This window comes from Microbacterium sp. Ld4, from assembly GCF_045066555.1.
In the GTDB taxonomy this organism is placed as follows: Bacteria; Actinomycetota; Actinomycetes; order Actinomycetales; family Microbacteriaceae; genus Microbacterium.
This window is the reverse complement of the sequence record NZ_JBISHE010000008.1, coordinates 112,354-207,983: the sequence shown is the minus strand read 5'-3', so window position 1 is coordinate 207,983 and position 95,630 is coordinate 112,354. Positions and strand designations below refer to the sequence as shown.

General features: G+C 69.8%; 93 protein-coding genes and 1 pseudogene (1 of these 94 running past the window's edge). 22 read left to right on the top strand and 72 right to left on the bottom strand.

What is annotated here, in order from left to right:
* Nucleotides 1-520: 520 nt before the first annotated feature.
* Both tyrS and ACJJV7_RS03970 read right to left on the bottom strand, forming a co-directional pair.
* Entirely contained in the window at nt 521-1,834 is a 1,314-nt protein-coding gene (gene tyrS, locus ACJJV7_RS03975; protein ID WP_405372621.1) for a tyrosine--tRNA ligase, read from the bottom strand.
* Nucleotides 1,835-1,864: 30 nt separating this feature from the next.
* Nucleotides 1,865-2,215, bottom strand: coding sequence for a VOC family protein (locus tag ACJJV7_RS03970; protein WP_405372620.1), 351 nt, complete (start codon nt 2,213-2,215; stop codon nt 1,865-1,867).
* 103 nt (nt 2,216-2,318) lie between these two features.
* On the opposite strand from ACJJV7_RS03970, the gene ACJJV7_RS03965 reads away from it, so the two are divergent.
* Nucleotides 2,319-2,906: a hypothetical protein gene (locus ACJJV7_RS03965; protein WP_405372619.1), complete on the top strand. Its 588-nt coding sequence runs from the start codon at nt 2,319-2,321 to the stop codon at nt 2,904-2,906.
* 4 nt (nt 2,907-2,910) lie between these two features.
* Here the strand turns inward: ACJJV7_RS03965 and ACJJV7_RS03960 are convergent, their stop codons facing one another.
* The 10 genes from ACJJV7_RS03960 to ACJJV7_RS03915 all read right to left on the bottom strand — a co-directional run bounded on the left by ACJJV7_RS03960 (nt 2,911) and on the right by ACJJV7_RS03915 (nt 13,983).
* A complete protein-coding gene (locus tag ACJJV7_RS03960) occupies nt 2,911-3,540 on the bottom strand; it encodes a SatD family protein (protein WP_405372618.1) in 630 nt (209 codons plus the stop codon).
* Between the two features lie 78 nt (nt 3,541-3,618).
* On the bottom strand, nt 3,619-5,049 hold the full coding sequence (gene argH, locus ACJJV7_RS03955; protein WP_405372617.1) for an argininosuccinate lyase: 1,431 nt from the start codon (nt 5,047-5,049) through the stop codon (nt 3,619-3,621).
* On the bottom strand, nt 5,046-6,173 hold the full coding sequence (locus ACJJV7_RS03950; RefSeq protein WP_405372616.1) for a heparan-alpha-glucosaminide N-acetyltransferase domain-containing protein: 1,128 nt from the start codon (nt 6,171-6,173) through the stop codon (nt 5,046-5,048). The genes argH and ACJJV7_RS03950 overlap by 4 nt, the downstream gene beginning before the upstream one ends.
* Nucleotides 6,152-7,075, bottom strand: a complete 924-nt coding sequence (gene argF / locus ACJJV7_RS03945; RefSeq protein WP_405372615.1) for an ornithine carbamoyltransferase — start codon at nt 7,073-7,075, stop codon at nt 6,152-6,154. Before argF ends, ACJJV7_RS03950 begins: the two co-directional genes overlap by 22 nt.
* Nucleotides 7,072-8,319, bottom strand: a complete 1,248-nt coding sequence (locus tag ACJJV7_RS03940) for an acetylornithine transaminase (protein WP_405372614.1) — start codon at nt 8,317-8,319, stop codon at nt 7,072-7,074. The genes argF and ACJJV7_RS03940 overlap by 4 nt, the downstream gene beginning before the upstream one ends.
* On the bottom strand, nt 8,316-9,215 hold the full coding sequence (gene argB, locus ACJJV7_RS03935; protein ID WP_405372613.1) for an acetylglutamate kinase: 900 nt from the start codon (nt 9,213-9,215) through the stop codon (nt 8,316-8,318). Before argB ends, ACJJV7_RS03940 begins: the two co-directional genes overlap by 4 nt.
* Entirely contained in the window at nt 9,212-10,369 is a 1,158-nt protein-coding gene (gene argJ / locus ACJJV7_RS03930) for a bifunctional glutamate N-acetyltransferase/amino-acid acetyltransferase ArgJ (protein WP_405372612.1), read from the bottom strand. The genes argB and argJ overlap by 4 nt, the downstream gene beginning before the upstream one ends.
* Complete coding sequence (gene argC, locus ACJJV7_RS03925) at nt 10,366-11,421, bottom strand: N-acetyl-gamma-glutamyl-phosphate reductase (RefSeq protein ID WP_405372611.1); 1,056 nt, start codon at nt 11,419-11,421, stop codon at nt 10,366-10,368. The genes argJ and argC overlap by 4 nt, the downstream gene beginning before the upstream one ends.
* A 238-nt stretch (nt 11,422-11,659) precedes the next feature.
* Nucleotides 11,660-13,231, bottom strand: a complete 1,572-nt coding sequence (locus ACJJV7_RS03920) for a hypothetical protein (protein WP_405372610.1) — start codon at nt 13,229-13,231, stop codon at nt 11,660-11,662.
* Nucleotides 13,213-13,983 (bottom strand): ABC transporter ATP-binding protein, encoded by a 771-nt coding sequence (locus tag ACJJV7_RS03915; RefSeq protein ID WP_405372609.1) that lies wholly within the window; start codon nt 13,981-13,983, stop codon nt 13,213-13,215. The genes ACJJV7_RS03920 and ACJJV7_RS03915 overlap by 19 nt, the downstream gene beginning before the upstream one ends.
* 73 nt (nt 13,984-14,056) lie before the next feature.
* On the opposite strand from ACJJV7_RS03915, the gene ACJJV7_RS03910 reads away from it, so the two are divergent.
* Entirely contained in the window at nt 14,057-15,181 is a 1,125-nt protein-coding gene (locus ACJJV7_RS03910) for an AAA family ATPase (protein WP_405372608.1), read from the top strand.
* 43 nt (nt 15,182-15,224) lie between these two features.
* Nucleotides 15,225-16,613, top strand: coding sequence for a carboxylesterase family protein (locus ACJJV7_RS03905; protein WP_405372607.1), 1,389 nt, complete (start codon nt 15,225-15,227; stop codon nt 16,611-16,613).
* A gap of 75 nt (nt 16,614-16,688) precedes the next feature.
* On the opposite strand, the gene pheT is transcribed toward ACJJV7_RS03905, so the two are convergent.
* The 10 genes from pheT to infC form a co-directional block, all read right to left on the bottom strand.
* Complete coding sequence (gene pheT, locus ACJJV7_RS03900; RefSeq protein WP_405372606.1) at nt 16,689-19,199, bottom strand: phenylalanine--tRNA ligase subunit beta; 2,511 nt, start codon at nt 19,197-19,199, stop codon at nt 16,689-16,691.
* A complete protein-coding gene (gene pheS / locus ACJJV7_RS03895) occupies nt 19,199-20,239 on the bottom strand; it encodes a phenylalanine--tRNA ligase subunit alpha (RefSeq protein WP_405372605.1) in 1,041 nt (346 codons plus the stop codon). The genes pheT and pheS overlap by 1 nt, the downstream gene beginning before the upstream one ends.
* A gap of 48 nt (nt 20,240-20,287) precedes the next feature.
* Nucleotides 20,288-21,214 (bottom strand): amino acid ABC transporter permease, encoded by a 927-nt coding sequence (locus tag ACJJV7_RS03890; RefSeq protein WP_405372604.1) that lies wholly within the window; start codon nt 21,212-21,214, stop codon nt 20,288-20,290.
* Nucleotides 21,211-21,867 (bottom strand): amino acid ABC transporter permease, encoded by a 657-nt coding sequence (locus ACJJV7_RS03885; protein WP_405372603.1) that lies wholly within the window; start codon nt 21,865-21,867, stop codon nt 21,211-21,213. The genes ACJJV7_RS03890 and ACJJV7_RS03885 overlap by 4 nt, the downstream gene beginning before the upstream one ends.
* A gap of 72 nt (nt 21,868-21,939) precedes the next feature.
* Nucleotides 21,940-22,836, bottom strand: a complete 897-nt coding sequence (locus tag ACJJV7_RS03880) for a glutamate ABC transporter substrate-binding protein (protein ID WP_405372602.1) — start codon at nt 22,834-22,836, stop codon at nt 21,940-21,942.
* A gap of 57 nt (nt 22,837-22,893) precedes the next feature.
* Nucleotides 22,894-23,613, bottom strand: a complete 720-nt coding sequence (locus ACJJV7_RS03875; RefSeq protein ID WP_405372628.1) for an amino acid ABC transporter ATP-binding protein — start codon at nt 23,611-23,613, stop codon at nt 22,894-22,896.
* A gap of 172 nt (nt 23,614-23,785) precedes the next feature.
* A complete protein-coding gene (locus tag ACJJV7_RS03870) occupies nt 23,786-24,586 on the bottom strand; it encodes a TrmH family RNA methyltransferase (protein ID WP_405372601.1) in 801 nt (266 codons plus the stop codon).
* A 94-nt stretch (nt 24,587-24,680) separates the two neighbouring features.
* Complete coding sequence (rplT, locus tag ACJJV7_RS03865; protein ID WP_405372600.1) at nt 24,681-25,061, bottom strand: 50S ribosomal protein L20; 381 nt, start codon at nt 25,059-25,061, stop codon at nt 24,681-24,683.
* A 29-nt stretch (nt 25,062-25,090) separates the two neighbouring features.
* Complete coding sequence (gene rpmI, locus ACJJV7_RS03860; protein WP_036313763.1) at nt 25,091-25,285, bottom strand: 50S ribosomal protein L35; 195 nt, start codon at nt 25,283-25,285, stop codon at nt 25,091-25,093.
* Nucleotides 25,286-25,331: 46 nt separating this feature from the next.
* Complete coding sequence (infC, locus tag ACJJV7_RS03855) at nt 25,332-25,988, bottom strand: translation initiation factor IF-3 (RefSeq protein ID WP_405372599.1); 657 nt, start codon at nt 25,986-25,988, stop codon at nt 25,332-25,334.
* A gap of 218 nt (nt 25,989-26,206) precedes the next feature.
* On the opposite strand from infC, the gene ACJJV7_RS03850 reads away from it, so the two are divergent.
* Entirely contained in the window at nt 26,207-26,605 is a 399-nt protein-coding gene (locus ACJJV7_RS03850; RefSeq protein WP_405372598.1) for a DUF1844 domain-containing protein, read from the top strand.
* Between the two features lie 24 nt (nt 26,606-26,629).
* Here ACJJV7_RS03850 and ACJJV7_RS03845 read toward each other — a convergent pair whose 3' ends face one another.
* From ACJJV7_RS03845 to ACJJV7_RS03820, 6 genes are read right to left on the bottom strand one after another with little or no spacing between them, the layout of a single operon-like run.
* A complete protein-coding gene (locus tag ACJJV7_RS03845; RefSeq protein ID WP_405372597.1) occupies nt 26,630-27,421 on the bottom strand; it encodes an SseB family protein in 792 nt (263 codons plus the stop codon).
* Nucleotides 27,405-28,151, bottom strand: a complete 747-nt coding sequence (gene priA / locus ACJJV7_RS03840) for a bifunctional 1-(5-phosphoribosyl)-5-((5-phosphoribosylamino)methylideneamino)imidazole-4-carboxamide isomerase/phosphoribosylanthranilate isomerase PriA (RefSeq protein ID WP_405372596.1) — start codon at nt 28,149-28,151, stop codon at nt 27,405-27,407. Before priA ends, ACJJV7_RS03845 begins: the two co-directional genes overlap by 17 nt.
* Before the next feature lie 53 nt (nt 28,152-28,204).
* Entirely contained in the window at nt 28,205-28,897 is a 693-nt protein-coding gene (gene hisH, locus ACJJV7_RS03835; protein ID WP_405372595.1) for an imidazole glycerol phosphate synthase subunit HisH, read from the bottom strand.
* Complete coding sequence (gene hisB, locus ACJJV7_RS03830; RefSeq protein WP_405372594.1) at nt 28,894-29,505, bottom strand: imidazoleglycerol-phosphate dehydratase HisB; 612 nt, start codon at nt 29,503-29,505, stop codon at nt 28,894-28,896. Before hisB ends, hisH begins: the two co-directional genes overlap by 4 nt.
* A gap of 47 nt (nt 29,506-29,552) precedes the next feature.
* Nucleotides 29,553-30,626 carry a histidinol-phosphate transaminase gene (locus tag ACJJV7_RS03825; RefSeq protein WP_405372593.1) on the bottom strand — a complete coding sequence of 358 codons (1,074 nt, stop codon included), beginning with the start codon at nt 30,624-30,626 and terminating at the stop codon, nt 29,553-29,555.
* A gap of 27 nt (nt 30,627-30,653) precedes the next feature.
* Entirely contained in the window at nt 30,654-31,028 is a 375-nt protein-coding gene (locus tag ACJJV7_RS03820) for a LysM peptidoglycan-binding domain-containing protein (RefSeq protein WP_405372592.1), read from the bottom strand.
* A 277-nt stretch (nt 31,029-31,305) separates the two neighbouring features.
* Here ACJJV7_RS03820 and lexA point away from each other — a divergent pair, with 277 nt between their 5' ends.
* Nucleotides 31,306-31,971, top strand: coding sequence for a transcriptional repressor LexA (gene lexA / locus ACJJV7_RS03815; protein WP_405372591.1), 666 nt, complete (start codon nt 31,306-31,308; stop codon nt 31,969-31,971).
* Between the two features lie 71 nt (nt 31,972-32,042).
* Here lexA and metE read toward each other — a convergent pair whose 3' ends face one another.
* Together metE and ACJJV7_RS03805 are read right to left on the bottom strand one after the other, a co-directional pair.
* Nucleotides 32,043-34,367: a 5-methyltetrahydropteroyltriglutamate--homocysteine S-methyltransferase gene (metE, locus tag ACJJV7_RS03810; RefSeq protein ID WP_405372590.1), complete on the bottom strand. Its 2,325-nt coding sequence runs from the start codon at nt 34,365-34,367 to the stop codon at nt 32,043-32,045.
* Nucleotides 34,364-35,314 carry a methylenetetrahydrofolate reductase gene (locus ACJJV7_RS03805; RefSeq protein ID WP_405372589.1) on the bottom strand — a complete coding sequence of 317 codons (951 nt, stop codon included), beginning with the start codon at nt 35,312-35,314 and terminating at the stop codon, nt 34,364-34,366. The genes metE and ACJJV7_RS03805 overlap by 4 nt, the downstream gene beginning before the upstream one ends.
* A gap of 202 nt (nt 35,315-35,516) precedes the next feature.
* On the opposite strand from ACJJV7_RS03805, the gene ACJJV7_RS03800 reads away from it, so the two are divergent.
* Entirely contained in the window at nt 35,517-37,430 is a 1,914-nt protein-coding gene (locus ACJJV7_RS03800; RefSeq protein WP_405372588.1) for a prolyl oligopeptidase family serine peptidase, read from the top strand.
* A gap of 17 nt (nt 37,431-37,447) precedes the next feature.
* Here the strand turns inward: ACJJV7_RS03800 and hflX are convergent, their stop codons facing one another.
* On the bottom strand, nt 37,448-38,962 hold the full coding sequence (gene hflX, locus ACJJV7_RS03795) for a GTPase HflX (protein WP_405372587.1): 1,515 nt from the start codon (nt 38,960-38,962) through the stop codon (nt 37,448-37,450).
* Between the two features lie 77 nt (nt 38,963-39,039).
* Between hflX and ACJJV7_RS03790 the strand changes: the two genes are divergently transcribed.
* Nucleotides 39,040-39,738: a class I SAM-dependent methyltransferase gene (locus tag ACJJV7_RS03790; RefSeq protein WP_405372586.1), complete on the top strand. Its 699-nt coding sequence runs from the start codon at nt 39,040-39,042 to the stop codon at nt 39,736-39,738.
* On the opposite strand, the gene dapF is transcribed toward ACJJV7_RS03790, so the two are convergent.
* The 15 genes from dapF to thyX all read right to left on the bottom strand — a co-directional run bounded on the left by dapF (nt 39,703) and on the right by thyX (nt 55,237).
* Nucleotides 39,703-40,569, bottom strand: a complete 867-nt coding sequence (gene dapF, locus ACJJV7_RS03785; protein ID WP_405372585.1) for a diaminopimelate epimerase — start codon at nt 40,567-40,569, stop codon at nt 39,703-39,705. The two genes, ACJJV7_RS03790 and dapF, sit on opposite strands and share 36 nt — an antisense overlap.
* Before the next feature lie 37 nt (nt 40,570-40,606).
* Nucleotides 40,607-41,521, bottom strand: coding sequence for a tRNA (adenosine(37)-N6)-dimethylallyltransferase MiaA (miaA, locus tag ACJJV7_RS03780; RefSeq protein WP_405372584.1), 915 nt, complete (start codon nt 41,519-41,521; stop codon nt 40,607-40,609).
* A gap of 3 nt (nt 41,522-41,524) precedes the next feature.
* Nucleotides 41,525-43,069 carry a tRNA (N6-isopentenyl adenosine(37)-C2)-methylthiotransferase MiaB gene (gene miaB / locus ACJJV7_RS03775; protein ID WP_405372583.1) on the bottom strand — a complete coding sequence of 515 codons (1,545 nt, stop codon included), beginning with the start codon at nt 43,067-43,069 and terminating at the stop codon, nt 41,525-41,527.
* A 41-nt stretch (nt 43,070-43,110) separates the two neighbouring features.
* The gene (locus tag ACJJV7_RS03770) at nt 43,111-43,980 is read right to left on the bottom strand and encodes an ABC transporter permease (protein ID WP_405372582.1); all 870 of its coding nucleotides are present in this window, start codon (nt 43,978-43,980) and stop codon (nt 43,111-43,113) included.
* 5 nt (nt 43,981-43,985) lie between these two features.
* A complete protein-coding gene (locus ACJJV7_RS03765) occupies nt 43,986-44,906 on the bottom strand; it encodes an ABC transporter ATP-binding protein (protein ID WP_405372581.1) in 921 nt (306 codons plus the stop codon).
* Between the two features lie 64 nt (nt 44,907-44,970).
* Complete coding sequence (locus tag ACJJV7_RS03760; protein ID WP_405372580.1) at nt 44,971-45,744, bottom strand: regulatory protein RecX; 774 nt, start codon at nt 45,742-45,744, stop codon at nt 44,971-44,973.
* 2 nt (nt 45,745-45,746) lie between these two features.
* The gene (recA, locus tag ACJJV7_RS03755) at nt 45,747-46,802 is read right to left on the bottom strand and encodes a recombinase RecA (RefSeq protein ID WP_405372579.1); all 1,056 of its coding nucleotides are present in this window, start codon (nt 46,800-46,802) and stop codon (nt 45,747-45,749) included.
* A 237-nt stretch (nt 46,803-47,039) separates the two neighbouring features.
* Entirely contained in the window at nt 47,040-47,261 is a 222-nt protein-coding gene (locus ACJJV7_RS03750; RefSeq protein WP_405372578.1) for a DUF3046 domain-containing protein, read from the bottom strand.
* A gap of 7 nt (nt 47,262-47,268) precedes the next feature.
* Nucleotides 47,269-47,589: a helix-turn-helix domain-containing protein gene (locus ACJJV7_RS03745; protein ID WP_405372577.1), complete on the bottom strand. Its 321-nt coding sequence runs from the start codon at nt 47,587-47,589 to the stop codon at nt 47,269-47,271.
* 146 nt (nt 47,590-47,735) lie between these two features.
* Nucleotides 47,736-48,224, bottom strand: coding sequence for a CinA family protein (locus tag ACJJV7_RS03740; RefSeq protein WP_405372576.1), 489 nt, complete (start codon nt 48,222-48,224; stop codon nt 47,736-47,738).
* A 47-nt stretch (nt 48,225-48,271) separates the two neighbouring features.
* On the bottom strand, nt 48,272-48,853 hold the full coding sequence (gene pgsA, locus ACJJV7_RS03735; RefSeq protein WP_405372575.1) for a CDP-diacylglycerol--glycerol-3-phosphate 3-phosphatidyltransferase: 582 nt from the start codon (nt 48,851-48,853) through the stop codon (nt 48,272-48,274).
* 30 nt (nt 48,854-48,883) lie between these two features.
* A complete protein-coding gene (locus tag ACJJV7_RS03730; RefSeq protein WP_405372574.1) occupies nt 48,884-51,628 on the bottom strand; it encodes a DNA translocase FtsK in 2,745 nt (914 codons plus the stop codon).
* Nucleotides 51,629-51,750: 122 nt separating this feature from the next.
* Nucleotides 51,751-53,427: a ribonuclease J gene (locus tag ACJJV7_RS03725; protein WP_405372573.1), complete on the bottom strand. Its 1,677-nt coding sequence runs from the start codon at nt 53,425-53,427 to the stop codon at nt 51,751-51,753.
* Nucleotides 53,424-54,401 (bottom strand): 4-hydroxy-tetrahydrodipicolinate synthase, encoded by a 978-nt coding sequence (gene dapA, locus ACJJV7_RS03720; protein ID WP_405372572.1) that lies wholly within the window; start codon nt 54,399-54,401, stop codon nt 53,424-53,426. Before dapA ends, ACJJV7_RS03725 begins: the two co-directional genes overlap by 4 nt.
* Nucleotides 54,402-54,493: 92 nt before the next feature.
* Nucleotides 54,494-55,237 (bottom strand): FAD-dependent thymidylate synthase, encoded by a 744-nt coding sequence (gene thyX, locus ACJJV7_RS03715; RefSeq protein ID WP_405372571.1) that lies wholly within the window; start codon nt 55,235-55,237, stop codon nt 54,494-54,496.
* 21 nt (nt 55,238-55,258) lie between these two features.
* Between thyX and ACJJV7_RS03710 the strand changes: the two genes are divergently transcribed.
* The 4 genes from ACJJV7_RS03710 (at nt 55,259) to ACJJV7_RS03695 (ending at nt 57,727) form a co-directional block, all read left to right on the top strand.
* The gene (locus ACJJV7_RS03710) at nt 55,259-55,768 is read left to right on the top strand and encodes a thioredoxin family protein (RefSeq protein ID WP_405372570.1); all 510 of its coding nucleotides are present in this window, start codon (nt 55,259-55,261) and stop codon (nt 55,766-55,768) included.
* Nucleotides 55,761-56,327: a DUF4395 domain-containing protein gene (locus ACJJV7_RS03705; protein ID WP_405372569.1), complete on the top strand. Its 567-nt coding sequence runs from the start codon at nt 55,761-55,763 to the stop codon at nt 56,325-56,327. Before ACJJV7_RS03710 ends, ACJJV7_RS03705 begins: the two co-directional genes overlap by 8 nt.
* A gap of 91 nt (nt 56,328-56,418) precedes the next feature.
* Nucleotides 56,419-56,844: an OsmC family peroxiredoxin gene (locus ACJJV7_RS03700; protein WP_405372568.1), complete on the top strand. Its 426-nt coding sequence runs from the start codon at nt 56,419-56,421 to the stop codon at nt 56,842-56,844.
* Nucleotides 56,837-57,727 (top strand): TIGR01777 family oxidoreductase, encoded by an 891-nt coding sequence (locus ACJJV7_RS03695; RefSeq protein ID WP_405372567.1) that lies wholly within the window; start codon nt 56,837-56,839, stop codon nt 57,725-57,727. The genes ACJJV7_RS03700 and ACJJV7_RS03695 overlap by 8 nt, the downstream gene beginning before the upstream one ends.
* A 14-nt stretch (nt 57,728-57,741) precedes the next feature.
* On the opposite strand, the gene ACJJV7_RS03690 is transcribed toward ACJJV7_RS03695, so the two are convergent.
* From ACJJV7_RS03690 to ACJJV7_RS03660, 7 genes are all read right to left on the bottom strand, one after another.
* Nucleotides 57,742-58,191 carry a hypothetical protein gene (locus tag ACJJV7_RS03690; RefSeq protein ID WP_405372566.1) on the bottom strand — a complete coding sequence of 150 codons (450 nt, stop codon included), beginning with the start codon at nt 58,189-58,191 and terminating at the stop codon, nt 57,742-57,744.
* Complete coding sequence (locus ACJJV7_RS03685) at nt 58,188-59,000, bottom strand: 4-hydroxy-tetrahydrodipicolinate reductase (RefSeq protein WP_405372565.1); 813 nt, start codon at nt 58,998-59,000, stop codon at nt 58,188-58,190. Before ACJJV7_RS03685 ends, ACJJV7_RS03690 begins: the two co-directional genes overlap by 4 nt.
* 9 nt (nt 59,001-59,009) lie before the next feature.
* Nucleotides 59,010-59,831: a sulfite exporter TauE/SafE family protein gene (locus ACJJV7_RS03680; RefSeq protein WP_405372564.1), complete on the bottom strand. Its 822-nt coding sequence runs from the start codon at nt 59,829-59,831 to the stop codon at nt 59,010-59,012.
* 45 nt (nt 59,832-59,876) lie between these two features.
* Nucleotides 59,877-60,737, bottom strand: a complete 861-nt coding sequence (locus ACJJV7_RS03675; protein WP_405372563.1) for an aminoglycoside phosphotransferase family protein — start codon at nt 60,735-60,737, stop codon at nt 59,877-59,879.
* A gap of 33 nt (nt 60,738-60,770) precedes the next feature.
* A complete protein-coding gene (locus ACJJV7_RS03670) occupies nt 60,771-61,370 on the bottom strand; it encodes a histidine phosphatase family protein (RefSeq protein WP_405372627.1) in 600 nt (199 codons plus the stop codon).
* 69 nt (nt 61,371-61,439) lie between these two features.
* Nucleotides 61,440-62,459 (bottom strand): aldo/keto reductase, encoded by a 1,020-nt coding sequence (locus tag ACJJV7_RS03665; RefSeq protein WP_405372562.1) that lies wholly within the window; start codon nt 62,457-62,459, stop codon nt 61,440-61,442.
* 280 nt (nt 62,460-62,739) lie between these two features.
* Nucleotides 62,740-65,019: a polyribonucleotide nucleotidyltransferase gene (locus ACJJV7_RS03660; protein WP_405372561.1), complete on the bottom strand. Its 2,280-nt coding sequence runs from the start codon at nt 65,017-65,019 to the stop codon at nt 62,740-62,742.
* A gap of 280 nt (nt 65,020-65,299) precedes the next feature.
* Between ACJJV7_RS03660 and ACJJV7_RS03655 the strand changes: the two genes are divergently transcribed.
* Nucleotides 65,300-65,482 carry a DUF5302 domain-containing protein gene (locus ACJJV7_RS03655; protein WP_405372560.1) on the top strand — a complete coding sequence of 61 codons (183 nt, stop codon included), beginning with the start codon at nt 65,300-65,302 and terminating at the stop codon, nt 65,480-65,482.
* A gap of 66 nt (nt 65,483-65,548) precedes the next feature.
* Here ACJJV7_RS03655 and ACJJV7_RS03650 read toward each other — a convergent pair whose 3' ends face one another.
* Entirely contained in the window at nt 65,549-66,976 is a 1,428-nt protein-coding gene (locus ACJJV7_RS03650) for a cation:dicarboxylate symporter family transporter (RefSeq protein WP_405372559.1), read from the bottom strand.
* A 138-nt stretch (nt 66,977-67,114) separates the two neighbouring features.
* On the opposite strand from ACJJV7_RS03650, the gene ACJJV7_RS03645 reads away from it, so the two are divergent.
* Entirely contained in the window at nt 67,115-68,383 is a 1,269-nt protein-coding gene (locus tag ACJJV7_RS03645; protein WP_405372558.1) for an ATP-binding protein, read from the top strand.
* Nucleotides 68,380-69,063 carry a response regulator gene (locus ACJJV7_RS03640; RefSeq protein WP_405372557.1) on the top strand — a complete coding sequence of 228 codons (684 nt, stop codon included), beginning with the start codon at nt 68,380-68,382 and terminating at the stop codon, nt 69,061-69,063. Before ACJJV7_RS03645 ends, ACJJV7_RS03640 begins: the two co-directional genes overlap by 4 nt.
* Before the next feature lie 28 nt (nt 69,064-69,091).
* Here ACJJV7_RS03640 and ACJJV7_RS03635 read toward each other — a convergent pair whose 3' ends face one another.
* Nucleotides 69,092-71,062 (bottom strand): GDSL-type esterase/lipase family protein, encoded by a 1,971-nt coding sequence (locus ACJJV7_RS03635; RefSeq protein WP_405372556.1) that lies wholly within the window; start codon nt 71,060-71,062, stop codon nt 69,092-69,094.
* Nucleotides 71,063-71,211: 149 nt separating this feature from the next.
* Between ACJJV7_RS03635 and ACJJV7_RS03630 the strand changes: the two genes are divergently transcribed.
* Nucleotides 71,212-71,808 (top strand): DedA family protein, encoded by a 597-nt coding sequence (locus ACJJV7_RS03630; protein ID WP_405372555.1) that lies wholly within the window; start codon nt 71,212-71,214, stop codon nt 71,806-71,808.
* Nucleotides 71,809-71,820: 12 nt separating this feature from the next.
* On the opposite strand, the gene ACJJV7_RS03625 is transcribed toward ACJJV7_RS03630, so the two are convergent.
* Entirely contained in the window at nt 71,821-72,465 is a 645-nt protein-coding gene (locus tag ACJJV7_RS03625) for an FMN reductase (protein WP_405372554.1), read from the bottom strand.
* On the bottom strand, nt 72,462-73,658 hold the full coding sequence (locus ACJJV7_RS03620) for an LLM class flavin-dependent oxidoreductase (RefSeq protein WP_405372626.1): 1,197 nt from the start codon (nt 73,656-73,658) through the stop codon (nt 72,462-72,464). The genes ACJJV7_RS03625 and ACJJV7_RS03620 overlap by 4 nt, the downstream gene beginning before the upstream one ends.
* A 165-nt stretch (nt 73,659-73,823) precedes the next feature.
* Between ACJJV7_RS03620 and ACJJV7_RS03615 the strand changes: the two genes are divergently transcribed.
* On the top strand, nt 73,824-74,951 hold the full coding sequence (locus ACJJV7_RS03615; protein WP_405372553.1) for an acyltransferase family protein: 1,128 nt from the start codon (nt 73,824-73,826) through the stop codon (nt 74,949-74,951).
* Between the two features lie 10 nt (nt 74,952-74,961).
* Here ACJJV7_RS03615 and ald read toward each other — a convergent pair whose 3' ends face one another.
* On the bottom strand, nt 74,962-76,074 hold the full coding sequence (gene ald / locus ACJJV7_RS03610; protein ID WP_405372552.1) for an alanine dehydrogenase: 1,113 nt from the start codon (nt 76,072-76,074) through the stop codon (nt 74,962-74,964).
* A gap of 89 nt (nt 76,075-76,163) precedes the next feature.
* On the opposite strand from ald, the gene ACJJV7_RS03605 reads away from it, so the two are divergent.
* A complete protein-coding gene (locus ACJJV7_RS03605) occupies nt 76,164-76,706 on the top strand; it encodes an Lrp/AsnC family transcriptional regulator (RefSeq protein WP_405372551.1) in 543 nt (180 codons plus the stop codon).
* A gap of 69 nt (nt 76,707-76,775) precedes the next feature.
* Nucleotides 76,776-77,786, top strand: coding sequence for an isopenicillin N synthase family dioxygenase (locus ACJJV7_RS03600; RefSeq protein ID WP_405372550.1), 1,011 nt, complete (start codon nt 76,776-76,778; stop codon nt 77,784-77,786).
* A 30-nt stretch (nt 77,787-77,816) separates the two neighbouring features.
* Here ACJJV7_RS03600 and efeB read toward each other — a convergent pair whose 3' ends face one another.
* The 8 genes from efeB to ACJJV7_RS03560 all read right to left on the bottom strand — a co-directional run bounded on the left by efeB (nt 77,817) and on the right by ACJJV7_RS03560 (nt 85,766).
* Nucleotides 77,817-79,130 carry an iron uptake transporter deferrochelatase/peroxidase subunit gene (gene efeB, locus ACJJV7_RS03595; RefSeq protein WP_405372549.1) on the bottom strand — a complete coding sequence of 438 codons (1,314 nt, stop codon included), beginning with the start codon at nt 79,128-79,130 and terminating at the stop codon, nt 77,817-77,819.
* A complete protein-coding gene (gene efeO / locus ACJJV7_RS03590) occupies nt 79,127-80,356 on the bottom strand; it encodes an iron uptake system protein EfeO (RefSeq protein WP_405372548.1) in 1,230 nt (409 codons plus the stop codon). The genes efeB and efeO overlap by 4 nt, the downstream gene beginning before the upstream one ends.
* Nucleotides 80,353-81,279, bottom strand: coding sequence for an iron uptake transporter permease EfeU (gene efeU, locus ACJJV7_RS03585; protein WP_405372547.1), 927 nt, complete (start codon nt 81,277-81,279; stop codon nt 80,353-80,355). The genes efeO and efeU overlap by 4 nt, the downstream gene beginning before the upstream one ends.
* Nucleotides 81,280-81,451: 172 nt before the next feature.
* Complete coding sequence (gene rpsO, locus ACJJV7_RS03580) at nt 81,452-81,721, bottom strand: 30S ribosomal protein S15 (protein WP_018187174.1); 270 nt, start codon at nt 81,719-81,721, stop codon at nt 81,452-81,454.
* Between the two features lie 109 nt (nt 81,722-81,830).
* Nucleotides 81,831-83,321: a D-alanyl-D-alanine carboxypeptidase family protein gene (locus tag ACJJV7_RS03575; RefSeq protein WP_405372546.1), complete on the bottom strand. Its 1,491-nt coding sequence runs from the start codon at nt 83,319-83,321 to the stop codon at nt 81,831-81,833.
* Between the two features lie 66 nt (nt 83,322-83,387).
* Nucleotides 83,388-83,756: an FKBP-type peptidyl-prolyl cis-trans isomerase gene (locus ACJJV7_RS03570; RefSeq protein ID WP_405372545.1), complete on the bottom strand. Its 369-nt coding sequence runs from the start codon at nt 83,754-83,756 to the stop codon at nt 83,388-83,390.
* Nucleotides 83,757-83,797: 41 nt separating this feature from the next.
* Nucleotides 83,798-84,361: a YceI family protein gene (locus tag ACJJV7_RS03565; RefSeq protein WP_405372544.1), complete on the bottom strand. Its 564-nt coding sequence runs from the start codon at nt 84,359-84,361 to the stop codon at nt 83,798-83,800.
* A 241-nt stretch (nt 84,362-84,602) separates the two neighbouring features.
* Entirely contained in the window at nt 84,603-85,766 is a 1,164-nt protein-coding gene (locus tag ACJJV7_RS03560; RefSeq protein ID WP_405372543.1) for a PrsW family intramembrane metalloprotease, read from the bottom strand.
* A gap of 101 nt (nt 85,767-85,867) precedes the next feature.
* Between ACJJV7_RS03560 and ACJJV7_RS03555 the strand changes: the two genes are divergently transcribed.
* Nucleotides 85,868-86,731, top strand: a complete 864-nt coding sequence (locus ACJJV7_RS03555) for a fumarylacetoacetate hydrolase family protein (protein WP_405372542.1) — start codon at nt 85,868-85,870, stop codon at nt 86,729-86,731.
* A 66-nt stretch (nt 86,732-86,797) separates the two neighbouring features.
* Here the strand turns inward: ACJJV7_RS03555 and ACJJV7_RS03550 are convergent, their stop codons facing one another.
* From ACJJV7_RS03550 to ACJJV7_RS03525, 6 genes and pseudogenes are all read right to left on the bottom strand, one after another.
* Nucleotides 86,798-87,226, bottom strand: a complete 429-nt coding sequence (locus ACJJV7_RS03550) for a DUF4190 domain-containing protein (RefSeq protein ID WP_405372541.1) — start codon at nt 87,224-87,226, stop codon at nt 86,798-86,800.
* A 74-nt stretch (nt 87,227-87,300) separates the two neighbouring features.
* A complete protein-coding gene (locus ACJJV7_RS03545; RefSeq protein WP_405372540.1) occupies nt 87,301-88,758 on the bottom strand; it encodes an aspartate ammonia-lyase in 1,458 nt (485 codons plus the stop codon).
* 96 nt (nt 88,759-88,854) lie between these two features.
* Nucleotides 88,855-89,550, bottom strand: a pseudogene (locus tag ACJJV7_RS03540) (aldo/keto reductase); the annotation flags it as partial.
* Nucleotides 89,551-89,585: 35 nt separating this feature from the next.
* Nucleotides 89,586-90,485: a phosphodiesterase gene (locus tag ACJJV7_RS03535; RefSeq protein ID WP_405372539.1), complete on the bottom strand. Its 900-nt coding sequence runs from the start codon at nt 90,483-90,485 to the stop codon at nt 89,586-89,588.
* 40 nt (nt 90,486-90,525) lie between these two features.
* Nucleotides 90,526-90,861 carry a peptidase gene (locus ACJJV7_RS03530; protein ID WP_405372538.1) on the bottom strand — a complete coding sequence of 112 codons (336 nt, stop codon included), beginning with the start codon at nt 90,859-90,861 and terminating at the stop codon, nt 90,526-90,528.
* Nucleotides 90,858-92,102 (bottom strand): anion permease, encoded by a 1,245-nt coding sequence (locus tag ACJJV7_RS03525; RefSeq protein WP_405372537.1) that lies wholly within the window; start codon nt 92,100-92,102, stop codon nt 90,858-90,860. Before ACJJV7_RS03525 ends, ACJJV7_RS03530 begins: the two co-directional genes overlap by 4 nt.
* A gap of 171 nt (nt 92,103-92,273) precedes the next feature.
* On the opposite strand from ACJJV7_RS03525, the gene ACJJV7_RS03520 reads away from it, so the two are divergent.
* The 3 genes from ACJJV7_RS03520 to ACJJV7_RS03510 form a co-directional block, all read left to right on the top strand.
* Nucleotides 92,274-94,391 (top strand): S9 family peptidase, encoded by a 2,118-nt coding sequence (locus tag ACJJV7_RS03520; RefSeq protein WP_405372536.1) that lies wholly within the window; start codon nt 92,274-92,276, stop codon nt 94,389-94,391.
* 61 nt (nt 94,392-94,452) lie between these two features.
* The gene (locus ACJJV7_RS03515; RefSeq protein WP_405372535.1) at nt 94,453-95,376 is read left to right on the top strand and encodes a hypothetical protein; all 924 of its coding nucleotides are present in this window, start codon (nt 94,453-94,455) and stop codon (nt 95,374-95,376) included.
* A gap of 188 nt (nt 95,377-95,564) precedes the next feature.
* A protein-coding gene (locus tag ACJJV7_RS03510) for a TerC family protein (RefSeq protein ID WP_405372533.1) crosses the window boundary here: on the top strand, nt 95,565-95,630 show its 5' end (the start). 963 nt of this gene lie beyond the right edge of the window; the window shows 66 of its 1,029 coding nt (coding positions 1-66); its start codon is at nt 95,565-95,567; its stop codon lies off the right edge, out of view.

The following is a 95,630-nucleotide window of genomic DNA, read 5'->3' as shown; positions in this document are numbered from 1 at the left end:
AGGAATCTCATCCCCAGCAAAAAGCCGAGGCGAGGTTATTTGGCATTTGACAAGTGCACGCTGTTGAGTTCTCAAGGATCGGATACTCCCACCACCACCCTCTCGGGCTTCGCTGCGGGGCAACTTCCTGTTGGCCACCCGTTCCGTCTGTCGAACCGGTGCTCCCAGCCGAGAAAGCTGGACACAGTCGATGACCGCGGTCTACGGGATAGACCCTCATCCTAGACCAGAGGTCATGTTCTCTCAAGGAGAGGTTTGGGATGAGATTGTGTTCTCCACTTGAGGGGGCGAGACCTTCCGGCCTTTCGCTCTTCCCTGTGGGGCGAACAAGTAATAAGTTACGTGCGGTTCGGCGGTCGGGCAAATCACGCACGCAGCCCGGGCGTGTCGCGCGGGGGCTGTCGGGTCGGAGTCCCTGGTGACGCGCGGATTCCGCCGCTAAGGACGACGGTTTCTCATCCAGAGACGAGAAAACGCCGCCCCGCCCCGAACGGGCGAAGCGGCGTCACGGATCTCACGATCAGCCGACGAAGACTCCGGCAAGGGTCTTCTTGCCGCGCCGAAGGACGGACACTCCCCCCGGCAGACCGCCGGAGATCACAGCGGTGTCGTCGACGACCTTGACGCCGTCGACGGACACGCCGCCCTGGGAGATCGCCCGGCGCGCTTCACTCAGGCTCGCCACCAGGCCGGTGTCGATGAGCGCCTGCACGACGGTGACCGGTTCGGACACCACGGCGTGAGGCAGTTCGGACAGAGCAGAGCGGAGCGTCGCGGCATCCAATGACGAAAGATCGCCCTGCCCGAAGAGGGCTTCGGTCGCGGCGATCACCGCCGCCGTCGCTTCGACGCCGTGCACCGCGGTCGACACCTCGAGCGCGAGACGCTTCTGGGCGGCACGACGGAACGGCTCTGCCTCGACGAGGTCGGCGTACTCCTGGATCTCCTCGCGGGTCAGGAACGTGAAGACCTTCAGCCGCTCGACGACATCGGCATCCGCTGTCGACAGCCAGAACTGGTAGAAAGCGAACGGACTGGTCAGCGCCTCGTCGATCCAGATGGCGTTGCCCTCGCTCTTACCGAACTTGGTGCCGTCGCTGTTGGTGATCAGCGGAGTCCCGATGGCGTGGACGCTCACCCCCTCGACCCTGTGGATGAGGTCGGTTCCGCTCGTGAGGTTGCCCCACTGGTCGGACCCGCCCGTCTGGAGGACGCAGCCGTACTGACGGTAGAGCTCGAGGAAGTCCAGGCCCTGCAGGATCTGGTAGCTGAACTCGGTGTAGCTGATCCCCGCGTCGGAGTTCAGGCGCGCGGCGACGGCATCCTTCTTCAACATCGTGCCCACGCGGTAGTGCTTGCCGATCTCACGGAGAAAGTCGATGGCCGACAGGGGCGCCGTCCAGTCGAGGTTGTTCACCATGCGCGCGGCGTTGTCGCCGTCGAAGCTCAGGTACCGCTCGATCTGACCGCGAAGCCGATCGACCCAGTCCGCGACCGTCTCGCGGGAGTTGAGCGTGCGCTCCGCGGTCGGTCTGGGGTCGCCGATGAGGCCCGTCGAACCGCCGACCAGTCCCAGCGGCTTGTGTCCGGCGAGCTGGAGCCGGCGGAGCGTCAGCAGCTGGACGAGGTGCCCGAGGTGGAGGGACGCGGCGGTCGGGTCGAAGCCGCAGTAGTACGTCACCGGGTCGCCGGAGAGAAGCTCTCGGAGAGCCTCCTGATCGGTCGACACGTGCACCAGACCGCGCCAGACGATCTCGTCCCAGACATTGTCGAAGCTCGGATCGTTGGCGGGCGCCAGGGCTTTCGCCGCAGTGCTCAGAAGGGGTTCGGACACGCCTTTCAGGCTATCAGCGCGCCCCGACCTTCACGCGGCGGCGCCGTCGTCGTACAGGCCGATGATGTTGCCCTCCGAGTCGCGGATGTACACCCAGCGCGATGTCTTCCCCATCGGCGTGATCTCGCCGAGCTGCTCCCCGCCGCGAGCCACCGCGAGCGCAACCGTGTCCTCGATCAGATCGACGGTGAAGACGACGGTGGGATGCGGGGCGACGTCCCTGATGTGGAGGTCGCCGCCGACTCCTTTCCCATCGGGCTGCTCGAGCATGCCCATCTCATCGCCCCATGGGGTGTACCGGTAGCCGAGCACCTCCGCATAGAAGGCCTGCGCTCGCGTGATGTCGTCGACGGGGATCTCGAAATGCTCCATTTTCGCCATGCGCTCACCGTGGCCTTTCTCCTGCTCGAGGGCAAGGCCCTGTCGGATGAACACCTCTGAGACGGCCTCCACCGGCGTCGGACGCCCATGGGAGACTGACCGCATGGAACCGATGCTGCCGGGCGCGATCGCCGCCGCCGTCCTCACCATCGTGCTGTTCTCCAGCCTGTGCGCGTCGCTCATCCTGACCCTGATCTCCCACCGCAAGCCGTCGCCGTTGCCCATGGGGGTCGCCACCGGGCTCCTGGTCGTGGCCACGGTGCTCGCGGCGCTCTCCCCCGTCGAGATCCCCGCGATCTGGGGCGTCGGTGTCGCCCTCGTCGGCGTCGCGCTGGCAGTGATCGGCGGCAACCCCGCCACCCGGGTCGTCCTCGACCTCGCCACCGGTTCGCGGGTTCGGGAGACGTCCGACGGCGGGATCCTCATCGGCGCGCCCCGCGATCACACGGGCGAACGCGAGGCCCTCCTCCGCGGCGGGTCGACGATCGGCTACCTGGAGCGCATCGCGGTCGCCGTCGCGATCGTCGCGGGATATCCGGAAGCCCTTGCCGTCGTCGTCGCCATCAAGGGCATCGGACGGTTCTCCGAGCTCGCGGCCGCGGAGGCCCGGGAACGATTCATCATCGGGACCCTCGCAAGCCTCGGCTGGGCCAGCGTCGCCGGCGGGCTGGTCCGGCTCGCGATCTGGTGAGAGATCACCGCCCGCCCGAAAGCTCCCGAAGCCCCTCCACGACCGCGGCCGCACCTGCCGAGGTGAGTGCCTGCGACACGGCCGACTGGGTGATGCCCTCGGAGGCGGCGAGCTCGCGCTGCGTGCGGCCGAGGCACCGTCCGTAGACGAGACGTCGCGTCCGCTCCGACATGGCCGAGACCAGTTCGTCGCGGGCCCAGCTGTATGCGTTCGCGAAAGCCGCATCCCGCTCGTCCTCGCCCGACGCGACGATCCATGTACGGGCCCCGGGCATCGCGCGCACCTGCTTCGCGTGGAGGGTGTCGATAGCCTTGCGGGCCGCCCACCACCCCGGCCCCTCGGCGATCCCTCCAGTGGCAGAGCGGATCGACTCGATCTCCCCCAGCCCGACCCCGAAACGGATGTCGAGTCCGTCCGGCAGAGCGAGGCGCAGCAGGAGGATCACCCGAAGCGCCGACGGAAGGTCGCGGTAGACGCCCTGAAGCTCGTCGCCCACCGTCGGAGTCAGAGGACGCACGACGCCGGAGCTTTCCGCGTGGACTCTCGCGACGGCATCATCGAGGATGCGCTGCGCCTCGGCGCGGTCCCACAACTCCCGCGAGCCGATGATGTCAGCCGTGACGACGGTACTCATATCCCGAGCTTATAAGCTTTTGGCTGATTTATCTTCGAAATCAGTATTTTGCTTATAAGTGCAGCGGGGTTGATGTCGTCAGATCCCGAGGTCGCGCGCGAGCTCCTGCGTGCGAGCGACGAGCGACGCGCGCTGCTCGGTGACGCGGACCGGCGCCGTTCCCCCGACCCCCGTGCGGCTCGCCACCGAACCCTCGATGGTCAGCACCTCGCGCACCGCCGGGTCCAGGAGAGGCGACACCTCGGCGAGGAGCGCGTCGTCGGCATCCTCCAGTCCGATCGATCGCTGCTCGCATGCCTGCACCAGCGCGCCGGAGATCTCGTGCGCATCGCGGAAGGGCACGCCGCGCTTGACGAGCCATTCCGCGACATCCGTCGCGAGGGAGAAGCCCTCGGGCGCGAGCGATGCCATGCGCGCGGTGTCGAATCGCAGCGTGGCGATCATGCCCGCGAAAGCCGGGAGGAGCACCTCGAGCGTCGTGACCGAGTCGAAGACCGGCTCCTTGTCCTCCTGCAGATCGCGGTTGTACGCGAGCGGGAGCGCCTTGAGCGTGGCGAGGAGTCCCGACAGGTTGCCGATGAGACGACCAGCCTTGCCTCGCGCGAGCTCGGCGATGTCGGGGTTCTTCTTCTGAGGCATGATGCTCGACCCGGTCGAGAAACCGTCATCGAGCCGCACGAAGGAGAACTCCCGCGTGTTCCAGATGATGATGTCCTCCGCGAAGCGGGACACATCCACGCCGATCATGGCGGTCACGAAGGCGAACTCGGCCACCACGTCTCGCGCCGACGTTCCGTCGATGGAGTTCTCCGCAGGACGAGCCAGACCGAGCTCGTCGGCGACGAGCTGCGGGTCGAGGCCGAGGGTCGCGCCCGCGAGGGCGCCTCCGCCGTAGGGCGACACCGACGCGCGCGCCGTCCAATCCCGCAAGCGTTCGAGGTCGCGCACCAGCGGCCAGGCGTGCGCCTGCAGGTGGTGCGCGAGGAGGACGGGCTGGGCGTGCTGGAGGTGGGTGCGACCGGGCATGATGGCGCCGCTGTGCGCGTCGGCCTGCGCGACGATGGCATCGATGATCCGCACGAGGTCTCGGGCGATCACGCGGGCATGGTCGAGCAGGAACATCCGGACGAGCGTGGCGATCTGGTCGTTCCGGCTGCGACCGGCGCGCAGCTTTCCACCGAGTTCGGGGCCCACTTCGCGGATCAGCGCCGCCTCGAGTGCCCCGTGGACGTCCTCATCGACCTCCTGCGCGACCAGCGTGCCGTCATGGACGCCGGCTTCGAGCACCGCCAGTCCGGCATGCATCCGCGCTTCCTCGTCGGAGGTCAGATACCCCGCAGCGGCGAGCGCTCGCGTGTGCGCGTGCGACCCGGCGATGTCGTACGGCGCGAGCGCCCAGTCGAAGTGCGTCGACCGGCTGAGGGCGACGAGCTCCGGGGAAGGCCCGGAGGCGAACCGTCCGCCCCACAGGGCACCGGAATTGGTCGCTTCGCTTTTACTGTCGGTCACTGCTCCACCCTAACCGCGGCGTCCTGCCGCTCATCCGGCACGGCGCGACGCGCCGCCCAGCCCAACAGCCGCTCGAGCGGGCCCTGCCCGAGGAGCGACCCCCACGCGAAGCAGAAGACCACCACGCCGAGGACGAACCATCCGAACGGCTGCAGCTCGCGGAAGGACCAGAGGTCGGTGGTGTCGCCGAAGGCCACACCGGCGGCGATCGCCCAGACGACGATCTGTCCCGCGTATGCCGTGAGAGGCATCGCGCCCACAGCGCGCAGAGGCGTGAGCACCCAGGTTGCTCGCGTGCGGCACAGGAGGAGGCAGGCCCCGAGAACGGCGACAGCCGTCCCGGCGGAGCCGATCACCTCGATGAGGCCCCCGCTGTGCGCTTCGGCACTCCACACCGGCTCGAGGTCGCTACCCGGAAGAACGGCGCCCGTCGCCCGGATGACGATCGCGGCCATGCCCGCCGCCACCGCCGCCGCGACTCCCCCGCCGAGAAGGACTCCCTGAGTCCACACCGAGCGAAGATCGCTGCGACCGATGGCGAGGCCGAGGAGGACGAACCCGATCCAGAGGGGGAAGGGGTACGCCCACCCGGAGATGAGGAACACGACATATCCGAGATCGGTGTCCCAGAAGGTCGCGGCCTCGAGCGCCGGGAGGAACCAGGGCATGACGAGGAGGACGGCGACGGCCGATACCCAGAGGGCGCGGACGGGCAGCCGGAGAAGGGGCAGTGCGACGAGGAAGAGGATCGCGTAGGCGGGGAGGATGACGTAGACCGGTACGCCCGTCAGGATGAGTCCGACGCCGATGACCCAGAGCAGCGCGGCCCGGACGGCGATGCGTCGTCGCGCGATGCGGAGCGGGATGCCGGTCCGGGGACGCGTCCCGCCGGTCACCAGGGCGAGCGACACACCCGCGAGGACGGCGAAGAGGATCGACGACCTCCCGTTCACGAGGTCGACCCAGGTCTCCGGACGCGCGAGCTCGAGCGACTCTTCGATCGTGAGGAGATGAGCGGCGAGCATGCCGATCACGGCGAGCGCACGGGCGAGGTCGATCCCGTGCAGGCGGGCGGAGCCGTTCCAGCTCTGCCACGCCGCCGTCACTGCTGCTGGAGCAGCCACACCAGGAGCGCCTTCTGCGCGTGCAGCCTGTTCTCCGCCTCATCCCAGACCACGCTCTGCGGCCCGTCGATCACGTCGGCATCCACTTCGTAGCCGCGGTCGGCTGGAAGGCAGTGGATGAAGATCGCGTCGTCGTCCGCCCGAGCCATGAGGTCCTGGGTGACCTTGTACCCGCCGAGGTCACGCAGCCGCGCGGTCTTCTCCTCCTCCTTGCCCATCGACACCCACGTGTCGGTGACGATCACGTCGGCACCCGCGGCGGCGGCATCCGGATCGGTGAAGAGAGCGAGCGATCCGCCCGTCGCAGCGGCGATCCTCTGGGCATCGCTGACGACGTCGGCACGCGGAGCGTATCCGGCGGGTGCGGCGATCCGGACGTGCATGCCGGCCGTCACCCCGGCCAGGGCGTAGGAGTGCGACATGTTGCTGAGCCCGTCGCCGAAGAAGGTCAGGGTCAGCCCCGTGAGATCGCCCTTGTGCTCACGGATGGTGAGGAGGTCGGCGAGCAGCTGGCACGGGTGGAAGTCGTCGCTCAGCGCGTTGACGACCGGCACCCGTGTGCCGCGCGCCATCTCCTCGAGCCCGGACTGCGCGTAGGTGCGCCACACGATCGCGGCCACCTGCCGCTCGAGGACCCGCGCGGTGTCGGAGGGGGTCTCCTTGCCACCGAGCTGGCTGTTCGCGGTCGAGATGATCAGCGGGGAGCCGCCGAGATCGGCGATGCCGACGGCGAACGACACCCGGGTGCGGGTGGAGGACTTGTCGAAGATGACGGCGACCGTCTGCGGTCCCGCGAGGGGCTTCTCGCGCCAGCGGTCCTTCTTCAGCTCGAGCGCGAGATCGAGGATCTCGCTCTGCTCGGCGGGGGTCAGGTCGTCGTCGCGCAGCAGGTGGCGGGTCATGCGGAAGCCTCCGGGGTGTCATCGTGGTTCGGGTCGTCGAGCATCAGGGCGTTCTCGACGGTCGCCAGGGCCTTGGCGAACAGGGTCTGGAACTCGTCGATCTCGACGTCGCCGATCGTGAGGGCGGGCGCGAGGCGGACGGTCGAGTCGTTGGCCGCGTTGACGATCAGCCCGTGCTGCTGAGCCGCTGCGACGACGGCGCCGGCAACCGGATGCCGCAGGGCGACGCCGATCAGGAGCCCCTGCCCGCGGCATCCGCTCACGAGGGGCGAGGCGATCTCGTCGACGGCGGCACGCACCTGCGCGCCACGCTCGGCGGCGGCATCGACGAGGCCCGCCCGCTCGATCTCGTCGAGCACGGCCGAAGCGACGGCGGTCGCGAGCGGGTTGCCGCCGAAGGTCGAGCCGTGGGTGCCGGGGTAGAAGAGCTCGCTCGCCGCGCCGAAGGTGACGAGGGCGCCGATCGGGATGCCGTTGCCGATGCCCTTCGCGACGGTGATGGCGTCGGGGGTGATCCCGGTGTGCTGGAAGGCGAACCAGGCCCCGGTGCGGCCGGCGCCGGTCTGGATCTCGTCGACGATGAGCAGCGCGCCGTGACGGGCGGTGATCTCCCGCGCCGCGGCGAGGTACCCCTCGGGCAGTTCGAGGACGCCCGCCTCGCCCTTGATCGGTTCGACGAACAGCGCGGCCACACGATCGTCGATCGCAGCCTCGAGCGCCTCGACGGTCGTGTCGAGGAACTCGACGCCGGGCACCATCGGCTCGAACGGCTCCTGCATGGCGGGCTTGCCCGTGAGGGCGAGAGTCCCCATCGTGCGGCCGTGGAAGGCCTGCTTCAGCGCGAGGATCCGGGGGCGGGCCGATCCGCCGTGGAGTCTCGCGAGCTTGAAAGCGGCCTCGTTCGCCTCGGCGCCGGAGTTGCCGAAGTAGACGCGCCCCGAGGGTCCCGTGCCGGCGAGCCGCTTGAGCCGTGCCGCGAGCCCCAGTTGCGGCGGTGTCGCGAAATAGTTGGAGACGTGGCCGAGGGTCGCGGCTTGTTCTGCCACCGCCTGGACGAACACCGGGTGCGCGTGGCCGAGGGAGACGACGGCGATCCCGCCGAGGAAGTCGAGGTAGCGATTGCCCTCGTCGTCCCAGAGAGAGGAACCCTCACCGCGCACGAGGAGCGCGTACCGGTCGCCCGCGTTGAGGACGAGGTCGCGGGCGGCGTCGTCCTTCCAGCTCACTGTCGTCGGCCCGCTCACGATGCCACCACCTCTGTTCCGATTCCCTGTTGCGTGAAGAGCTCGACGAGCACCGAGTGCGGCTGACGGCCGTCGATGATCGCCGCAGTGCCGACGCCGCCGTCGACGGCATCGAGGCAGGCCTGCATCTTGGGGATCATCCCCGACTCGAGCTGCGGAAGCATTGCTCTCAGCTCGGATGCCGTCAAGTGCGACACCAGGGAGTCGCGGTTGGGCCAGTCGGCATAGAGACCGGCGACATCGGTGAGGATGACGAGCTTGGTCGCCCCGAGGGCGACGGCGAGCGCCGCCGCGGCCGCATCGGCGTTGACGTTGAGCGATTGACCGGGCTCGTCCGCGTCGGGCGCGATCGACGAGATGACGGGCACCCGATCGGCGGCGAGATGGTCGAGGACGCCCTGCGGATCGACCCCGATGACGTCACCGACGTATCCGAGCGAGTGCTCCTCGCCGTCGACGACCACCCCGCGGCGGCGGCCGCGGAAGAGGCCGGCGTCCTCACCGGAGAGGCCGGTGGCGAAAGAGCCGTGGGCGTTGATGCGCGAGACGAGCTGCGGGTTGATCTGCCCGGTGAGCACCATGCGCACGACACTGATGGCCTCGGTCGAGGTCACCCGGTAGCCGCCCTTGAACTCGCTCGAGATGTCGAGCCGGTCGAGCATGGCGGAGATCTGAGGTCCGCCACCGTGCACGACGACGGGCTTGACGCCCACGTGGTGGAGGTAGGCGATGTCCTCAGCGAACGCCGCCTGCAGTTCTTCGCTCACCATGGCGTTGCCGCCGTACTTGATGACGATGATCTGATCGCGGAAGCGCTTCAGCCACGGCAGCGATTCGACGAGGACGGCGGCCTTGCCGGCGGCTTCTTCCGGCGTGGTCTGCTGGATGTCGGTCATGACGAATAGGCGCTGTTCTCGTGGACGTAATCGTGGGTGAGGTCGTTGGTGAGGATCGTGGCGGTGGCCGTGCCGACGCGCAGATCGATCAGGATCTCGGTGCGGCGCGGCGTCAGGTCGACTTCTTCGCGGGGACGGTCGGGGCCGCCTGCCGTGCAGACGCGGACACCGTTGAAAGAGACGTCGACGTCGTACGGATCGAACTCGGCGTCGGTCGTGCCGATGGCGGCGAGCACGCGACCCCAGTTCGGGTCGTTGCCGAAGATCGCCGCCTTGAAGAGGTTGTTGCGGGCGACGGAGCGACCGACGACGACCGCGTCGTCCTCGTGGGCTGCGCCGACCACCTCGATCACGATGTCGTGGCTCGCGCCCTCGGCATCGCCCTGCAGCTGCTCCGCCAGGTCTCGACAGACCTCGGTCAGCGCGGCAGTGACGTCTTCCCGCGACGGACGGATGCCGGTGGCCCCGCTCGCGAGCAGCGTGACCTGGTCGTTGGTCGACATGCAGCCGTCGCTGTCGAGGCGGTCGAAGCTCACCCGGGTCGCCTCGCGGAGCGCTGCGTCGGCCGTGGGGGCGTCGATGTCGGCATCCGTCGTCACCACGACGAGCATCGTGGCCAGGCCGGGCGCGAGCATGCCGGCACCCTTCGCCATGCCGCCGACCGTCCAGCCGTCGCGGGTGACGACAGCGCGCTTGGGCCGCGAATCGGTCGTCATGATCGCGAGGGACGCGTCCTCTCCCCCCTCGGATGACAGCACCCCGATCGCCTTCTCGACCCCGTCGAGCACCTTGCCGCGGAATACCTCGTCACCCGTGCCGATCAGGCCGGTGGAGCAGATCAGCACGTCGCCCGCGCTGACGCCCAGGAGGTCGGCCGCCCGCTCGGCGGTCTGGTGCGTCGTCTGGAACCCGAACGATCCCGTGAAGCAGTTGGCCCCGCCGGAGTTGAGCACGACGGCCTCGACGACGCCATCGCCGATGACCTGCTGCGACCAGATGATCGGGTTGGCCTTCGCCCGGTTGCTCGTGAAGACGGCGGCGCCGACCTTGCGGGGACCGCGGTTGACGACGACGGCGACGTCGTTCGCCCCGGTCGACTTCAGACCGACCGCGACCCCGGCGGCCTCGAAACCCTGTGCAGCTGTGACGCTCACGGCGCGACTCCGTTCACACTCAGTCCTGTCGCCTCGGGAAGGCCCAGGGCGATGTTCATCGATTGGATGGCGGCACCGGCGGTGCCCTTGGTGAGGTTGTCGAGGGCCGCGACCACGACCACGCGGTTCGCCTCGCGGTCGATGGCCAGCCCCATCAGCGCCGTGTTCGCCCCGACGACGTCGGCCGTCCGCGGGAACTGACCCTCCGGCAGCAGGTGGACGAAGGTCTCGCCGGCATAAGCCGACTCCCAGGCCTCACGGATGGCGGAGTCGGTCGCGCCCGGGGCGATCGGCGCCGTCGATGTCGCGAGGATGCCGCGCGCCATGGGGACGAGCACCGGCGTGAAGGAGATGCGGACGGCATCCGCGGCGAGCCCTGGATCTGCCGCCAGGAGGGCCTGTCGGATCTCGGGGATGTGGCGGTGAGAGCCGCCCACGCCGTAGGCGCTGGCGCTGCCCATGATCTCGCTCGCGAGGAGGTTCGTCTTGAGGCTCTTGCCCGCACCCGAGGGCCCGACCGCCAGCACGGTGACGATGTCACTCGCGTCGATCACTCCGGCCGAGACGCCGGGCGCGAGGCTGAGCGAGACGGTGCTGGCGTTGCATCCCGGGGCAGCGATGCGCGCTGCTCCGACGAGCGCCGTGCGCTGCGTACCCCCGGCGACCGGAAGCTCGGGGACGCCGTATACCCACGGCTCGTGGAAGTCGCCGCCGTAGAACGTCGCCCACGCGTCGGCGGAGGTGAGCCGGTGGTCGGCGCCGGCGTCGATCACCAGCGGGGTGTCGCGCAGGGCCTCGGTGTACTGACCCGACTGCCCGTGCGGAAGCGCGAGGAAGACGACATCGTGGCCCGCGAGGACCTCGGGAGTCGTGTCCTGCAACGTGAGGCTCGCGAGGGAACGGAGGTGCGGCTGATGGTCGATCAACGGCTGCCCGGCATTCGAGTGCGCCGTCACGGTGCGGATCTCGACATCGGGATGGGAAGCGAGCAGGCGGAGGATCTCGCCACCTGCGTAGCCGGAAGCGCCGGAGACGGCGACCGAGATGGTCATGGGTTCAACCTTATTGTCTGGGAGAAAGGGGCCGGAGACGGCGACACCTGCGGCTCGACCCGCAGGAGAACGGGGAGCGCGAGGGGTCGCCTAGCTTCGGCGGGAGCCCAGACGTCGGCGCGCACCGCGAACCGCCGAAGCGGAGTCGATGAGGGCCGAGGACATGATGCGAGGGTATCGGCCCCGCCGACGGGACGCCAAATCGCGACGGGCCGTCAGCGCCCACTCACGGCACCGCTCACCGTGGGAAGGAGGCGATGCGGAGGAGGAGATCGGGTCCGCGCCGGTCGAGCAGTCTCCCGCCGACGATGACCCCGATGACGGCGACCGCTCCCCCGACGATCACCCCGGTCGCCAGCGACGACCACGCCCAGACCGCGCCGCCTGTGGTCATCCAGATGCCGGCCAGAACGAGGGCGGGCAGGGAGAGGGCCATCACGGCGCCCCAGGCGACGAAGACCAGGGCTCCCGTGAGGGCGTTCTGACCGGGAACACTCTTGAACGGACTGTCACCCGCCGCGGCGACCGGCGTCACGATCAGCGCCGACGAGACCGCGCACACGCCGTACCCGGCGAGGAGGAGTGCGAGCGACGCGCCGAGGACGGCCGGCAACCGGGTCGCCTCTCCCGGGACGACGGCGCTCACGACAGCGAGCACGATCACGAGCGGGATGCCGATGGATGCGGCGCCCAGGGTGCGGCCGAGACGATCGGAGCGGCCCGGCGCTCCCGCAGCGACGACCGTGCCGAACGCCGTGCCGTCATAGGAGATGTCGGCGTACCCGGCGATGGACAGCACGAGCGCGGCGACGACGGGGGCGATCGCGAATCCGAATCCCTCCACTCCCCCGAGAACGAGGAAGAGGACGGGGAAGATCGGGATGACGATGAGCTGTCGCAGATAGCGGGGATCGCGCAGCCACCCGGTGAGCGACCGGGCCCAGGTCGCCCCGACGGGGCCGGTCGGCATCCGTCCGAAAAGGCCCAGCGCGCCGGGGGCAACCGACCGGGAGGCGGAGCGGCGTGGCGACGTCGCGGCGACCTCGAGCACCCGGCCCCACGAGAACCACAGGAGCGCTGCCGTGACGAGCGCGATGGCGGCGGACGCGACTGCGCCGATCACGTCGCCTGCGGCGACGGCGGGCGCGATGTACCAGGGAGCGCCGAGAGGCGTCCAGCGGAGCACGTCCACCGCGACGTCGAGGCGAGCGACTCCGCCGGCGAGCACGCTCAGCACGCCGGTGATGAGGGGGCCCGCGAAGATGACGAGCACGAGGACCACGGTGCCGACGACCTCCCGACCCCGGCGGTTGCCCCCGAGCCCGCCCGCCAGCTCGCCCGTCAGACGGGAGGCGAGCACGCAGACGACGGCGCCGAGGAGTCCCGCAGGAAGCGCCACTGCGGCGGCGGCGGGCTCACGGAGCCAGAGCAGAAGGGACGAGAGCGCGACGAGGATCGTGATGATGCCCGGGATGCCGGTGAGGCCCACGGCGGCGAGCGCAGTCATCACCTGGAGGCGCGTCAGCGGGAAGGGGGCGAGCCGGGTGGCGTCGACCGTGCTCTCCATGCCGGCGACGAGGATGGGGCCGAGCACCCACCCGAGGATGAGGGCCGATCCGCCGAGGACCGCCACCGTCGTCGCGACGGTCTGGTCGCCGAAGAGCCCAACGGCGATGAGGCCTGCGATCACGGACGCCAGTGCGCCGAGGCCCCAGAGGCTCCCGATGATGAAGCCGACCAGCTGCCACGGACGCCGCGAGAGCGCGTTCCCCAGGGCGCGGTACCGCAGCTTCAGGACTGTCGCAACCACTGCGGTCCTTCCGACTGGTGACGTCCGCCGACGAGTGAGACGAAACGGTTCTGAAGGCTCTCGCCCGCGCGGACCTCATCCACGGTGCCCGCGGCCAGGACCCTCCCGGACGCGATCACGGCGACGTGGTCGCACATCCGCTGCACGAGGTCCATCGAGTGGCTCGACACGATGACCGTTCCGCCCGACGCGGTGTAGCTGCGGAGGACGTCTTCGATGTTCGCGGCCGACACCGGGTCGACGGACTCGAAGGGCTCGTCGAGCACGAGCAGACGCGGGGCGTGCACGAGCGCGCACGCGAGCGCGACCTTCTTCGTCATCCCCGCGGAGTAGTCCGCCACCATGGTCCCCGCGGCGCCGCGGAGGTCCATGAGGTCGAGCAGGTCGGACACCCGCGGGGCGATGTCCGCCCGCGGCAGCCCGAACATCATCGCGGTGTACGTGATCAGCTGCTCGCCGGTGAGCCGGTCGAACAGCCGCACGCCGTCGGCCAGGTTGCCGATCATGCGCTTGGCCTCGACCGGCTGCCGCCACACGTCGACGCCGTGGATCCACGCGCCGCCCCCGTCGGGGCGCAGGAGGCCCGTCGCCATCGAGAGCGTCGTCGTCTTGCCCGCGCCGTTCGGGCCCACGAGCCCGTAGAACGAGCCGGACGGGACGATCAGATCGATGCCGGCGACGGCGAGGTTCGCGCCGAACTGCTTGACCAGTCCGGACAGGTGCAGAGCGGGGGCGGTCTCGTTTCCGGTCACGTCCGCGAGCCTAACGAACGCCCGCGTCCGATGCGCAGGTGCGCATGTCGGGCGGTGCTGACAGGGTGGAGGGATGCTGCGCACCCTCGCCGTCTCCGGATATCGATCGCTCCGCGACGTGGTGGTTCCGCTCAGCGACCTCACGGTCGTGACCGGCCCGAACGGCTCGGGGAAGTCCAACCTCTACCGGGCCCTGCGGTTGCTGGCCTCCGCCGCGCGGGGCGACCTCGTCGGCGCCGTGGCCCGTGAGGGAGGCCTTCCCTCGCTCCTGTGGGCGGGGCCGGAGGACGGCGGCGGTGAAGGGACCGTCCGCCGAAACCCGATCGCGGTGCAGTTGGGCTTCGCGTCGGACGAACTGGGGTACCTCGTCGACCTCGGGATCCCTCAGATCTCGCAGGAGAGCGTGTTCGCCCGCGACCCCGAGATCAAGCGGGAACAGGTCTTCGCCGGCTCGTTCGCCAAACCCGCGACCCTGCTGATCGACCGGCTCCGCACCCAGACCCGTGTCCGCGACGGCGCGTGGGTCTCCCTCGACCAGAAGCTCGCGCCCTTCGAGAGCATCATCACCGATCTCGCCGAGGGCGACACGGCGCCCGAGCTGCTGGGACTCCGCCGCATCATGAACGGCTGGCGGTTCTACGACCACTTCCGAGTGGATGCCGACGCCCCCGCACGGCGACCGCAGGTCGGGACCCGGTCGCCCCTCCTCGCCCACGACGGCTCCAACCTCGCTGCCGTATGGGCGACGGTCGTCGACGCCGGTTTCGGCCACCAGCTCGATCGGGCGGTGGACGAGGCCTTCCCCGGCACGCGGGTGAGGGTCGAGGCATCCGATGGCGTCCTGCGTCTGACCGTCGCCCAACCGGGGCTCCTGCGACCACTCGATGCCGCGGAGCTCTCCGACGGCACGCTCCGTTACCTGCTCCTCTGCGCCGCGCTGCTCCCGGCGCGGCCCGCGCCGCTCACGGTGCTGAACGAACCCGAGTCGAGCCTCCACACGAGCCTGCTCGGCCCTTTGGCGAACCTCGTCCGCGCGGCATCCGAGCAGAGTCAAGTGATCCTGGTGTCGCACGCGGCCGAACTCGTCGACGCGATCCCGGATGCCGCCCGGGTCTCACTCGAGCGCCACACCGACGGCACGGTGATAAAGGGCCAGGGGCTGCTGGACGTCCCGCCGTGGAACTGGGGCAAGCGCTGAGAGCTCGGTGAGGCTCCGGGGAATCGACGGATACCGTTGCCGGATGCCCTCGTTCTCCGTTCCCGGTCCGATCCCGACACGATCCGGCCCCGTCACCGGCCGCCGGGACGGCGACGTGATCCGTTACTCGGGGATCCCCTACGCGAGCGCCGACCGCGGCGCGCCGCCCGTGCCTGCCGCGCCCGCGACGGGACCCGATGGGGAACTCCTGGTGCTCCGGGCGGTGGGTCGGGCGCCCGCGTCCCCGCAGCCGTCGTCACGGATCCTCGAGACGCTCCTGCAGGGTGCCCTGGACGGCCTCGCGCAGTCGGAGGACTGCCAGCGCCTGTCGATCACCGCGCCTGCCGACGTGCGTGCCGGCGAGGTCCTTCCCGTCGTCGCATGGTTCCACGGCGGCGGGTACACGACGGGCGCCGGTGACCTTGAGATCTACGACCCCCGCGCGCTCGTCGTCGAGCAACGCGTGATCGTGGTGGCCGTCACCGCTCGATTGGGGATCCTCGGCTTCGGCGGGGGCGGGGGCGGTCCGCGCCGCCCGCACGAGGGCCCGCCCGCCAATCTCGGCCTCCTCGACCAGATCGAGGCGCTGCGCTGGATCCGTGACTCGATTGCGGCGTTCGGAGGCGACCCCGCGACCGTCACCGCGATGGGACAGTCGGCGGGCGCAGACGCGATCCTCCACCTCCTCATCAGCGACGGAGCGCGCGGCCTCATCCGCCGGGCGATCGTGCAGAGCCCACCAGTCGGGATCACGGGGGGACGCGAGCGGATGTTCCGTGCGATGGCGCGTGTCACCCGCCGGCTCCCGGTGGACGCGTCCATCGACGCGGTCCTCCGGCAGCAGGCGGGCGCCGAACGTGCGTCGTGGGCATCGGGGATCCGCGCGGGCCTGCCGTGGGGTCCGCGCTACGGCCACGCGCCGTTGCCCGACGAGGATGACCGCGACGCCGCGTGGCGCGAGATCGCGCCGGAGGTCGACCTGCTGATCGGCACCACCCGCGAGGAGATCGCGATGTACCTGCCCGCTCTCCCCCTGATCGGGGCGCTGCTCCGGGTGCGTGGTCTCGGTGGAGCGCTGCGATCACTCCTGATGCGGGCCCTTGTGCACCCGATGACGCGGGTCGTCTACACGCGGCCGGTGACGGCGTTCGCAGAGCGCCACCGCGCGGCGGGGGGCCGCGCCGTGCGGTACGTGCTGGAGACCGCCCCGGCTCAGAGCCCCATCGGCGTGGGGCACACGGTCGACGTCCCACTGATCCTCGGCACGAAAGAGGCGTGGACGCGTACGCGCCTCGTGCCGCCGGCCTCATGGCCCGAGGTCGCCGCGCGCGGCCTCGCGGTGCGGCGCGTCTGGGGCGACTTCGCGCGCACCGGGACGGTCGCAGCCGACGCGGACGCCCACGCGTGCGGCATGCGCTTCGACCGCGGTTGATCGCGGCGGCGCGGGCCTCTTCCCGCACCCGCACGCCACAGCGAGCCGGAAGGTGCCCCGCAGCGGGCGCCGGCCTCAGTCGCGGATCGCCGCCCCGAAGCGCTCTGCGGCGACGGCCACGCCGGCGAGTTTCGCGTCGGTCGCCTCCCCCGCCGTGAGCGTCCTGTCGGCTGCCCGGAAGCGGAGCGCGAACGTCAGGCTCTTGGTGCCGTCCGCGACACCTGCGCCGCGATAGTCGTCGACGAGCCTGACGGACTCGAGCAGGGCTCCCGCCCCGGCCTCGAGAGCAGCGCGCACCTCGCCCGCGGCGACGTCGCTCGCCACGACGAGCGACACGTCCTGCGTCGCCGCCGGGTACGTCGCGAGCGACGCGGCGACGTCGGGCGCCGTGACCAGGCCGAGGATGCCGTCGAGATCGAGCTCCGCGACGTAGACGCGGCCGTGAAGATCGGCCACCTCCGCCACGGCCGGGAGCAGCTCGCCGACGTAGCCGACCGCGGTCCCGCGCACGGACAGGATGCCGGTGCGACCCGGATGCAGCGCGGCACGGCGGCCCTGCGTCACGTCGATGGTGACCCCGGCCGCTGCCGCGATGGTCTGGACCGCCCCGAGGGCGTCGGCGAGTTCGAAGGCCACTGCCGGGTGGCCGGGCTGCTTCGGAGCCGCGTTGCCGTGGAGGAGCACCGCGACGTGCCGCGGCTGCGGCGGAATGGCGGCGTGGAGTCCGTCGAGCGTCGCCGGGTCGGGCAGCTGCCCGAGGGGCGGCACCGTGTCGGTCCCGTAAGAGACTCCGGGCTCCGGGGTGAACACCGAGCCGGACTCGAAGAGCGCGAGATCGGTGAAGCCGCGCGACACGTTCCGGTGGGCGATCTGCAGCATCCCGGGAACGAGCGAGCGGCGCAGGAACGGCGCCTGCCCGTCGAGAGGGTTCGCGAGCTTGATCGACGGCAGGTGCTCCCCCTCGGACGAGCCGTGCAGGTCGTTCTGCTCCTCCGTCGTGAAGGGGAACGCGATCGTCTCGACGAAACCGGCCGAGGCGAGCGCGCCGGCGACCCGTCGACGTCCGCGCTGCGCGGCGGTGAGCCCGCGGCCGGACGGCGGCGTCGGGAGGATCGACGGGATGCGGTCGAGACCGTGGATCCGGGCGACCTCCTCCGCCAGCGTCCAGCGGTCGGTGAGGTCGGGACGCCACGACGGCGGGATGACCTCCCACCCTTCGGCGGTGGCGACCACCTCGCACCCGATGGTCTCCAGCGCGCCGACGATCTCGGCATCCGAGTACGCGACGCCGATGATGCCGGGGACGAACGCCGCCGGCAGGTCGATCGACGGCACGAAGACCTCGGCGAAGAGCGCTCCGCCTGTGGTGACGTCCAGGGTGCCGCCGGCCAACTCGACCATCAGGTCGGCGACCCGGCGCGCGGCGACGAAGGGGACGAGCGGGTCGACACCGCGCTCGAACCGGCGCGACGCCTCGCTCGGAAGCTTGTGCCGTCGCGCCGTCCGCGCGATCGAGATCGTGTCGAAGATGGCGGCCTCGATGAGGACGTTGCGCGTGGCGTCACCCATCTCGGTCGCGCCTCCGCCCATCACACCGGCGAGGCCGATCGGGCCCGATTCGTCGGTGATCAGGAGGTCTTCCGCGCTGAGCGTGCGCTCCTTGCCGTCGAGGGTCGTGAGCTTCTCGCCCGCGGCGGCCCGTCGCACGGTGATACCGCCGGTGAGCGCGTCGAGGTCGTAGCCGTGGATCGGGTTGCCCAGCTCGAGCATCACGTAGTTGGTGATGTCGATCAGAATGCCGAGCGAGCGGATGCCGGCGAGGGTCAGCCGTGCGACCATCCAGGGCGGCGTGGGGCGGCTCGGATCCACGTCCCGCACGATGCGGACGACGAACTCGCTCGCGCCGACGTTGCCGTGGATGGGCGCGGCGTCGTCGACGGTGATCTCGAATCCGCCGGTGGGCTGCTCGAGCTCCTCGAACGGACGGGCGGCGGGGTCGCGGAAGGCGGCACCGGTGGCGTGGGAGTACTCGCGGGCGACGCCGCGGAGGGAGAGCGCGTACCCGCGGTCGGGCGTCACGTTGATCTCGACCGCGACGTCATCGAGACCGAGGAGCGTGATCGCGTCGGCGCCGACCTCCGGGTCGAGTCCGAGTTCGGTCAAGCGCAGGATGCCGGAGTGCTCGTCGCCGAGACCCAGCTCCTTCGCCGACGCGATCATGCCGTCGGACACATGGCCGTAGGTCTTGCGCGCGGCGATCGGGAACGGACCGGGGAGGACAGCGCCCGGAAGGGTGACGACGACCTTGTCGCCCTCGAAGAAGTTGCCGGCGCCGCAGACGATGCCGCGGACGCCGCCGTGGGCAGCGCCGACGTCGACCTGGCACCACCGGATGGTCTTGCCGTTGGACTGAGGTTCGGCGTCGAACGAGACGACGCGACCGACGACGATCGGGCCGGTGAGGTCGAACCCGTGCACGTCCTCTTCTTCGAAGCCGACGGTGACGAGGGCGGCGAGGACGTCGTCGGGGGTCGCATCGGGCGCGACGTCGACGTACTCGCGCAACCAGGAGAGCGGGACGCGCATCAGACCACCATTCCGAACTGCTCGCTGAAACGGACATCGCCTTCGGCCATGTCGCGCATGTCTTGGACGTCGGAGCGGAACATCAGGGTCCGCTCGATCCCCATGCCGAAGGCGAAGCCCGAGTACACCTCGGGGTCGATTCCGGTCGCACGGAGGACGTTGGGGTTGACCATGCCGCATCCACCCCACTCGATCCAGCGCGCCCCACCGGGGAAGGTGGGATGCCAGAGGTCGAGCTCTGCGGAGGGCTCGGTGAACGGGAAGTAGTTGGTGCGGAACCGCGTCTTCGCCTCGGATCCGAAGAGGACCTTCGCGGCGTGATCGAGCGTGCCCTTGAGGTTGGCCATCGTGATGCCCTTGTCGATCACGAGCCCCTCGAACTGCGTGAAGGCGGGCAGGTGCGTCGCGTCGAACTCGTCGGTGCGGTACACCCGGCCCGGGCAGAGGATGTAGATCGGCACCTCGCGCTCGAGCATCGACCGCACCTGAACCGGGCTCGTGTGCGTGCGCATGACCAGGTGGCGGGCGACCGGGTCGACGAAGAAGGTGTCCTGCATCTGACGCGCAGGGTGGTCGGGCGCGAAGTTGAGCGCGTCGAAGTTGAACCACTCGTGCTCGAGCTCGGGCCCTTCGGCGATCTCCCACCCCATTCCGACGAACAGGTCGGCGATTTCTTCCTGCAGAAGCGAGATCGGATGCCGCGCCCCCACCCGCGTGCGTGGAGCGATCGACGTGATGTCCACGCGCTCCGCCTCGAGCTTCGCGGCGGTCTCCGCTGCGGCGAGCTCAGCCTCGCGAGCGGTCAGCGCCTGCGTGACCCGGCCCCTCGCCTGTCCGACGAGCTTGCCGAACGCCGCCTTCTGATCGTTCGGCACGTTTCGCAGCTGCGCGTTGAGCCGTGCGAGCGGCGAACCCTCGGCGGTGTGCGCATTGCGGGCGGCTTTGAGGGCGGCGGTATCGGTCGCGGCGGCGACGGCGGCGAGCGCCTCGTCGACCGCGGCGGCGACCGCGTCGGGGGTGATCTCAGGTGCGTCTGACACGAGAGACGAGTCTACCGGCGGGCCGGACCGCGGCCCGCCGGTAAGACGTCAGAGGTGTCCGCCGCCCCCGCCCGCGCCGGGGTTGAACTTGCCCGCGCCGCGCTGGGCGATGATCAGCTCGGTGTCGGTCGTCTCGGCGACGGGTCGGGCCGGGCCGGGGGTGCCGCGGGGCACACGGCCCAGCCGCTTCTCGACAAGGCGCGCCACACCAGAGAGGGCGAGGCACAAGCCGATGTAGATGGCACCGGCCACGATCGTCGCCTGGACGATCGGGCGATCGAGCGAGTTCTGCGATCCCAGGTACTTCGCGTAGAAGAGGAGTTCCTCGTAGGTGATGATGAAGCCGAGCGCGGTGTCCTTCAGAGTCACCACAAGCTGGGCGAGGATCACGGGCATCATGGCTCGGATCGCCTGAGGCAGAAGAACGAGCCGCATGACGCCGGACTTGTCGAGCCCCAGGGCGTAGCCCGCCTCCGACTGACCACGCGGCAGCGACTCCACTCCGGCGCGGATGACCTCAGCCAAGACCGAGCCGTTATAGACGATCAGGGCGATGACGACGACCCAGTACCCCTCCATCCGGACACCAACCACCGGCATCCCGTAATAGAGAAGGAACATCGTCACCAGGACCGGAACCGCACGGAGGAACTCCACCACCGCGGTGACAGGCCACCGTACCCAGGCGTGATCTGACAGTCGGCCGATCGCCAGCAGGAATCCGAGCGCCAGAGCGCCAACTGCCGCAACGGCGAACGCTCCCAAAGTCCTGCCCGCTGCGAGAAGGAACTGCTCCCAGATGCGGGTGTAGGTGAAGGCATTCCATTTCTCGGCGGAGAACTGGCCAGTCGCTGCCAGCCGCCAGACCAGGAATCCGACGACCGCCAAGACCGCTGCGATCGTGATCACGCCGATGACGCGGTTCCTGGCGATGGCGCGAGGCCCCGGGACGTCGTACAGGACACTTCCGCTCATCGTGCGACCCTCCAGCGGTTCTCGAGTGATCGCTGCCCCCAGGACAAGAGCAGGACGAGCGCGACGAAGATGACCATGACCCAGAGGATGACCACGAGCTGGTTCTCGCCGCGCTCGCTGAGCCAGTCACGCGCCGAGCCGAGATTCATCACCGAGAACCCGGCGGCCACGGTGGTGTTCTTGAGCAGAGCGATGAAGACGCTCATCATCGGCGGGATCACCGAGCGGAAGGCCTGCGGCAGGACGACCAGCGACATCACCTGACCGAAGGTGAGACCGAGCGCCCGCGCCGCCTCGGCCTGACCGACGGGGACGGTGTTGATTCCGGATCGCACCGTCTCGGCGACATACGTCGCAGTGTAGATCCCGAGAGCGGCGACCGCGAAGATCACCTGCACGCCGCCGCTGGCGCGCACATCGAGCAGAGGCGGCAACGTGAAAGCGAACCCGAAGAAGACGAGGGTGAGCGGAGTGTTGCGAATGGTGTTGACGTAGAAGGTGCCTACGCCCCGAGCGATCGGAACGGGCGACACCCGCATCGCACCCACGACGATGCCGAGGACGAGCGCGAGTAATCCGCCGCCGAAGAACAGCAACAGGGTGCCGCGGAGCGCCTCAGCCCAGAAGTCGAGGTTGTCGGTGATGACGCCCATGCTGTCCTTTCGAACGTCTCAGAAAGTGGGAGATCCCGGGAGCGCGTGTCACCGCGCCCCCGGGACGAGAGGTCAGTCGACCTTGGGCTGCGTCGCTTCGACGCCGGCGGGCTCCAGGTACTGCTCGTAGAGAGCGGTCCACACGTCGCCACCGTCGGTGAAGAGGGTGTTGATGTGGTCCTTGAGCACTGTGTCACCGTCGGCGAGACCCACGCCGTAACGCTCTTCGCTGAACGGCGCTCCCGCCAGCTTCAGGTTGTCGGGGTCCTCCGCGACGTATCCGGCGAGGATTGCCTCATCCGTCGTGATCGCATCGACCTGGCCGCTGAGGAGCTGCTCGACGCACTCCGAGTACGTCTGACGCTCGGTGACCTCACCGTTGTACTCGTCCCGGATGCGCTGCAGAGGCGTCGAGCCGGTCACAGAGCAGGTGACCTTGTCGGTGAGGTCGTCCGGCCCGTTGATCGAGTCGTCGTCGGCAGCAACGAGCAGGCCCTGACCGGTGATCAGGTACGGCCCGGCGAAGTCGATGACCTCGTCACGCGCATCCGTCATCGAGTACGTACCCACGTAGTAGTCGATGTTGCCGTTGACGATCTCCTGCTCGCGGTTCGCGGACGGGATGGTCTCGAAGCGGATCTGATCCTCATCGAAGCCGAGGGATGCCGCGATCCACCGCGCGATGTCGACATCGAATCCGGTCCGGTCCCCCGAAACGGCGTCCTCGTAGCCGAGGCCCGGCTGGTCGCTTTTCACGCCGATGACGATCTCGTCGGCCTCCGATGCCCGGTCGAACGTCGGGCTGCCATCGAGGGAGACGTCGCTGGCGACCTCCCAGAGGTCCTCGCTGACCTCTCCTTCGCCGCCCTCGGCACCGGGGGTCGTGGGGCTGCCGCTGTTGCAGCCGGCGAGCGCGAGAGCCGCGATCGCGATGCCGGCGAAGGCGCCGGCGAGTCGAGTGGTCCGCATGTGATCCTCCTGGTTTCGTTCGTTCGTTCGTCGCGCCGGTGCAGGGCGCGAACGTTCTCAGTGGGTGATGAGCTTCGAGAGGAAGTCCTTCGCACGGTCGCTCTTCGGATTCGTGAAGAACTCCTGCGGGGTCGCTTCCTCGACGATCAGGCCGTCGGCCATGAACACCACGCGGTCGGCGGCCTTGCGCGCGAAGCCCATCTCGTGCGTGACGACGATCATCGTCATGCCGTCCTGCGCGAGGCCGACCATGACGTCGAGGACCTCGTTGATCATCTCCGGGTCGAGCGCCGACGTCGGTTCGTCGAAGAGCATCACCTTCGGCTTCATCGCGAGCGCGCGGGCGATGGCGACACGCTGCTGCTGGCCGCCGGAGAGCTGAGCGGGCAGCTTGTCGGCCTGATGGCCGACCCCGACTCGATCGAGGAGCTCGCGGGCGAGCTTGTCGGCATCCGCCTTCTTCATCCCCTTCACCTTCAGGGGACCCAGGGTGACGTTCTCGAGGATCGTCAGGTGCGAGAAGAGGTTGAACGACTGGAAGACCATGCCCACGTCGGCGCGGAGCGCTGCGAGCGCTTTGCCCTCGGCCGGGAGCTCGGCGCCGTCGATCGTGATCGTGCCGCTCGTGATCGTCTCGAGACGGTTGATCGTGCGACACAGGGTCGACTTGCCCGATCCGGACGGGCCGATCACCACGACGACCTCGCCGCGGTTGACCGTGAGGTCGATGTCGGTCAAAGCCTGGAAGTCGCCGTAGTGCTTCTGCACATCGGTCATCACGACAAGCGGCTCACCACGGCGGACGTCGATGTTCGACGTGCGCGGCGCGGGATCGGCGGCAGGAGTGGTCATAAATCGCAACCCTATTAGGCCGGACGCGTTCTCACCGTGCTCCGGGCGCGGGGTTTACACTTCCGTAACCAACGGGTGACGGCCCTGGGGCCCGTCGTCAACGGGATGCGCGCTGCGCGAAGGCCGATTCGTAGAGGCAGACGCTGGCGGCCGTCGCCAGGTTCAACGACTCGGCGAGGCCGTAGATCGGCAGCTTCAGCGACAGGTCGACGAGGGCGAGTGCCTCGCTCTCGAGGCCGCGGGCCTCGTTGCCGAAGACCCACGCCGTCGGTTCGGCGAGCGTCTGCCGGTGAGCGAGAAAGTCCTCGCCGCCCACATCGGCGGCGATCACGCGGAGCCCTGCCGACCGGGCGCGTCCGATGGTGCTCTCGAGGTCGACGCCGACGGCCACCGGGAGGTGGAACAGCGATCCAGTCGTCGCTCGCACGACCTTCGGGTTGTAGAGATCGACCGTGCGGCCGGTGAGGACGACGGCATCCGCTCCGACGGCGTCCGCCGCACGGATGATCGTGCCGAGGTTTCCGGGATCGCGCACCTCTTCGCAGATCACGATGAGCTGGGGCGCATCGTCGAAGATGTCGCGCACCGACGTCGGCACCTGTCGCGCCACCGCGACGATCCCCTGCGGGGTCACCGTGTCGGCCATCGCATCGAGAACCGGCTCCGCCGCGAAGATGACCTCGACACCGGCGTCGGCGGCGATCTCGCGGAGGCCCTGGTGCTTGTCCCATGCCGTTGGAGTCGCATACAGCTCCACGAGGGTGTCGGGACGATACGCCAGCGCCTCACGCGCCGCCTGGGGCCCCTCGAGAAGGTACAGACCCGTCTCCTGCCGCGCAGTGCGCTTGGTCAGCTTTGCAACGGCGCGAACACGGGGAGATCGGGGGTTTTCGAGCACGGCTACAGTCTAGGGCGCGGGATGGCGCGCCTCGGAGCCGGACACACGAAAGGGCGCCCCCGGAGGGACGCCCTTTCGGAATGCGTGGGAGCGATTACGCCTTGGGCGCGTTCACGTCCGCCGGAAGCGCTGCCTTCGCCGTCGCGACGAGCGACGCGAAGACGGCCGGCTCGTGCACGGCCAGCTCGGCGAGCATGCGACGGTCGACCTGCACACCCGCGAGGCCGAGGCCCTGGATGAAGCGGTTGTACGTGACACCGTTCTGACGGGCCGCAGCGTTGATGCGCTGGATCCACAGACGACGGAAGTCGCCCTTGCGCTTGCGACGGTCACGGTACGCGTAGACCAGCGAGTGGGTGACCTGCTCCTTGGCCTTGCGGTACAGGCGCGAACGCTGACCGCGGTAACCGGAGGCGCGTTCGAGGATGACGCGACGCTTCTTGTGGGCGTTTACAGCCCGCTTGACTCTAGCCATTTCTTCTACTTCCTAATGTGCGTCGGCGATCAGATGCCGAGGAGCTTCTTGGCGACCTTGGCGTCACCCTTGGCCAGGACCTGCTCCTGGTCGAGGCGACGGGTACGACGGGTCGACTTGCCCTCAAGGTTGTGACGGAGGTTGGCCTGCTGCTTCATCAGCTTGCCGCTCCCGGTGACCTTGAAGCGCTTCTTGGCACCCGAGTGGGTCTTCTGCTTCGGCATATCTCTTCCTTCGTTGTGGATCCCGCGGGCGGGAGTCTGTGGGCGCTTACTCCGCCGGAGCGGAAGCGGTGGTCTCTTCGTCGGCCGTACCGCCACGCGCGTCGCGCGCAGCCTGCTTCGTCGCCGCGCGAACGGCGTTCTGCTCGGTCTTGACCTCGGACTTGTTCTTGTGGGGTGCGACGACCATGACCATGTTGCGACCATCGATCGTGGGGTTCGACTCGACGGTGCCGAACTCGGCCACGTCTTCGGCGAACTTCCGGAGCAGGCGCACGCCCTGCTCGGGACGCGACTGCTCGCGACCGCGGAAGAGGATCATGGCCTTGACCTTGTCCCCCGCCTGGAGGAAGCCCTCGGCGCGCTTGAGCTTGGTGGTGTAATCGTGCGCCTCGATCTTCAGACGGAACCGCACCTCTTTGAGGACGGTGTTCGCCTGATTGCGCCGCGCTTCCTTGGCCTTCTGCGCAGCCTCGTACTTGAACTTGCCGTAATCCATGATCTTGACCACGGGCGGCTTCGAGTTCGGGGCTACCTCGACGAGATCGAGGTCGGCCTCTTGGGCCAGGCGCAATGCCACCTCGATGCGGACGACGCCGACCTGCTCACCCGCGGGTCCGACGAGGCGGACCTCGGGGACGCGGATGCGGTCATTGGTGCGGGGATCGCTGATGCGGAACTCCTCTTTCGTGCGGGTGGTGATCACCGGGACACGGGATTCGTGTCGCCGGGCGGAAGATCATCACGTCCACCCCGCACGATGCGTGCGCATCGGCATTCGTGTGTGCACCCTGGTCAACCTCGCTGGGCGAGGCGGAGTGCGTGACCCGGTAGCCTGGAACGGCAAGCGCGGGTGGGATGTGATCCTCTTTCGACGCGGAGCAGACGCTCCGGTATCCGCAGAAGTCTAGCAGAGAGCAGCCCGTGAGCACTATTCCCGCAGACCACAGCGACCACGACCCCGAGCGACTGGCTCGCTGGGAGGAGCAGGACCGCGTCGCGCAGTCCGCCACCCGCGACATCGCGGACGTCCCGGCCGTCGAACTCATCACCACCACCTCGGTGCACCTCATGAGCGCCGCCGCCGTCAAGCTCGGCCTCGCCGACGACCCGGGTAGCCAGAAGGACCTCGATGAGGCGCGGAAGCTCATCAATGCGCTGGCCGGCCTCATCACCGCGGCCGCACCGGAGGTCAGCGACATGCACGCGCGCTCGCTCCGCGACGGTCTGCGTACCCTGCAGCTCGCCTTCCGCGAGGCCTCGACCATCCAGGATCCGATCGGCAAGGGCCCCGGCGAGAAGTGGACCGGACCGGTCACCTGACCCGACCGGGAACGGTCGCGGGCCTCAGGCGCGGAGCAGTTTGACCGTCAGGGAGTCGACGAGGACGGCCACCCGGTCGTCGGCGGCCCACCGCGTCGCGAGCCGCTGCAGGATCGCGTCGAGCGCAGCCTGGTCGAGCCCGTCCACCAGGTGGAGGTTGACCACGAGTTCGGGCCCGCGCAGACGCGAGCGCGGATCGCCCGTCGCCACGGAGAGATCGAGGACGCCGAGCTCCCCGCCGATCGACTCCTGGAGCCCTGCGAAGACTTCCGGCGACAGGTGCGGCGCCTCCCACGGCTGTCCCTGACCGATCGCCCAGACCGCAGGCCGGCGGAGGACGAATTCCGTCTCGCTTCCCGGATCGATCACGATCAGCTCGGTGTCGTCGGCGACGGCCGAGAGCGCCGTCCGGATGCCGTCTGCCGGCACCGGGCGAGCCGCGGCATCCCATCGGGTCATCGCCGCCACGTCGGAGAAGACCGGGAGTACACGCCGGCCGTCGGGGGCTGCGACCGTGACGATCGACAGTTCCTGGGTCTTGTCGACCGTCAGACCGGTGGGCCCCACGCCCTCCTCGCCCTTCGCGGCCACGAGCGGGATGAGCAGCCGGGCTGACCGATAGGCATCGACGACGGATGCCGCGTCGCCCTCACCGGCGTGGAACGACGCGAGCGCCGCCGCCAGTGCGGGATCGGCACTGCCGTCATCGCCGCTGTGCGGGTTCGGCTGGAAGCTGCGCCCCTCCCACGGCACGCCAGCGGAGTCGGCCGGTCGGCCGCCGTCGGCGTGATCGTGCGGATTACTGTCCGGCGACATCCAGGGCCTCGGCAAGAGTGAAGGCACCGGCGTAGAGCGCCTTGCCCACGATCGCCCCCTCGACGCCCAGCGGAACCAGCTCGCGTAGGGCGATGATGTCGTCGAGGCTCGAGATGCCACCCGAGGCCACGACGGGCTTGTCGGTGCGGAGGGCGACCTCGCGGAGCAGCTCGAGGTTCGGCCCGTTGAGCGTGCCGTCCTTCGTGACGTCGGTGAGTACGTAGCGGCTGCAGCCGGCATCCTCGAGCCGGTCGAGCACCTGCCAGAGGTCGCCGCCGTCACGGGTCCAGCCGCGCGCAGCCAGCGTCGTGCCGCGCACGTCGAGCCCCACCGCGATGGCCTCGCCGTAGCGGGAGATGACGTCGGCGGCCCACTCCGGGTTCTCGAGGGCCGCGGTGCCCAGGTTGATGCGCGCGGCGCCGCTGTCGAGGGCGGCCTCGAGAGTGGCGTCGTCGCGGATGCCTCCCGAGAGCTCGACCTGAACGCCGCGCATCTGCTTGATGACGCGACGGAGCAGGGGGCCGTTGGAGCCGCGGCCGAACGCGGCGTCGAGGTCGACCAGGTGGATCCAGTCGGCGCCCTGCTTCGCCCATTCCTGGGCGGCGTCGACGGGATCGCCGTAGTTGGTCTCGGTTCCTGCCTCACCCTGGGTCAACCGCACGGCCTTGCCGCCGGCGACGTCCACGGCGGGAAGGAGGATCAGTTCGGGCGTGGATGCGAAATCGTTCATGGCTCCGGGGAGGGACGAGTGCGAGCCGAGCGCGCGCACAGGGGGAAACACTACTAGGACGAGGGCAGCGAGCCGATCCAGTTGCGCAGGAGCGCGATGCCGGCGGCACCCGACTTCTCCGGGTGGAACTGCGTTGCTGTGAGCGGCCCGTTCTCCACGGCCGCGAGGAACGGCGTGCCGTAGTCGCACCAGGTGAGCACGGGCTCGCGGAAGGGCTTGATGACGTCGAGCGACCAGCTCTGGGCGCCGTACGAGTGCACGAAGTAGAACCGCTCGTCCTCGAGACCCCTGAAGAGGGTCGATCCCGAGCCCGCGCGTACGGTGTTCCACCCCATGTGCGGGAGGACGGGAGCGGTGAGTTCGGTGACCCGCCCCGGCCACTCCCCCATGCCCTCCGTCTCGACGCCGCGCTCATCGCCGCCGTCGAACATGATCTGCATGCCGACGCAGATGCCGAGGACCGGCATCCCGCCCGCGAGACGCCTGCCGATCAGCTCGTCGCCGTGGCCTGCTGTGAGAGCGGACATCACTGCGGCGTACGACCCGACTCCCGGCACCAGAAGCCCCGCCGCATCGGCGATCAAGCCGCGGTCGCGGGTGAGTCGCGCGTCGGCGCCTGCCTCGATCAGCGCCTTGACGACGGAGTGGACGTTGCCGGAGCCGTAGTCGAGCACCGCGACGAGCGGCGCGCCCGCGGCATCCTGACCCTCGGGAACATCCTGATCACCCGGAACGACCTGGCTCACAGGGCGCCCTTCGTGCTCGGGATGCCGTCGACGGCAGGGTCGATCGATTTCGCCTGACGGAAGGCGCGCGCGAACGCCTTGTACTCCGCCTCGGCGATGTGGTGCGGGTCACGACCGCCGAGCACTCGCACGTGGACGGTGAGGCCCGCGTGGAAGGAGATCGCCTCGAAGGTGTGACGCACGAGCGAGCCGGTGAAGTGACCGCCGATGAGGTGGAACTCGAAGCCGTCCGGCTCGCCGGTGTGGACGAGGTAGGGCCTGCCGCTCACATCGACGACCGCCTGTGCGAGCGCCTCATCGAGGGGCACGAGTGCGTCGCCGTACCGGGAGATGCCGGACTTGTCGCCGAGCGCCTCGCGGATGGCCTGTCCGAGGACGATCGCGGTGTCCTCGACCGTGTGGTGTGCGTCGATGTGGGTGTCACCGGTCGCCCGCACGGTGAGATCGGTGAGCGAGTGCTTGGCGAACGCGGTCAGCAGGTGATCGAAGAACGGCACCGACGTGTCGATGTGGCTCCGCCCCGTGCCGTCGAGGTTCAACTCGAGTTCGATCGTCGATTCGCTCGTCGCGCGACGGACGGATGCCGTGCGGGATGCGGGGCTGCTCATGTCTCGAGTCTATCGAGCGACCACTGCGGGGCCGCCCGCATGTCGGTTCAGAGCGACGCGAGCGCCTCGAGGAAGGCGGTGGACTCCTGTTCGGTTCCGGCCGTCACCCGGAGCGTGTGAGGAAGACCCACGTCGCGGATGAGGATGCCGCGGTCGTAGAGCGCCTGCCACGTCGCGTGCGGGTCTTCGACCCCACCGAACAGGACGAAGTTCGACCAGCTCTCGTAGGGCGTGTACCCGAGGGCGGACAGCGTGGCGGAGATGCGGTCGCGCTGCGCGACGATCTCGTCGACCATCCCGAGCATCGTTGGAGCGTGCCGGAGCGCCGCAGTCGCCGCTGCCTGCGTCAGCGAGCTCAGGTGATAGGGCAGGCGGACCAGCCGCAGCGCGTCGATCAGGGCGGGGTCGGCGGCCAGATAGCCGACTCGGGCACCCGCGAACGCGAACGCCTTGCTCATCGTGCGCGAGACGACGAGCCGCTCACGCCCGTGCAGGAGCGTGACGGCGGACGGCTCCTCGCGCGGGGCGAACTCCGCGTAGGCCTCATCCACGATGACGATGCCGCGCGACGCCTCGTAGACGGCCTCGACGACCTCGAGGGAGAGCGGGGTTCCGGTGGGGTTGTTCGGCGCGCAGAGGAAGACCACGTCGGGCTGCGCGTCGTCGATCTGCGCCGCCGCATCCGCCGCGCTCAGCGTAAAGTCCACGCCGCGCGTTCCACTGACATAGCGAGCCCCGGTCGCGCCGGTGAGGAGCGGGTACATCGAGTAAGTGGGCGCGAAGCCGAAGGCCGTTCGGCCCGGGCCTGCGAAGGCCTGCAGGATGTGCTGCAGCACTTCGTTCGATCCGTTCGCCGCCCAGATCTGCTCGGGCTGGAGACCGTGACCGAGGTAGGACGCGAACCCCTCCCGCACCGCCGTGAACTCGCGGTCGGGGTAGCGATTGATCTCGCGCAGTGCCTGGGCGATGCCGTCGAGGATGTCGTCCGCGACTTCTTCGGGTACCGGGTGCGTGTTCTCATTCACGTTCAGCGCTACCGGCAACGGCGCCTGCGGGGCTCCGTAGGGCGTCTTTCCGCGCAGATCATCGCGGAGGGGTAGGTCGTCCAGACTCGCACTCACCCGACCATCGTAGGCCGGGCGGCGCACTCACTTGCCGCTGTCGGCGGTGTAGGCGGTCGGCACGGAGAGGGACTGGCCGGCGTCGAGCACGGCGGACGGCAGGGCGTTCAGCGTGATGATCGCGTCGACGACATCGCGAGGGTCGTGGCCCGGCGCGATGTCCTCGGCGATCGACCAGAGCGACTCGCCCGGCAGGACGGTGACGGTGTCGAAGGTGCCCGCGGGTGCGCCCGAGTCGTTGGTCGCGAGAGCACCGCCGCCGGAAAGGATCGCGAAGCCGAGCGCGGCGATCGCGGGAGCGGCGACGATGCCGGCGAGCACGCGTCGACCACGCGTCGTGAGGCGAAGGCGCGTGGCGCCGATGGTCGGTCGGTCGATGTGGGTCACAGTCATGGTGCTCATGGTGTTCCTCCTCGGGTCACCCCGGTCAGGTGAGAAATTCGCATCCATCCCGCAGGTGAGACGTGCAGTGTGCGAAGTTCTCTTCCGAATCTATCTTCGAGTCTCGTAGGCTGTCAAGCGAAGCCGGATCGGAGATCGATCGAAGACGACACGCGGTCGGCTGCGGAATGATCGCCTCGACACCGGCTACGGTTTCGATGACCACAGCCCATCACCGACCTCCGACATCGGATGAGACGTGCACCCGGGAACGCCGGGGGGCCATGAAAGGAACGACATGAGCGACAAGCCGCAGACGCGTCGGCGGAAGAGCCTCAGCGACAAGCAGCTCGCGATCCTCGAGGTCATTCAGCGCTCGATCGCCCGACACGGCTACCCGCCGAGCATGCGCGAGATCGGCGACGCCGTCGGGCTGAAGTCCCTCTCCAGCGTCACCCACCAGCTCAACCAGCTCGAGCTGAGCGGCTACCTGCGCCGCGACCCGGGCAAGACGCGCGCGATGGAGGTCCTGATCGACCTTCCCGGCGCGGCGGGCGAGAATCCCGCGGACACCGCACCGGCCGTCGGCGACGCGGCGATGGTGCCGCTGGTCGGGCGCATCGCCGCGGGCGTCCCCATCACTGCCGATCAGCAGGTCGAAGAGGTCTTCCCCCTCCCCCGACAGCTCGTCGGGAAGGGCGAGCTGTTCATGCTCAAGGTCTCGGGCGACTCGATGATCGACGCGGCGATCTGCGACGGCGACTGGGTCGTGATCCGGTCGCAGTCGACCGCGGACAACGGCGAGATCGTCGCCGCCATGCTCGACGACGAGGCGACCGTGAAGACGTTCCGTCAGCGCGACGGCCACACCTGGCTGCTCCCCCGCAACTCGGCGTTCGAGCCGATCCTCGGCGACGACGCCACGGTCCTCGGCAAGGTGGTCGCCGTCCTCCGCGCCGTGTGAGCTGCGCCGCCGGACGTGTTCCGGCAGAACGAAGGGGATGCCGCGCGATGCGGCATCCCCTTCGTCGTCTCTCAGACGCGCGCGGTCAGGCGCTCCCGGACGGCGTTCGCCGCGGCGACCGTGTTCTGCAGCGAGGCCACCGTCTCCTCGTATCCGCGGGTCTTGAGCCCGCAGTCGGGGTTGATCCAGATCTGCCGGAGCGGGAGCTCCGCCACAGCGCGCTCGATGAGCTCCGAGACCTCCTCCGTCGAGGGCACCCGCGGCGAGTGGATGTCATAGACCCCGGGGCCGATCCCGTGGTCGAAGCCGGAGGTCGCGATGTCCGTGATCACCTCACCCCGGCTGCGCGCCGCCTCGATCGAGGTGACATCGGCGTCGAGAGCCGCGATCGCGCCGATGACGACGCCGAACTCCGAGTAGCAGAGGTGGGTGTGGATCTGAGTCGCCACGTGTGCCCCGGCGGTGGCGAGCCGGAACGACGCGACCGACCAGTCGAGGTAGGACGGCTGATCGGCCGTCTTCAGGGGCAGGAGCTCCCGGAGGGCGGGCTCGTCGACCTGGACGATCGCGATCCCGGCCGCCTCGAGGTCGGCGATCTCGTCGCGCAGCGCGAGCGCCACCTGATCGGCCGTCTCGCCGAGCGGCTGATCGTCACGGACGAATGACCAGGCGAGGATCGTGACGGGGCCGGTCAGCATGCCCTTCACCGGCTTCGCGGAAAGCGACTGCGCGTATTCGGCCCACGGCACGGTGATGGGGGCCGGGCGCGACACATCACCCCAGAGGATCGAGGGCCGCGTGGCGCGCGATCCGTACGACTGCACCCAGCCCTGCCGGGTGACGGCGAACCCGTCGAGGTTCTCCGCGAAGTACTGGACCATGTCGTTGCGCTCGGCCTCGCCGTGCACCAGGACGTCGAGCCCGATCTCCTCCTGCAAGTCGATGACCCGGGCGATCTCCTCGCGGAGGAACCCGTCGTACGCGGCGCCGTCGATGTCGCCGCCGACGAAGGCCGCCCGCGCGCGGCGGATCTCTGCCGTCTGCGGGAAGGACCCGATGGTCGTGGTGGGCAGGAGGGGCAGGTCGCGGGCGGCCTCCTGAGCCTGCAGACGCTCCGCGTACGCGACACGGGAGTAGTGCGACGAGGCGAGGGATGCCGTTCGGTCGCGCACGTCGTCGCGGCGGACGCCGGGCGCGGCCCGCCGGTCGGCGAGCGCTGCGGCGGCCGCGCCGATGTCGCCCGTGATCGCGGCGCGGCCCTCGCGGATCCCGCGCGCGAGCACCTCGATCTGAGCGACCTTCTGGTCGGCGAAGGCGAGCCACGAGACGAGCCGTTCGTCGAGGTCCGTCTCGATGGACACGTCGTACGGCACGTGCTGGAGCGAGGTCGACGTGGCCGCCGTGACGGCCGCCGCACCGAGCGCCGCCACCTCTTCGAGGCGATCGGCGGCTGCCGCAAGGTCGCCGCGCCAGACGTTGCGCCCGTCGACGACGCCAGCGACGACCGTCTTCGCGGCCAGCCCCGCGGCGGGCGCAGGCACGCCGCCACGGGTGAGGTCGATGGCCAGCGCCTCGACGTCCGACGAGGCGAGGGCCTGCCAGGCGGCATCGGAGAGCTGCGCGTAGCCGGCGGCGACGAGGATCGACGGGCGTGACGCGGCATCCGTGAGCACGGCGTAGGCCCGCTCCGCGGCGGCGGCGACGTCGTCGTCGCTGTGGCCGAGCGACTGGCTCACCAGCGCGGGCTCGTCGAACTGGACCCACTCCGCCCCGGCGCTCCGCAGCGCAGTGAGGAGCTCCACGTAGACAGGGAGCAGGTCCTCCAGACGGTCGAGGGGACGATAGTTCGAGCCGGCGGCATCCGTCGGCTTGGCGAGGGCGAGGAAGGTGACCGGACCGACGACGACGGGGCGCGTGGTCACGCCGTCGGCCTTCGCCTCGGCGACCTGGCGCGCGAATCGGTCGCTCGTGAGCGAGAACACCGTCTCGGGGCCGATCTCGGGCACGAGGTAGTGGTAATTCGTGTCGAACCACTTCGTCATCTCGAGCGGTGCCGCCTGACCGACGCCGCGCGCCGCGGCGAACAGCGCTGCGAGCGGCACGGAGCCGTCGGCGCCGCGCAGGTGCCCGAAGCGGTCGGGGATCGCCCCGACCGTCGCCGCGACGTCGAGGACCTGGTCGTAGTACGAGAACGATTCGGGGATCGACGAGTCGTCCGCTCCGAGGCCGAGCTCGACGAGGCGGGAGCGGGTCGCGCGGCGGAGCTCCGCCGTCGTCGCCTCGAGCTCGGCTTCGGAGAGGCTGCCGCGCCAGTGGGCCTCCACGGCGCGCTTGAGCTCGCGGCGGGGTCCGATGCGGGGGTAGCCGAGGATCGTTCCGGCGGGGAAAGCGGTCATGCGGTGGTCTCCTTCTGAGGGGTGGTGACGCCCGCCGCCGCCAAGGTGGCGAGGACGGTCTCGGAACTGTTGAACGCGTACAGATGGATGCCGGGTGCTCCCCCGGCGAGCACCTCCCGGCACAGGCGCGCAGCGTGCGCGACGCCGATCGCGCGACGCCCGGCGGTCGTGGGCTCGACGTCGAGCGCGACGGCGAGCTCGCCCGGGAGCTCCTCGCCCGTCAGGTCGACGATGCGGCGGAGGCGGGCGGGTGAGGTGATGGGCATGACGCCGGGGAGGATCGGGATCACGACCCCGGCGGCGCGGGCCCGCTCGACGAACGCGAGGTAGTCGTCGGCGTGGAAGAAGAGCTGCGTGATGGCGAACGTGGCGCCGGCCGCCTGCTTCGCCACGAGGGCATCGAGGTGCTCGTGGGGGTGGCGGGAACGGGGGTGGCCGTTGGGGAACGCCGCCACCGCGATCTCGACCCGGTCGCGACGTTCGACCCGTGCGGCGCCGGGGACGCCGGGGATCGGCGCTTCGGTGTAGGGGGTGCGCTCGGCCTGGACGCGCTCGATGAGCTGCACGAGCTGGGCAGCGCTCTCGAGGTCGCCGTCGCCGCCGGGCTCTCCGCCGGGGGGATCGCCCCGGAGGGCGAGGAACGACCGGATGCCGGCGTCGAGGAACTCGCGGATCAGGGCCGTGGACCCGGCGTACGAGCTTCCGATGCAGGTGAGGTGCGCGAGGGGCTCGACCTGCGTCTCCCGGAGGATGTGGGTGAGCACCTCGAGCGACCGGCCGCCGCTCGAGCCGCCGGCGCCGTAGGTCACCGAGATGAACGAGGGATCCACCGCGGCGAGGCGGTCGATGACGTCGTACAGCGCCGCGAACGACGACGCGTCGCGCGGCGGGTAGACCTCGAAGGAGACCGGCACCGTGCCCGCAGGGTGCGCGTGCGGTATCGACATGTGAACACTTCCGGATCCGGGGACAGGACTCGGGCCAGGCGGCCGCGGACCGCGCAGGACGCGGTCTCATCACGGGCGGGTGCCGGGCTCGGCTGTCGCTCCAGACCCGAAGTCCGGGTCACGATGCGGCCATGCTAGCGACGGCGGACACCCCGGCGACGGGCGTATGACGCCCTGTGTCGGCGACGCGTAGCGTGGAGCCATGACGACGATCGCGCCCTACGGCTCCTGGCCCTCGCCGCTGTCCGCCTCCGATGCCTCCGCAGGGTCGGCTCGTTTCGACGGAGCGCGGTTCGTGGGCGAAGACATCTGGTGGGGCGAGTCGCTCCCCAGCGAGGGCGGCAGGTCGTCGGTGCGGCGCCGGACCGAGGGTGGCGGTGTCGCCGATGTGCTGCCGTCGCCGTGGGATGCGCGCTCGCGCGTGCACGAGTACGGCGGCGGGGCGTGGACGACCTCGCCGGACGGACGTCTGTTCTTCGTGGAGAAGACCGACCAGCGGGTCTGGGCGCTGCGACCGGGAGAGGATCCCGTCGCCCTCACCCCCGCCGACCCGGCCGCCCGACACGGTGGCCTCCGCTGGCAGGCGGGAGCACTCCTCGCCATCCGCGAGGTCCACGGCGCGCAGCGCGTGCCCGCCCGTTCGATCGTGTCGATCGCCACCGACGGACCCGTCGCCGTCACGGAGGTCGTGGCCGGCAGCACCTTCGTCGCTCAGCCGGCCCTGTCGCCCGATGGGTCGCTCCTCGCGTGGGTCGCCTGGGATCACCCCGACATGCCCTGGGACCGGACGCAGCTCCGCGTCGGCCGCGTCGTCGACGGCGTCGTCGCGGAGTGGTCGTCGGTGAGCTCCGGCGAGACGGCCGCCCTCCAGCCCGAATGGGCCGCCGACGGCTCGCTGCTCTACATCGACGAGCCGACCGGTCGGTGGAACCTGTACCGCACGGATGCCGCAGCGCGAGCGACCGGGCGAGGCTCGGCATCCGAGCCGGTAGCGCCGGCGGATGCCGACACCGGTGGCGGGCTGTGGGTGCTGGGGGCGCGGTGGTTCGCGCCGCTCGCCGACGGGAGGACGATCGCCATCCGCACTCACGGCGCGGACGAGATCGTGCACCTCGACGACGCGGTGGCCGAACGCCTCGACGTCCCCGTTCGTGCTCGCGCGGTGATCGAGGACACCCGCGGGGCTGCCGCCCTCGTCTCGGGAGCGGGCACCGGGGTGACCGGGGTGTGGCTCATCGACGAGGCGGGCACCGCCACGCTCGTCCGCGGGAGCCGTTCGAGCCTCGGCGAGGAATGGACGCCTCCCGTCCGGGAGCTGACCGTCGCGGGCCGCCACGGCGACGTGCACGCGTACGACCATCCGCCCACCAACCCCGACCACACCGCGCCGGACGGAGAGCTGCCGCCCTATGTGGTGTTCGTGCACGGGGGGCCCACCTCCCACGTCGGCGGCGTGGCGGACAGCAAGATCGTCTACTTCACGAGTCGCGGCATCGGCGTGCTCGACGTCAACTACGGCGGTTCCACCGGTTACGGACGCGAGTACCGCGATCGCCTCCGCGGTCAGTGGGGTGTCGTGGACGTCGAGGATGTGGCCGCCGCGGCCGAGGGACTCGGCGCACGCGGTCACGCAGACCCTGCACGTATCGCGATCGCGGGAGGCTCCGCGGGCGGCTGGACCGTGCTCGCCGCGCTCGTCGGCACCGACGCCTTTGCCGCCGGCATCTCCCGGTACGGCGTCGGCGACGCGCGGACGCTCGCCACCGACACCCACGACTTCGAGGCGCGCTACCTCGACGGCCTCATCGGCCCGCTGCCCGAGGCGGAGGCGCTCTACCTCGAACGGTCGCCCCTCGGCCACACCGAGCGCTTCCGCGTGCCGGTGCTGCTGCTGCAGGGCGCCGAGGACGACGTGGTGCCCCCGTCGCAGGCGGAGGCCATCCGTGACGCCCTCGCCGCGCGCGGGGTGCCCCACGCCTACGTGCTCTACGAGGGCGAAGGCCACGGCTTCCGCCGTGCCGAGACCATCGTCCACTCGCTCGAGTCCGAACTCGCCTTCCTGGGCGGCGTCTTCGGGTTCGAGGCGCCCGGCATCCCTCCGATCGAGCTCAGCTGAGGGATGCCGGGGCGCCGTCAGACGACGGCGTAGGGCGCGAGGTCGGCGGCCAGACGTTCCGAGACGTGAGCGTGGACGGCCGTGCCGCCCTCCTCATGGCTCGTGGAGACGATCAGGCCGGATTCGTGGACCGCGTTCACCAGGTCGCCGCGGTCGTACGGGACGAGTGCGCGAACCTCCACCGCCGGGAGCGGCAGCGCCGCCTCGACGGCCTCGCGGAGCTCGGCGATCCCCTCGCCCGTCCGCGACGAGACGAAATGCGCAGCGGGCTCGAGGCCGCGAAGGACCAGTCGGGTGTCGTCGTCGACGAGGTCGGCCTTGTTGAAGACGACGATCTCGTTCGTCGACCGCGCGCCGACATCGCCCATGACGTCTCTCACGGTCGCCAGCTGCGCAGCCGGGTCGGGATGCGACCCGTCGACGACGTGCACGATGACGTCGGCGCCGGCCACCTCCTCGAGCGTGGACCGGAACGCCTCGACGAGCTGGTGGGGCAGGTTGCGGACGAACCCGACGGTGTCGGTGAGCGTGAACACCCGGCCGTCTGCAGCCTCCGCGCGGCGCACCGTGGCATCCAGGGTCGCGAACAGCGCGTTCTCGACCAGCACGCCGGCACTGGTGAGGCGGTTCAGGAGGCTCGACTTGCCGGCGTTCGTGTAGCCGGCGATCGCCACCGACGGAATCGTGTTGCGCTTGCGCTCCGCGCGCTTGGCCTCGCGCGCCGGCCCGAAGTCACGGATCTGACGGCGGAGCATGGCCATGCGGGTGCGGATGCGGCGACGGTCGAGCTCGATCTTCGTCTCACCGGGACCACGCGAACCCATACCGGCGCCACCGGCGCCGACCTGGCCACCCGCCTGGCGGCTCATGGAGTCACCCCATCCGCGCAGACGCGGCAGGAGGTACTCGAGCTGGGCGAGTTCGACCTGCGCCTTGCCCTCCCGGCTCTTCGCGTGCTGGCTGAAGATGTCGAGGATGACGGTGGTCCGGTCGATGACCTTCACCTTGACGACATCCTCGAGGGCGCGTCGCTGGCTGGGGGCGAGCTCCGTGTCGGCGATGACCGTGTCGGCGCCGACGGCGACGACCATGTCGCGCAGCTCCGCCGCCTTGCCCCGGCCGATGTACGTGGCGGGGTCGGGGTGCGGACGGCGCTGCAGCACGCCGTCGAGGACCACGGCGCCCGCGGTCTCAGCGAGGGCGGCGAGTTCGCGGAGCGAGTTCTCGGCATCCTCCTGCGACCCCTGCGGGTACACGCCGGCCAGGACGACGTTCTCCAGTCGGAGCTGTCGATACTCGACCTCGGTGACGTCTTCGAGCTCGGTGGACAGACCGGGCACACGCCGAAGCGCCGCGCGGTCCTCGCGGTCCCACTGGTCGCCGTCGGAATCTCCGTACGAGGCCGTCGACGCGTCCTGCAGCGCCTGCGCCGCGCCGAACACACTCACTCCCGATCGTGCGTCCGCGCGTGAGAGCACGCGGTCTACCGGGTCGACCGGCTCGTCCGTCGATGGGGTGGTGGTATCTGTCATTGTCGCCTTTCGTGGCCTGTGGCCATCCGTGAACTCTAGCTTCCCGTGCTCGGGGCCCGCTCCGCTACGCTCGTCGCATGGGGAGCGATCATTACTTCAGCGCGTCCCCGTCCAGCTTCGAGAACCTCCGCCGCATCCGTGTGTCCCTTGCCGGTCGTGACGTCGAGGTGACCACTGCGGGCGGGGTCTTCAGTCCGGACCATGTCGACGGCGGGACCGCTGTCCTCCTGGCCAACACTCCTCCCGCACCGCCGGGAGGTCATCTGCTCGATCTCGGCTGCGGCTGGGGACCGATCGCGCTGTCGCTCGCGATCGAGGCGCCTCATGCAACCGTCTGGGCTGTGGACGTCAACGAACGCGCCCTCGATCTCGTTCGCCGCAATGCCGAGGAACTCGGCCTCGATAACGTCAACGCCGTGCGGCCCGAGGATGTTCCCGACGACATCTCGTTCCGCTCGCTCCGCTCCAACCCGCCGATCCGCGTCGGCAAGGACGTCCTCCACGGAATGCTGCAGACCTGGATTCCGCGTCTGGCGGAGCGGGGGGACGCGTGGCTGGTCGTCCAGCGGAACCTCGGGTCCGACTCGCTGCAGCGGTGGCTGACCGCCTCATTCGACCGCTCGTACTCCGTCACGCGAGCGGCGACCGGTCGGGGGTTCCGCGTCCTCCGAGTGCGCCGCAACGGCGGTTCTGCAACGGGTCCGATCGCCGTCACCGACACGGCGGTGGAGGACACCCCCTCAGGCGAGAGCGATCTCGCCCGAGAAGACGAGTGACGCGGGCCCTGACAGCAGCACCCGCTCGCCCTGATCGGTGCGGACGACCCTGACGCCGAGTCGCCCACCCGGGACGTCGACCGTCCACCGATCGGGGGCAGACGGCCCCGCCCAGTGCCGGACGGCGAGAGCGGATGCCGCGACCCCGGTGCCGCACGACAGCGTTTCGCCGACACCCCGCTCGAACACCCGCATCCGGATCGCACCGACGCCGTCGGTGATGAGCGGGTCGGCGGGGACCACGAACTCGACATTGGCGCCGGCTTCCGGCGCCGGCTCGAGGATCGGCTGCACGGTCAGGTCGAGAGCGTCGAGCTCGTCGGTGCTCGACAGCGCGACGACCACGTGGGGGTTGCCCACGTCGATGCCGAGACCGGGGCGTGCGACCGAGACGCCGCGCGCGCGGACGAGCACGTCGGTCTCGTCGGCGCGCCAGAGCCCGAGGTCGACCTCGAAGCCGTTCTCGGTTCGAGTGACGGCCTTCGTGCCCGCTCGGGTGCCGATGCGAAGGGTCTCCCCCGCGTCCAGCGTGGCGTAGCCCGCGCTCAGGAGGTACTTGACGAAGACCCGAACCCCGTTGCCGCACATCTCCGCGACCGAGCCGTCGGCGTTGCGGTAGTCCATGAACCATTCGGCGTCGGGCGTCGCCGCACCCTCCGCGAGGGCCGTCGATCGCACGACACGGAGCAACCCGTCCGCGCCGATGCCGAACCTCCGATCGGTGAGCGCAGCGATCTGCTCTCCGGTGAGCTCGGTGGTCCCGTCGGGATCGGCGACGATCACGAAGTCGTTGCCGGTTCCGTGGCCCTTGGTGAATGCGATCGTCGACACACCCCGATTCTAGGGCGACGCCCGGACGCCTGGCCGGTCAGCGGAGCGCGAGCAGGTCTGCGGGCGACGCGCCCGGGCCCACGCGGTGAAGGTCCCGGTAGCGCCCGAACCACGACACCTGGCGACGCGCATAGCGGCGCGTGAGCGCCTGCGTCTGGGAGATCGCTTCGTCCTGCGTCAGCTCTCCCGCGCTCTGCGCGAGCGCCTGGGCGTAGCCGATCGCCCGCCGCGCGGTCGCACCCGACTCGAGGCCGACCTCCCGGAGCCGCTCGGCCTCCGCGACGATCCCGCCCGCCCACATCTGCTCGACGCGTCGGTCGAGCCGGTCGACGAGCTCGGGCCGATCAATGTGCACTCCGACGATCGTGGTGGGCTCATGCCAGAGGACGGGCGACTCAGGCAGCACCGCGCCATGGGTGGCGTCACCCTGCGAGACGACCTCGAGGGCGCGGACGATCCGGCGCCCGTTGCGGGGGTCGATGCGCTCGGCGGTGACGGGGTCGAGCTCGCGGAGCCGCGCGAGTAGGGCGCCTGCGCCGTCACGGTCGAGTTCGACCTCGAGTCGCGCCCGCAGGTCGAGGTCGCGCGGCGGGAACCGGAAGTCGTACAGCACGCTCGACACGTAGAGACCGGAGCCGCCGACCAGGATCGCGTCCTTCCCGCTCGCGAAGACGCCGGCGATCGCCGCGCGTGCCTCCGCCTGGTACGCCGCCACCGCGGCATCCTCCGTCACCTCGAGCACGTCGAAAAGATGGTGCCGGATGCCGCGGCGTTGATCCACCGGGAGCTTCGCCGTCCCGATGTCCATGCCGCGGTAGAGCTGCATCGCGTCGGCGTTGACGATCTCCGCGCCGGGACCCGTGAGGCCGAGCCCCTCGGCGAGATCGAGGGACAGCGACGTCTTGCCCGTCCCCGTCGCGCCCACGATCGCCCAGAGGCGCGGGCCGCTCACCGGCTACTCCCCGACGCGGAGCGCGGGGAGCCCGAGCGAGACGGCACGGGCGCCGCCCGACGCGGGGGTCGGGACCCCGCACGACTCGGCCTGCGCGCGGTCCCACGCGTCGCCGGCACGCGTGCGCCGGATCTTGAGCGGAGCGCCGTCGGGGCTGTCGGCGAGCAGGTGGAACGGCGCGGCGTGCGTGACCACTGCCGAGACCACGTCACCCGGACGCGGTGCGGGAGAGCCCGCCGGCACTTCGACGTGGACGAGACGATTGTCCTCGGCGCGGCCTGTCAGGCGGTGCGTCGCGGCATCCTTCTTACCCTCCGCCGACGAAACGAGCACCTCGACGAGACGGCCGAGCTGCTTCTGGTTCTCCTCGAGCGAGATCCGCTCCTGCAGGGCGATGAGTCGCTCGTAACGGCGCTGGACGATCTCCTTGGGAACCTGATCGGGCATCGTGGCCGCGGGTGTACCTTCGCGGATGGAGTACTGGAAGGTGAAAGCGCTCGCGAAGCGCGCCTGCTCGACGACGCGCATGGTGTCCTCGAAGTCCTCCTCGGTCTCACCGGGGAAGCCCACGATGATGTCGGTGGAGATCGCGGCGTGGGGCATCTTCGCGCGCACGCGGTCGAGGATCCCGAGGAAGCGGTCGCTGCGGTACGAGCGTCGCATGGCCTTGAGGATGCGGTCCGAACCCGACTGCAGCGGCATGTGCAGCTGCGGCATGACCGACGGCGTCTCGGCCATCGCGTCGATGACGTCGTCGGTGAACGCCGCAGGGTGCGGGCTGGTGAAGCGGACCCGCTCGAGCCCGGGGATCTCGCCCGCGGCCCGGAGCAGCTTGCCGAACGCCTGCCGGTCGCCGAACTCGACGCCGTAGCTGTTGACGTTCTGACCGAGCAGGGTGACCTCGATCGCGCCGTCGTCCACGAGGAGTCGGATCTCGCTGAGGACGTCGCCGGGACGGCGGTCCTTCTCCTTGCCCCGGAGGCTCGGCACGATGCAGAAGGTGCACGTGTTGTTGCAGCCGACCGAGATCGAGACCCAGCCGCTCGAGGCGGAATCCCGCTTGGTCGGCAGGGTGGAGGGGAAGACCTCGAGCGATTCGAGGATCTCGAGCTCGGCCTCGCCGTTGTGGCGGGCACGCTCGAGAAGGCTGGGCAGCGAACCCATGTTGTGGGTGCCGAACACCACGTCGACCCAAGGGGCCTTCTGCTGGACGGCATCCTTGTCCATCTGGGCGAGGCAGCCGCCTACGGCGATCTGCATGCCCTCGTGCTTGTCCTTGCGGCTCTTCAGGTGCCCGAGGGTGCCGTACAGCTTGCCGGCCGCGTTGTCTCGGACCGCGCAGGTGTTGATGACGATCACATCGGCGTCGACGCCGGTGTCTGCTCGCACGTAGCCGGCGGACTCGAGGGAACCGGACAAACGCTCGGAGTCGTGGACGTTCATCTGGCATCCGAACGTCCGCACCTCGTAGGTGCGGGGTCGTCCGTCGCCCGCGACGGCGGCGAGGGAGGGCGCGATGAGAGTGGGAGCGGCGGACGGGCTGGTCATGATCACGCCATTCTACGAGGCCGCTCGGGGCGGCCGCCGTGTCAGCGGAGAAGGGAGCGGATGCGCGCGGCCGAGAGGGCGCTGAACCCGAGCGAGACGATGACGAGCACGCCCAAGGCCATCAGGCTGGTCACCTCACCGGTGCCGACGAAGAGGTCGATGCCGTAGAACTCGCGGAGACCCGCCATGCCCTCGGGGTCGGAACCCGTGACGGCGGCCAGGGTGTCGGCGGTGAACGGACGCCGAAGGAGCATCGCCCCCTGGGCGAACGGCAGCGCGTTGACGACGGAGGCGACCGCCGAGGGAAGCGAGCCGACGGGGATGTAGGACCCGGCGATGAATCCCAGAACCGTTCCGACGACGGTCGCGAACGCCGAATACGCCCCCGTTGTTTTCAGGAACGATGCCCCGAACGCCCCGATCGCGGTGAACGCGGCGCAGCAGAGGAGCATCGCGCCCACGCCTCCGAGGAGGTCGAGCGGCTGGAGCCACGCACCACGCGCGAGGCCGAGGTACAGGACGGAGAGGACGAAGATCACGCTCGACATCACGACGGCGACCAGAACGGAAGACAGCAGGTAGCCGAGCACGAGGTGGTGACGACGGATGGGCGCGACGAGGAAGTCGGCGAACCGGCCGGATGCCCGGTCTTCGACGAAGGTCGACACGGCGCCGATGCCGGAGGTGACGGTCGTCAGGAGGACGATGCCCGACAGCATCCAGCTGTCGACGAAGGCTTCGAGGTCTCCGCGGCCGACCCCGGGCAGCGTGGCGACGAGCCCGTCGACCTGGAGCCGGGCGAGAAACAGCGTGTACAGGAAGAACAGCACGAGGCCGCTCAGCAGTGAGAAGAAGACGTTGAGACGGTCGCGGAAGAAGAGTCTGAGGTTGCGTACGACCAGCGACGTCACGATCCTCATGCGACGTTCACGTCGGCGTGGGCCGCGCCGGTGAGGGCGAGGAAGACATCGTCCATCCGCCCGTGCCGGAACTCGAAGTCCTGAACGGCGTCTCCGTGAGCTGCCAGGATGCGCTGCGCCTGCCGCCCGTCGGCCACGGCGATCGTGAGGGTCGCGCCCTTGCGTTCGGCGATCGCGTCGGCCGCCTCCGCGAGGCGGAGAAGACTCGCCGGGTCGGACGTCGTCACGGTCAGCAGGCTGCGGCTGTACTTCGCCCGGAGCGCGGACGGGGTGCCACTGGCCACCGCCCGACCGGCGTCGATGACGGTGACCTGATCGGCATCCTCGGTCTCCTGCATGTAGTGAGTGGTGAGGAAGACGGTCAGCCCTCTGTCGCGCTGCAGCCGTGCGATGGCCGACCAGACCGCGACTCGGCTGGCCGGATCGAGGCCTGCCGTGGGCTCATCGAGGAACAGGATCGCGGGCTCGTGCAGGAGCGCCCGCGCGATGTCTGCTCGACGACGCTGACCTCCTGAGAGCCGGCCGTACCGGCGATCGAGGAAGTCGGTGAGTTCGATGAGCTCCGAGAGGTCGCCCACGCGGCGCGCGACGTCTTCCGCGGGAACGCGCGAGAGAGCCGCGCGAAAGATCAGGTTCTCCCGGACCGTGAGCTGGTCGTCCATCAGCGACCGCTGGAACACGACGCCGATGGCGGACCGTACCGCTTCGGCATCCGTCGTCACATCATGGCCGGCTATCCGGATGCGTCCCGCGTCGGGCTGCAGCAGAGTCGTCACGCAGCCGATCGTCGTCGACTTCCCCGCACCGTTGGCGCCGAGGAAGGCGAAGAGCTGGCCCGCCTCGACGGAGAAGGAGATGCCGTCGACCGCGCGCACATCCTTGAATGACTTGACCAGACCCTCTACGTCTATCGTCACGCTCATCTTCCCGAGAGCGGTGGGGCGCACTCCGCTGCAGTATCGCAGAGAAGACCGCCAGACGTCACGGCTCGAAGCGGACTCCCCGGCGCGGGCCGCTGCGGAGCTCGTCGAGCGCGCGCCGAGCCGCCGAGAAGGCGACGGCTCCGTATCCGCGGCGGGCGAGCTGACCGGAAAGCCTCCGGAGGGCCACGTCTCGTTCGAGATCCTCCATGCCCCTCGCCTTCGACCGCGCGAAGTCGAGAGCCCGCTCCTCTTCGTCGTCGGGGAGCTCCGCGAGGGCCTCGTCGATCACTTCTCGTGGGATGCCGCGCTGAGACAGGGTCTGGGCGACCGCCTGGCGCCCCTGAGCCTTGCGGGAGGTCGCCTTCTCGATGAGCTGTTCCGCGAGCGCGAGATCGTCGAGGTAGCCGAGACCCACGAAGCGCTCGACGATGTCTTCCGCATCGGCCAGGTCTAGTTCTGCCTCCGTCAGCACGGAGCGAGCCTCCCGGAGGGACAGCGAACGAGTCCGGAGCTTGCGGAGGAGGATACGCTCCGCCCTGTCAGCCGCATCGCGCCGCTCCTCGACCGCCGACGAGGCCGTATCGACGTCCTCGACGGCGGCAAGACGACGGGGAGGCGTGCTGGGCCGATCAGGAGAGGCGGATGCCGGTCGGTCGGTCGTCCACGTCGCGTGCCACTGCCCGGCCTCATCCGTGTCGCCCGAATCACCCGTCGACGCGGTCGAGGATCCGACGCGACCACCGGAGGGGTGCAGCGCAACCGGGTCGGGGGCGCCGAAGAGGGGGATGACGGGGGCGAGTGTTTCGCGCTCGCCCCCGTTGTCCGTCGTCATGCTCAGGCCGGGCGACGCGCAGCGAGCTCGTCGCTCTTCGCGGTCTCTTCGGTCACCTTGGGCATGCCCACACCGAGCTTCTGCTTGATCTTCAACTCGATCTCGGCGGCCACATCGGTGTTCTTGATGAGGAAGTTGCGCGAGTTCTCCTTGCCCTGACCGAGCTGTTCGCCCTCGTACGTGTACCAGGCGCCCGACTTCTTGACGATGCCGTGCTCGACGCCGAAGTCGATCAGGCTTCCCTCGCGGGAGATGCCGACGCCATAGATGATGTCGAACTCGGCCTGCTTGAAGGGCGGTGCCATCTTGTTCTTGACGACCTTGACGCGGGTGCGGTTACCGACCGCTTCGGTACCGTCCTTCAGGGTCTCGATGCGGCGGATGTCGAGCCGGACCGACGCGTAGAACTTGAGCGCCTTTCCGCCGGCGGTGGTCTCGGGAGAGCCGAAGAACACGCCGATCTTCTCGCGCAGCTGGTTGATGAAGATCGCGGTGGTCTTGGTCTGGCTCAGGCCACCGGTGATCTTTCGCAGGGCCTGCGACATGAGGCGGGCCTGGAGGCCGACGTGCGAGTCGCCCATCTCGCCCTTGATCTCGGCCTCGGGGACGAGCGCGGCCACCGAGTCGATGACGACCAGGTCGATGGCTCCCGAACGGATGAGCATGTCGGCGATCTCGAGCGCCTGCTCACCCGTGTCGGGCTGCGAGACGAGAAGCTGGTCGATGTCGACGCCGAGCTTCTGCGCGTAATCGGGGTCGAGCGCGTGCTCGGCGTCGATGAACGCGGCGATGCCGCCAGCACGCTGGGCGTTGGCGATCGCGTGGAGCGTCAGCGTGGTCTTACCGGAGGACTCCGGTCCGTAGATCTCCACGACGCGGCCACGCGGGATCCCGCCGATGCCGAGGGCGGCGTCGAGGGCGATCGAGCCGGTGGGGATGACCTCGACGGGAGCGCGCTCGTCGCTTCCGAGGCGCATGATCGACCCCTTGCCGAACTGGCGGTCGATCTGGGCGAGGGCCGATTCCAGGGCCTTCTCGCGGTCGGCAGGTGATGGCATGGTCATGCTCCTTGGTGCTCGAGGTTCCGTCGCCCGTAGGCTGTCGCGATCGTCACCGAAGGCTCGGATTCTGCAACAGGGCGTGGGTGTCAGTTGACGCTCTCCACGCTACGAAGGGGGTCCGACATCGGAGTCGGCGTACCCAGCAGCGGGGAAGACGTCCGTCTGACTCCCGTTGTGCAGAAGCCTACGCGTGCATCGAACAGATCTTCGATGGCCGCGCGCGGCGTGTCGCGATCAGCGGCGCGGCTCGAGCCGGCCGGCACCGTGTCGGCGGGCGGGCGGTACGTCATTCTCGATGCACAGCGCCGTCCAGACCTCGCGAGGAGCAACGCCGGCGGCCAGGGCCTCGCGGGCCGTGCGACCGCCCACGGCCGTCAGCACCAGGTCGTCGACCAGCGCCGCGCCACCTCTGCCGAACTCCGCCTCGACGGCGCGGTCGAACTCACTGTGGCGCATCGAGCGGTCAGTGGAGCGAGAGCTCGGGGGTGATGATGTCCCCACCGAGCGACGCGAGATCATCCGGCACGACGTCGGTGATCGAGTGGAGGCCCTCGAGAACCGAGATGCGCTCACCCACTTCGCGCATGATCGTGGAGATGGGCACATCGAGGGCCTCGGCGACGGCCGCGAGGATCTCGCTGGACGCCTCCTTCTGACCGCGCTCGACCTCGCTGAGGTACCCGAGCGCCACGCTCGCGCGACCGGACACCTGCCGAAGAGTGTGGCCCTTCTGCAGACGGAAGTCGCGCAGAACGTCGCCGATCTCTTGACGAACCAAAATCATGCGGTGCCCTCCTCTGCCGTCCAGCCGATGCACCCTTCGGGGGGAACAACGGTACAACACGTTGGTTGTCACCCTAGACCCCGACTGCTGGGGAACGGGTGGGAATCACCAACCGTAACGAGCGTGAAACCCGGCGTATTCCCGCCTCAGAGCGCGTCGATGGCGAGGGCGATCGCGCGGGCCGCCGCCTCGGTCCGGATCTGCTCGCGGTCGCCCGACAGCTCGAGCGATTCGACCCGCGACCCGAGCGGGGTCGACACGGCGATGTGCACGGTTCCGGCAGGCTGACCGTCGGCCGGCCCTGGTCCGGCGACGCCCGTCGTGGCGATGCCGACATCGGCGGCATCCGACTCCCCCACGGCGCGCCGGATGCCCTCGGCCATCTGGCGCGCGACGCGCGGATGGACGGGGCCGTGGGCGTCGAGAAGTGTCGCATCGACGCCCAGCAGGCGGGATTTGAGGTCGGTCGCATAGGCGACGATGCCGCCGCGGAAGACCGCGGACGCTCCCGGGACGGCGACCACGGATGCCGCCACGAGCCCGCCTGTCAGCGACTCTGCGACCCCGAGGCTCCATCCGAGCTCTCGCAGACGCTCGACGAGGCGCTCCGGCTCCGAACGCGGTCCGGAGGACACGAGGGTCTCCTCGAGGTCGTCCGGCAGGGCATGTGCGAACGGCTCGATCACGGCCGGCTCGGGGTGTTCGGCCGCGCCGATCGGGCGCGGACGGCAGTGATCACGTAGTCGAGGCCGCTGGCGATCGTCAGGACCACGGCGATCGTCATCGTCACCGCGTTGACGATATGCACCCCGTCACCGAAGACGGTCCAGAGGGGAAGAAGGGCGAGGGACAGCGCGACAGCCTGGGCGACCGTCTTCAGCTTGCCCATCCACGCCGCCGCCACGACGTGGTCGGTCGCGACCATGAGTCGGTGCACGGTGATGCCGACCTCGCGCACGAGGACGATGATCGTGATCCACCAGTCGAGCTCCCCCAGGATCGACAGGCACACGAAGGCGCAGCCCGTCAGCACCTTGTCGGCGATCGGATCGAGCAGCTTGCCGAGATCGGTCACGATCTCGTACTTGCGGGCCAGGTACCCGTCGATGCCGTCGGTCGCGATCGCGACGATGAAGAGCACGGCGGCCAACCACCGGAGCGCGCCGTCATCATCGCCGGACGCCAGCAGCATCCACACGAAGATCGGCGCGCAGAGGATGCGCACGATCGTGATGGCGTTGGGCAACTGCCTCGGGATCGTCACAGACCCACCCTAATCACGGCCGGCCCGCGCTCAGTCACGACCGGTGAGGCTCCAGGCATCCTCATCGCCGTCGTCGCCGTCCACGACGTCGTAGCCGTCGAACTGGGCGGCCACGGGATCGGGGCCGTACGGGTCGGCCGGCATCGGCGGGACGGGCGGGGCAGCCGACGGAGCGGGCGCGTGATCGGCCGGAGCAGCGGGTGCGGCGTCTTCTGGCGGCTCTTCACCGCGGAGCCGGGCGAGGACGGCGGGGAGCTCGTCAGGGGTCACCAGGACGTCGCGCGCCTTCGACCCTTCGGAGGGTCCGACGATCTCCCGCGCCTCGAGGAGGTCCATGAGCCGGCCCGCCTTCGCGAAACCGACCCGGAGCTTGCGCTGGAGCATCGACGTCGAGCCGAACTGCGTCGAGATGATCTGTTCGGCGGCGGCGAGGAGGAGTTCGAGGTCGTCACCGATGTCGGCGTCGATCTCCTTCTTCTCGATGACGGCTTCGACGTCCTTGCGGTACTCCGGGCGCGCCTGATTCTTGACGTGCTGGACGACCTTCTCGATCTCCTTCTCGGCGACCCACGCGCCCTGCACGCGGATGGCCTTGGACGTCCCCATGGGCAGGAAGAGACCATCGCCCTGACCGATCAGGCGATCGGCTCCGGGCTGGTCGAGGATGACGCGCGAATCCGTCACGCTCGTCACAGCGAACGCGAGACGCGACGGCACGTTGGCCTTGATGAGGCCCGTGACGACGTCGACCGACGGTCGCTGCGTGGCCAGGACGAGGTGGATGCCGGATGCTCGCGCGAGCTGGGTGATGCGGACGATCGAGTCCTCGACGTCACGAGGCGCGACCATCATCAGGTCGGCGAGCTCGTCGACGACGACCAGGAGGTACGGGTACGGCTTCAGGACGCGCTCACTGCCCGCCGGGAGTTGCAGCTCACCGGCTACGACAGCCTTGTTGAAGTCGTCGATGTGGCGGAACCCGAACGACGCGAGGTCGTCGTACCGCATGTCCATCTCCTTCACGACCCACTGCAGGGCTTCCGCGGCCTTCTTGGGGTTCGTGATGATGGGCGTGATGAGGTGCGGGACTCCCGCGTAGGCGGTGAGCTCGACCCGCTTGGGGTCGATCAGCACCATGCGGACGTCGGACGGCTTCGCCCGCATCAGCAGGCTTGTGATCATCGAGTTCACGAAGCTCGACTTGCCCGACCCGGTCGAGCCGGCGACGAGGAGGTGGGGCATCTTCGCGAGATTCGCGACGACGTATCCGCCTCCGACGTCTTTGCCGATGCCGATGGTCATCGGGTGGGTAGCCTGCTGGGCGTTGCCCGAGCGCAGCACGTCGCCGAGGGTCACGATCTCACGGTCGGTGTTCGGGATCTCGACACCGATCGCGCTCTTGCCCGGAATCGGAGCGAGGATGCGCACCTCGTTCGAGGCGACGGCGTAGGCGATGTTGTTCGTCAGGGCGGTGATGCGCTCGACCTTCACGCCGGAGCCCAGCGCGATCTCGTACTGGGTGACGGTCGGACCGCGCGAGAAGCCCGTGACCTTCGCGTTGATCGAGAACTGCTCGAACACGCCCATGATCGCGCGGACCATGGCGTCGTTGGCCTCCGAGCGCTCCTTGTGGGGAGTGCCGGCGGCCAGCGCGTCGGTTCCCGGGAGCCGGTAGTCGGCCGAGGAGGGGTCGACGGAGTCGAGGTTTGCGGCCACGAACTCCGGGAGCGGAGGCGTGGGAGGCACGTCGAGGGATCCGGGCTTGCGGCCGGGCCGTCGCGGAGGTGCGGCCGCGGCAACGTCGAGGGGCTCGATGATCTCCGTCATGGCCTCGGGCGCCACCTCGGGGGTGGTGACGGCCTTGTCGAAGCTGCCGTCACGGCTGGCTTCGAGGAGCGCGGTGAGGTCGTCGGCGCCGAGTCCCCCGTCGACGTCTTCCTCGCGGCCGGACTTGTTGCGGCGCCACCAGGGCAACGCCGGATCGTCGTCATCGTCGACCGCGTCGAAGGCGACGGTCGGGCCGGTCTCCCCCTTCTCGGCACGCTCGGGGCGCTCGGCGTCGAACATCCACGCGTACAGGTCGCCGAGGCGATGGCCGATGCGGTTCGGCGGGGTCTTCGTGAGGATAAGAACGCTCAGGAAGGCGAGGAGGCCCAGCACGATGCCGGCGCCGATCTCGGTCATGACGGTGAGCGGTTCGCCGATCATCCAGCCGAAGAGGCCGCCTCCTTCGCTGAGGGCGGGAAGACCGCCGCTCGGCTGCGGGCGCCCTCCCACGACGTGGCAGAACCCGGCGACCGCCAGGACGAAGAGCCCGAATCCGATGCCGATCCGGCCGTTGTCATGCACGGACGGCGGATGCCGGAAGAGCCACCCCGCGAGGAGGAGGAGGAGGACGGGAAGGATGAACGCTTCGCGCCCGAGCAGGCCGCCGACGGAGTAGGCGCTGATGTTCGTGCCCACCTGCGTGCCGATGAGGAACCACTCGACGGTCGCACCGGCGATCGCCATGAGCACGAGGAGGAAGGGGAAGCCGTCGCGGCGCTGGTCCTTTTCGAGGGTCTCGGGCCCGAAGGCCCGGAAGACACCGCCCGCCATGTGGGCCAGGCCCATCCAGGCCCGGGTGATGACCGACGGCTTCTCGGCTTCGTCGACGTAGCGTCGGGGCGCCGGATCAGCCTTCTTCCGAGGTGCGGGATCGGCTTTCTTGGCGCGCGACGGCGAGCCCGGCGCGGACGCACGGGACTTGCTGGTCGGACTGGTGCTCCTGGCCATGTCTCCACGGTAGGCGCGAGCACCGACACTTGCCCGGATTGACGCGGCGCGCTGAGTGGTTCAGCGCGCCGCGGCATCCATCCGTTCGGAGACGGTCAGGTGGGGCGATCGCCCCGACTCGCTCAGGCCTCGATGACCATCGGGACGATCATGGGACGGCGACGGAGCGACTGGTTGACCCACCGGCCGATGGTGCGCCGCACGACCTGCTGCAGCGCATGCTGATCGCGGACGCCGGACTGCGCCGCGTCGGCGAGGGCCTGCGCGATCTTCGGCTTCACCGAGTCGAAGACCGCGTCGTCCTCCGCGACACCGCGGGCGTGGATCTCGGGGCCCGACACGATGCGGCCGGTCGCAGCGTCCACGACGACGATGACGGAGATGAATCCCTCTTCGCCGAGGATCCGACGGTCCTTGAGGTCGGCGTCGGTGATTTCGCCGACGGACGACCCGTCGACGTAGACGAAGCCGAGGTCGAGCTGGCCGGCGACGCGGGCGACGCCGCCCTTCAGGTCGATGATCGTGCCGTTCTCGGCGAGGATCGTGTTCTCCGCGGGGACGCCGCTGTCCTGAGCGAGCTTCGCATTGGCCATCAGGTGGCGGTACTCGCCGTGAATGGGGAGGACGTTGCGCGGCTTGAGGATGTTGTAGCAGTAGAGGAGCTCGCCCGCGGCGGCGTGACCCGAGACGTGCACCTTGGCGTTCGCCTTGTGGACGACGTTCGCGCCGAGCTTCGTGAGGCCGTCGATGACCCGGTAGACGGCGTTCTCGTTGCCGGGGATCAGGCTCGACGCGAGGATGACGGTGTCGCCCTCGCCGGGCTCGATCGCGTGGTCGAGGTTGGCCATGCGCGAGAGGACCGCCATCGGCTCGCCCTGGGACCCGGTCGACATGTAGACGATCTTGTCCTCGGGGAGGTCCTTCGCCTTCTTGTAGTCGATCAGGACGCCCGAGGGGACCTTGAGGTACCCGAGGTCCTCGGCGATCGTCATGTTGCGCACCATGGAGCGGCCGAGGAACGCCACCCGGCGACCGTGGGCCGCGGCGGCGTCGATGACCTGCTGGACGCGATGCACGTGGCTCGAGAAGCTCGCGACGATGACGCGGCGGGGCGCTTTGCCGATGACCTGGTCGAGGACCGGGCCGATCTCCCGCTCGAGCGGGGTGAAGCCGGGGACGTCGGCGTTCGTCGAGTCGACGAGGAAGAGGTCGACGCCCTCCTCACCGAGGCGGGCGAAGGCGCGAAGATCGGTCAGGCGGTCGTCGAGCGGAAGCTGGTCCATCTTGAAGTCGCCGGTCGCGAGGACGAGGCCGGCCGGTGTGCGGACGGCGACGGCGAGCGCGTCGGGGATGGAGTGGTTCACCGCGATGAACTCCAGGTCGAACGGACCGATCTGCTCGTTCTGACCTTCCTTCACCGTCAACGAGTACGGCTTGATCCGGTGTTCCTTGAGCTTGGCCTCGACGAGCGCGAGCGTCAGCTGGGATCCGATGAGGGGGATGTCCGCCTTGCGCTTGAGGAGGTACGGTACGGCGCCGATGTGGTCCTCGTGACCGTGGGTCAGGACGACACCCACGATGTCGTCGAGGCGTCCGCGGATCGCCTCGAAGTCGGGGAGGATAAGGTCGACGCCGGGCTGGTGCTCCTCGGGGAACAGCACACCGCAGTCGACGATCAGGAGCTTGCCGTCGTATTCGAAGACGGTCATGTTGCGGCCGACCTCGCCGAGTCCCCCGACAGGGGTGACGCGAAGAGTGCCGGGGGCGAGGGGTTCGGGGGCGGAGACGGTATTGCTCATCGCGTGGTTCCATGCACCTTCGGGAGGGCGCCGCCTGCGGCGGCATTGCGGTCGGGTCGGAAGTTCGAGAAGTCCGCACCGTCGATGTCCGCGACGAGCGCGAGCTCGTCCTCGATGAGAGCGGCTTCCCACTCTTCGGGACCGACGAGCGGAAGGCGGACACGGGGGCTGGTGATGCGGCCGAGACCGTGGAGGATGTACTTCACACTCACGGTTCCCGGAACGTGGGTCATGACCGCACGCACGAGAGGCTCGAGGCTGCGATGCGCGGCGGTCGCCGCGTGCAGGTCGCCGCGGTTGACGGCATCCACGATCGCACGGTACGGAGCGGAAGTGATGTTGGCGGTGACGCCGATGAACCCGCTCGCACCGATCGAGAGGTGCGGGAGCACGTTCGCGTCGTCTCCGGAGAAGTACATGAGGTCGGTCTGGTTGAGGACGCGCGAGACCTCGCTGAAGTCGCCCTTGGCGTCCTTCACCGCGAGGATGTTGGGGTGCTTGGCCAGCCGGAGGATGGTCTCGTACTTCAGCGGCACGCCGGTGCGACCCGGGATGTCGTACATGATGACTGGGAGATCGGTGGCATCCGCGACGAGCCGGAAGTGGGTCAGGATGCCGGCCTGCGTGGGCTTGTTGTAGTACGGCGTGACGATCATGATGCCGTCGGCGCCCGCCTTCTCGCTCGCCTTGTAGAGCTCGATGGCGTGGGCGGTCTCGTTGGACCCTCCCCCGGTGATGATCTTCGCCCGGCCTGCCGACACGGACTTGCCGACCTCGACGAGGCGGAGCTTCTCGGCGTCGGTGAGCGTGCTCGTCTCGCCGGTCGTGCCGGTGACGACGATGCCGTCGGCACCGCCCGCGATGACCGCGTCGATGTGCTTCTCGACGGCGGGCCAGTCGACCTCGCCGTCGGCGGTCATGGGAGTGACCAGCGCGACGAGCACCTGACCGAAGGGATTGCCGGAGTGCGTCATGGTGTCCAGGTTACCCGTCGGGCCCCCTCCGCCGTGTGGCGGCCCACCGACCGTCACCGGCCGCGGGACGCGGCGGCGATCACAAGGCACGGTCAGGGCGCGACGCGCCCGTTCGCGTTGAAGGCGGCGTAGGTGAAGGGCATGAGCTCTTCGAACGCGTTCTCCATCTTCTCGGCGCACATCTCGATCTCGCGCTGCGGGAACGACGGGAAGTGCGTGCCCTCGCGCTTGGTGCGCAGCGACAGGAAGTTCATCAGCGATCGGGCGTTCACCGTCACGTACATCGACGAGAAGATGTTCAGCGGCAGCACGATGCGGGCGACCTCGCGGGCCACACCCGCGTCGAGCATCCGCTGGTAGGCGTCGAAGGCCGCCGCGGATGCCTCCCGCGTGGTCTGCTGCACGAGCTCCACCTGCTCGGCGGTGCCGGGGTGGAACTGGTACGCGCCCGGCTTGCCGACCTGCAGCAGGTTGCGCTCCGCCGAGGGGACGTAGAAGACCGGACGGAGTTCGCGATAGCGGCCGGACTCCTCGTTGTACGACGCCATCCGGTGTCGCATGAACTCGCGGAAGACGAAGATCGGCGCCTGCACGTAGAAGGTCATCGAGTTGTGCTCGAACGGCGAGCCGTGGCGGTCCCTCATCAGGTAGTTGATGAGTCCGCGGTCGCGGGATGTCGCCTCGCTGCCGTCGGCGGCGGAGGCGAGCGTCTGCTCGCCCTGCGTCGACACGCGGGCGGCGAACAGCACGTCGCTGTCGGACGCATTTGCCCGGACCAGCTCGACGGTGACGTCGCTGCGGAATTCGATCTCGGGGGCGGCTGCGTTCTCACTCACGGCTGCCACCCTACCCGCGCCATGACCGCAGATGACGCGGCGGCATCCGGCACTCGCCGCGAGGTGCCCCCGAGCCACTACTGTGGAGCGGTCATGGACCTCCTGCCCGCCATCCTCGTGCTCGCCGCACTGCTCGCGGCGACGGTCGGCGTGGGACTCGTCCTCCGGTGGCTCCAGAACCGCCCCCGGCACGTCGATCCGGACGAGGTCGTCGAGCCCCGGCGACTCGGCGCCTCGCACCTCGGCACGTCCGCGACGCTGCTGCAGTTCAGCACCGAGATGTGCAGCCGGTGTCCGGGGGTCCACCGCGCACTCCGGGAGATCGCGGACGGGCAGCCCGGCGTGCTGCACCTCAACGTCGATCTGACCCACCGGCCCGACATCGCCCGACACTTCCGGGTGATGCAGACGCCGACCACGCTGATCCTCGACCGCGACGGCGTCGTGCAGACCCGCTTCGGCGGAACTCCGAGCAGATCGGTCATCGAGATGGAACTCGATCGCGTGACCAGCGGAGGAGTCCGTGCCTGAGCGGCGCGGCATCGATCCTCGCGGACCGCGGTTCGCGGCCGCCGTCACGTCCGTGCTGCTGCTCCTCGCGACCCTGTTGTCTTTGCTCGGAATGTCGACGGCGCACACCGACGCCTCGTTCGGTGGGCTCGGCCCCATCGGCGGAGGGATGTTCATCGTCCCCGTTCGGGGATGGGTGCTTCCCTCCGTGCCCCTCGAGATGCGCGTGACCGACCTGGGCTTCCTTGCCGTCCTCCTCGTCGCCCTCCTGTTCGTCTGGGGCGTCGCCTCGCCGCGCACCGCTCCCTGGGGCACGTTCTATCGCGCCGTCATCCGGCCGCGCCTCGCTCCCCCGACCGATCTCGAGGATCCCCGTCCGCCGCGTTTCGCGCAGGGCGTCGGCCTGGTCGTCACCACGGTCGGCCTCGTCCTCCACCTCGCCGGCGTGCCTCTCGCCCTGCCGATCGCCGCCGCTCTCGCCTTCATGGCCGCGTTCCTCAACGCCGTGTTCGGGCTCTGCCTGGGATGCCAGCTGTGGGTCCTGCTGCAGCGCGGCGGGTTCGTCGGCCGCGCCGGCTGACCCGTCAGGACGCCGCCGTCAAGGCATATCCCCCGCTCAGGGGCGAGGTCTAGGCTCGGACGCACCCTGTACGAGCGACCGAGGAGACACCATGAGCGTCACGAGCGAAGCCACCACCAGCTGGAAGGGCAGCCTGTTCGAAGGCTCCGGCGACGTCGCCCTGGAAAGCTCCAATCAGGGCCCGCTTGCCGTCAACTGGAAGGCCCGCAGCGAAGGCTCCACCTCCGTCACGACACCGGAGGAGCTCCTCGCCGCAGCGCACTCGTCCTGCTACAGCATGGCGCTGTCGAACGCCCTCGCCGAGAACGGCACTCCTCCCACGACGGTCGAGACGACCGCGTCGGTCACCTTCATTCCCGGCACCGGCATCACCGGATCGCACCTGAACGTCAACGCGACCGTGCCCGGACTCTCCGCGGAGGACTTCTCCCGCATCGCCGACGAGGCGAAGACCGGATGCCCGGTCTCGGCCGCTCTCGCCGGCATCGAGATCACGCTCGAGGCCACGCTTGCCTGACGCGCGCGTCGTCCTCTCGGGCGCCTCCGGGCTGATCGGACGGGCGCTCGCCGACTCGTTCACGGCCGATGGATACCGCGTCGTGCGGCTCGTGCGCCATGAGGCGCAGGGACCGGACGAGGTGCGCTGGGCCCCGGGATCGGAGACGCTCGATCCTGCGGTGCTCGCCGGCGCGACCGCCGTGGTGAACCTGAACGGCGCGAGCATCGGTCACTTCCCCTGGACGAGCCGGTACCGGCGAGAACTCGTCTGGTCGAGGATCCATCCGACGCAGACCCTCGCCCGCGCCCTGCGCGAACTCGGCGACGAGGCGCCGCACTTCGTCAGCTCGTCGGCCGTCGGCTACTACCCGCCGGAGGGCCGTGGGCGGACGTTCGAGGAAGACGGACCCCGCGGCGATGCCTTCCTCTCGGACCTCTGCGGCGAGTGGGAGAGCGCGGCCCGGACTGCGGGTGAGAACGTCACCCTCCTGCGCACAGCCCCCGTCGTCCACCGCCAGGGCGTCTTGAAACCGCTCATCCTGCTCACCCGGCTTGGACTGTCCGGTCCGATCGGCCGAGGCACGCAGGTCTGGCCGTGGATATCGCTCGACGACGAGGTCCGCGCCATCCGTCACGTCATCGATCAGAGGCTGACCGGGCCGGTGAACCTCTCGGGACCGCAGCGCGCCACCGCGAACGACCTCGGCTTCGCTCTCGCACGCGGGCTCAACAGGCCGTACCTCCTCCGGGCGCCCGTGTGGGCGATGAAGCTCGCGCTCAGCGCCGACGCCGTTCAGGCGCTGCTGACCGTCGACACCCATGTCGTGCCGAAAGCCCTCCTGGACTCGGGGTTCGCGTTCCGGCATCCGACGGTCGAGGACGCGGTCGCGTCGGCGCTCTGACGACGGTTCGACCGTCAGCGCCGGCGGTCGGCGCGTTCGAGCGTGATCGCCGTCCGGATCGCCCCGCGGGCACGGCGGCGGTCTCCCGAACCGTCGTACAGCAGGCCCATCCGGTACCAGGCCCGCCAGTCATCGGGGGCGGCCTCGACCGCATCGCGATAGGCCGGGAAGAGGGCGTCGGCCTCCGCCGCGACGGGTCGTCCGCTCGGGCGGAGAGTCAGCTCCTCGTCGGGAAGCGCACCGTCCTCGGCGAGACGGCGTCCGAGGCGCTGCGCACCGATTCCGAAGCTGAGCTCGCGCCACAGCGCCCAGACCGCGACCACGGGGAGGATCACCATCGCGACGCCCATCGCCACGCCGACGGGGTCTCCGCTGGTCACGAGCAGCCACGCCCGGTGCCCGACGAGCACGACGTAGAGCCCCAGGACCGCCGCGACGATCGCGACGCCGATGCGTGTGGTCATGCGCCGGTGCCCCGTGCGACCTGCCCCGACGGCGGGTCGAGGACAGGTGCGCCCGCGGGACGCTCACCGGGCGTGCGTACGCCGATATCGATCATCGAGTCGAGACCGATCACGACGCCGCGGGCGTCACGAGCGGCGACGAGGGCGACCCGGATGCCGGGAGCGTAGGCCGCTGCGGGATCGATCGTGTCGTGGACGATGGAGAGCGACTCCCCCGGACCCGACAGGATGGTCTCCTGACGCGCGATCACGCCCGGGCGGCGGAGCGAGTGGACCGGGATGCTGGCGATCTGCTGTCCGCGGGCGCGCTGATCGGCGTGCGGCGCTTCGACCGGCCCGGCCGTGGACCGTGCCGCGGCGATGAGTTCGGCCGTCCGCACCGCGGTGCCGCTCGGAGAGTCCACCTTCGTCTCGCGGTGGGTCTCGACGATCTCGATCGAGGGGAAGAACCGTGCGGATGCCGCGGCGATCGCCGACCCGATGACCGAGCCGAGCGAGAAGTTCGGGATGAACACCGCCCCCGTACCGGCCGCGTCGACGAGCGGACGGATGCCGGCGATGCGGGCGGCGGACCAGCCCGACGTGCCGACGAGCACGTGGATGCCGCGCTCGACGGCCGCGCGGACCACATCGATCGACACGGCGGGTGTCGATGCGTCGACGACGAGGTCGGCGCCGTCGATCTCGCTGAGGTCGCTTGCGGAGCCGAGCGTCGCGACGACCTCGAAACCGTCGGTCGCGGCGATCACCTCGGCGATGATGCTGCCGAGTTTGCCGGTGCCGCCCACCAGGGCCACGCGCGTCGTCATGGGCCCAGCCTACGCGGCGGTGAATTGCGCGATCGTGTCGGCGGCGAGTTTGACGATCAGCAGCGACAGCACGACGAGGAAGACGATGCGGACGAACCCGTTTCCGTTCTTCGTGGCCATGTGGGCTCCGAGGAAACCCCCGGTCATGTTGGCGGCGGCCATCGCGATGCCCAGCAGCAGGATGATCTCGCCGTGCACCCCGTAGACGATCAGCGCGGCGAGGTTCGTCGTCAGGTTGGCGATCTTCGCGTTCACGCTCGCCTGCAGGAAGCCGAAGCCCAGCACGCCGACGAGGAGGATCACGAAGAACGATCCGGTTCCCGGGCCCAGGATGCCGTCGTAGAAGCCCACCAGGACCCCGATCAGCCCCGACCGCCAGGCGACCGCGGCGCGACCGGTGTGGCGGGGCTCGTGATGCAGACCCATCTTCGGGCGCAGGAGCGTGTAGACCGCCACGATGACGACCGCAACGAGGACCACGGGTGTCAGCACCTCCCGCGGCACGTACCGCGAGAGTGCGGCGCCGACTGCGGAACCGCCGAAGGCGCCGACCACCAGCGGGATCAGGAGCGCGAGGTGCACACGGATGCGGCGGAGGTAGACCCAACTGGCCGACAGCGTGCCGAAGAACGACGACAGCTTGTTCGTGCCCAGGATGAACGGCGTCGCGACGTCCTTGGGCATCCCGATGACGAGCGCGGGCAGCTGGATGAGGCCTCCCCCGCCGACGACGGCGTCGACCCATCCCGCGAGCCCCGCCGCCACGATCAGGAACGCCAGCGCGGTCGCCGAGACGGGAAGCCAATCAGCGAGGAGGGGGCCATCGAGCACCGGTCGATTCTTCCCCTCCGGGCGTGGTCGACCAAACCGGCCGTGTCAGTCTGCGGTGTCGGTGAGGAGCTGGGCGACCGCGTGGGCGGACATCTCCCGGAGAGAGGCGTCGTCGGCATCCGCGACGAGCGAGGCGATCGCCACGGCCCAGGCCCTGGCGCGCCGCCAGATGTGCGGGTCGTAGCGCCCCTGCAGTTCGGCCCGGAAGACCGCGCGGCCGTCTGTGGTGAACGCGAGCCACGCGACCGCGAGATCGCAGGCGGGATCGCCGGAGGTCAGGTCGCCGAAGTCGATGATGGCGCGGAGCTCACCGCCGCGGCAGATGAGGTTGCCGACGTGCAGGTCGCCGTGCACCCAGACGGGCGCGCCCGGCCACTCGGGCGCAGCGCACCCGTCGCGCCACTGAGCCATCAGCTCCGGTGACCCCGTGAGCCGGGGCTCGACCGCGTCGGCGCGCTTCCGCAGGGCGACGCCCCGGAACGCGTTGACCGGCGCATCCGCGGGGGCGTCGGTGTGCAGGGCGACCACGCCCGCGGCGACAGCGGGGGCGAGCCGGTCGCGGCCCGAAGCACTGACACCGGCGGCGCTCACCCCGTCGAACCACGGCACGATGCTCCACGGCCACGGGAAGAGCGCCCCGGGGATGCCGGTCGCGACCGGAGCAGGCACGGCCACCGGCATCCGCTCCGCGATCTCCGGAAGCCACCGCTGCTCGTTCTCGATCAGCGCGACCGCCGGCCGCCGTCGCGGCGCCCGGACGGCCCAGCGGTCGCCGAGTCGGAACACGTCGTTGTCCCAGCCGTGAGAGACCGTGCCGATGGGGCCGGCGAACGACGGATGCTGCTCGCGCACCAGCTGCGCCACCTGCTCCGCGGTGAGCGTGATCTCGGCGGCGGGCTGTGGCATCCGATCAGCCTAGGACGGCCCGGGCCGGACCCGTCAGATCAGCGGGGCCTCGGGAAGGCCGGTGCGAAGCTCCATCGGAAGGTGCGCGAGGTCGTTGTGGGTCACCAGGGTCCACGGTCGTCCCGCGCGCTGGGCGAGGACGGTCAGCCCGCAGTGGGCCTGGTTGATCGTGAGCCAGCGCCACTCGGGAGCCTGCAGGACCTCGCGCACGAACCAGGCGATGACGAAGTTGTGGGTGATGAGGAGTTCGTGCGCATTCGGGCGGTGCGCGAGGAACTCGGCCGTCGCATCGGCCATCTGCGCGGAGCCCGCGTCGATCTCGGCCTCGGTCACGCCGCCGAAGAACGGCTCGTACACCGAGGGGGTGCCGGAGGAGAGACCGCTCGGCACGCAGTCGAACAGGAGCGCGGTGGGCTCCGGGTCGACGGAGGGCAGCCGCTGGGAGACGGCGCGCGCCGTCTCGGCGGCCCGCTCGAGCGGCGAATGCCAGACATTCGTCAGCGGCACGCCCGACAAACGGTCGGCGAGGAGGTCTGCCTGGCGGCGGCCCCGCGGAGACAACGGGCCGTCGGCCAGACCGTGCTCGGCGTCGAGGTGCTCACCATGGCGCACGAGATAGAGATAGTGCGTCACGTCGTCGCTCGCTTCGTCGTCCCACACCGCGGGTGACCACGGCTCATTCCACTCTACGTCAGGGGGCGCTCACTCCGCGGCCCGGGCGATATCTGCGAGATGCGCACGGCTGAGGTGCACGCCGGTGCCCTGCACGAGCTCCTCGACATGAGCCGGGGCGTACGCGTTCACGATCGGCGCGACGACGACGCGCTGCGCGAGGAGCCATCCGATCGCGACGGCGGCCGTCGGCACGCCCAGCTCCCCCGCGACGTGGTCGAGCGCGCGGAGGGTGCGCGCGCCGCGGCGGTTCATGTTCGCGGCGAGCTGCCTGCCGCGCACCGAGGAGCCGACCCGGTCGCGCTCGCGGTGCGCACCGGAGAGGTATCCGTGCTCGAGAGCCTGCGAGGGTGTGACCGCGATGCCCTGCGCACCGGCCACCAGACGCAGGTCGCCGTCGAACTCCTCTCTGCGGAGCACGTTGTACGGCACATCGAGCGCCGCGAAGCGGGGGTAGCCCGCGGCAGAGAGGATGCGGGCCTCGACCAGCTGGGCGGCCGTGTGACCGGAGGTGCCGAGAGCCCGCACCTTGCCCGCGTCGACGAGCCACTCGGCGGTGGCCAGCGTGTCTTCGAGCACGGTCACCCGGTCGGCGGAGCCGTCGAGGTAGAGCACATCGATGCGATCGGTGCCCAGACGCGTGAGCGACGCCTCGACCGCACGCACGAGGTTGATGGAGCCGAGCCCAGGATTGTCGGGGTTGCGCCCCACCCGCACGGCGAGCACGACATCGTCCCGCGTGCCGCGGGAGCGGAGCCACTGGCCCATCACGTGTTCGCTGCGACCGGCGGCGTAGCTGTCCGACGTGTGGACGGCGTTGCCACCGCGGCGCACATAGGTGTCGAGGATCGCGTGAGCCGCGGCGATGTCGACGTGCCAGCCGAACTCGGCGCCGCCGAGGACGAGCGGGAAGACGGAGAAGCCGGTCTCTCCGAGGGGCACCCGCAGGGATCGACCGAGCGGAGCTCCCGAGACGGGCAGTGGACCGGAGGGGTGCACGCGGGGCTCGGCGACGCGGGGCGTGCCACTCCCGGCGTGGGTCGCTGCCATGATTCCTCCATGCGGAGCGATCGAGGATCCGCGTCACCGCTCACCCCGATGCGTCGCACCGGGGCTCGATGTCGTGACGTCGAGCGGCCCGATATCGAAACTCCGAGGGCCCGATGTCGTTACTCCGAGGGTAAGGGCAGCCCGGGCGTACAGCCGAGCATCCGGGCACTCCCGACGGGCCGATTCCGTAACGGTTTCATCACGTGCGACGGAGCCGCCTGGGAACGGCGAATGCCCGCCCCTCCGAAACGGGAGGAACGGGCATTCGACGAGAGGAGGATCAGCCTTCGGCGGGAGCCTCGGGGCCCTCGCTCGCGGCTGCGGAGCCTTCCTGATCTGCGGGCTCCTCGACGACCGGCTCCAGCGACAGCTTGCCGCGGTCGTCGATCTTCGTGATGCGCACGAGGATCTTCTGGCCGACACCGAGCACGTCTTCGACGTTCTCGACACGCTTGCCACCGGCGAGCTTGCGGACCTCGCTGATGTGCAGCAGGCCGTCCTTGCCCGGAAGCAGCGACACGAAGGCGCCGAAGGCGGCGAGCTTCACGACGGTGCCCAGGAACTGCTCGCCGACCTCGGGGTTGGTCGGGTTGGCGATCGCGTTGACCTGCGCGCGCGCGGCCTCGGCGGACGGACCGTCGACAGCGCCGATGTACACGGTGCCGTCTTCCTCGATCGAGATCTGAGCGCCGGTCTCGTCCTGGATCGAGTTGATCGTCTTGCCCTTGGGGCCGATCAGCTCGCCGATCTTGTCGGTCGGAATCTGCACGCTGATGACGCGCGGCGCGGTGGCCGCCATCTCGTCGGGCGCGTCGATCGCGGCGTTCAGAACGCCCAGGATCGTCATGCGGGCGTCCTTGGCCTGCGTCAGCGCGGCGGTCAGCACCGACGACGGGATGCCGTCGAGCTTCGTGTCGAGCTGGATCGCCGTGATGAATTCGCTCGTTCCGGCGACCTTGAAGTCCATGTCGCCGAGCGCGTCTTCCGCGCCGAGGATGTCGGTCAGTGCGGCGTAGCGCGTCTGGCCGTCGACCTGGTCGGAGACGAGACCCATCGCGATGCCGGCGACGGGGGCGCGCAGCGGCACACCCGCGTTCAGCAGGGAGAGGGTCGACGCGCAGACGGAGCCCATCGACGTGGAGCCGTTGGAGCTCAGCGCCTCGGAGACCTGACGGATCGCGTACGGGAACTCCTCGCGGCTGGGCAGCACCGGCACGAGCGCGCGCTCGGCGAGGAAGCCGTGCCCGATCTCGCGACGCTTCGGGCTGCCGACACGACCGGTCTCACCGGTCGAGTAGGGCGGGAAGTTGTAGTGGTGCATGTAGCGCTTGCTCGTCGTGGGTGACAGCGAGTCGATCTGCTGCTCCATCTTGAGCATGTTCAGCGTGGTGACGCCCATGATCTGGGTCTCGCCGCGCTGGAAGACCGCGGAGCCGTGGACGCGCGGGATGACCTGCACCTCGGCGTCGAGCGGACGGATGTCCGCCAGGCCACGGCCGTCCATGCGGACGCCCTCGGAGAGGATGCGGCCACGGACGACGACCTTGGTCACCGACTTGTAGGCGGCGGAGAACTCGATCGGCGCGCCCGCCGGGAGCTCGTCGGCCTCGACAGCGGCGATGAGTTCCGCCTTGACGCGGTCCTTCACGACGTCGTCTGCGGCCTGACGCTCCTGCTTGTCGGCGATCTGGTAGACGTTCACCAGGTCGTCGTACGCACGGCCGGCGACGAAGTCGTAGACCTCGGAGCTGTACGGCGCGAAGACCGGGTAGACACCCGGGGCGCGGGACGAGCTCGCGGCCATCTCGGCCTGGGCCTCGACGAGCTGCTTGAGGAACGGCTTGGCGGCCTCGAGGCCACCGGCGACGACCTCTTCGCTCGGCTTGACGGCGCCGCCCTTGATGAGGTTCCAGCTGCCTTCGGTCGCTTCGGCTTCGACCATCATGATCGCGACGTCGCCGTCGGGCAGAAGACGACCGGCGACCATCAGGTCGAACACGGCCTCTTCGACCTGAGCCTGGTTCGGGAACGCGACCCACTGGTCGGCATGCTCGCCGTGACCGGGGATCAGCGCGAGGCGCACACCGGCGATCGGGCCGGAGAACGGCAGACCCGAGATCTGGGTCGATGCCGATGCCGCGTTGATCGCGAGGGCGTCGTAGTACTCGCCCGGTGCGATCGACAGGACGGTGATGACGATCTGAACCTCGTTGCGGAGACCGTCGACGAACGACGGGCGCAGCGGGCGGTCGATGAGACGGCACACGAGGATCGCCTCGGTGGAGGGGCGGCCCTCACGGCGGAAGAACGATCCGGGGATCTTGCCCGCGGCGTACGAGCGCTCTTCGACGTCGACCGTCAGGGGGAAGAAGTCGAAGCCCTCACGGGGGTGCTTGCCGGCGCTCGTGGCCGACAGGATCATCGTCTCTTCGTCGAGGTAGGCGGCGACTGCGCCCTGGGCCTGCTGAGCGAGGCGTCCGGTCTCGAAGCGGACAGTGCGGGTACCGAAGCGGCCATTGTCGAGGACGGCTTCAGCGGCGGTGATTTCAGGACCTTCCAAAAGGTCTCTCCTTCTTTGTTTAGACTCGCTCACGCGTTTCGTGCGCGAGATCGTGCGAAGGAGCGGAACAGGCAGATATGGGCGTGCGGAAAGATGTCCGCGAAGACCGCCTGCGCTGGCCACCAGTGAAAGATCACCATCCCGTTCGGATGGGAACCCACCACAGGGGACCAGCTTTCTGCCGGGCCTGCTCCATGAGCTCAGTATGAAATTGAGCGGATGCCATACGGCAACCCGGCCGAGTCTATCAGTGGGGCCCTCTCCTGCGTATCGTGGCGGTATGACCGACGAAGACACAGCCCCCGGCGCGGCATCCGATGATGTCAAGCGCAAGTTCCGCGAGGCTCTCGACAAGAAGAACGCGCAGCACCGTCGCGGTGAAGCGCATCTCGACGGCGACTCCGCCGTCCACAGTGCCCACGGCGCGGTGACCAAGCGCGAGTTCCGCCGCAAGAGCGGCTGACCGACCGACCCGAACCATGAAGGGCCCGGATGCCGATGCATCCGGGCCCTTCATCGTCGTGAGGCGTCAGCCGCGAGCCCGGGCCCGCGCCTGCTTGTCGCTCATCTCGGCCACGGCCGCCTCTTCGAGTCCTTTGGTGTCGACGGCGCCGGTGTCATCGGACATCCCGTGCCCTCCGCTGAGGGTGGCCTCGTCGAACGGGCGCTCCCCCGTGAGGACGGCGCGAGCCTGCGTGCGGTCGAACTCGCGCGTCCAGGTGCCGATGAGGACGGTCGCGACGGCGTTGCCGGTGAAGTTGGTCAACGCGCGTCCCTCCGACATGAACCGGTCGATGCCGACGATCACGCCGACCCCGTTCACGAGGTCGGGGCGGTAGGCCTGCAGGCCGCCGGCGAGCGTGGCGAGTCCCGCGCCGGTGACGCCGGCCGCGCCCTTCGAGGCGATGATCATGAACACGAGGAGCCCGATCTGCTCGGGGATCGACATCGGCGCGCCCATGCCGGCCGCGATGAACAGCGACGCCATCGTGAGGTAGATCGCCGTGCCGTCGAGGTTGAAGGAGTAGCCCGTGGGCACCGTGATGCCGACGACCGGCTTCGAGACGCCCAGGTGCTCCATCTTCGCGATCAGTCGCGGCAGCGCCGATTCACTCGAGGAGGTGCCGACGATCAGCAGGTATTCCCGGGCGAGGTACTTCATGAGCTGGAAGATGTTGATCCGCGCCACCGCGTAGAGCAGGGTGCCGAGGATGCCCACGATGAAGAGGATGCAGGTGATGTAGAAGGCGATCATCAGGACGCCGAGGCTGACGATCGCGGCGACGCCGGTCTTGCCCACCACCGCGGCGATGGCCCCGAAGGCGCCGATCGGCGCGAGCCACAGGATCATGCCGAGGATGCGGAAGACGAGGGTCTGCAGGTTCTTCACGGCGGCCATGATCGGCTCGCCCTTGGCGCCGAGCTGCTGCAGCGCGAAGCCCACCAAGAGGGCGACGAACAGGACCTGCAGGACACTCTCCCCCGTGAACGAGGAGAAGAACGTGGTCGGGATGATGCCGAGGAGGAAGTCGACGGTCGTCTTCGCCTCCCCCGCCCCCTCGACGTCGTACGTCGCGCTCTGCATGTTCAGGCCTTCGCCCGGGTGGATGATGTTGCCGACCACGAGGCCGATCGCCAGAGCGAAGGTCGACATGACCATGAAGTAGAGCAGCGCGAGACCGCCGATGCGCCCCACGGTCGCCGCCTTCGCGATCGAGCCGACGCCGATGACGATCGTGCAGAAGATGATCGGCGCGATCATCATCTTGATGAGGTTGACGAAGGCCTTGCCGAGGGGTTCGAGGGCGACGCCGAAGGTCGGCCACACGAGGCCGACGACGGCGCCGAGCACCACGGCGAGGATCACCGAGATGTAGAGCCAGGTGTGCTTGTCCCAGGCCTGCTTGCCGCGGCGGGCGTTGTAACCGGGGAGTCGGAACGATGAGGTGAGAGCCATGGTCTTCTCCAGGTGTGACAGTCCTTGTCTGCGCCGACAGCTCCGTCGACTGGGTCCAGCGTGCGACGGGTGCGACGGGGCGCCGAGTTGTGGTCGTATTGGTCGCAGGCGTCATCCGGATGCCGGGAGGACACCGTGATGGCGCGACGAGGCGGCAGGAGCGCGGCGTCGGGCGTGTTCGCCCTCGTCGCGGCGGTCGTCGTCGGGATCGCTCTCATCACCGCCGTCGTCCTCCTGTGGGACGGCCAGCGCGCGGTCCGCGGGGAGGCCGAACGGGTCACGCAGGCGGTCGCCGAGACGATCGCCGACACCGCCGAGGTGAGTGACGCCCTCGCCTCCGGCGACCCGGCCGACGCCAGCGCCGTGCTCCAGCCTCAGGTCGAGGAGATCATCGCCGACGCCGACGTCGACTTCGTCACGATCATGGATCCCCGCGGCATCCGGATCACCCATCGCGACGCCTCGCAGATCGGCCGGCCCTACATCGGGACGATCCCGGCCACGCCCGCAGCGCTCACCGAGGAGTTCACGGGCACCCTGGGGCCCTCGGTGCGAACGATCGTCCCGATCTCGGCGGGTGACGAGATCATCGGGTGGGTCTCCGTCGGCGTCACGGTCGGGAGCATCTCGGCGACCCTCGGACCGCGGATCCTCCTCGCCATCGCGATCGCGGTCGCCCTGGCCGCGGCCGGCCTGCTCGGGGCGGTCATCGCCAGACGCGCGACCCGCCGCGTCGCCGGCGACCTTCCCGCCGGGGCGATCCGCGACGCCGTCTCGTCGTACGAGTCGCTCCGGACGCTCGGCGAGGCGCTCCGCGCCCAGACGCACGAGCACGGCAACCGGCTCCACACCGCGATCGCCCTGCTCGAGCTGGGCCGAACGCCCGAGGCCATCGAGATCCTCGCCGAGAACTCCCGCCAGAGCCAGATCCTGGTCGACCAGGTGGCGGCGCGGCGCGAAGGTGACCCGACGGTGGGTGCGCTGCTGCTCGGCAAGGCGTCGCAGGCCAAGGAGCGCGGCGTCGAATGGCGCGCGCAGATCGAGCCGGACGCGCCGCGGTCGGTGCTGTCGGCGGTCGACGCCGTCTCCGTCGTCGGGAACCTCATCGACAACGCGCTCGACGCGGCTGCCGCGGGCGCCGCGCCGCGGTGGGTCGAGGTCTCGATGGCCCGCACCCCCGAGGACGAGCTGGCCGTGGCCGTCTCGGACAGCGGCCGTGGCGTCGCGCCTGACGTCGCCGCCCGGATGTACGAGCACGGATTCTCGACCAAGCCCGCGGGACGCGCCGGCCGCGGGGTGGGTCTCGCTCTCGTGCGCTCCATCGTCGACGGCTCCGGCGGCATCGTGACGCTCTCCCAGGACCCGACGACGTTCCGCGTCGTCCTCCCCACGGAGGCGGACGGATGATCGGGGTGCTGCTGGTCGACGATGAGGCCCTCACGCTCGATCTCCACCGCCAGTACGTCGACCGCCTGGACGGGTTCACCGTGGTGGGCGAATGCAGTGGAGCGCGGGCGGCGCTGCGGGCGCTCTTCGACAGCCCGCGGTCGGGCGCGATCGACCTCGTCCTCCTCGACATGACGATGCCCGACGGCTCCGGCCTCGACGTCCTGCGTCACCTCCGCGCCCAGGCCCGGCAGGTCGACGTCATCGCGATCACCTCCGTCCGCGAGGCCGACACCGTTCGGCAGGTCATCGGGCTCGGCGCCGCTCACTACCTCGTCAAGCCGTTCACGTTCGCCGACTTCCGCGAGCGGATGACGCAGTACCAGCGCTTCCGCGAGGCATCCGAACGCGCCGGCGGGACGGCGACCCAGGCCGACATCGACGCGATGCTCGGCGCGCTCCACCCCGCAGCCGCCACACCGCTGCCGAAAGGGCTCGCCGCCGACACGCTCGAGCGGGTGACCGAGCTGATCCGCCGGCTCGAGGTCGTCTCGGCGCGCGAGGCGGCCGAGCACCTGGGCATGTCGCGCGTCGCGGCGCGCCGGTATCTGGAGCATCTCGCCGAGAGCGGTCGGGTCGAGCGGAGCGCCCGCTACGGCGCTCCCGGGAGGCCGGAAGCCGAGTACCGCTGGCGCCCCTGACCCGGGGTGTCAGCGCGGCCCGGGGTTGTCAGCGCGGCGCGCGAGCGCGGCCGCCCGGACGGCCGAGCACGACGTAGTCGGGCTGCTTCGCGCCCAGCCCGTCGCCCGCTGTGCGCCCCGTGAGGCGCCGCCAGACCCAGGGCAGGGCGTCGCGGCGGAGCCACGTCCCGCTCACAGCGGGCTCCTCGTCGATGTGGAACGCCTCGTCGAGTTCGGCGAGCGCATGGGCGTGCGGGACGCGCAGCGCCTCGGCGGCGCGGTAGGCCACGAAGCGATGCCCGCGTGAGCGCAGGTGCACCCGGTCGTCGGCCCACATCTCGAGGCTCTGAAGGTCCGCCTCGGCCTCGAGGTCGACGAGGATCGCGCCCGTCGCCGCCGCGATCGTGCGCAGGCGAGCGTTGTACTCCGCGAACCGGCGGGCGAGCAGCCCCGCCGCGGGCCGCCCGGGCAGGAAGACCGTGCCCAGGAGCACGTCGCAGCCGGCCGCACGCAGCCGGCGCACCACGCCGCCGACCTGATCGGCGAGCGCGGCGATGTCGACCGGGCCGCCCATCAGGTCGTTCGAGCCGATCATGAGCGACACGAGGTCGGGGCGGAGCGCCAGGCAGGCCGGGAGCTGTTCGGCCACGACGTCTCGCACCCTCCTGCTCCGGACGGCGAGGTTGGCGTACCGGAACGAGCCGCCCTCCGCGCCCGCGAGCGCCAGCATGTGCGCGAGACGGTCGGCCCAGCCGCGGAACGACCCCGCGGGCATGCGCGAGGTGTCGCAGAGCCCCTCGGTGATCGAGTCGCCGAGGGCGACGTAGCGCGACCATCGCCGCGCCGGCGGCGGGGTCGCGGCAGCCCGGCTCTCGGGGAGGTCGGGACGCGGCCACACCCGCACGCGAAGCCCCGCGTCGATGCGGCGGAGGTCGCCCGCCCGCTCGTAGTGCTCGATCAGCCGGTCGCCCAGGCTCTCCCAGGTTCGTCCCGAGACCGCCGTCCGGGCCGCCTCGGCAAACGCCCGGCGTTTGGCCGGATCGCCCACGAGGTCGAGGACCCGCGCGCGAAGGTCGTCGGTGTCGCCGGGCCGGTACAGCCACCCGTCGATGCTGCTGCGGACGAGATCGACGGGGCCGCCGCGTCCGGTGGCGACGACGGGCACCCCGCTCGCCTGCGCCTCCTGGATCGTCTGGCCGAACGTCTCGCTCTCCCCCGGGTGCACGAACACGTCGAAGCTCGCCAGGGCGACCGCCAGGTCGTCCCCCTGCAGGTGCCCGAGGAAGACCGCCTCCGGCAGGAGCCGCTCGAGCGCGGCACGCGAGGGGCCGTCGCCGACGATCACGAGACGGACCCCGGGGATGCCGCGGAGCGCCGCCAGGTCCTCCACCTGCTTCTCGGGTGCGAGCCGGCCGACGTAGCCGACGACGGTCTCGCCGGGGGCGACCTCCCCCCGCCACCGGTCGCTCCGCCGGTGCGGCGCGAAGCGGATGCCGTCGACCCCGCGGCCCCACAGCGACACCCGGTCGACCCCGAGGTCCTGAAGCTGCGTGCGCGCCGCGGCGGACGGCGCCAGCGTGAGGGTCGCGCGCCGGTGGAGGCGGCGGATGTGTGAGGCGGCGACGGTCGTGGCCTGCGGGATGCCGTACCGCGCCGTGTAGGCGATGACATCGGTCTGATAGACGGCGACCGACGGCATCCGCCTCATCTCGGCGGCGAGCAGCCCCTGCCACCCGAGCAGGAACGGCGATGCGAGATGGACGACGTCGGCCCCGAACCGGTCGAGTTCGCGGGCGAGGGCGGCGGGCGCGGGGGCCGCGAGGCGCACGGCCGGATAGCGGGGCATCGGCACGGACGCGACCGTCCGCCCCGGCATCCCGAGCTCGTGACGACGGACACCCGGGGCGACGACGAAGACGTCGTGGCCCCGGCGTTCGAGGTGCTCGCGCACGCGGAGCACCGAACCCGTCACCCCGTTCATGTGGGGCAGGAACGACTCGGTCACCATGGCGACTCTCACCCCACCAGCGTGCCCGCCTCCCGGCATCCGAACGCCTGATCGGAGGCCTGTTCGCGTACTGTTCACGCCCGCCTCGCCGAGCCGTCACCTGCCGGACGCCGCCTGGGCGCCGTTCGCCCGCCGTTCACCGCGGACTGGTACCCACGAGCGTGCTCACCGACCTGATCTCCGCCGTCGCGGAGGGGCCGTGGATCCTCCCCACGATGTTCGTGCTGGTCCTCGCCGACGCGGCTCTCGTGTTGGTGCCCGGCGAGCTCGCGGTCACGGCGGCCGGCGCCCTCGCCGTCTCGGCCGGCTCACCGCCGCTCGCGGCCGTGATCGCCGTGGCCGCGCTCGCGGCGTTCTGCGGCGACGCCCTCTGCTACGCCGCAGGCCGCGCCGTCGGGCTGGAGCGGTGGCGGTGGATGCGGCATCCGCGGGTCAGCGCCGCCTTCGCATGGGCGGGGACCCGCCTCTCGCGGGGCACCGCGACGGTGGTGTTCACGGCGCGGTTCATTCCGTTCGCACGTCTCGCCGTGAATCTCACCGCCGGCGCGACACGTGTGGCCGCAGGACGCTATCTCGGCGTGGCGGCCGTCGCCGCGACGGCGTGGGCCGCCTATCAGGCGGTCGTCGGCGCAGCGGTCGGCACGCTCCTCCCGGGTCAGCCGGTCGTCGCGGTGCTCGTCGCGATGGTCGCGGCGGTCGCTCTCGGGGCCGCCATCGACGTCGCGGTGACGCGGATCACGCGCCGCCGGAGCCGATGACGGCCGCCCGGGTCACTCGCCGGTGAGACCACCGAGGAGGTGACCGAACGAACCGCCCTTGCCGAGGTACGACTCCGGGTCGAACGGGTCGAGCACGGCCTCGTGGGGCCGGCGCTCGATCGCGTCGGCCAGTTCTCGCGCACTCCGCTCGATGCGGGCGCCGAGCGGCTTGACGTCGTCGGCGTGCGCACCCCAGTCGGACGAGGCGGCGAACACGCCGGTGGGCACCGCCTCGGCGTGCAGATACGCGAACAGGGGCCTGATCGCGTAGTCGATGGCGAGGGAGTGCCTCGCCGTTCCGGCGTTCGCGCCGATGAGCACCGGCATGCCGGCGAGCGCATCGGGATCGAGCACGTCGATGAACGACTTGAACAGACCCGAGTAGCTCGTGGAGAAGATCGGCGTCACGACGATGAGGGCGTCTGCCGACACGACGGTGTTGATGGCCGCCTCGAGCGCCGCCGGAGCGAAACCGGTCAGCAGGTTGTTCGTGATGTCGTGCGCGTACTCGCGGAGCTCGAAGCTGTCGACGGATGCCTCGATGCCGCGTCCCGCGAGATCGGCGATCGTGGCGGCCGCGAGCTTGTCGGCCAGCATGCGCGTCGACGACGGGTTCGACAGCCCCGCCGACACGACGGCGATGCGACGGGCGGTCATCGCGCACCACCGATGCCGAACGCGGCGCCTGCCGGGACGGGTGCGTCCTGGTAGGGGCTCGGGCCCGACAGGTTGTCGCCGCGGTTCGCGCGGGGGCGCGCCTCACGGGTCGGCCCGTCGCCGTAGGCGGCGACGACGCGATTGGCGTGGGTCGGGGCGTCCGGAACCTCGGCAGGCCGGTTCTGCGCCAGCTCCTTGCGCAGCACGGGCACGACCTCGCCACCCAGCATGTCGAGCTGTTCGAGCACCGTCTTCAGCGGCAGACCGGCGTGGTCGACGAGGAAGAGCTGACGCTGGAAGTCGCCGAACAGGTCGCGCATGCCGGCGTAGCGGTCGATGACCTGCTGCGGCGACCCGACCGTGAGCGGAGTCATCTCGGTGAAGTCCTCCATCGAGGGCCCGTGTCCGTAGACGGGGGCGTTGTCGAAGTAGGGCCGGAACTGCGCGACGGCATCCTGTGAATTCTTCGCCATGAATGCCTGTCCGCCGATGCCGACGATCGCCGTCTCGGGAGCGCCATGGCCGTAGTGCGCCCAGCGCTGACGGTAGAGCCCGATGAGCCGCTGGTAGTGCTCGGCGGGCCAGAAGATGTTGTTCGCGAAGAATCCGTCGCCGTAATAGGCGGCCTGCTCGGCGATCTCGGGGGTGCGGATCGATCCGTGCCAGACGAAGGGAGGCACGCCGTCGAGCGGTCGGGGCGTGGACGTGAAGCCCTGGAGCGAGGTGCGGAACTTGCCCTCGAAGTCGACGACGTCCTCACGCCACAGCTTGTGCAGCAGCGCGTAGTTCTCGATCGCCAGCGGCACGCCCTGACGGATGTCCTTGCCGAACCACGGGTAGACCGGGCCGGTGTTGCCACGACCCAGCATGAGGTCCATGCGACCCCCGGAGAGGTGCTGGAGCATGGCGTAGTCCTCGGCGATCTTCACCGGGTCGTTCGTCGTGATCAGCGTCGTCGAGGTCGAGAGGATGAGCTTCTCGGTCTGCGCGGCGATGTAGGCGAGGGTCGTCGTGGGCGAGGACGACCAGAACGGGGGGTTGTGGTGTTCGCCGATGGCGAACACGTCGAGGCCGACCTCCTCGGCATGGCGGGCGATCTCGACGGTGGCCGCGATGCGCTCGCGCTCGCTCGGGGTGTGACCCGTCGTCGGGTCCTGCGTGATGTCGGTCACCGTGAAGATGCCGAACTGCACAGGTGTGCCCGCTGCAGGGGTTCCCGCGGCAGAAGACCCGGTGGTGGTCGTGTCGCTCACGATGATCCTCGCTCTCCGGGCGGCGTACGCCCGATCCATGCAATTGAATGTACCGGATGAAACGCGGACATCCTCACGATATTCCCCACCGTTAGGGTGGCCCGGATGAGCTTTCCGGCCCCCACCTCCGCGCGGACCCGCCGCGTGCCGATCTGGGACAACGCGCGCGCCGCCTGCATCGTCCTCGTCGTCCTCGGCCATGCCATCCAGCGCCTCACCTACGACTCCGACCTCGCCCTCGCGCTGTACTTCGTCGTCTACGCCTTCCACATGCCGGCGTTCGCGCTCATCTCGGGGTACTTCTCCTCGTCGGACCCGCCCACGCGGCGACAGATGACCCGGGTGCTCACCGACATCGTCCTCCCGTACCTGATCTTCGAGAGCCTGTGGATCGCGACCATCTTCCTCGCCCAGGGGCGCACCAATCCGAACCTGACGCAGCCGTCGTGGACGCTCTGGTTCCTGCTCGCCCTCGCCATCTTCCGGCTCGTCCTGCCGTACCTCTCGCTCGTGAGGTGGCCGCTCGCCTGGACCCTCGTGGTGTCCATCTCGGCGGGGTACCTCCCGAACGTGGACTCGACGCTCTCGCTGTCGCGGACCCTCGGGCTGCTGCCGTTCTTCGTGCTCGGCTGGTGGCTCCGCCACCACCGCATCCTCGAGAAGTACGACCTGCTCCGGCGCCGACGCGTGTCGGTGCGGGTCGCGGCGGCCCTGGTCCTCGCCGCGGCCGGCTGGGCGGCGTGGTTCTTCATCGCGCAGTGGAAGGAGATGAACCTCTCGCAGTGGCTGTTCTACGACGAGAACTACGCCGAGATCGGCGCTCCCCAGTGGTGGGCAGGCGCCGTCCGGTTGGCGCTCATGCTCGTGGCCCTTCTCCTGAGCGTGGCGTTCTTCGCGCTCATCCCTCGCGGTGAGCACCGTTGGACCGCGATCGGCCGGTACACGATGTACGTCTACCTGCTGCACTCCTTCGTGCTCTACCCCTTCCGGGAGTCGGGGGTACTCCGTCAGCTCGAGCCGACCTGGCTCTGGCTGCCGACGGTCATCTTCGCCTCGATCGTCATCACCGTCGCCCTCGCCTCGGCGCCGGTGCGCCGGCTCTTCCGACCGCTCATCGAGCCGCGCCCCGGGTGGCTGTTCGTCGACCCGGCGACGACGACGCGCGACGACCGTCGCCGCGACCCCACCGGCTCCCGACGGCCCTCCGACGATCCCCCGGCCGAGAGGGCATGAGCGCCCAGCCTCAGCGGGTGAGCGCGCCCGGCGACGTGAACGGCAGACCGAACGCCGCCGCGACGCCCTCGTTGGTGACCCTTCCGGCTGCCGTGTTGAGGCCCTTGGCCAGGGCATGGTCGGCCGACGCCGCGGCATCCCACCCCTGGTCGGCGAGGGCGAGGAGATACGGCAGCGTGGCGGCGGTGAGGGCCCGCGTCGAGGTCTCCGGCACCGCACCGGGCATGTTCGCGACGCAGTAGTACAGCGCCCGGTGCACCGGAAAGGTGGGGTCGTCGTGGGTCGTGGGATGCGATCCCTCGAAGCAGCCGCCCTGATCGATCGCGATGTCGACCAGCACGGCGCCGTCCTTCATCCCTGCGACCATGTCGAGCGTGACGAGCTTCGGCGCCGCCGCCCCGGGGATGAGCACCGAGCCGATCACGAGATCGGCCTGGGCGACCTGCTCGGCGATCTCGTACCGGCTCGACACGCGGGTGTGGATGCCGGTGTATCGCCGTTCGAGTTCGCGCAGGCGCGGCAGCGAGATGTCGATCACGGTTACGTCGGCGCCCATCCCCCAGGCGTTGGCGGCGGCGTGCTCACCGGCGACGCCGCCGCCGATCACGACGACCTTGGCCTTCGGGGTGCCGGCGACGCCCCCGAGGAGCGTGCCGCGCCCGCCCGCGGCGCTCATGAGCGAGTGCGCACCGACCGCGATCGAGATGCGGCCGGCGACCTCGCTCATCGGGGCCAGGAGCGGCAGGGTGCGGTCGGCGAGCTGCACGGTCTCGTACGCCACGCCCGTCGTCCCCGACGCGAGGAGCGCGTCGGTCAGCGGACGATCCGCCGCCAGATGCAGGTAGGCGAAGAGCGTGAGGTCCTCGCGGAGGTAGCCGTATTCCGAGGCCACGGGCTCTTTCACCTTGACGAGCAGCTCCGCCTCACCCCAGACGTCGGCGGCGTCCGGCACGATCCGCGCCCCGGCGGCGGCGAAGTCGGCGTCCGCGATGCGCGATCCCGCGCCCGCACCGGACTGCACTCTCACGTCATGACCGCGCGCGATCAGTGCGTCGACGCCGGCGGGTGTGATGGCGACGCGGTTCTCGTTGTTCTTGATCTCCGTCGGGATGCCGATGCGCATGGGATGTCTCTCCTCGTCGATGAGTGCGGCTGCGCGAACATCCTGGCGATCATTCGTTTCGAACGGGTGACGATGGCAGAATCTTCGCCATGAGCTCGAATTCCGGTGACGCCGCCCGCCGTGGCCGCAGCGAGGCGGCATCCTCCCCGAAGGATCTTCGGGAGAGTGACCGTCTCGACGATCTCGACGCCGAGATCGTCCGAGCCCTCGCCGACGACGGCCGGCTCACCAATGCCGAGCTGGCGTCGCGCATCGGGGTCGCCGCGTCGACGGCCCACGCCCGCACACGGTCGCTTCTCGAACGCGGCGTCATCACCGGCTTCCACGCCAGCGTCAACCAGCGCGTCATCGGCGCGGGCCTGCAGGCGATGGTCCACGTCACGCTCCGTCCGGGTTCGCGCCAGGAGAGCATCGTCGATTTCGCGCATGAGGTCCGGGGGCTCCCCCAGGTGATCCAGGTGTTCTTCCTCGGCGGCCCGGAAGACTTCCTCATCCACATCGCGGTGCGGGACTCGAGCGACGTGCGGGCGTTCGTCGTCGAGCACCTGTCCGCTCAGCGAAGCGTCGCCAACACCCGCACCAGCATCATCTTCGACTACCACCGCAACCGCGTCGCCGCCCCGTTCCACTGATGTCACCGGCGACCGGTAACGCTCGGCAACATTGACCCCGGTCCGCCGGCGGCCACTTACCCTCGAAGGATGCCTGTCCCGAGCCTTCCCGTCCTCGATCTGTCCCTCCTCGACCAGGGCCCCGACGCCGCCGAACGGTTCCGCGCCGACCTCCGGCGAGCCACCCACGAGGTGGGCTTCTTCTACCTGACCGGCACCGGAGTCTCGGCTGAGCTCGAAGAGCGGATGCATCGCGCCGCCCTCGACTTCTTCGCCCTGCCCGACGAGGCCAAGCTCGAGATCGAGAACACGAAGAGCCCCCACTTCCGCGGCTACACCCGTGTGGGGGGCGAACTCACCCAGGGACGCGTGGACTGGCGTGAGCAGATCGACATCGGTCCGGAACGGCCGGCCGTCACCGACCCGGGCGCCCCCGACCATGCCATCCTGGTGGGTCCGAACCTCTGGCCCTCGGCGCAGCCCGAGCTGCGCCCCCTCGTGGAGGAATGGACCACGCTGTTGTCCTCCGTCTCCCGGACGCTCCTGCGCGCCTGGGCCGAAGCTCTCGGCGCACCGGCGACCTATTTCGACGATCACTTCGGCGAGGCGCAGACCCTCCTGAAGATCGTCCGGTACCCGGGCACCTCCGACCCCGAGCCGCAGCAGGGTGTCGGCGCGCACAAGGACTCCGGCGTCCTCACCCTCCTGTGGGTCGAGCCCGGAAAGGGCGGCCTCCAGGTCGAGCGCGACGGCGTGTGGGTCGACGCTCCGTCGATCCCCGGGACGTTCGTCGTCAACATCGGCGAACTCCTCGAGCACGCGACGAACGGCTACCTCGCCGCGACGAACCACCGCGTCGTCTCGCCGCGGTTCCCCGACGACCGCATCTCGCTGCCGTTCTTCTTCAATCCGTCTCTCGAGGCCCAGCTGCCTCCGATCGAGCTCCCCGCGGAGCTCGCCGCGCACGCGCGAGGGGTCTCCCAGGACCCGGGCAACCCCATCCACGGGCTGCACGGCGAGAACGCCCTCAAGTCCCGGCTGCGCGCCCACCCCGACGTCGCGGCGATCTGGCACGCCGACCTCGTGGCATCCCGCGCCTGACCTCGACCGCGAACGCGGATGCCGGTCGGGTCAGCCGAACAGACGCGCGCCGACGTACGAGCCCGGGGACGCGCCCGGCGGCACCGCCCACACGCCCGACCCGACGTGCCGGAGGTACTCCGACAGCACGTCGGCACCGAGCGAGCGCTGCACCGTCACGAAGTGGGCCGGGGACCGCTGGAACGACAGGAAGAACAGGCCCGCCTCGAGGGATCCACGGTCGTCGTTCCCGTCGACGAAGTTGTATCCGCGGCGGAGCAGCCGGATGCCCCCATTGCTTGTCGGATGCGCGAGCCGCACATGCGAGAGCGCGTCGATGCGCGGGGCTCCCCCGGCATCCGTGCGGGTGAAATCGGGCTCCGTGAACTCGTCGCCGCCCGAGAGCGGTGCGCCGACGCGCTTGTCACGGCCGATCGTGCGCTCCTGCTCGGCGAGGCGGAGACGGTCCCAGCTCTCGATCGTCTGACGGATCCGCCGTGCGACGAGGTAGCTGCCGCCCGCCATCCATGCGGGGCCCTCGTCGCCGACCCAGACGTGCTCGGCGAGGCCCGCGGCATCCGAGGCGAGGATGTTCGCGGTGCCGTCCTTGAACCCGAAGAGGTTCCGGGGAGTCGCCTGCGCGGCCGTCGTCTTCGACGTGCGGCCGAACCCCAGCTGCGACCACCGGATGCGCGCTCGGCCGAAGGCGATCCGGCTGAGGTTGCGCACCGCGTGGACGGCGACCTGGGGGTCGTCCGCGCACGCCTGGATGCAAAGCGCGCCGCCGGAGCGGAGCGGGTCGAGGTCGTCGCCGAGAAACGGGGGAAGGGGCTGCAGCTCCGCCGGCCGCTGCGACCGGATGCCGAAGCGGTCGACACCGTCCGCCTCGAACAGGTCGGGCCCGAACCCGAACGTGATCGTGAGGTTGCTGGCGGGCAGGTCCAGCGCCTCGCCGGTGTCGTCGGGCGGCGCCTGCGGCGACCCTCCGACGGCGCCGCTCGCGCTCACGTCGAGCCCCTGCGTCATGCGCGCGGCCGCGTACGACCAGTCCTGCAGGAGCGACACGAGATCCTCCCGGTTCGCGCCCTCGACCATGTCGAACGACGCGAAGTGCAGATGGTCCTGCACCTCGGTGGTGATGCCGCCCTGATGGCTTCCGAAGAACGGGCGGATGCCGCCTGCTCCCCCGCCGGCGCCGGTGAGCGACACGGCGACCCCGGCACCTCCCGCACCGCCGATCGCGAGTCCGGCCGCACCGGCCCCGAGGAGGCCGAACAGTCCGCGGCGGCTCAGGCGCGATCCGGGCTCCACCTCCGCAGCGGGATCCGGCGCGGAGGCGGGCGCCGACTCGGCAGCATCCGTCATGCCAGGACGGTGCTCGTGAGCCGCGAAAGGGGCTCGGCGAGCGCGTTGATGAGATCGGTGAGGTCGCGCGTGTCGGCGTCGGTGAGGTCGCGGTACGGCGCGAAGCCGGCGTCGAAGCTGCCGTAGGTCGCGAGCTTGGCCTCGAGTGCGGCGTAGCCCGCGTCGATGTCGGCGACGAGGCTCTCTCCGCTGTCACCGGATGCCGCGGCGAGGTCGCGGACGAGCGAGTAGGCCATCTTCGAGCCTTCGACGTTCGCGGCGAAGTCGTAGAGGTCGGTGCCGCTCCACCAGTCCTCCTCGCCCGAGATCTTGCCGGTGGCGACCTCGTCGAGCAGGGCGATGGCGCCGTTGGAGATCCCCGCGATCCCCTGGGCCTGGAGGGCGGTCGTGAACTCCTCCGAGTGCACGTAGTCGTTCAGCTGACCGACGTCGGCGACGAGCTGGTCGGCGAACTTCACCCGCTCCGCATCGGTCGAGGGAGCCCAGTCCTGCCACGCCGGAGTGACGTCGTCCGCGTTGAGTGCGTCTTTGGCGGGCACCCAGAGATCCTTCTCGATCCGGTGGAAACCGGTCCAGTCGAGACCTTCGGCGACGGCGTCGACTTCGCGGTAGTCGATCTTCGGGTCGAGGTCGCCGAGCGATTCGGCGACGGGCTCGATGCGCTCGTAGAAGGCGCGCACCTGGGGGAAGGCGGCTCGCGCGGCGTCGTCATCACCGCTCGTGTACGACGCGGTGAACTCTGCGACGGCGGGGACGAGCTGCTCGACCTGGTCCTTCACGAAGGCCTCGTACAGCGACACCGCCTGCTCCTTCTGCTCGGCGTCGTCCCCCGTGGCCGCAACCTGCTCGCCCGAGACGCGGAAGGCCGCGCGTCCGACCCCTTCGCCGACCATGCCGGGCTTGCAGAGGGTGAAGTACTCGCCCGGCTGCGCCACGACGGTGAGCGTCCGCGATGCGCCGGGGGCGATGTTCTCGACCTCGCCCACGATCCGCAGCCCATCCTCGGCGAGGAGGTAGAACTCGCTCACCTCGGTGCCCTCGTTCGTGACCTCGAAGGCGAGCGGTCCGCTCTTCGCCGACGTCGCCGACACGGCGCACGTCGAATCGGAGGCGTTCACGGCGAGGGAGGCGGACGAGGCCGCATCCACCTTCGCGACGCAGCCTGTGAGGGCGAGGCCGAAGGCGGCGACGCCGGCGAGGCCGACGAGGAGGCGGGGAGCGTTCATGCGGGTGTTCCTTGCAGGACGGGAGCGGAGGCATCCGCTCGGGAGGGGGCGGTGTGCGAGCGCGCACCGCGGACGAAGAGGATGCCGACGACGACCACGTAGGCGGTCCATCCGAAGACCTGCAGCCAGCTCATCTTCGGCATGAAGCCGACCGTGGCCTGGAGGAGGGCGGCGCCCGTGCTCCCCGGTGCGATCATTCCCGACACGTCGAACGCCCAGCCCAGGGGCGCGGCGCCGAGCCCCACGGCGACCGCGCCGGTGACCGGGTCCACCGGCGCGCCCGCGGAGAAGGGCCCGGGCAGGACGCCCGCCTCCTGCAGATCGTGGATGCCGTAGGCGAGCACGCCCGCGGCGACGACCACGAGGAGCGCGCCCGTCCAGGTGAAGAAGAGCCGGAGGTCGAGGCGCACCATCCCCCGTGAGATCGCCCAGCCGAGAACGATGGCGATGGCGATCCCGACGACCGCCCCCAGAAGGGCCGGGGGCTGCTCGTCGAACGACTGGAACAACGACCAGAGCAGAAGCGTCGTCTCGAGGCCCTCACGGGCGACGGACACGAAGCCGATGACGACCACTCCCCAGAGCGCACCGGTGGCCAGCGCGCGATCGACATCTCCCTCGAGGGCGCGCTTGAGTCCCCGGCCGATGCGCTGCATCCAGAAGATCATCGCCGTGACCATCGCCACCGCGATGAGTGAGAGGGAGCCGCCGAGGATCTCCTGTGCCGTGAAGGTCAGGGTGTAGGCACCGAAGGTGAGGACGGCGCCGGCGACGAGCGAGATCGCGACGGCGAGGCCGACGCCGAGCCAGAGGCGGGGCAACACATCGCGGCGTCCGAGCCGGGCGAGGTAGGCGACGAGGATGCCGACCACGATCGCCGCTTCGAGGCCCTCGCGAAGGCCGATGAGAAGACTGGGAAGCACGGACGACACCCTCCGAAGTGAAGTAAGGCTTACCTAAGCCGGAGTCGACTGTACTCCTCTTCGCCCGGTCCGCAAATCATGCGCCGTGCGGCGGGCGAAAAGAAAGGCCGCCCCACACCTGGGGCGGCCTTCTCAAGAAAGTTTTGCGCGATTGAACGCTGGGGGCGATGCCTTATCGACGGAGGCCGAGGCGCTCGATGAGCGAGCGGTAACGGTTGATGTCGACGTCCTGGAGGTAGCCCAGGAGACGGCGGCGCTGACCGACGAGCAGGAACAGCCCACGACGCGAGTGGTGGTCGTGCTTGTGCTCCTTGAGGTGCTCGGTGAGGTCCTTGATGCGCTGCGTCAGCATCGCGACCTGCACCTCGGGGGATCCGGTGTCACCGGGGTGCGTCGCGTACTCTTCGATGATCGCCTTCTTGACGTCTGCTTCCAGTGCCATAGGTGATCCCCTTCCTCTTCGTTGCGCGGCGCCCAACACCTGATGTGTGGGCTCTCTTTATCCGCGGCCGATCGAACGGCAACTGAAGGAGTCTACCAGCCCGGGGGCGTCAGTATCGCGAGGGGACGCCGAGGTACTCCTCGAGGGTGAGACCGGTCTTCTTCAAATGCGTCGCCGTGCCCACGCCCACGTGCCGCAGGTGCCACGGCTCCCATCGGTAGCCGGTGATCCGCTCCTTGCCCTGCGGGTAGCGGACGATGAACCCGTACTCGTGTCCGTGACGCGCGACCCACTTGCCGGCCTTCGTCGATCCCCAGGCCTGCGAGATGGCGCCCACGTCGATGGCGAGCCCGGTCTGATGCTCGCTGTGCCCCGGTCGCGCAGATCGACGCTCCGCGGTCGCTCGCCCGTGCTGGCGCACCTTGCTCGCGAACACGCTCCGCTGCGAGGCGTACGACCGGAAGCCCGACACGACACTCAGCCGGACGCCGTCGGCAGCGGCATCCGCTTTCATCTTCGCGAACGCCCGTCGCAGTTCCGGGCGGAGGCCGTTGCCGTACGAGGCGGGCAGGCCGACCGACTTGTTGACGATGAGGATGTCGCGGATGCGCAGCGGCGCACCAGGACGGACCGTGGCGACCTTGGGGGCGCCCGCCGTGCGCCACTGCGCCGTCGTGACGGGGGTCAGGATGCCGCCGAGGCGGTGGTAGACGGTGGGACCGACGGTCAGTTTCACGAAGGCATCACCGGGGATGCGCTGGCGCGTCTCGACCCGGGGGCGTCCGGCGGCGGCGTACTGCGCAGAGCTCAGTCGCGAGACCTGATCGACGGTGCGGTCCCCCGGGGCGTGCGGCCAGGTCACGAGCGCGTACACATGCGGCGACCACGGTGCGCGCACGAACGACGTCGGAGTGATCGAGACCTGCGGCTCGCCCGCGGCCAGATAGGAGGCGCGGGTCACGGCCTCGCGCGCGCCGCCGGGACGGACGAAGAAGACGGCGCCGGTCCACGCAGTCCGGTAGTAGCCGCCGGGGATGACCCGCTCCGGCTGCGGGGATCCGGCGGCGCGGCGCTCATCGCGGGTGAGCAGGTGAACGGACCCGTCGGGGGTCTCGGCGTAGAGGTCTCGCGGACCCGAGGCGTACTGGCTGTAGCGAGTGGTGGGAATCGCGCCGACCACCCGTGCGCGGGGCGACCCCGCCACGCGCAGCTGCGCCGGCGTCGGCACCGACACGAGGTCGACGTCGCGGTCATCCGCCCGATCGGGCCAGGTGACGAGCGCGTAGACCGTCGGAGACCACGAGGTGCGCACGTAGTCCACGGGAGCGATCGACACAGGAGGGCTGCCCCGGCCCGCCCACTCCGCTGCCGACAGGATGACGCGCGTGCCGTCGGAGCGTGTCTCGACGACCGAGCCGTCCGCCGCCCAGGGGGTGCGGAAGTAGCCCCAGACAGAGGCGGCCGACGGATCCGGCGCCGGTGCGGAGGGAGCCGGGGGCGCGGTGGAGGCCGCTCCGGCCGGCGGCGCGACGAACAGGGCCGATGCGACGACGAGCGCCGCGGCGATCGCGGTCGCTCTCATCCGATGCGTCCAGCTCATGTTCTCGTCCCCCAGTGAGAGAACGACCCGGCCGGAGACCGGCCGGGTCGTTCTGAACTCGTCGACTCAGGCGACGTCGAGCAGGTCGATCACGAAGATGAGCGTCTTGCCGCCCAGGAAGTGACCGCCCGCGGGGCCGTACGCGAGGTGCGGCGGGATGACGAGTTCGCGTCGCCCTCCCACCTTCATGCCGGGGATGCCGTCCTGCCAGCCCTGGATGAGACCGCGGAGGGGGAACTGGATGCTCTCGCCGCGGTTCCAGGACGAGTCGAACTCTTCACCCGACACGTACTCGACACCGACGTAGTGAACGGTGACGTTGTCGCCCGGCTTGGCTTCGGCCCCGTCGCCCTCGATGAGGTCGCGGGTGACGAGGTCGGTGGGTGCCGGGTCGAGGGGTGCGTCGATCTCGGGCTTGGTGCGGTCTGCAGTCATGCTCCCATCCAAGCCGAGCGTGCCCCCCGGGTCAACGCGAGTCAGGCCTGGATGGAGCCCTGGAGGTCGAGCTCGATCGTGACGTCCTTGCCGACGAGCACGCCGCCGGTCTCGAGCGCCGCGTTCCAGGTCAGGCCGAAGTCTTCGCGGTTGATGACGGTCTTGGCCGTCGCACCCGCCTTGTAGTTGCCCCACGGGTCGCTGCCGAATCCGCCGAAGTCGACGTCGAAGGTGACCTTCTTGGTGACGTCCTTGATCGTGAGGTCGCCCTCGACGAGCAGGTCGCCCTTCTCGAAGCGGACACCCGTCGAGACGAACGTGATGAAGGGGTACTTCTCGACGTCGAAGAAGTCCTCGCCGCGGAGGTGCCCATCGCGACCCTCGTCCTTGGTGTCGAGCGTCGAGGCGTCGACCTTGGCCTCGAGGGTGACGTCGAGCGGGTTCTCGGGTGCCACGAGGGTGGCTTCCTTGACGGCGAAGTGTCCGCGGACCTTCGAGATCATCATGTGGCGGACGCTGAAGCCGACCTCGCTGTGCGAGGGGTCGAGCACCCAGGTGCCTGCCTTGTAGCCGGGGATGTCGAGGGTGTTGGACGAGTCGGTCATGGTGATCCTTCGTGTAAGCGTTCCGGAGCGTCCGGCGTCGAGGGAGTGAACGCCGGCCTCGCCAACTATATTTCCTCGAATACAAATCGATTCGTCACCGACCCCGAGATCGCGCACGCAGCGAGGGTCCTTGACAGCGCCATGTACCCGCAGGAGGATGGCACCAGATCAACTCAGCGCCCGGAAGTCTTGCAGGCATCGCCGCAGCACCGGGCGCTGAGTCTTTCCTCTCCCGCAGGCCTCAGCGAGCGAGTAGCTCGTCCCGCGCCGCCACGACCCGGTCGAGATAGATCCGTTCGTCCGCCGCCGCGCGCGGGTCGCGTCCCCCGACGACACGCTGACGCGTCGCCGCGAGGGCGCCGGCCTCCGCGATGAATCGCCGCATGATCGACGACCGGTCCCCGGGAAGAGTCCGCGCCCAGGCGATCGCCTTTCCTCGCCCTGTCGGCGTGGCGAGCATGTCGACCTCCGCCGGCGAGAACCATCCCGCCGCAGCGTACTCCCCGAGTCGCAGGCGGGTGAGCCTCGCCTCCTCGCGGCGGAGGAGGACGACGCCGATGGTGAACGCGACGAAGAGCGGCACCTGAAGAGTGCCGTAGACGGCGAAGAAATCGGCGTACATCGCCGAGCCGTTCCAGAGCGCATGCAGCGCGATGCCCACGACGAGCCCGCCGGCCCACGGACCGATCGCTCCCCCGCGAGACGCCCCCCGCCGCGCGGCGATCCCGACGGCGTATCCGATCACGGAGGTGAACATCACGTGCGCGAAGGGCGAGAGGATGCCACGGAGGAAGAAGGTGTAGGCGGCGTCCTGAGCCCCACCCGTCAGCAGGCTGTCGGCGAAGTACAGGATGTTCTCCGTGAACGCGAAACCTGCCCCGATGAGGGCGCCGTAGACCACGCCGTCGACCGGTCCGTCGAACGCCCGGCGCGCCGAGAAGTAGATGAGCAGGATGCCGGCCCCCTTGGCGACCTCCTCGACGACCGGCGCCTGCACGACGGTGGCGAACCCGGCCGGGATCACGCCGGGGGCGGCCGCGACGGCGAGGAGCAGATCGACGGCGAGCGCGATCGCGACGGCGGCGATCGCGCCCCACGAGACCGCGAAGATCACGAGGCCGCGCGGTTCGGGCTCCCACCGGTCGATCGCGCGGATGACGAGCAGGACGCCGAACAGCGGGATGAGGGCGAGGAACCCGGCGACGACGGATGCTGTGGGGCCCAAGAAGGTGAGCAGGTAGGCGATCAGGGCCGCAGCGACCAGCAGCAGGACGACGGCGACGATCCAGAGCACGACGCGACCGCGTGAGGGCGCCGGCACCGGCAGCTTCGGCCGCGTGGGAGCGGGCGGCGGCGTGGCGGGGACGGCGTGCACTGGCTGCGCGAGCGGCGACGGGAACGTCATGCCGCTCAGCCTAGAGCGGTGACCACCCCGGGCTGGGCGAGTCCGCGCGAGCGCGGCCCGGCGGCATGCCTCGCCGGAGCGGTCACCGGTAGCCTGGGAGCATGCGCTTCGCTCACCTTGTCCTTGACGGTGCCGTCGAGCCGCAGTTGGTGGTCGTCGAGGGAGATCGCGCGGCGAAGGTGTCCGCCCTTTTCGACGGCGCCCCCTCGACGCTGCAGCGGCTGATCGACGGCGGGAGCGAGCTCCTCGATCGGGTTCGCGCACACAGGGTCGAGGCGAGCTGGATGCCGCTCGACGGCGCTGTGTTCGCGTCAGCGGTCTCCCAGCACCCGGTGACGATCGCGATCGGCCTGAACTACGCGGCCCACTCGAGCGAACTCGGGTTGAAGGCCGATGCCGCGCCGACGATCTTCACCCTGTGGCCGGGCTCGCTCTCGGGGCACCAGAGCACCACCACGTGGCCCCGCGAGCTCAGCCAGTCCGTCGACTACGAGGCGGAGCTCGGGGTCATCGTCGGCCCGGCTGCGCGCGATGTGGCCCTGGAGGACGCCCTCGACCACGTCTGGGGCTACACGGTGGTCAACGACATCACCGCTCGCGACATCCAGTTCGCCGAAGCGCAGTGGTCGCGGTGCAAGTCGTTCGACGGGTTCACCCCGACCGGGCCGTTCGTCGTCACGGCCGATGAGATCCCCGACCCGCAGGACCTGCACATCTGGGCCGTCGTCGACGGGCAGACTGTGCAGGACGCCTCGACCGGCCAGATGATCCACCCCGTGGCCAAGCTCGTCTCGTATCTGTCGCGTTCGGCAACGCTCCTTCCGGGCACCCTCATCTCGACGGGGAGCCCCGGCGGGGCCGGCTACTCGCGCGACCCGCAGATCTTCCTCCGCGACCGCTCCACCGTGACGGTGGGCATCGACGGCATCGGCGAACTCACGACGCACTGCCGCATCACAGACTGACACGTGCGTGAACGACGACGCGGCGGCCACCCGAGGGTGACCGCCGCGTCGTCGTGCGCGAAGGAGTCAGTACCGACCGGACTCGCTCAGCACGGTCATGCAGTCGACGTCGACACCGTAGAGGTTGACGATCGCCGTCGGGTCGGACGCGCAGGTCATGCCCGCCGCGATGGGCGGCCAGATCAGCGCGATGAACAGGATGATGCCGAGGATCATGAGCACGACGCTCACGATGATCGCGGCGATCGCGAGGCCGTTCTTCTGCCCTGCCTTGCGACTCTGGACGAGCGCCACGATGCCGAGGATCAGACCGATCAGCTGCGTGAACGGAATGATCGCCAGGATCAGGGCGATGATCCCCATCGTGCGACCGGGTACGGGGCCTCCGGAGACCGGCTGCGGAGCGTACTGCGGTGCGTTCGGGTAGGCCTGGGCCTCGTAAGCCGGGGCCGCGGGCGGAGTGTGCTGCGGGGAGGGCTGGTTGGGGTCCGTCATGGGGTTTCCTTCGCTGATCGGCCGATGTACGCCCCTGACGCTAGCGGTCGCGGGGGGCGAGCGACAACCGGACGTCAGTTTCCGTCCACATCGCCCGTCGTCGTGATAACAGGGATCGCGCGGGTCGAGACCTCCAGCCCCGACAGGCGCGCTGGCGAGAGCTGTTTGTCGACGTCCTCCCGCGACATCAGCCCCGCCTCGACGACCAGGTCGCCGACGTTGCGACGGGTGAGCAGTGCCGTCTTCGCGAGTGCGGCTGCCGCCGCGTACCCGATGAACGGGGTCAGCGCGGTGATGACTCCGACAGAGGAGCCGACCATGAGGTCGAGACGCTCGGTGTTCGCGGTGATCCCGTCGATGCAGTTCACCCGCAGCGTGCGCATGCCGCGCCGCATCCAGGTGATCGACTGGAAGATCGAGTGGGCGATCACCGGCTCGAAGGCGTTGAGCTGCAGCTGACCGCCCTCGACGGCCATCGTCACGGTCAGGTCGGCGCCGGCGACGGCGAAGGCGATCTGGTTCACGACCTCGGGGATCACCGGGTTCACCTTGCCGGGCATGATGCTCGATCCCGCCTGCCGGGGCGGCAGGTTGATCTCGCCGAACCCCGCCTGCGGTCCGCTCGAGAGCAGCCGGAGGTCGTTGCTGATCTTCGAGAGCTTGATCGCGTTGCGTTTGAGGGAGGACGAGAACGACATGAAGGCGCCGGTGTCGCTCGTCGATTCGACGAGGTCCTCCGCGATCTCGAGGTCGAGGCCGCTGATGTCGCGCAGGTGAGCGAGCACCGCCGGGCCGTAATCCGGGTGCGTCGTGATCCCGGTCCCGATGGCGGTCGCGCCCATGTTGATCTCGTAGAGCAGCGACGCGTTCTCGCGCAAGCGGTGGTAGTCCTCGCCGAGCGTCGTCGCGAAGCCGTGGAACTCCTGCCCGAGCGTCATCGGGACGGCATCCTGCAGCTGGGTGCGACCGACCTTGAGGATGTCGTGGAACTCCCCCGCTTTCGCGAGGAAGGACTGCCGCAGCAGGTCGAGCTCCTCGAGGAGCGACATCAGATCGAGTCCCAGCCCGACCTTGATCGCCGTCGGGTAGACGTCGTTCGTCGACTGACTGCGGTTCGTGTGGTCGATGGGCGACAGGAAGTCGTAGTCGCCCTTGTCGCGACCTGCCATCTCCAACGCGATGTTGGTGATGACCTCGTTCGCGTTCATGTTGGTCGAGGTGCCCGCCCCACCCTGGATGACCCCCACGACGAACTGATCGTGGAACTCGCCGTCGATCACGCGCTGGGAGGCCCGGTCGATCAGGTCGGCGCGATCGGGATCGAGCGCGCCGATCTTCTTGTTGGCTCGGGCGGAGGCCTGCTTGACCATGGCCAGGGCGACCACCAGGTCGCGGTAGACGGAGATCGGCCGCATCGAGATCGGGAAGTTCTCGAGGGCTCGTGCCGTGTGGATGCCCCAGTAGGCATCCGCGGGGATCTCCATCGTTCCCAGGGAGTCGGTTTCGGTGCGCGTCGTTGCGTCGAGTGCCATGTGATGGTGTCCTTGTGGGTCGCCAGCGGGTGGGTGTGACCCGAGCCTACTCGCGGGGCGTCGCCGTGATGGCGGCCGCCCCGCGAGTGCCACCTGTCAGCGGTTGACGCTCGACATGTCCGCGTAGCGATCGCCGGTGGCGGGCCCGATCGCCCCGAGCGCCTCGAGGTGCGCGGCCGTCAGCTGCAGGGCGTCCGCCCCGGCGTTCTCCTCCAGCCGCTCGAGGCGGCGCGTCCCGGGGATGGGGGCGATGTCGTCGCCCTGCGCGAGGATCCACGCCAGCGCCACCTGCGCGGGCGTCGCCTCGGCCTCGGCGGCGACGCGCTCGATGACCTCGACGATACGGAGGTTCTCGTCGAGCGCCCCACCGGCGAAACGGGGATTCGCCCGTCGGAAGTCGCTCTCGTCGAGGGAGTCGACCGATCGGAGCGCCCCCGTGAGGAACCCTCTGCCGAGGGGCGAGTACGGCACGAACCCGATACCGAGTTCACGGAGGGCGGGGAGGAGATCTGTCTCGGGATCGCGTGACCACAGCGAGTACTCGGTCTGCACCGCGGTGACGGGGTGCACCGCGTGCGCCCGGCGGATCGTCGTGACGGATGCCTCCGAGAGGCCGTAGCCGAGGATCTTGCCCTCGGTCACGAGCTCCGCGAGCGCGCCGACCGTGTCCTCCACCGGAACGGACGGGTCCATGCGGTGCTGGTAGTAGAGGTCGATGCGGTCGGTCTGCAGCCGCTGGCGCGAGCCCTCCACAGAGAGCCTCACGTTGGCCGGGCTGCCGTCGAGCCCGCCCTCGCTCGCCGAGCAGCCGCCGACGCTCGCCGCGATCACCTCTTGCGGGAAAACTCCTCGAGTCGCTCGTCCGCGGTGAGCGACGCCATGTGCGCGGTCCACTCCGGCGTGAAGAAGTCCGCCGTCTCCGCCTCGCCGACGGGCACGACCGCGTGGGTGATGGTGTCGTCGTAGACGTGGACGAGATGGAAGGATTGACCGGCATCCATCCCGTTCACCGCTGTCGCGGGCCGCTGCAGATTCATCGTGTAGCACGTGGCCGACGCCACGTTGACGGGCACTCCGGCGAAGATGCCGCTCGTCGAGTAGTGCAGGTGCCCGGCCAGGATGCCGCGCACGTCGCTGCCCGCGATGACCTCGGCGAACGCGTCCTGCGAGCGCAGTTCGAGGATGTCGAAGAACGGGATGTGGCTCGGAAGCGGTGGGTGGTGGAGGGCCAGTAGGGTGCCCAGCGGAGCCGGCTGGGAGAGCTCGGCCCGCAGCCAGTCGAGCTGCGCGGCGTCGAGGTCGCCGTGATGCCAGCCCGGCACGGTCGAATCGAGCGCGATCAGGCGGAGTCCTCCGAGGTCCCACACGCCCGTCACGGGTTCGGACGTCGCAGGGAGACCCAAGAGTGACTCCCGGAGGGCGGGACGCTCGTCGTGGTTGCCGGCCACCCAGACCACCGGAGCCCCCAGGCGCGCCGCCACGGGCTCCACGATCTCGCGCAGCCGCCGGTATGCCGAGGGCTCGCCGAGATCGGTGAGGTCGCCCGTGAACACGATCGCATCGGGTCGGATGCCGGTGCGTTCCACCGCCTCCAGTGCGGCGATGACCCCACTGGTCGAGTCGAACCGGCCGCCGAGCCGCGCGTCGCCTCCGAGCAGGTGGCTGTCGCTCAGGTGGACGATCGTGCGCATCGCCGGCTCATGCCGACCGAAGGAGACAGGCTGCATGGCGCTCAGCCTACGGAGTGGCACCGACTTTGCGGCGCGCTCAGTGGTTGAAGACGATGAGCAGCAGGCCGCCGAGGACGGCGAGGCCCGACACCGAGAAGGAGGCGTACGCCCCGAGCAGGGCGACCCGCTTCTGGGCGGGGGTGAGCGGGCTCTTCCTCGCCGCCTTCGCTGCCGCCTTCGCCGCGCGCCGCTGATCCTTCTCCGTGATGACGGTCAAGGCGTCGGTGAACTCGACGGGTGCGACCACCGGGGCGTGCCCGGCCCGGACGAGCAGCCGAAGGCCGACGGCGTAGAACGTGACGACGACACTCGCGGCGAGGATTGCTGCGAGGAAGACCTGGACGAAGGCGAACCAATCGATCGCGACACTCATCGCTGCTCCTCCGAACCGCTCGTGGCCTTCTGCTTCTCGGCGAGGCGCGCTGCGCGCTCCTGACGGCGCGTGGGCGGCGGGTTGCGCTTCACCTTCACGGCGCGTCCCGAATCGGCGACCTCGCTCATGGCGTTCGCGGACGTCACCTCGTTGCGGCGCGAGCGGAGGAAGATCGCCAGCACGACGATGACGGCGATGACCGCGCCGATGAGCACACCCACCAGCTGACCGAACCACACGACGAGCAGGGCGGCTGCCGCACCGACCGCGCCCGCCGCCGGAAGGGTCAGGACCCAGCCGATCATGATGCGACCCACGGTGCCCCAGCGGACCTTCGACCCACGCCGCCCGAGTCCCGATCCGATGACCGACCCCGAGGCCACCTGCGTGGTCGAGAGCGCGAAGCCGAGGGCGCTCGATGCCAGGATCGTCGACGCGGTCGACGCTTCAGCCGAGAATCCCTGAGCGGGCTTCACATCGGTGAGGCCCTTGCCGAGGGTGCGGATGATGCGCCAGCCGCCCATGTACGTGCCGAGCGCGATCGTGACGGCGCAGGCGACGATGACCCACAGCTGCGGCTCGTGGTGGGCCCCCGACTGCCAGCCGACCGTGATGAGGGCGAGCGTGATGACGCCCATGGTCTTCTGCGCGTCGTTGGTGCCGTGGGCGAGCGCGACCAGCGAGGACGTGAAGATCTGCCCCCACCGGAAGCCGTCGCGCCCGTCGGGCTTCGCGTCGTAGCGCCGCGTGATCGCATAGGCGACCTTGGTCGCGGCGAAGGCGATGATGCCGGCCGTCAGAGGGGCGATCAGCGCCGGGAGCACGACCTTGGACAGGACGACGCCGAAGTCGATGGCGGCGACGCTCGCTCCGACGAGGGTCGCGCCGATGAGGCCGCCGAACAGCGCGTGAGACGAGCTCGACGGCAGTCCGAGAAGCCAGGTGAGCATGTTCCAGGTGATCGCGCCGACGAGGCCGGCGAAGATGATCGCGGGGAAGATCTCCAGCGAGATCTGATCTTCTCGGACGATGCCGCCCGAGATGGTCTTCGCCACCTCGGTCGACAAGAACGCGCCGACGAGGTTCAGTGACGCCGCCAGGAGGACGGCGACTTTGGGCTTCAGGGCGCCAGTGGCGATGGGGGTCGCCATCGCGTTCGCCGTGTCGTGGAAGCCATTGGTGAAGTCGAAGAAGAGCGCCAACGCAATGACGAGGACGACGATGAGGGCTGCGGTTTCCACAGTTCGCTTTCCGTCGGGATCGGGGGAACGAGGTGCCGCGGCGATCGGCGGTGCGAACGAAGAGTTCACCCTGAGTTCACCTGTTGGTTAACCGGGCCGGAGAAATCCTCGCACATGATCCGCGCGCGCATAACCCGAGCCCGGATGGACCCGGTCCGTTAGCGTGGTGACGTGACTTCTGACGCCCTCTGCCCGCCCGTCGCCGACCCCCGCCCCTCGACCCGCACGCACCACGGTGACGCTGTCGAAGACCGCTACGAGTGGCTGCGGGCGAAAGAGGATGCCGATGTGCTCGCCCATCTCGAGGCCGAGAACGCGTACACCGATGCGCGCACGGCGCACCTGGAGCCGCTCCGCGCCCGGATCTTCGAGGAGATCAAGGGTCGGACGCTCGAGACCGACCTCTCCGTCCCCTCCCGGCGAGGCGACTGGTGGTACTACGGCCGCACGCTCGAAGGTCAGCAGTACGGCATCCACTGCCGCGCCCCGATCTCGGATCCGGACGACTGGACCCCGCCGCTCCTCTCCCCCGACGCCGACGTGCCCGGCGAACAGGTGCTGCTCGACGGCAACGTCGAGGCGGGCGAGCACGAGTTCTTCTCCCTCGGCAGCCTCGACATCACGACCGATGGCTCTCGTATGCTCTACGCGGTCGACGTCTCGGGCGATGAGCGCTACACGATCCGCGTGCGCGACCTCACGACCGGCGAAGACCTGGGCGACGTGATCGAGAAGACGTTCTCCGGCGCCGTGTTCTCGCCCGACGGCCGTTACATCGTCTACACGACGGTCGACGACGCCTGGCGTCCCGACACCGTGTGGCTCCACGAGGTCGGCACCGATGCGGCATCCGATCGAGTGATCTTCACCGAGCCCGACGAGCGGTACTGGGTGGGCGCCGGCTTCACCCGCAGCGATCGCTTCCTGGTGATCGGCGTCGGGTCCTCCATCACGTCCGAGGAGTTCCTCGTCGACGCCGACGACCTCACGGCGCAGCCGCGGTCCGTCTGGCCGCGCCGCGACGGCGTCGAGTACTCGCTCACCCACGCGGTCGTCGACGGCGAGGACGTGCTCTACATCCTTCACAACGATGGAGCGCTCGATTTCGAGCTCGTCCGCGTCGCGGCATCCGATCCCACCGGCGAGCGCCGCGTCGTGCTGCCGCACGAGCCGGGACGCCGCCTCCTCGACGTCTCGGCGTACCGCGACTGGGCCGTAACCGAGTACCGCCGCGACGGGCTCGCCCGGGTGGCGATCCTCGATTACTCGACGGATGCCGTCGCCGAGATCGATTTCGACGAGGAGCTGTACGACGTCGGTGCGTCGGGGTCGTCCGAGTGGGCACCCCCGGTGATCCGTCTGGCGTACGCGTCGTTCGTCACGCCGAGCACGGTCTACGACTACGACGTCGCCCGCGGCGAGCTCCTGCTCCGCAAGCGCCAGCCCGTCCTCGGCGGCTACGACGCCATGGAGTACGGCCAGGAGCGGGTGTGGGCCGTGGCCGACGACGGTACGCGGATCCCCGTCTCCGTCGTGTGGAAGCGCTCGTTCGGAGAGCCTGGCACGTCGCCGCGCGCGCTCCACCTGTACGGCTACGGCTCCTACGAGCACTCGATCGAGCCCGGCTTCTCGGTCGGACGCCTGTCGATGCTCGACCGCGGTGTGATCTTCGCGATCGCCCACGTCCGCGGCGGCGGAGAGATGGGCCGGCAGTGGTACGAGGAGGGCAAAATCCTCCACAAGCGCAACACCTTCACGGACTTCGTCTCCGTCGGACGCGATCTCGTCGCTCGCGGGTACACCTCCCCCGATCGCCTGGCCGCCGAGGGCGGCTCGGCCGGCGGACTCCTCATGGGGGCGGTCGCCAACCTCGCACCCGACCTGTTCGCGGGGATCGTCGCGGGCGTGCCATTCGTCGACGCGCTCACGACGATTCTCGACCCCTCCCTTCCGCTGACGGTGATCGAGTGGGATGAATGGGGCGACCCGCTCCACAACCCCGAGGTGTACGCGTACATGAAGTCGTATTCGCCGTACGAGAACGTCCAGGAAGGGGTCGTGTATCCGCGGATCCTGGCTGTTACCTCGCTGAACGACACCCGCGTGTTCTACGTCGAGCCTGCCAAGTGGGTCGCGCGCCTTCGCGAGGTCGGCGCCGATGCGCTGCTCAAGTGCGAGATGGTCGCCGGCCACGGCGGTGTGAGCGGCCGCTACAACTCCTGGCGCGAGCGAGCGTTCGAACTCGCGTGGCTCCTCGACGTCATGGGAGTGGCGGCCGACGAGAGCTGATCCACGAGACCTGGTCGCCCGCGTGGGTCCCGGAGCGACCGTCCACGGATACGATCACCCCATGTCCACCGAACGGTTCCACGCCTCCGTGCGCATCGACCTCGACCTGATCTGCTCGCATCCCGAGGATCTGATGCGCAGCGCCCGGCAGAGCGGGCGCGGACGACACGCAGATGCAGAGGACGCGCTCCTGTCGCTCATCGACGTGGGTGTCGCCCCCGTGGCGCAGCACGTGGCGGGAGTCGGCTCGGTGCAGTCGTCGATCGTGCGATCGGACTGGCGGGACGCGCGGGACAGCAAGCTCACCCGCACCTCCGACGACGCCGAGGTCGCCCGCACCGGTTCGCGCCTCAGCGGAATCGACTGGGCCCTCAACGAGCTCTTCGCGGAAGATCTGGAGCCCTCGCAGGAGGCCGACAGCCTCCGCCAGCGGACCCTCCTCAAGGGCCTCCTCTGGAATGCATCCGTCGCGATCGTCGAGTGCCTGTTCGCCGACCTCGTCACCCTTGCGGAGCGTCACGATGATCCGGCGGCGTGGCGGGACACGCACGTCCTCTCCCGGATGCCGTCGCGGTTCGCCCCGCACTACGATCGCGCCTTCACGCAGAAGTTCCTCGCAGCAACGATCGAAGTGACCTCGCGGTTCGCCGCCGCCTGGGTGTACCCGCAGTCGGTCGCCCACGAGCTCGCCCTGAAGCTCGTCCTCGACGAGGCCGAGGGGAATGCGAAGGACCTCGACGAGGCGCTCCCGTACACATGGCGAGAGCACCTCGACGACGTCCTGTTCCAGGATCTCGACGTGGAACGGCTGTATGTGGCGCCCCAGGATGTGTCCGAGGGTGTCGACCATGACGCGATCCCGGTGCCGCCGCTGGACTTCGACAGCTGGTTCATCCCCTATGTGAACGCGAGTCCCTCGGTTCCGTATGCGAACGACGAGATCAAGGAGCCCGTCGACCACGAGCGTGACCCGCGCCTGGTCTGATCGGCGAGCGCTCGGCACCTTCTCAGGAACGGCATCAGGACCTCCCCTACGATCGGTGTTTCCAGAGGGAGTACTCCACCACGGTCGGCTCGTCAATACGGATGCATCGCATTCCGGGCCACCGGTCCCGTTCCGCGGGATGGAGAAGACTCTGGCGCAGACCCGTCTCGCCACACAGGAGTACAACCTTGAATATCACCCCTCTGATCTGGGGCATTACGATCGCGGTCACGATCGCGTTCTTCGTCTACGAG

Bases quoted from the DNA above. Each gene is read 5' to 3' on its own strand.
- ACJJV7_RS03970 (WP_405372620.1), bottom strand. From the start codon at position 2,215: ATGGCGAAAATGGAGCATTTCGAGATCCCCGTCGACGACATCACGCGA.
- ACJJV7_RS03965 (WP_405372619.1), top strand. From the start codon at position 2,319: ATGGAACCGATGCTGCCGGGCGCGATCGCCGCCGCCGTCCTCACCATC.
- ACJJV7_RS03960 (WP_405372618.1), bottom strand. From the start codon at position 3,540: ATGAGTACCGTCGTCACGGCTGACATCATCGGCTCGCGGGAGTTGTGG.
- argF (WP_405372615.1), bottom strand. From the start codon at position 7,075: ATGACCCGCCACCTGCTGCGCGACGACGACCTGACCCCCGCCGAGCAG.
- argB (WP_405372613.1), bottom strand. From the start codon at position 9,215: ATGACCGACATCCAGCAGACCACGCCGGAAGAAGCCGCCGGCAAGGCC.
- argC (WP_405372611.1), bottom strand. From the start codon at position 11,421: ATGACCATCTCGGTCGCCGTCTCCGGCGCTTCCGGCTACGCAGGTGGC.
- ACJJV7_RS03910 (WP_405372608.1), top strand. From the start codon at position 14,057: ATGCTGCGCACCCTCGCCGTCTCCGGATATCGATCGCTCCGCGACGTG.
- ACJJV7_RS03905 (WP_405372607.1), top strand. From the start codon at position 15,225: ATGCCCTCGTTCTCCGTTCCCGGTCCGATCCCGACACGATCCGGCCCC.
- pheT (WP_405372606.1), bottom strand. From the start codon at position 19,199: ATGCGCGTCCCGCTCTCCTGGTTGCGCGAGTACGTCGACGTCGCGCCC.
- ACJJV7_RS03890 (WP_405372604.1), bottom strand. From the start codon at position 21,214: ATGAGCGGAAGTGTCCTGTACGACGTCCCGGGGCCTCGCGCCATCGCC.
- ACJJV7_RS03885 (WP_405372603.1), bottom strand. From the start codon at position 21,867: ATGGGCGTCATCACCGACAACCTCGACTTCTGGGCTGAGGCGCTCCGC.
- ACJJV7_RS03880 (WP_405372602.1), bottom strand. From the start codon at position 22,836: ATGCGGACCACTCGACTCGCCGGCGCCTTCGCCGGCATCGCGATCGCG.
- ACJJV7_RS03875 (WP_405372628.1), bottom strand. From the start codon at position 23,613: ATGACCGATGTGCAGAAGCACTACGGCGACTTCCAGGCTTTGACCGAC.
- rplT (WP_405372600.1), bottom strand. From the start codon at position 25,061: ATGGCTAGAGTCAAGCGGGCTGTAAACGCCCACAAGAAGCGTCGCGTC.
- rpmI (WP_036313763.1), bottom strand. From the start codon at position 25,285: ATGCCGAAGCAGAAGACCCACTCGGGTGCCAAGAAGCGCTTCAAGGTC.
- ACJJV7_RS03845 (WP_405372597.1), bottom strand. From the start codon at position 27,421: ATGTCGCCGGACAGTAATCCGCACGATCACGCCGACGGCGGCCGACCG.
- priA (WP_405372596.1), bottom strand. From the start codon at position 28,151: ATGAACGATTTCGCATCCACGCCCGAACTGATCCTCCTTCCCGCCGTG.
- hisB (WP_405372594.1), bottom strand. From the start codon at position 29,505: ATGAGCAGCCCCGCATCCCGCACGGCATCCGTCCGTCGCGCGACGAGC.
- ACJJV7_RS03820 (WP_405372592.1), bottom strand. From the start codon at position 31,028: ATGAGCACCATGACTGTGACCCACATCGACCGACCGACCATCGGCGCC.
- lexA (WP_405372591.1), top strand. From the start codon at position 31,306: ATGAGCGACAAGCCGCAGACGCGTCGGCGGAAGAGCCTCAGCGACAAG.
- metE (WP_405372590.1), bottom strand. From the start codon at position 34,367: ATGACCGCTTTCCCCGCCGGAACGATCCTCGGCTACCCCCGCATCGGA.
- ACJJV7_RS03805 (WP_405372589.1), bottom strand. From the start codon at position 35,314: ATGTCGATACCGCACGCGCACCCTGCGGGCACGGTGCCGGTCTCCTTC.
- ACJJV7_RS03800 (WP_405372588.1), top strand. From the start codon at position 35,517: ATGACGACGATCGCGCCCTACGGCTCCTGGCCCTCGCCGCTGTCCGCC.
- hflX (WP_405372587.1), bottom strand. From the start codon at position 38,962: ATGACAGATACCACCACCCCATCGACGGACGAGCCGGTCGACCCGGTA.
- ACJJV7_RS03790 (WP_405372586.1), top strand. From the start codon at position 39,040: ATGGGGAGCGATCATTACTTCAGCGCGTCCCCGTCCAGCTTCGAGAAC.
- miaB (WP_405372583.1), bottom strand. From the start codon at position 43,069: ATGACCAGCCCGTCCGCCGCTCCCACTCTCATCGCGCCCTCCCTCGCC.
- ACJJV7_RS03760 (WP_405372580.1), bottom strand. From the start codon at position 45,744: ATGACGACGGACAACGGGGGCGAGCGCGAAACACTCGCCCCCGTCATC.
- recA (WP_405372579.1), bottom strand. From the start codon at position 46,802: ATGCCATCACCTGCCGACCGCGAGAAGGCCCTGGAATCGGCCCTCGCC.
- ACJJV7_RS03750 (WP_405372578.1), bottom strand. From the start codon at position 47,261: ATGCGCCACAGTGAGTTCGACCGCGCCGTCGAGGCGGAGTTCGGCAGA.
- ACJJV7_RS03745 (WP_405372577.1), bottom strand. From the start codon at position 47,589: ATGATTTTGGTTCGTCAAGAGATCGGCGACGTTCTGCGCGACTTCCGT.
- ACJJV7_RS03730 (WP_405372574.1), bottom strand. From the start codon at position 51,628: ATGGCCAGGAGCACCAGTCCGACCAGCAAGTCCCGTGCGTCCGCGCCG.
- ACJJV7_RS03725 (WP_405372573.1), bottom strand. From the start codon at position 53,427: ATGAGCAATACCGTCTCCGCCCCCGAACCCCTCGCCCCCGGCACTCTT.
- dapA (WP_405372572.1), bottom strand. From the start codon at position 54,401: ATGACGCACTCCGGCAATCCCTTCGGTCAGGTGCTCGTCGCGCTGGTC.
- ACJJV7_RS03710 (WP_405372570.1), top strand. From the start codon at position 55,259: ATGACCGCAGATGACGCGGCGGCATCCGGCACTCGCCGCGAGGTGCCC.
- ACJJV7_RS03700 (WP_405372568.1), top strand. From the start codon at position 56,419: ATGAGCGTCACGAGCGAAGCCACCACCAGCTGGAAGGGCAGCCTGTTC.
- ACJJV7_RS03690 (WP_405372566.1), bottom strand. From the start codon at position 58,191: ATGACCACACGCATCGGCGTCGCGATCGTCGCGGCGGTCCTGGGGCTC.
- ACJJV7_RS03685 (WP_405372565.1), bottom strand. From the start codon at position 59,000: ATGACGACGCGCGTGGCCCTGGTGGGCGGCACCGGCAAACTCGGCAGC.
- ACJJV7_RS03675 (WP_405372563.1), bottom strand. From the start codon at position 60,737: ATGCCACAGCCCGCCGCCGAGATCACGCTCACCGCGGAGCAGGTGGCG.
- ACJJV7_RS03665 (WP_405372562.1), bottom strand. From the start codon at position 62,459: ATGGCAGCGACCCACGCCGGGAGTGGCACGCCCCGCGTCGCCGAGCCC.
- ACJJV7_RS03655 (WP_405372560.1), top strand. From the start codon at position 65,300: ATGACCGACGAAGACACAGCCCCCGGCGCGGCATCCGATGATGTCAAG.
- ACJJV7_RS03650 (WP_405372559.1), bottom strand. From the start codon at position 66,976: ATGGCTCTCACCTCATCGTTCCGACTCCCCGGTTACAACGCCCGCCGC.
- ACJJV7_RS03645 (WP_405372558.1), top strand. From the start codon at position 67,115: ATGGCGCGACGAGGCGGCAGGAGCGCGGCGTCGGGCGTGTTCGCCCTC.
- ACJJV7_RS03640 (WP_405372557.1), top strand. From the start codon at position 68,380: ATGATCGGGGTGCTGCTGGTCGACGATGAGGCCCTCACGCTCGATCTC.
- ACJJV7_RS03625 (WP_405372554.1), bottom strand. From the start codon at position 72,465: ATGACCGCCCGTCGCATCGCCGTCGTGTCGGCGGGGCTGTCGAACCCG.
- ACJJV7_RS03615 (WP_405372553.1), top strand. From the start codon at position 73,824: ATGAGCTTTCCGGCCCCCACCTCCGCGCGGACCCGCCGCGTGCCGATC.
- ald (WP_405372552.1), bottom strand. From the start codon at position 76,074: ATGCGCATCGGCATCCCGACGGAGATCAAGAACAACGAGAACCGCGTC.
- ACJJV7_RS03605 (WP_405372551.1), top strand. From the start codon at position 76,164: ATGAGCTCGAATTCCGGTGACGCCGCCCGCCGTGGCCGCAGCGAGGCG.
- ACJJV7_RS03600 (WP_405372550.1), top strand. From the start codon at position 76,776: ATGCCTGTCCCGAGCCTTCCCGTCCTCGATCTGTCCCTCCTCGACCAG.
- efeB (WP_405372549.1), bottom strand. From the start codon at position 79,130: ATGACGGATGCTGCCGAGTCGGCGCCCGCCTCCGCGCCGGATCCCGCT.
- efeO (WP_405372548.1), bottom strand. From the start codon at position 80,356: ATGAACGCTCCCCGCCTCCTCGTCGGCCTCGCCGGCGTCGCCGCCTTC.
- rpsO (WP_018187174.1), bottom strand. From the start codon at position 81,721: ATGGCACTGGAAGCAGACGTCAAGAAGGCGATCATCGAAGAGTACGCG.
- ACJJV7_RS03575 (WP_405372546.1), bottom strand. From the start codon at position 83,321: ATGAGCTGGACGCATCGGATGAGAGCGACCGCGATCGCCGCGGCGCTC.
- ACJJV7_RS03570 (WP_405372545.1), bottom strand. From the start codon at position 83,756: ATGACTGCAGACCGCACCAAGCCCGAGATCGACGCACCCCTCGACCCG.
- ACJJV7_RS03565 (WP_405372544.1), bottom strand. From the start codon at position 84,361: ATGACCGACTCGTCCAACACCCTCGACATCCCCGGCTACAAGGCAGGC.
- ACJJV7_RS03560 (WP_405372543.1), bottom strand. From the start codon at position 85,766: ATGACGTTCCCGTCGCCGCTCGCGCAGCCAGTGCACGCCGTCCCCGCC.
- ACJJV7_RS03555 (WP_405372542.1), top strand. From the start codon at position 85,868: ATGCGCTTCGCTCACCTTGTCCTTGACGGTGCCGTCGAGCCGCAGTTG.
- ACJJV7_RS03550 (WP_405372541.1), bottom strand. From the start codon at position 87,226: ATGACGGACCCCAACCAGCCCTCCCCGCAGCACACTCCGCCCGCGGCC.
- ACJJV7_RS03545 (WP_405372540.1), bottom strand. From the start codon at position 88,758: ATGGCACTCGACGCAACGACGCGCACCGAAACCGACTCCCTGGGAACG.
- ACJJV7_RS03535 (WP_405372539.1), bottom strand. From the start codon at position 90,485: ATGCAGCCTGTCTCCTTCGGTCGGCATGAGCCGGCGATGCGCACGATC.
- ACJJV7_RS03530 (WP_405372538.1), bottom strand. From the start codon at position 90,861: ATGAGTGTCGCGATCGATTGGTTCGCCTTCGTCCAGGTCTTCCTCGCA.
- ACJJV7_RS03515 (WP_405372535.1), top strand. From the start codon at position 94,453: ATGTCCACCGAACGGTTCCACGCCTCCGTGCGCATCGACCTCGACCTG.